This window comes from Amycolatopsis sp. NPDC033938, assembly GCF_055575975.1.
Window position 1 is genome coordinate 375,031 of record NZ_JBVIRO010000002.1, and the last position, 111,751, is coordinate 486,781.

The 111,751-nt window shown below is 68.8% G+C and carries 109 protein-coding genes and 2 tRNA genes (2 of these 111 running past the window's edge); 67 read left to right on the plus strand and 44 right to left on the minus strand.

All coding sequences use genetic code 11. From position 1 onward, the window contains the following. The 6 genes from ACZ5ZX_RS08520 to ACZ5ZX_RS08545 all read left to right on the plus strand — a co-directional run. Positions 1-542, plus strand: the 3' portion of a protein-coding gene (locus tag ACZ5ZX_RS08520; RefSeq protein ID WP_465501351.1) for an ABC transporter ATP-binding protein. Its footprint begins 271 nt before the window's first position; only the last 542 of its 813 coding nucleotides appear in the window; its start codon lies off the left edge, out of view; it ends in the stop codon at positions 540-542. A gap of 56 nt (positions 543-598) precedes the next feature. Continuing rightward, positions 599-1,378: an enoyl-CoA hydratase/isomerase family protein gene (locus ACZ5ZX_RS08525; protein WP_465501352.1), complete on the plus strand. Its 780-nt coding sequence runs from the start codon at positions 599-601 to the stop codon at positions 1,376-1,378. A 5-nt stretch (positions 1,379-1,383) separates the two neighbouring features. Continuing rightward, entirely contained in the window at positions 1,384-2,346 is a 963-nt protein-coding gene (locus tag ACZ5ZX_RS08530) for a methyltransferase domain-containing protein (protein WP_465501353.1), read from the plus strand. Beyond that, a complete protein-coding gene (locus ACZ5ZX_RS08535; protein ID WP_465501354.1) occupies positions 2,347-3,516 on the plus strand; it encodes a class I SAM-dependent methyltransferase in 1,170 nt (389 codons plus the stop codon). An 11-nt stretch (positions 3,517-3,527) separates the two neighbouring features. Continuing rightward, positions 3,528-4,292 (plus strand): HAD family acid phosphatase, encoded by a 765-nt coding sequence (locus ACZ5ZX_RS08540; RefSeq protein WP_465501355.1) that lies wholly within the window; start codon positions 3,528-3,530, stop codon positions 4,290-4,292. Positions 4,293-4,356: 64 nt separating this feature from the next. Continuing rightward, positions 4,357-4,731 carry a DUF427 domain-containing protein gene (locus ACZ5ZX_RS08545; protein WP_465501356.1) on the plus strand — a complete coding sequence of 125 codons (375 nt, stop codon included), beginning with the start codon at positions 4,357-4,359 and terminating at the stop codon, positions 4,729-4,731. Positions 4,732-4,846: 115 nt separating this feature from the next. Here ACZ5ZX_RS08545 and ACZ5ZX_RS08550 read toward each other — a convergent pair whose 3' ends face one another. Continuing rightward, complete coding sequence (locus ACZ5ZX_RS08550; protein ID WP_465501357.1) at positions 4,847-5,566, minus strand: hypothetical protein; 720 nt, start codon at positions 5,564-5,566, stop codon at positions 4,847-4,849. A 276-nt stretch (positions 5,567-5,842) separates the two neighbouring features. On the opposite strand from ACZ5ZX_RS08550, the gene ACZ5ZX_RS08555 reads away from it, so the two are divergent. Next, complete coding sequence (locus tag ACZ5ZX_RS08555) at positions 5,843-6,736, plus strand: aminoglycoside phosphotransferase family protein (RefSeq protein ID WP_465501358.1); 894 nt, start codon at positions 5,843-5,845, stop codon at positions 6,734-6,736. Positions 6,737-7,009: 273 nt separating this feature from the next. Here the strand turns inward: ACZ5ZX_RS08555 and ACZ5ZX_RS08560 are convergent, their stop codons facing one another. Beyond that, positions 7,010-8,266, minus strand: coding sequence for an HNH endonuclease signature motif containing protein (locus ACZ5ZX_RS08560; RefSeq protein WP_465501359.1), 1,257 nt, complete (start codon positions 8,264-8,266; stop codon positions 7,010-7,012). 405 nt (positions 8,267-8,671) lie between these two features. Here ACZ5ZX_RS08560 and ACZ5ZX_RS08565 point away from each other — a divergent pair, with 405 nt between their 5' ends. Together ACZ5ZX_RS08565 and ACZ5ZX_RS08570 are read left to right on the plus strand one after the other, a co-directional pair. Then, positions 8,672-9,517, plus strand: a complete 846-nt coding sequence (locus ACZ5ZX_RS08565) for a nitroreductase/quinone reductase family protein (RefSeq protein WP_465501360.1) — start codon at positions 8,672-8,674, stop codon at positions 9,515-9,517. Between the two features lie 460 nt (positions 9,518-9,977). Continuing rightward, positions 9,978-11,021, plus strand: coding sequence for an acyl-CoA desaturase (locus ACZ5ZX_RS08570; RefSeq protein ID WP_465501361.1), 1,044 nt, complete (start codon positions 9,978-9,980; stop codon positions 11,019-11,021). On the opposite strand, the gene ACZ5ZX_RS08575 is transcribed toward ACZ5ZX_RS08570, so the two are convergent. Genes ACZ5ZX_RS08575 through ACZ5ZX_RS08585 form a run of 3 tightly spaced genes read right to left on the minus strand, consistent with a single transcriptional unit; the run spans position 10,915 to position 13,269 of the window. Next, positions 10,915-11,988, minus strand: coding sequence for a sigma-70 family RNA polymerase sigma factor (locus tag ACZ5ZX_RS08575; RefSeq protein ID WP_465501362.1), 1,074 nt, complete (start codon positions 11,986-11,988; stop codon positions 10,915-10,917). The two genes, ACZ5ZX_RS08570 and ACZ5ZX_RS08575, sit on opposite strands and share 107 nt — an antisense overlap. 17 nt (positions 11,989-12,005) lie before the next feature. After that, complete coding sequence (locus tag ACZ5ZX_RS08580) at positions 12,006-12,662, minus strand: enoyl-CoA hydratase/isomerase family protein (protein WP_465501363.1); 657 nt, start codon at positions 12,660-12,662, stop codon at positions 12,006-12,008. Continuing rightward, positions 12,643-13,269 carry a TetR/AcrR family transcriptional regulator gene (locus ACZ5ZX_RS08585; protein WP_465501364.1) on the minus strand — a complete coding sequence of 209 codons (627 nt, stop codon included), beginning with the start codon at positions 13,267-13,269 and terminating at the stop codon, positions 12,643-12,645. The genes ACZ5ZX_RS08580 and ACZ5ZX_RS08585 overlap by 20 nt, the downstream gene beginning before the upstream one ends. A gap of 136 nt (positions 13,270-13,405) precedes the next feature. Here ACZ5ZX_RS08585 and ACZ5ZX_RS08590 point away from each other — a divergent pair, with 136 nt between their 5' ends. Further along, the gene (locus tag ACZ5ZX_RS08590; RefSeq protein WP_465501365.1) at positions 13,406-13,753 is read left to right on the plus strand and encodes a DoxX family protein; all 348 of its coding nucleotides are present in this window, start codon (positions 13,406-13,408) and stop codon (positions 13,751-13,753) included. A 2-nt stretch (positions 13,754-13,755) separates the two neighbouring features. Here the strand turns inward: ACZ5ZX_RS08590 and ACZ5ZX_RS08595 are convergent, their stop codons facing one another. The 3 genes from ACZ5ZX_RS08595 to ACZ5ZX_RS08605 are packed head-to-tail and all read right to left on the minus strand — an operon-like array spanning position 13,756 to position 15,228. Then, complete coding sequence (locus ACZ5ZX_RS08595; RefSeq protein WP_465501366.1) at positions 13,756-14,097, minus strand: VOC family protein; 342 nt, start codon at positions 14,095-14,097, stop codon at positions 13,756-13,758. A gap of 34 nt (positions 14,098-14,131) precedes the next feature. Continuing rightward, complete coding sequence (lexA, locus tag ACZ5ZX_RS08600; RefSeq protein WP_465501367.1) at positions 14,132-14,788, minus strand: transcriptional repressor LexA; 657 nt, start codon at positions 14,786-14,788, stop codon at positions 14,132-14,134. Further along, entirely contained in the window at positions 14,785-15,228 is a 444-nt protein-coding gene (locus ACZ5ZX_RS08605) for a nuclear transport factor 2 family protein (protein ID WP_465501368.1), read from the minus strand. The genes lexA and ACZ5ZX_RS08605 overlap by 4 nt, the downstream gene beginning before the upstream one ends. A gap of 135 nt (positions 15,229-15,363) precedes the next feature. On the opposite strand from ACZ5ZX_RS08605, the gene ACZ5ZX_RS08610 reads away from it, so the two are divergent. The 5 genes from ACZ5ZX_RS08610 (at position 15,364) to ACZ5ZX_RS08630 (ending at position 20,234) form a co-directional block, all read left to right on the plus strand. Next, positions 15,364-15,792 carry a hypothetical protein gene (locus ACZ5ZX_RS08610; protein ID WP_465501369.1) on the plus strand — a complete coding sequence of 143 codons (429 nt, stop codon included), beginning with the start codon at positions 15,364-15,366 and terminating at the stop codon, positions 15,790-15,792. A 115-nt stretch (positions 15,793-15,907) separates the two neighbouring features. Continuing rightward, positions 15,908-17,044, plus strand: a complete 1,137-nt coding sequence (locus ACZ5ZX_RS08615) for an FAD-dependent oxidoreductase (protein WP_465501370.1) — start codon at positions 15,908-15,910, stop codon at positions 17,042-17,044. A 102-nt stretch (positions 17,045-17,146) separates the two neighbouring features. Further along, positions 17,147-18,091, plus strand: coding sequence for an RNA polymerase sigma factor SigJ (gene sigJ, locus ACZ5ZX_RS08620; protein WP_465501371.1), 945 nt, complete (start codon positions 17,147-17,149; stop codon positions 18,089-18,091). Between the two features lie 82 nt (positions 18,092-18,173). Beyond that, the gene (locus tag ACZ5ZX_RS08625; RefSeq protein WP_465501372.1) at positions 18,174-19,346 is read left to right on the plus strand and encodes an NAD(P)/FAD-dependent oxidoreductase; all 1,173 of its coding nucleotides are present in this window, start codon (positions 18,174-18,176) and stop codon (positions 19,344-19,346) included. 30 nt (positions 19,347-19,376) lie between these two features. After that, a complete protein-coding gene (locus ACZ5ZX_RS08630) occupies positions 19,377-20,234 on the plus strand; it encodes an NAD(P)H-binding protein (RefSeq protein ID WP_465501373.1) in 858 nt (285 codons plus the stop codon). Between the two features lie 9 nt (positions 20,235-20,243). Here ACZ5ZX_RS08630 and ACZ5ZX_RS08635 read toward each other — a convergent pair whose 3' ends face one another. Further along, positions 20,244-21,365, minus strand: coding sequence for a C40 family peptidase (locus ACZ5ZX_RS08635; RefSeq protein ID WP_465501374.1), 1,122 nt, complete (start codon positions 21,363-21,365; stop codon positions 20,244-20,246). Continuing rightward, on the minus strand, positions 21,365-22,324 hold the full coding sequence (locus ACZ5ZX_RS08640; RefSeq protein ID WP_465501375.1) for a nucleoside hydrolase: 960 nt from the start codon (positions 22,322-22,324) through the stop codon (positions 21,365-21,367). The genes ACZ5ZX_RS08635 and ACZ5ZX_RS08640 overlap by 1 nt, the downstream gene beginning before the upstream one ends. A 53-nt stretch (positions 22,325-22,377) precedes the next feature. On the opposite strand from ACZ5ZX_RS08640, the gene ACZ5ZX_RS08645 reads away from it, so the two are divergent. Then, complete coding sequence (locus ACZ5ZX_RS08645) at positions 22,378-23,136, plus strand: acyltransferase (protein ID WP_044852646.1); 759 nt, start codon at positions 22,378-22,380, stop codon at positions 23,134-23,136. On the opposite strand, the gene ACZ5ZX_RS08650 is transcribed toward ACZ5ZX_RS08645, so the two are convergent. Continuing rightward, positions 23,133-23,699 (minus strand): NADAR family protein, encoded by a 567-nt coding sequence (locus tag ACZ5ZX_RS08650; RefSeq protein ID WP_465501376.1) that lies wholly within the window; start codon positions 23,697-23,699, stop codon positions 23,133-23,135. The genes ACZ5ZX_RS08645 and ACZ5ZX_RS08650 overlap by 4 nt on opposite strands. Before the next feature lie 94 nt (positions 23,700-23,793). Here ACZ5ZX_RS08650 and ilvA point away from each other — a divergent pair, with 94 nt between their 5' ends. Next, positions 23,794-25,050 carry a threonine ammonia-lyase IlvA gene (gene ilvA, locus ACZ5ZX_RS08655; RefSeq protein ID WP_465501377.1) on the plus strand — a complete coding sequence of 419 codons (1,257 nt, stop codon included), beginning with the start codon at positions 23,794-23,796 and terminating at the stop codon, positions 25,048-25,050. Here ilvA and ACZ5ZX_RS08660 read toward each other — a convergent pair. Then, positions 25,047-25,883, minus strand: coding sequence for an NAD(P)H-binding protein (locus ACZ5ZX_RS08660; RefSeq protein ID WP_465501378.1), 837 nt, complete (start codon positions 25,881-25,883; stop codon positions 25,047-25,049). The genes ilvA and ACZ5ZX_RS08660 overlap by 4 nt on opposite strands. A gap of 78 nt (positions 25,884-25,961) precedes the next feature. Then, on the minus strand, positions 25,962-27,389 hold the full coding sequence (locus ACZ5ZX_RS08665) for a short-chain fatty acyl-CoA regulator family protein (RefSeq protein ID WP_465501379.1): 1,428 nt from the start codon (positions 27,387-27,389) through the stop codon (positions 25,962-25,964). Between the two features lie 228 nt (positions 27,390-27,617). Here ACZ5ZX_RS08665 and aceA point away from each other — a divergent pair, with 228 nt between their 5' ends. The 4 genes from aceA (at position 27,618) to ACZ5ZX_RS08685 (ending at position 32,914) form a co-directional block, all read left to right on the plus strand. Continuing rightward, positions 27,618-28,904, plus strand: coding sequence for an isocitrate lyase (gene aceA, locus ACZ5ZX_RS08670; protein ID WP_465501380.1), 1,287 nt, complete (start codon positions 27,618-27,620; stop codon positions 28,902-28,904). Positions 28,905-29,006: 102 nt separating this feature from the next. After that, the gene (aceB, locus tag ACZ5ZX_RS08675; protein WP_465501381.1) at positions 29,007-30,611 is read left to right on the plus strand and encodes a malate synthase A; all 1,605 of its coding nucleotides are present in this window, start codon (positions 29,007-29,009) and stop codon (positions 30,609-30,611) included. A 608-nt stretch (positions 30,612-31,219) separates the two neighbouring features. Continuing rightward, positions 31,220-32,476, plus strand: a complete 1,257-nt coding sequence (locus tag ACZ5ZX_RS08680) for an HNH endonuclease signature motif containing protein (RefSeq protein ID WP_465501382.1) — start codon at positions 31,220-31,222, stop codon at positions 32,474-32,476. Between the two features lie 306 nt (positions 32,477-32,782). Beyond that, positions 32,783-32,914: a hypothetical protein gene (locus tag ACZ5ZX_RS08685; protein ID WP_465501383.1), complete on the plus strand. Its 132-nt coding sequence runs from the start codon at positions 32,783-32,785 to the stop codon at positions 32,912-32,914. Positions 32,915-33,108: 194 nt separating this feature from the next. On the opposite strand, the gene ACZ5ZX_RS08690 is transcribed toward ACZ5ZX_RS08685, so the two are convergent. The 6 genes from ACZ5ZX_RS08690 to ACZ5ZX_RS08715 all read right to left on the minus strand — a co-directional run bounded on the left by ACZ5ZX_RS08690 (position 33,109) and on the right by ACZ5ZX_RS08715 (position 38,859). After that, a complete protein-coding gene (locus tag ACZ5ZX_RS08690; RefSeq protein ID WP_465501384.1) occupies positions 33,109-34,362 on the minus strand; it encodes a glycosyltransferase family 4 protein in 1,254 nt (417 codons plus the stop codon). Positions 34,363-34,501: 139 nt separating this feature from the next. Next, a complete protein-coding gene (locus tag ACZ5ZX_RS08695) occupies positions 34,502-34,735 on the minus strand; it encodes a hypothetical protein (RefSeq protein WP_465501385.1) in 234 nt (77 codons plus the stop codon). Beyond that, on the minus strand, positions 34,735-35,796 hold the full coding sequence (locus ACZ5ZX_RS08700; protein WP_465501386.1) for a chymotrypsin family serine protease: 1,062 nt from the start codon (positions 35,794-35,796) through the stop codon (positions 34,735-34,737). Before ACZ5ZX_RS08700 ends, ACZ5ZX_RS08695 begins: the two co-directional genes overlap by 1 nt. 279 nt (positions 35,797-36,075) lie before the next feature. Then, the gene (locus ACZ5ZX_RS08705; RefSeq protein WP_465501387.1) at positions 36,076-36,564 is read right to left on the minus strand and encodes a glutathione peroxidase; all 489 of its coding nucleotides are present in this window, start codon (positions 36,562-36,564) and stop codon (positions 36,076-36,078) included. A 13-nt stretch (positions 36,565-36,577) separates the two neighbouring features. Further along, positions 36,578-38,089: a 1,4-alpha-glucan branching protein domain-containing protein gene (locus ACZ5ZX_RS08710; protein ID WP_465501388.1), complete on the minus strand. Its 1,512-nt coding sequence runs from the start codon at positions 38,087-38,089 to the stop codon at positions 36,578-36,580. Continuing rightward, positions 38,086-38,859, minus strand: coding sequence for a class I SAM-dependent methyltransferase (locus tag ACZ5ZX_RS08715; RefSeq protein WP_465501389.1), 774 nt, complete (start codon positions 38,857-38,859; stop codon positions 38,086-38,088). The genes ACZ5ZX_RS08710 and ACZ5ZX_RS08715 overlap by 4 nt, the downstream gene beginning before the upstream one ends. Positions 38,860-38,936: 77 nt before the next feature. On the opposite strand from ACZ5ZX_RS08715, the gene ACZ5ZX_RS08720 reads away from it, so the two are divergent. Further along, a complete protein-coding gene (locus tag ACZ5ZX_RS08720) occupies positions 38,937-39,359 on the plus strand; it encodes a hypothetical protein (RefSeq protein ID WP_465501390.1) in 423 nt (140 codons plus the stop codon). On the opposite strand, the gene ACZ5ZX_RS08725 is transcribed toward ACZ5ZX_RS08720, so the two are convergent. Then, entirely contained in the window at positions 39,340-40,191 is an 852-nt protein-coding gene (locus tag ACZ5ZX_RS08725; RefSeq protein WP_465501391.1) for a DegV family protein, read from the minus strand. The two genes, ACZ5ZX_RS08720 and ACZ5ZX_RS08725, sit on opposite strands and share 20 nt — an antisense overlap. A 242-nt stretch (positions 40,192-40,433) precedes the next feature. On the opposite strand from ACZ5ZX_RS08725, the gene ACZ5ZX_RS08730 reads away from it, so the two are divergent. The 4 genes from ACZ5ZX_RS08730 to ACZ5ZX_RS08745 all read left to right on the plus strand — a co-directional run bounded on the left by ACZ5ZX_RS08730 (position 40,434) and on the right by ACZ5ZX_RS08745 (position 44,039). Next, positions 40,434-41,219, plus strand: coding sequence for an electron transfer flavoprotein subunit beta/FixA family protein (locus ACZ5ZX_RS08730; protein ID WP_465501392.1), 786 nt, complete (start codon positions 40,434-40,436; stop codon positions 41,217-41,219). Between the two features lie 26 nt (positions 41,220-41,245). Beyond that, positions 41,246-42,205, plus strand: coding sequence for an electron transfer flavoprotein subunit alpha/FixB family protein (locus ACZ5ZX_RS08735; RefSeq protein WP_465501393.1), 960 nt, complete (start codon positions 41,246-41,248; stop codon positions 42,203-42,205). A 176-nt stretch (positions 42,206-42,381) separates the two neighbouring features. After that, positions 42,382-43,164, plus strand: a complete 783-nt coding sequence (locus ACZ5ZX_RS08740; RefSeq protein WP_465501394.1) for a GNAT family N-acetyltransferase — start codon at positions 42,382-42,384, stop codon at positions 43,162-43,164. Next, positions 43,161-44,039 (plus strand): lysophospholipid acyltransferase family protein, encoded by an 879-nt coding sequence (locus tag ACZ5ZX_RS08745; RefSeq protein ID WP_465501395.1) that lies wholly within the window; start codon positions 43,161-43,163, stop codon positions 44,037-44,039. The genes ACZ5ZX_RS08740 and ACZ5ZX_RS08745 overlap by 4 nt, the downstream gene beginning before the upstream one ends. Before the next feature lie 85 nt (positions 44,040-44,124). On the opposite strand, the gene ACZ5ZX_RS08750 is transcribed toward ACZ5ZX_RS08745, so the two are convergent. Next, a complete protein-coding gene (locus tag ACZ5ZX_RS08750; protein WP_465501396.1) occupies positions 44,125-45,015 on the minus strand; it encodes an NADP-dependent oxidoreductase in 891 nt (296 codons plus the stop codon). 135 nt (positions 45,016-45,150) lie between these two features. On the opposite strand from ACZ5ZX_RS08750, the gene ACZ5ZX_RS08755 reads away from it, so the two are divergent. The 4 genes from ACZ5ZX_RS08755 to mnmA are packed head-to-tail and all read left to right on the plus strand — an operon-like array spanning position 45,151 to position 50,163. After that, a complete protein-coding gene (locus ACZ5ZX_RS08755; protein ID WP_465501397.1) occupies positions 45,151-46,407 on the plus strand; it encodes a helix-turn-helix transcriptional regulator in 1,257 nt (418 codons plus the stop codon). Between the two features lie 33 nt (positions 46,408-46,440). After that, on the plus strand, positions 46,441-47,823 hold the full coding sequence (locus ACZ5ZX_RS08760; RefSeq protein ID WP_465501398.1) for an MFS transporter: 1,383 nt from the start codon (positions 46,441-46,443) through the stop codon (positions 47,821-47,823). Between the two features lie 46 nt (positions 47,824-47,869). After that, a complete protein-coding gene (locus ACZ5ZX_RS08765) occupies positions 47,870-49,066 on the plus strand; it encodes a cysteine desulfurase family protein (protein WP_465501399.1) in 1,197 nt (398 codons plus the stop codon). A gap of 5 nt (positions 49,067-49,071) precedes the next feature. After that, the gene (gene mnmA / locus ACZ5ZX_RS08770) at positions 49,072-50,163 is read left to right on the plus strand and encodes a tRNA 2-thiouridine(34) synthase MnmA (protein WP_465501400.1); all 1,092 of its coding nucleotides are present in this window, start codon (positions 49,072-49,074) and stop codon (positions 50,161-50,163) included. On the opposite strand, the gene ACZ5ZX_RS08775 is transcribed toward mnmA, so the two are convergent. The 3 genes from ACZ5ZX_RS08775 to ACZ5ZX_RS08785 form a co-directional block, all read right to left on the minus strand. Beyond that, complete coding sequence (locus ACZ5ZX_RS08775) at positions 50,160-50,603, minus strand: GNAT family N-acetyltransferase (protein ID WP_465501401.1); 444 nt, start codon at positions 50,601-50,603, stop codon at positions 50,160-50,162. The genes mnmA and ACZ5ZX_RS08775 overlap by 4 nt on opposite strands. After that, positions 50,600-51,637: an MBL fold metallo-hydrolase gene (locus ACZ5ZX_RS08780; RefSeq protein WP_465501402.1), complete on the minus strand. Its 1,038-nt coding sequence runs from the start codon at positions 51,635-51,637 to the stop codon at positions 50,600-50,602. The genes ACZ5ZX_RS08775 and ACZ5ZX_RS08780 overlap by 4 nt, the downstream gene beginning before the upstream one ends. 112 nt (positions 51,638-51,749) lie before the next feature. After that, positions 51,750-52,556, minus strand: a complete 807-nt coding sequence (locus ACZ5ZX_RS08785) for an LURP-one-related family protein (protein WP_465501403.1) — start codon at positions 52,554-52,556, stop codon at positions 51,750-51,752. Positions 52,557-52,676: 120 nt separating this feature from the next. Between ACZ5ZX_RS08785 and ACZ5ZX_RS08790 the strand changes: the two genes are divergently transcribed. The 5 genes from ACZ5ZX_RS08790 to ACZ5ZX_RS08810 are packed head-to-tail and all read left to right on the plus strand — an operon-like array spanning position 52,677 to position 57,227. Next, positions 52,677-53,714: a methionine synthase gene (locus tag ACZ5ZX_RS08790; RefSeq protein ID WP_465501404.1), complete on the plus strand. Its 1,038-nt coding sequence runs from the start codon at positions 52,677-52,679 to the stop codon at positions 53,712-53,714. A 22-nt stretch (positions 53,715-53,736) separates the two neighbouring features. Then, positions 53,737-54,441, plus strand: coding sequence for a hypothetical protein (locus ACZ5ZX_RS08795; protein ID WP_465501405.1), 705 nt, complete (start codon positions 53,737-53,739; stop codon positions 54,439-54,441). Positions 54,442-54,451: 10 nt separating this feature from the next. Further along, on the plus strand, positions 54,452-56,599 hold the full coding sequence (gene ligA / locus ACZ5ZX_RS08800) for an NAD-dependent DNA ligase LigA (protein ID WP_465501406.1): 2,148 nt from the start codon (positions 54,452-54,454) through the stop codon (positions 56,597-56,599). Continuing rightward, positions 56,592-57,086 carry a GNAT family N-acetyltransferase gene (locus ACZ5ZX_RS08805; protein WP_465501407.1) on the plus strand — a complete coding sequence of 165 codons (495 nt, stop codon included), beginning with the start codon at positions 56,592-56,594 and terminating at the stop codon, positions 57,084-57,086. The genes ligA and ACZ5ZX_RS08805 overlap by 8 nt, the downstream gene beginning before the upstream one ends. 3 nt (positions 57,087-57,089) lie before the next feature. Continuing rightward, a complete protein-coding gene (locus ACZ5ZX_RS08810) occupies positions 57,090-57,227 on the plus strand; it encodes a hypothetical protein (protein WP_465501408.1) in 138 nt (45 codons plus the stop codon). Between the two features lie 251 nt (positions 57,228-57,478). On the opposite strand, the gene ACZ5ZX_RS08815 is transcribed toward ACZ5ZX_RS08810, so the two are convergent. Beyond that, a complete protein-coding gene (locus ACZ5ZX_RS08815; RefSeq protein ID WP_465501409.1) occupies positions 57,479-58,132 on the minus strand; it encodes an ACT domain-containing protein in 654 nt (217 codons plus the stop codon). Positions 58,133-58,389: 257 nt separating this feature from the next. Between ACZ5ZX_RS08815 and gatC the strand changes: the two genes are divergently transcribed. From gatC to ACZ5ZX_RS08835, 4 genes are read left to right on the plus strand one after another with little or no spacing between them, the layout of a single operon-like run. Further along, positions 58,390-58,689: an Asp-tRNA(Asn)/Glu-tRNA(Gln) amidotransferase subunit GatC gene (gene gatC / locus ACZ5ZX_RS08820; RefSeq protein ID WP_465501410.1), complete on the plus strand. Its 300-nt coding sequence runs from the start codon at positions 58,390-58,392 to the stop codon at positions 58,687-58,689. Next, complete coding sequence (gene gatA, locus ACZ5ZX_RS08825; RefSeq protein WP_465501411.1) at positions 58,686-60,203, plus strand: Asp-tRNA(Asn)/Glu-tRNA(Gln) amidotransferase subunit GatA; 1,518 nt, start codon at positions 58,686-58,688, stop codon at positions 60,201-60,203. The genes gatC and gatA overlap by 4 nt, the downstream gene beginning before the upstream one ends. Then, complete coding sequence (gene gatB / locus ACZ5ZX_RS08830) at positions 60,200-61,705, plus strand: Asp-tRNA(Asn)/Glu-tRNA(Gln) amidotransferase subunit GatB (protein ID WP_465501412.1); 1,506 nt, start codon at positions 60,200-60,202, stop codon at positions 61,703-61,705. The genes gatA and gatB overlap by 4 nt, the downstream gene beginning before the upstream one ends. After that, positions 61,698-62,204 carry a hypothetical protein gene (locus ACZ5ZX_RS08835; RefSeq protein WP_465501413.1) on the plus strand — a complete coding sequence of 169 codons (507 nt, stop codon included), beginning with the start codon at positions 61,698-61,700 and terminating at the stop codon, positions 62,202-62,204. Before gatB ends, ACZ5ZX_RS08835 begins: the two co-directional genes overlap by 8 nt. 10 nt (positions 62,205-62,214) lie before the next feature. Here ACZ5ZX_RS08835 and ACZ5ZX_RS08840 read toward each other — a convergent pair whose 3' ends face one another. Beyond that, positions 62,215-63,438, minus strand: a complete 1,224-nt coding sequence (locus ACZ5ZX_RS08840; protein ID WP_465501414.1) for a PQQ-dependent sugar dehydrogenase — start codon at positions 63,436-63,438, stop codon at positions 62,215-62,217. A 62-nt stretch (positions 63,439-63,500) separates the two neighbouring features. Between ACZ5ZX_RS08840 and ACZ5ZX_RS08845 the strand changes: the two genes are divergently transcribed. From ACZ5ZX_RS08845 to ACZ5ZX_RS08855, 3 genes are all read left to right on the plus strand, one after another. Beyond that, positions 63,501-64,406 carry a 2-hydroxyacid dehydrogenase gene (locus ACZ5ZX_RS08845; protein ID WP_465501415.1) on the plus strand — a complete coding sequence of 302 codons (906 nt, stop codon included), beginning with the start codon at positions 63,501-63,503 and terminating at the stop codon, positions 64,404-64,406. Between the two features lie 32 nt (positions 64,407-64,438). Next, positions 64,439-65,263, plus strand: coding sequence for a DUF72 domain-containing protein (locus ACZ5ZX_RS08850; RefSeq protein WP_465501634.1), 825 nt, complete (start codon positions 64,439-64,441; stop codon positions 65,261-65,263). A gap of 103 nt (positions 65,264-65,366) precedes the next feature. Continuing rightward, positions 65,367-65,909 carry a DoxX family protein gene (locus tag ACZ5ZX_RS08855; RefSeq protein ID WP_465501635.1) on the plus strand — a complete coding sequence of 181 codons (543 nt, stop codon included), beginning with the start codon at positions 65,367-65,369 and terminating at the stop codon, positions 65,907-65,909. A gap of 124 nt (positions 65,910-66,033) precedes the next feature. Here ACZ5ZX_RS08855 and ilvD read toward each other — a convergent pair whose 3' ends face one another. Both ilvD and ACZ5ZX_RS08865 read right to left on the minus strand, forming a co-directional pair. Continuing rightward, positions 66,034-67,878 (minus strand): dihydroxy-acid dehydratase, encoded by a 1,845-nt coding sequence (ilvD, locus tag ACZ5ZX_RS08860; RefSeq protein ID WP_465501416.1) that lies wholly within the window; start codon positions 67,876-67,878, stop codon positions 66,034-66,036. Positions 67,879-67,951: 73 nt separating this feature from the next. Continuing rightward, entirely contained in the window at positions 67,952-68,422 is a 471-nt protein-coding gene (locus tag ACZ5ZX_RS08865) for a PH domain-containing protein (RefSeq protein WP_465501417.1), read from the minus strand. 322 nt (positions 68,423-68,744) lie between these two features. On the opposite strand from ACZ5ZX_RS08865, the gene ACZ5ZX_RS08870 reads away from it, so the two are divergent. The 4 genes from ACZ5ZX_RS08870 (at position 68,745) to ACZ5ZX_RS08885 (ending at position 72,518) form a co-directional block, all read left to right on the plus strand. Continuing rightward, the gene (locus ACZ5ZX_RS08870; RefSeq protein WP_465501418.1) at positions 68,745-70,619 is read left to right on the plus strand and encodes an acetolactate synthase large subunit; all 1,875 of its coding nucleotides are present in this window, start codon (positions 68,745-68,747) and stop codon (positions 70,617-70,619) included. Beyond that, positions 70,616-71,122, plus strand: a complete 507-nt coding sequence (gene ilvN / locus ACZ5ZX_RS08875; protein WP_034315713.1) for an acetolactate synthase small subunit — start codon at positions 70,616-70,618, stop codon at positions 71,120-71,122. Before ACZ5ZX_RS08870 ends, ilvN begins: the two co-directional genes overlap by 4 nt. Positions 71,123-71,165: 43 nt before the next feature. Further along, positions 71,166-72,179 carry a ketol-acid reductoisomerase gene (ilvC, locus tag ACZ5ZX_RS08880; protein ID WP_125786780.1) on the plus strand — a complete coding sequence of 338 codons (1,014 nt, stop codon included), beginning with the start codon at positions 71,166-71,168 and terminating at the stop codon, positions 72,177-72,179. A gap of 75 nt (positions 72,180-72,254) precedes the next feature. Beyond that, positions 72,255-72,518, plus strand: coding sequence for a DUF397 domain-containing protein (locus ACZ5ZX_RS08885; RefSeq protein ID WP_044852839.1), 264 nt, complete (start codon positions 72,255-72,257; stop codon positions 72,516-72,518). Positions 72,519-72,526: 8 nt separating this feature from the next. Here the strand turns inward: ACZ5ZX_RS08885 and ACZ5ZX_RS08890 are convergent, their stop codons facing one another. The 5 genes from ACZ5ZX_RS08890 to ACZ5ZX_RS08910 form a co-directional block, all read right to left on the minus strand. After that, positions 72,527-73,408, minus strand: a complete 882-nt coding sequence (locus ACZ5ZX_RS08890) for a nuclear transport factor 2 family protein (protein ID WP_465501419.1) — start codon at positions 73,406-73,408, stop codon at positions 72,527-72,529. Between the two features lie 79 nt (positions 73,409-73,487). After that, positions 73,488-74,429 carry an NADP-dependent oxidoreductase gene (locus ACZ5ZX_RS08895; protein WP_465501420.1) on the minus strand — a complete coding sequence of 314 codons (942 nt, stop codon included), beginning with the start codon at positions 74,427-74,429 and terminating at the stop codon, positions 73,488-73,490. A 150-nt stretch (positions 74,430-74,579) separates the two neighbouring features. Beyond that, positions 74,580-75,536, minus strand: a complete 957-nt coding sequence (locus ACZ5ZX_RS08900) for an ankyrin repeat domain-containing protein (protein ID WP_465501421.1) — start codon at positions 75,534-75,536, stop codon at positions 74,580-74,582. Beyond that, positions 75,520-76,356 (minus strand): TIGR03620 family F420-dependent LLM class oxidoreductase, encoded by an 837-nt coding sequence (locus tag ACZ5ZX_RS08905; RefSeq protein WP_465501422.1) that lies wholly within the window; start codon positions 76,354-76,356, stop codon positions 75,520-75,522. The genes ACZ5ZX_RS08900 and ACZ5ZX_RS08905 overlap by 17 nt, the downstream gene beginning before the upstream one ends. Continuing rightward, positions 76,353-77,261, minus strand: coding sequence for a TIGR03620 family F420-dependent LLM class oxidoreductase (locus tag ACZ5ZX_RS08910; RefSeq protein WP_465501423.1), 909 nt, complete (start codon positions 77,259-77,261; stop codon positions 76,353-76,355). The genes ACZ5ZX_RS08905 and ACZ5ZX_RS08910 overlap by 4 nt, the downstream gene beginning before the upstream one ends. 95 nt (positions 77,262-77,356) lie before the next feature. Here ACZ5ZX_RS08910 and ACZ5ZX_RS08915 point away from each other — a divergent pair, with 95 nt between their 5' ends. The 6 genes from ACZ5ZX_RS08915 to ACZ5ZX_RS08940 all read left to right on the plus strand — a co-directional run bounded on the left by ACZ5ZX_RS08915 (position 77,357) and on the right by ACZ5ZX_RS08940 (position 87,379). After that, positions 77,357-77,923: a TetR/AcrR family transcriptional regulator gene (locus tag ACZ5ZX_RS08915; RefSeq protein WP_465501424.1), complete on the plus strand. Its 567-nt coding sequence runs from the start codon at positions 77,357-77,359 to the stop codon at positions 77,921-77,923. A 95-nt stretch (positions 77,924-78,018) separates the two neighbouring features. Further along, on the plus strand, positions 78,019-79,617 hold the full coding sequence (gene serA, locus ACZ5ZX_RS08920) for a phosphoglycerate dehydrogenase (protein WP_465501425.1): 1,599 nt from the start codon (positions 78,019-78,021) through the stop codon (positions 79,615-79,617). A 314-nt stretch (positions 79,618-79,931) separates the two neighbouring features. Next, positions 79,932-83,336, plus strand: a complete 3,405-nt coding sequence (locus ACZ5ZX_RS08925; RefSeq protein ID WP_465501426.1) for a S8 family serine peptidase — start codon at positions 79,932-79,934, stop codon at positions 83,334-83,336. A gap of 235 nt (positions 83,337-83,571) precedes the next feature. Beyond that, entirely contained in the window at positions 83,572-84,615 is a 1,044-nt protein-coding gene (locus ACZ5ZX_RS08930; RefSeq protein ID WP_037304890.1) for a 3-isopropylmalate dehydrogenase, read from the plus strand. A gap of 349 nt (positions 84,616-84,964) precedes the next feature. Further along, on the plus strand, positions 84,965-86,599 hold the full coding sequence (gene cimA, locus ACZ5ZX_RS08935; protein ID WP_465501427.1) for a citramalate synthase: 1,635 nt from the start codon (positions 84,965-84,967) through the stop codon (positions 86,597-86,599). Positions 86,600-86,608: 9 nt separating this feature from the next. Continuing rightward, positions 86,609-87,379 carry a fumarylacetoacetate hydrolase family protein gene (locus ACZ5ZX_RS08940; RefSeq protein ID WP_465501428.1) on the plus strand — a complete coding sequence of 257 codons (771 nt, stop codon included), beginning with the start codon at positions 86,609-86,611 and terminating at the stop codon, positions 87,377-87,379. 67 nt (positions 87,380-87,446) lie between these two features. On the opposite strand, the gene ACZ5ZX_RS08945 is transcribed toward ACZ5ZX_RS08940, so the two are convergent. Beyond that, entirely contained in the window at positions 87,447-88,685 is a 1,239-nt protein-coding gene (locus ACZ5ZX_RS08945) for an FAD-dependent oxidoreductase (RefSeq protein ID WP_465501429.1), read from the minus strand. A gap of 553 nt (positions 88,686-89,238) precedes the next feature. On the opposite strand from ACZ5ZX_RS08945, the gene ACZ5ZX_RS08950 reads away from it, so the two are divergent. The 3 genes from ACZ5ZX_RS08950 (at position 89,239) to ACZ5ZX_RS08960 (ending at position 90,302) form a co-directional block, all read left to right on the plus strand. Next, the gene (locus tag ACZ5ZX_RS08950) at positions 89,239-89,973 is read left to right on the plus strand and encodes an HAD family hydrolase (RefSeq protein WP_465501636.1); all 735 of its coding nucleotides are present in this window, start codon (positions 89,239-89,241) and stop codon (positions 89,971-89,973) included. 51 nt (positions 89,974-90,024) lie between these two features. Then, positions 90,025-90,096 (plus strand) — tRNA-Gln (locus ACZ5ZX_RS08955). A gap of 133 nt (positions 90,097-90,229) precedes the next feature. Next, positions 90,230-90,302: transfer RNA gene (locus ACZ5ZX_RS08960), tRNA-Glu, on the plus strand. Between the two features lie 292 nt (positions 90,303-90,594). Here the strand turns inward: ACZ5ZX_RS08960 and ACZ5ZX_RS08965 are convergent. From ACZ5ZX_RS08965 to ACZ5ZX_RS08975, 3 genes are all read right to left on the minus strand, one after another. Beyond that, positions 90,595-93,003 (minus strand): NACHT domain-containing protein, encoded by a 2,409-nt coding sequence (locus ACZ5ZX_RS08965; protein ID WP_465501430.1) that lies wholly within the window; start codon positions 93,001-93,003, stop codon positions 90,595-90,597. A gap of 21 nt (positions 93,004-93,024) precedes the next feature. Continuing rightward, positions 93,025-93,153, minus strand: a complete 129-nt coding sequence (locus ACZ5ZX_RS08970; RefSeq protein WP_465501431.1) for a hypothetical protein — start codon at positions 93,151-93,153, stop codon at positions 93,025-93,027. A gap of 440 nt (positions 93,154-93,593) precedes the next feature. After that, on the minus strand, positions 93,594-94,541 hold the full coding sequence (locus ACZ5ZX_RS08975) for a cold-shock protein (RefSeq protein WP_465501432.1): 948 nt from the start codon (positions 94,539-94,541) through the stop codon (positions 93,594-93,596). Positions 94,542-94,935: 394 nt separating this feature from the next. Here ACZ5ZX_RS08975 and ACZ5ZX_RS08980 point away from each other — a divergent pair, with 394 nt between their 5' ends. The 4 genes from ACZ5ZX_RS08980 to ACZ5ZX_RS08995 all read left to right on the plus strand — a co-directional run bounded on the left by ACZ5ZX_RS08980 (position 94,936) and on the right by ACZ5ZX_RS08995 (position 99,986). Next, complete coding sequence (locus tag ACZ5ZX_RS08980; RefSeq protein ID WP_465501433.1) at positions 94,936-97,098, plus strand: MMPL family transporter; 2,163 nt, start codon at positions 94,936-94,938, stop codon at positions 97,096-97,098. Then, the gene (locus tag ACZ5ZX_RS08985) at positions 97,095-97,769 is read left to right on the plus strand and encodes a response regulator (protein ID WP_465501434.1); all 675 of its coding nucleotides are present in this window, start codon (positions 97,095-97,097) and stop codon (positions 97,767-97,769) included. The genes ACZ5ZX_RS08980 and ACZ5ZX_RS08985 overlap by 4 nt, the downstream gene beginning before the upstream one ends. Further along, positions 97,766-98,929, plus strand: coding sequence for a sensor histidine kinase (locus ACZ5ZX_RS08990; protein ID WP_465501435.1), 1,164 nt, complete (start codon positions 97,766-97,768; stop codon positions 98,927-98,929). Before ACZ5ZX_RS08985 ends, ACZ5ZX_RS08990 begins: the two co-directional genes overlap by 4 nt. Positions 98,930-99,017: 88 nt before the next feature. Beyond that, entirely contained in the window at positions 99,018-99,986 is a 969-nt protein-coding gene (locus ACZ5ZX_RS08995; RefSeq protein WP_465501436.1) for a lysylphosphatidylglycerol synthase transmembrane domain-containing protein, read from the plus strand. A gap of 24 nt (positions 99,987-100,010) precedes the next feature. Here the strand turns inward: ACZ5ZX_RS08995 and ACZ5ZX_RS09000 are convergent, their stop codons facing one another. The 3 genes from ACZ5ZX_RS09000 to ACZ5ZX_RS09010 form a co-directional block, all read right to left on the minus strand. Next, positions 100,011-100,820: a hypothetical protein gene (locus ACZ5ZX_RS09000; RefSeq protein WP_465501437.1), complete on the minus strand. Its 810-nt coding sequence runs from the start codon at positions 100,818-100,820 to the stop codon at positions 100,011-100,013. A gap of 182 nt (positions 100,821-101,002) precedes the next feature. Continuing rightward, positions 101,003-101,851, minus strand: coding sequence for a hypothetical protein (locus ACZ5ZX_RS09005; protein WP_465501438.1), 849 nt, complete (start codon positions 101,849-101,851; stop codon positions 101,003-101,005). Between the two features lie 55 nt (positions 101,852-101,906). Next, complete coding sequence (locus ACZ5ZX_RS09010) at positions 101,907-102,668, minus strand: hypothetical protein (RefSeq protein ID WP_465501439.1); 762 nt, start codon at positions 102,666-102,668, stop codon at positions 101,907-101,909. A 272-nt stretch (positions 102,669-102,940) separates the two neighbouring features. Here ACZ5ZX_RS09010 and ACZ5ZX_RS09015 point away from each other — a divergent pair, with 272 nt between their 5' ends. Next, entirely contained in the window at positions 102,941-103,075 is a 135-nt protein-coding gene (locus ACZ5ZX_RS09015; RefSeq protein WP_465501440.1) for a hypothetical protein, read from the plus strand. Between the two features lie 129 nt (positions 103,076-103,204). On the opposite strand, the gene mbp1 is transcribed toward ACZ5ZX_RS09015, so the two are convergent. Next, positions 103,205-103,441, minus strand: coding sequence for a microaggregate-binding protein 1 (gene mbp1, locus ACZ5ZX_RS09020; RefSeq protein ID WP_465501441.1), 237 nt, complete (start codon positions 103,439-103,441; stop codon positions 103,205-103,207). Between the two features lie 136 nt (positions 103,442-103,577). On the opposite strand from mbp1, the gene ACZ5ZX_RS09025 reads away from it, so the two are divergent. The 5 genes from ACZ5ZX_RS09025 (at position 103,578) to katG (ending at position 108,968) form a co-directional block, all read left to right on the plus strand. Then, positions 103,578-104,333, plus strand: coding sequence for an ATP-binding protein (locus ACZ5ZX_RS09025; protein WP_465501442.1), 756 nt, complete (start codon positions 103,578-103,580; stop codon positions 104,331-104,333). 78 nt (positions 104,334-104,411) lie between these two features. Further along, positions 104,412-105,365, plus strand: a complete 954-nt coding sequence (gene ligD / locus ACZ5ZX_RS09030; RefSeq protein ID WP_465501443.1) for a non-homologous end-joining DNA ligase — start codon at positions 104,412-104,414, stop codon at positions 105,363-105,365. After that, positions 105,362-106,225, plus strand: a complete 864-nt coding sequence (gene ligD / locus ACZ5ZX_RS09035) for a non-homologous end-joining DNA ligase (RefSeq protein WP_465501444.1) — start codon at positions 105,362-105,364, stop codon at positions 106,223-106,225. Before ligD (ACZ5ZX_RS09030) ends, ligD (ACZ5ZX_RS09035) begins: the two co-directional genes overlap by 4 nt. A 59-nt stretch (positions 106,226-106,284) precedes the next feature. Further along, positions 106,285-106,710, plus strand: a complete 426-nt coding sequence (locus tag ACZ5ZX_RS09040; protein WP_465461097.1) for a Fur family transcriptional regulator — start codon at positions 106,285-106,287, stop codon at positions 106,708-106,710. Positions 106,711-106,733: 23 nt separating this feature from the next. After that, positions 106,734-108,968, plus strand: coding sequence for a catalase/peroxidase HPI (katG, locus tag ACZ5ZX_RS09045; RefSeq protein ID WP_465501445.1), 2,235 nt, complete (start codon positions 106,734-106,736; stop codon positions 108,966-108,968). Between the two features lie 52 nt (positions 108,969-109,020). On the opposite strand, the gene ACZ5ZX_RS09050 is transcribed toward katG, so the two are convergent. After that, on the minus strand, positions 109,021-109,812 hold the full coding sequence (locus ACZ5ZX_RS09050) for an ANTAR domain-containing protein (protein WP_465501446.1): 792 nt from the start codon (positions 109,810-109,812) through the stop codon (positions 109,021-109,023). Positions 109,813-109,827: 15 nt separating this feature from the next. Next, on the minus strand, positions 109,828-110,205 hold the full coding sequence (locus ACZ5ZX_RS09055) for a VOC family protein (RefSeq protein WP_465501447.1): 378 nt from the start codon (positions 110,203-110,205) through the stop codon (positions 109,828-109,830). A gap of 78 nt (positions 110,206-110,283) precedes the next feature. Here ACZ5ZX_RS09055 and ACZ5ZX_RS09060 point away from each other — a divergent pair, with 78 nt between their 5' ends. Beyond that, positions 110,284-110,625, plus strand: coding sequence for an STAS domain-containing protein (locus ACZ5ZX_RS09060; protein WP_465501448.1), 342 nt, complete (start codon positions 110,284-110,286; stop codon positions 110,623-110,625). A gap of 5 nt (positions 110,626-110,630) precedes the next feature. Here the strand turns inward: ACZ5ZX_RS09060 and ACZ5ZX_RS09065 are convergent, their stop codons facing one another. Beyond that, positions 110,631-110,963: a plasmid stabilization protein gene (locus ACZ5ZX_RS09065; RefSeq protein ID WP_465501449.1), complete on the minus strand. Its 333-nt coding sequence runs from the start codon at positions 110,961-110,963 to the stop codon at positions 110,631-110,633. Positions 110,964-111,174: 211 nt separating this feature from the next. Between ACZ5ZX_RS09065 and ACZ5ZX_RS09070 the strand changes: the two genes are divergently transcribed. After that, positions 111,175-111,751: the 5' portion of a SigB/SigF/SigG family RNA polymerase sigma factor gene (locus ACZ5ZX_RS09070; protein WP_465501450.1), read on the plus strand. 287 nt of this gene lie beyond the right edge of the window; only the first 577 of its 864 coding nucleotides appear in the window; it begins with the start codon at positions 111,175-111,177; its stop codon lies beyond the right edge, outside the window.

The window sequence follows — 111,751 nt, forward strand, 5'->3', positions numbered from 1 at the left end:
GCTTCACCTCGGCCGCGATCGCCCAGCGGGTGCCCGGTGAAGAGCGCGTGCTCGACGTCGTGGTGAGCGCCGGGTACGCCGTCGTCGGCCGCTGGCGTGAGGAATACGACAGCCTCGACACCGACCGCGCCCGTGAACTGCTGGGCGCGCTGGGCATCCCGCACCTGGCCGAGCGCACCTTCGGGACACTCTCGGAGGGCGAGCGCAAGCGGACCCTGATCGCGCGGTCGCTGATGACCGACCCGGAGATGCTGCTGCTCGACGAGCCGGCCGCCGGACTCGACCTCGGCGGCCGCGAGGACCTGGTCGCGCGCCTCTCGGAGCTGGCGCTCGACCCGGAGGCCCCGGCCATGGTGCTCGTCACCCACCACGTGGAAGAAATCCCGCCGGGATTCACCCACGCGCTGCTGCTCCGCGACGGCCGCGCGGTCGCTTCCGGCCTCATGGACGACGTCGTGACCAGCGACAACCTGTCCAAGACGTTCGACCAGGACCTCCTGCTCGAACGGTCCGGTGAGCGCTACTTCGCCCGTCGCCGTTGACGGGTCGTACTGACCGGTAGCCTGCAATCTGTCTTGGACTGTTAAGGAGGACTGGCGTGGGAGAGTTCGTAAGCCTGGAGGTCGAGGGCGGGGTCGGCACGATCCGGCTGGACCGCCCGCCGGTCAACGCGCTGAACAACCAGGTGCAGGCCGAGTTGGCCGAGGCGGCCCGTGAGGCCTCCGAGCGCGACGACGTGCGCGCCGTGATCCTCTACGGCGGCGAGAAGACCTTCGCGGGCGGCGCGGACATCAAGGAGATGGCCGAGCGCACGTACCCCGAGATCGCGAAGTTCGGCGCCGCGCTGACCGCGTCGCTGGCCACCATCGCGAACATCCCGAAGCCGGTCGTCGCGGCCATCACCGGCTACGCGCTGGGCGGCGGCCTCGAACTCGCGCTGACCGCGGACCGCCGGATCGCCGGCGACAACGTCAAGGTCGGCCAGCCGGAGATCCAGCTCGGCGTCATCCCCGGCGCCGGTGGCACACAGCGCCTCGCGCGGCTCATCGGCCCGAGCAAGACCAAGGACCTCGTGTTCACCGGCCGGTTCGTGAAGGCCGAAGAGGCGCTCGCGCTGGGCATCCTCGACGAGGTCGTCGCGCCGGACGACGTCTACGCCGCCGCGCACAAGTGGGCCTCGCAGTTCGCGAACGGTCCCGCCGTGGCCCTGCGCGCCGCGAAGGCCGCGATCGACGGCGGTCTCGACACCGACCTCGCGAGCGGTCTCAAACTCGAAGCGCACCTCTTCGCCGCGCTGTGGGCGACCGAGGACCAGCGCAACGGCATGAAGTCGTTCATCGAAAACGGTCCTGGCAAGGCCACCTTCGAGGGGAAGTGACCCGGATGACCCAGGTGAACGATCCGGCGCCGAACCCGCACGCCACCGCCGAAGAGGTCAAGGCCGCTTTCGACGACCCCAAGCTCGCCAACGTGCTGTACCACGACTGGGAAGCCGGGACCTACGACGAAAAGTGGTCCATCTCCTACGACGAGCGGTGCATCTCCTACGCGACCGACGTGTTCAACGCGGTCGCGGGTGAAGACGGCCAGCCGTACCCGACCGCGATGGAACTGGGCAGCGGCACCGGTTTCTTCCTGCTGAACCTGATGCAGGGCGGCGTCATCAAGAAGGGTTCGGTCACCGACCTCTCGCCGGGCATGGTCCAGGTCGCGCTGCGCAACGCCGAGAACCTCGGCCTCGACGTCGACGGCCGGGTCGCCGACGCCGAGCGGATTCCCTATGAGGACAACAGCTTCGACCTCGTCGTCGGGCACGCGGTGCTGCACCACATCCCGGATGTCCGCGCGGCGTTCGCCGAGGTGCTGCGGGTGCTGAAGCCGGGTGGCCGGTTCGTGTTCGCGGGGGAGCCGACGAAGGTCGGCGACTTCTACGCGCGCAAGCTCGGCCAGCTCACCTGGTACCTCACCACCAACCTGACCAAGCTGCCGGTGCTGAACGGCTGGCGCCGCCCGCAGGAGGAACTCGACGAGTCCTCCCGTGCGGCCGCGTTGGAGGCCGTGGTCGACATCCACACCTTCGACCCGTCCGAACTGGAGTCGATGGCTCGTGGCGCCGGGGCGCAGGACGTCCGCGCGGTCACCGAAGAGTTCGCGGCCGCGCTCGCGGGCTGGCCGATCCGGACCTTCGAAGCCGCCGTGCCGCAGGAGAAACTGACCCTGCGCTGGCGTCTGTTCGCGTACCGGCTGTGGCTGCGGCTGTCCGCTTTGGACAAGAAGCTGCTCGCGAAGGTGCTGCCGCGCGAACTGTTCTACAACGTGATGATCACCGGTACCAAGCGGTCGTAGGTGCCGTATCGGTTCTCACTCGACGACGTCGCCTTCCTGCGCTCCGGCGCGGGAAGCGCGGCGCTCGCCGAGTGCTCGTCCCTGCCGCTGACCGACAAGACCCGCATCGCCGATGTCGCCGCCGTGCGCCGGATCGCCCCGGACCACGCGGCCGCGGTGCTGGAAACGGTGGTACTGCGACGGAAGTCCGCGTCCAAACTGGACTCGGCGGGCTCGTGGCTGTTCACCGGCGACGCGCTCCAGCAGGCCAGTGCCACCGAGGTCGCCCGGCACCGGGCCGCGCGGCTCGCCGGCCGTGACGTCCACGACGTGACCTGTTCCGTCGGCGCGGACCTGATCGAGATCGCCCGCGTCGCCTCTCGGGCACTGGGCTCGGATCTGGACGAGGTCCGGCTGGCGATGGCGCGGCACAACGCCGTCGAGGCCGGGGTTTCCCCTGGCTTGCTGCGGGCCGACGCGCTGCGGCCGGTCAGCCGGTCCGCTGTCGTCGTGGCAGACCCCGCCCGTCGTGACTCGGCCGGGCGGCGGGCGTGGAAACCCGCCGATTTCCTGCCACCACTGGACGGACTGGTCGAGGCGTACGCGGGCCGCGAACTGTCGGTCAAATGCGCGCCGGGTCTCGATTTCTCCATCGCGCCTTGGGCCGACGAGGTCGAACTGGTCTCTTTGGACGGTCAGGTCCGCGAGGCGTGCCTCTGGCGCGGGGTGGGATCCACCGTGTCGCGCCGGGCGACGGTGTTGCGTTCGGACGGTGCACAGTGGACGGTGACCGACGCCGACCCCGACGAGATCCCCGTACGTGAACCGGGTGAATGGATCGTCGACCCCGACGGCGCCGTCGTCCGAGCGGGACTCGTGCGGCATTACGCCGCGCGGCATGGCCTGTGGCAGCTCGACGAACGCATCGCGTACCTGACCGGCGACGCTCCGCCGCCGGGAATCCGGGCGTTCCGGGTATTCGAGTACGGACCGTACAGTGAGAAGAATCTTCGTGTACTGCTGAAAAAACACGATATCGGTCGGTTGGAGATCCTCGTCCGCGGTCTCGATATAGACCCGGATGCCTTGCGCCGCAAGCTGAAACCTCGCGGTGGTGAAGAAGCGACTTTGGTACTGACCAGAATCGGTCGTTCTGGAGTAGCGTTCCTTTGCCGCGCACAGCTGACGTGAGGAGCATTTCCATGAGCCGGTTCACCGGTCTGCTGAAACTGGCCGCCGCCGCGGCCGCCGGAGCCGTCCTCGCCGGCGGCGCCACCGCCGTCGCGAACACCGACGACGCCGCCTGGCACCGCGGGCACGAGCCCGCCAACATCGGCCAGGTCAAACTCGACGTGAAGGCCTACTACGGCGATGTCGTCGACAGCGCGGGTAAGCACCACTACTCCGACAACAGCCGCTTCGTGTCCGACACGAAGCGGCAGGTCGAAGACGCCAAGCGTTACCTGAACCGGCGGCTCGACCACGGTGTGAAGAACCCCTCCATCGTGCTCGACGTCGACGACACCTCCGAGGTCACCTACGGCTGGGAGGCCGACAACGACTTCGGCTTCGACCCGAAGAAGCAGCAGGAAGCGATCGACAAGGGCACCTTCGTCGCGAACAAGCCGGTGCTGGAACTGGCGAACTGGGCGGCGCAGCGCGGCGTCAAGATCTACTTCCTGACCGGCCGCAACGAGTTCCAGGGCCCGCAGTCGCTCAAGAACCTCGCGAACGAGGGCTTCCCTGCCCCGGCCGGCGCGTTCTTCAAGCCGAAGACCACCGCGCCGGACTACCTGCCGTGCGGGCTCACCTGCACCACCGTGCAGTACAAGGCGGGCACGCGGAAGCACATCGCCTCGACCGGCGCGACCATCGTGCTCAACTTCGGCGACCAGTTCAGCGACCTCGAAGGCGGCTACGCGGAGTTCCCCGTGAAGCTGCCGAACCCGATGTACTACCTGCCCTGAGGGGAATATCCGCGCGGGCACGGTCGCTGTGCCCGGTATCGGAAACCCCCGAGGGAGCTGATCCATGTCTGACAAGAAGGTGCTGAAGCCCAGCGCGGACCACCCGATCACGGTGTCGCCGAACAAGGCGCGGGTGGTCGTCACGGTCGGCGGGAAGGTCGTGGCGGACAGCGCGAACGCGCTGACGCTGCAGGAGGCGAACTACCCGCCGGCGCAGTACATCCCGCGCGCCGACGTCGACTTCGACCTGCTGGAACGGACGGAACACTCGACGTACTGCCCGTTCAAGGGCGACGCCTCGTACTACAGCATCCGCACCGGCGACGGCCTCGCCGAGAACGCCGTGTGGACCTACGAAGCGCCGCACGACGCGGTCGCCGAGATCAAGGACCACGTCGCTTTCTACCCGTCGAAGGTGGACGCGATCGAAGAGCGCTGACCCGCCTCTCGTAGTGCCATGAAAGGTCCTTTCCTTGCAAAATTTGCAAGGAAAGGACCTTTCATGGCACTTGAGGGTCTTCTGGATTGCGGCGTGATCTTACTCCGCGTAGCCGTCAAGGGAGCTGGTTGATCCGGTCGGCGTCCGCGGCGAGCGAGGTGTCGGGTTCGATTCGCCAGGCCTCCAGGCCGGGCGTTTTGAGGAGTGCGTCGATCAGGGCCTCCTCGCCTGCCACGAGGGTCGAGTCGAAGTCGACTTCGGTGGCCACGCACCACGCCCGGTCGTCCGGCCAGAACAGGTTGGGTGACTGTGCCTCGAACCAGTTCGGCCGCGGCCGCCAGCCGAGTCGCGTCGCTGCCGTCAGCGGCCCGGTGAACAGCAGGTAGTCGCGGCCGGGATGCCGCAGCCGGGGAGCGTCCAGGTGTTCGCGGGACAGCGTGGCCTCGTCGGCCCAGCCGTAGCCCTCCCACAGACAGAACCAGGCGTCCGAGGTGGACGTATGGTCACCCAGGACGGCCAGCAGGGCCGTGAGGCTGTGCGACGGCAGAGTGCCGCGGCCGGGCGGTGAGCCCCGCCAGAGCGAGCCGGTGAGGTTCACCGGATCCGGGGAGCCCACGAGGGCGTGCCACTGCATGGCGCCGTGTGCGCGCCGGCCCGTTTCCGCCGCGGCTTCGCTCCAGCTCGCCCAGCCGCCGCGGTCACGTTCGGCCGGATGGCAGATCCGGGCGTAGGCGGCATATCCGCGGGGGACCGTGCGGCAGGCCGCGCCGAACGCCCCACCGAGTCGGGCGGAGATCCACTCGGCGGGGGACGGGTCGAGTACCGGCCGCAGCACGCTGGGCAGTCTCCAGCAAGATCAAGTGACGCGCATCTTGTCGGTGGGCGGGGGCATACCGCCGGTGGTGGGGGTTCCGCCGCGCCCGCCGTTCGGGGCGGTCGGCGGTGTGGTCGAGAGCTCGCCGCGGTCACCACGGTGAGCGGGGTGCTGCGGTTCCATCGGTTCCTCGACCGGGTCGAGGCGTGGCGCGGACGCGTTCGTCGCTCGCCGACGTCGCCGCCGCGCTCGGAAACCGTTTGACGGTCGGCGACGTCCGGCGGTCAGATGTTCGCCGTGAGTACCGGGCAGAGGAATCCCGTCGACGAAGATCTCGTACGGCGGTTGATCGCGGCACAGTTCCCCCATTGGGCCGGGCTCGCGGTCGAACGGTGGCCGTCCGGTGGCACGGTCAATGCCATGTTCCGGCTGGGTGACGACCTCGTCGTGAGGCTGCCGCTCGGCGAGAGCGGTGCCGAGGACGTGGCGCTGGAACAGAAGTGGTTGCCCCGACTCGCGTCTCGGCTGCCCGCGCCCATTCCCGAAGTGGCCGGGGCGGGCGAGGCGGACGAGGGCTATCCATGGCGATGGTCGGTATATCGCTGGCTGCCGGGGGAGCATCCGCGGGCGGGTGCGCTGAACCGACCCGTCCAGTTGGCCGAAGATCTGGCGGAATTCGTGACGGCGATGCGCAAGATCACCCTCCCGGGGGCGCCGACGGCACACCGCGGCGGACCACTCGCGACGCTCGACGCGGAGACCCGTGCGGCCATCGAGCACCTACGCGTGATTCAAGAGGAGAACGTCGACTGTGACGCCGCCATCGCAGTCTGGGAGAAGGCTTCAGCAGCCGCGGACTGGGACGGGCCACCGGTGTGGCTGCACGCGGATCTGATGCCGGGCAACCTTTTGGTCGACGACGACAGGCTTTCCGGGGTGATCGACTTCGGCTGCCTGGGGATGGGCGATCCGGCCTGCGATTTGTTCCCGGCCTGGAATCTGCTGCCCGCCGAGGCGAGGGAGGTCTTCCGTGAGTCGTTGCGCGTGGACGACGCGACCTGGATCCGCGGCCAAGGACGGACGCTTTCGCAAGCGCTGATCGCACTGCCGTATTACCGGAAGACGAACGCCGCGATGGCAAGCAACGCGCGGCACGTGATCCGTGCGGTGCTGGAGGAGTGTGGTCATTGAGGGGTGAGGCGAAAGTGCCGCGTCGGGTGCGGGGCGGCGAAGGCGGTGAGGTTCGAGGCGAGCTGGCTCCACGCCGGCCTGGGCGAGGGGGAGGATTGTGGTTCGCACCGATCCCGCGTTCTTCACCGGCTGGATCCTCGCCGCGATCCGCGAGGCGGATGCCTAGTTCTTCATCACCGCACAGAAAACGTGCACACCAAGGCCGCGATCGACGACAGGGCGAGGGCGCACCCCACGCAGGCCGATTCCACACAGAAGCTCAGCAGCTTCGGTCTATGTCCTGAGGTGCATGGTGTTGCGTCTCGGAGCCCCGGTGGGGTCAAGATAAGCGGGTGGGGTGAATTCGGGGAGTCCGTCTTGGGCGATCTGGACTTTCCATTCGCTGTGGTGGATGAGCCGGTGGTGCTTCGTGCAGAGCAGCACGAGGTTGTCGATCTTCGTTTCGCCGTGGTGTCGCCAGAAGACAATGTGGTGCGCGGTACAGCGCGGCACCGGCATGTCGCAGCCGGGAAACGCGCAACCGCCATCGCGGAGGGTCAACGCGTACTTCTGGGCCAGCGACACCGTCCGTTTCGACCGGCCGATATCCAGCGGTTCGCCCGCGGTACCCAGAACACCGGGCCGGACACGGGCATCACAGGCCAGGATCCGCGCATCGGTAGCACTGATCGGCCCGACCAGATCCAGATGCGCCTCACCAAGGTCCCGGATCAAGTCCTCATACGACATGGTGACGAGAATGTGGGTCGCTTCCCCGGCCTGCCCAGGCAGATTCCGGCTGGTGGTCTTCAACCGCACATAGTCGGTGAACGCGTCCCCGTAGCGCTCGTCCTGGGTGCGGGAGTCCCGGACCCCGTCAATGGCCTTGTGGGGTTTCGCCATCGGGTCGAGGTCGGACTTCAACCGCGCATAGGTTTCCAGATCCAGCCGGGCCTTGAGGCCGAGGGTTCCGTCACGGTGCTTGACGAACCGCAACTCCGGCCGCGTGTCCTTGGGATCCTCACTCCGGGGTTCTTTGCCGTCGGGGTCGAGTGTGTCCAAGAGTCGTCGTCCGGCGCGGGCGATCTGCCGGGGCCCCGCGTGGCGGGCCAAGTCGACGAGGATTTTCTCCCCACCCCGAATCGCCTCTTCCGACACCGTGGACGGGATGCGGGTGAGGGTGCGGATGATCGCGTCGATCTGCGCACCGCCGATCGCGCCCTCGGCGGCGGCTTCCGCGGTCAACGGCGCCAGCGGCGGCTGGGGGTCTCCGCCGATAGACGGCCCCGGATGCAACGCCAGAACCCGGTCGGCCCGGGCCCCGGCTTCCGCGTCCGTGACCTGGAAGTCCTCGAAGATCATCGCCGACAGTGTGGAATGGCCGGAGCAGCCGCGGATACCGCGGGAATTGATTTCCGCGAGGATCGCGTACTGCTCCGCCTCCAACTGACGCTTCAACACCTCGATTTCCTGCTTACGGGCATGCAGCGTCGCAGTATCGGCACGCCACCACTCGGAACGCACCACCTGGGGACTGTTTTCGCTGGCCACGACCCCAACAATACCCGCACTCGAACACCTGTGCTATCGCATATTCAGACTATAAGTGTTTTCCCTCGGTGGGTGCATCACCTCAAGTCCGGCAACACTTTGCCGGCCCATGTCCTTGAACTTCCCCACAACGCCGGGTACGCACCCCGTAGACAGGTGCGCGAGAAGTCGACCTTGTGCTAGCGTCTCTTTCGCGCCCCGTATGGGCCTATGCATGGAGGTAGCGGCTACTCAGCCACCAGAGATCGGCACACACCGTCTCTCGTAATCCGCATCCCCTCGTCGTGGGATGACGCCTTCATGCGGTGTATTCGGGATCCCTTGTATCAGTGGGTCATCGTCGTCGTGCCCTTCTTCCAGTGGCGATTCCGCCCTCCTGTCGACACAGTGATGGAAAGGAACGCGTTGACCGGTTTCAACGACAGGGTGATCGAGGAATTCAGGCAGAGCAAGGGAAAGTTCGAAGGGTGGGCGCTGATCCTGCTGACCACCATCGGAGCCAAGAGCGGTGAGCGCCGGACGAATCCGTTGGCGTACCTCGAAATCGACGGTAAGACCGTCGTCGTGGCCTCGAACATGGGAGCGTCGAGGCATCCCGGCTGGTATCACAACATCCGGCACGATCACCGGGTCACCGTCGAGACGGGAACCGGGACCTACGAGGCGATCGCGGCCATTCCGGCCGGGGCGGAGCGCGACGCGCTGTTCGCGAAGGTTATCGCCGCGGAACCGGGATTCGCCGAGTATCAGGCGAAAACGTCACGGGAACTACCCGTCGTGATCCTGCACCGGATCGACGACCGGGTGCGGGGGTTGGGGGATTTCCTGGTGGAGGTCCACGAATGGTTGCGCGGGGAGCTCAAGACGCTCCGTGCCGGAGTCGACGACCTCGTCGCCGGTCGCGCGGATTCGCTCACTATGGAGAAAACCCTGCGGGCGCACTGTGTTTCGTTCTGCGAGGCGCTGACCAAACATCATACCGGCGAGGACATGGGGGCGTTTCCGATGCTGGCACAACGGTTTCCCGCGCTCGCGCCGACGTTGACGAAACTCGGAGAGGACCACGTCGTCGTCGCGGCGCTGCAGAAGCGGATCCGCGACCTCGTCGAGGGATACGTCCACGGCGAGAGTGACCCGGTCCGGCTGCGCGACGACTTCGACTCGCTCGCGGGCAGGCTCGAAGCACATTTCGCCGATGAGGAGGATGCCGTCGTCGCCGCGCTGAACGTGACGGCGCCGTCAAACGGCTGATCGAGGACGGACGCCCTGGGGTTCCGGCCCCGGGGCGTGTATCCTCGGAGGTGGCGCCGCTCTTCCAGCGTGACGCCGATCCGGCACGAGACGGGCGGAATTCGCCCCCGGCCTCGCCGAAGACCGCTGATGAGCGGTCCCCATTCGAAAGGTTTCACCGTCAAAACTCACAGCATGGACAGTGCGCTGTTCAGTCACCCGCTCGACACTCAGGTCGAGCGACACGACCACACGGCCCCTCAGGGCGAGCGATACGACGACCTGTTTCGCGAGCCCTCCTACCCCAACACGGAACCTTCGGACGACACCGTTCGTTGAACGGGGTAGCTCAACGTTTTGGGTGTCGTGTTGTCCAGCACGCTCGCGCAGAATTCGTCGCGGGCGTCGCCTTTTCGCGTCGCGCCGTGTCACCGGCTGAGCCAGCCGGTACCAGTCCCGGCCATCGACAAGAAACGACGACATGACCTCAGTTCTCACCCCTCCGGACAGTGCGGAGCGGCAAGCGCCGCAACCGCTGTTGTCCGGGGAGCAGTCCCGCACCGAAAACCTTCTCGTCAAGCTGTTCGCGGTGGTGCCACTGGTGGCACTGGCCGCCTCCGTCCCCTTCGCGTGGGGCTGGGGACTCGGCTGGGTGGATCTCGGCCTCGCCGTCGGGTTCTACTTCCTGACCGGCCTCGGGGTGACCATCGGTTTCCACCGCTACTTCACCCACGGTGCCTTCAAGGCCAACCGCGGCCTGCGGATCGCGCTCGCGGTCACCGGCAGCATGGCCATGCAGGGCCCGGTCATCGGCTGGGTGGCCGACCACCGGCGTCACCACGCCTTCGCCGACCGAGAGGGCGACCCGCACTCCCCGTGGCGGTTCGGCACCACCCCGGCCGCGCTGGCCCGCGGTTTCTGGCACGCCCACATGGGCTGGCTGTTCGACCGCGAGAAGACCAACGTCGAACGGTTCGCGCCGGATCTGCAGGCCGATCGTGACATCGCCCGGATCGATCGCCTGTTCCCGGTGCTCACCCTCGTGACGTTGCTGGCCCCGGCCGTGCTCGGCGGGCTGATCACGATGTCGTGGTGGGGTGCGCTGACCGCGTTCTTCTGGGCGAGCCTGGTCCGGGTCGCGCTGCTGCACCACGTGACGTGGTCGGTGAACTCGCTGTGTCACCTGATCGGTGACCGTCCGTTCGCCGCCCGCGACAAGTCCGCGAACTTCTGGCCGCTCGCCATCGCTTCGATGGGCGAGTCCTGGCACAACTCCCACCACGCCGACCCCACGGGCGCCCGGCACGGTGTCCGACGCGGTCAGCTCGACATCTCCGCGCGGCTGATCTGGCTGTTCGAGAAGGCGGGCTGGGCGACCGACGTCCGGTGGCCCAAGGCCGACCGCCTCGGCCGCAAGCTCAATCCCGGCCGCTCCTTGTCACTGCGCGGGAGTGCTCAGGCGAGCAGGGCTTCGTCAGCGGAAGGCCGAAGCTCGGGAACAGGGCCGGGTCGAGGAACGACGTGATCTCGCGGATCCGTTCGTCCCGCAGCGAGAGCACGTTGATCGACCAGGCGTGGTGCGTGGCTTCGGCCGACTCGCCGACGTAACAGGCCACGGCGGGCTGGCCGTTGGCGGTGATGATCTCGCTGCGCCAGCTCGGGCACCGGCCGAGCGGAACCTCGACGGCGAAGTCGGTGACGGCCTCGATGCCGCGGTACCAGTGCGAGAGCGGCGGCATGGACCAGGTGACGTCCTCGGTCAGCAACGCCACGAGCGCGTCGGCGTCACCGCGTTCCAGCGCGGAGGCGAAGTCCGCGGCGATCCCGCGGACCCTGGCGTCTTCGAGCTTCCGCAGGGTCTGCTGCTGGCTGGGGGAGGGCACCTTCTCGGCCACGATGGCCCGCGCGCGTTGCAGCGCGCTGTTCACCGCCGCGACCGAGGTGTCCATTGTGGACGCGATCTCGGCGGCGGAGAAGCCGAGGACGTCGAAGAGCACCAGCGCGGCCCGCTGATTGCCGGGCAGATGCTGCAACGCGGCGACGAAGGCCAGCTCGACGGCCTCGCGCTGTTCGTACAGCGTGTCGGGTCCGGCGGGGCCTCGGCCGAGGCTCCCGTCGGGATACGGGCCGAGCCACGCGACCTCGGTCACCGGCACGTGCTCGAGTACGGCGCGTTCGCTCGACGGGCCCAGATCCATCGGCAGGGCGCGTTTACCGCGGGCGGCGGCGGTGTCGAGACAGGTGCGCGTGGCGACGGTGTAGAGCCACGTGCGCATCGAACTGCGGCCCTCGAACCGCTCCAGTCCCCGCCAGGCCCGCAGGAGCGCGTCCTGCAGGGCGTCGTCGGCGTCGTGGGGCGAGCCGAGCATGCGGTAGCAGTGGGCGTGCAGCTCGCGGCGCAGCGGCTCCACCAGGCGATCGAACGCCGCGGCGTCCCCGTTGCGGGCTTCGGCGATGTCCGGGGCCTCGGCGCGCAAAATATCTTCGCTCACGATCGACGATTGTGCCCTTACGCGGTGCGAAGTGCCGTCACGGCCGGGGTGAACATCGTGGTCTTGATCGCGGAAATGGTGCCGCGGTCCTTTCCGGCGAGCGGACGGACGACGTCGGCGGCGTACTCCAGCAGCGCGGGCTCCTCGGCGACGGCGTCCACGAGCCCGAGGTCTCGTGCGTCCGTACCACCGAAGCGGCGGCCCGTGGTCATCGAGGCGATCGCCGCGGCGGGGGTGAGCTTGCCCTGGATCAGCGCGGCCATCCCCGGTGTGAACGGGATGTTGATGTCAGCTTCGGGGAAGCAGAAGTACCCGCGGTCGGCGCGCATCACCCGGAAGTCGTGCGCCATCGCCAGCATCGCGCCGGCGCCGAACGCGTGCCCGTTGATCGCGGCGACCGTGTGCACGCCGAGGGTGAGCACGCGGGCGAACAGTTCGTGGACGTCGGCGACGTATTTCCCGGCCTGGTCACTGTTGGCGGTGAGCCATTCGAGGTCGAGTCCGTTCGAGTAGAACTTCCCGGAGCCGGTGGTGACCAGCACCGCCGGATCGGGATGCGCGACGACGGTGTCCAGCAGGGAATGGACGGTCTCCAGCCACGACGGAGAGAAGCGGTTCTCGTCGTCGCCGAGGTCGAGCACGAACACCGGGGCGTCATCGCGGAGCGTGGGCATTTCGGTCCTTTCGGGGTGGGAGCAGCAGTACGGCGCGGACCGCGGCGGCGAGCCGGGCACGAGAGTCTTCGGAGATCGGCTCGCCCGCGGTGAACGCGCGGCGGAACAAGGCCGTCGGCAGGTCGACCACGCAGGTCGTGAGCACCTCGACGGCTTGGGCGTCCCGGCGGTCCCAGAGCCTCTCGGCGAGCCTGATCAAGAGCGCGACCAGGCGTTTGTCGACTGTCAGGAGGTCGTCGGCGAGATCGTCTGGGACCTGCGGGCCGAGCAGATGCTCCTTCTTGACGGTGAGGAGCATTCTGGCCGCTTCGGGCCTTCGACCGGCGAACGCGGCGGGTGCGTCCGCCGCGGCCACGACGGCGGCGACCGGGTCTTCCGCCTGGTCGGCCAGTTCGGTCTGGAGGTCGAGGAAGTCGCCCGCCGCACGTAGCCAGACGCGCGCCAGCAACGCGCCGAGTGAGCCGAAGGCGTGGTAGATCGTGCCGTTGGGGACTCCCGCCGCGGTCGCGAGGGACCGGACGGTGACTCCTTGGGTGCCGACCTCGACGACGAGGCGCTCGGCGGTGTCGAGCAACCGGTCCAGATCGTGCACGCGGGGACGTGGCATGGGGCGAGAGTAACAGAGCGCTTGCTCTAAAACTTGCCGTCGCGGGTTGTGACGTGGTTCACGCGCCCTGCTGTCACATCGGTCCGGTGACGGGTGTCAACCCGACGAAGCACCGAGAACCAAGGGAGAAATCGAAATGTCCACCGCTTACGTCATCGTCACCGTCGTCGGAGCGTTCATGGCCGCCTTCTCGGCCGCCTCGATCTTCTTCCGCGCCAAGTGGGTCGTGCAGCCGCTGGCCGACTACGGCGTCCCGCACTCCTGGTGGAACCTGCTCGGTGTCGCCAAGGCCGCGGGCGCGCTCGGGCTGATCGCAGGCCTCTGGGTGCCCGTGATCGGGGTCGCGGCCGGGATCGGCCTGGTGCTCTACTTCGCCGGCGCCGTGATCACCGTGCTCCGCGCGCACTGGCCCTCACACGTCGCGTTCCCGCTGATGTACCTGGCGCCCGTGGCCGCGTCACTGGTGCTCGGGTTCGCCGCTTGAGCTCAGGCGTCCCGGGACCACACCGCCAGTTCGGCGCCGCCGGGCTCGCGGAAGTGAAACCGGCGCCCACCGGGGAAGGCGAACGGCTCGACCGTGACGACTCCGCCCGCCGCCTCGACGGAATCCCTCGCCCGTCCGAGGTCGTCGGTGCGGATCGTCACGAGCGGCGCCGCGGGCTGCTGCGCGGCGTCCTGCTGGAAGCCGAGCGAGACCACGCCGCCGCTCTGGACGTCGCTGTATTCCGGACCGTACGGCGTCGCCGTCCAGCCGAAGGCCTTCTCGAAGAACCGGCCCGAGTCGTCTGCCGAGTTCGACGGGAACTCGACGAAGTCGATTTCGTACATGGGCCGGAAGCTACTCCGGCCCACCGACAGAAACTCAGACGCTGCGCAGCACCGAGACCACGACCCCGAGCACGGCCGCGCGATCCCCGTCGATGACGTCGTAGGCGGGGTTGCGCGGTTCGAGGTACACGTGGCCGTCGCGACGGCGGTACACCTTGACCGTGGCCTCCTCGTCGATCATCGCGGCGACGATCTGGCCGGAATGCGCCTCCTGCTGCTGCTTCACCACGACGATGTCGCCGTCGCAGATCGCCGCGTCGATCATCGAATCACCACGCACCCGCAGCCCGAAGACGTTCCCGCGACCGGTAAGTTCACGCGGAAGGGTCATCACGTCGTCGACGTGCTCGACGGCCGAGATGGGCGTTCCCGCGGCGATGTCACCGACGACGGGAACCGGCACGGAGTCCTCTGTGGATTGTGGCGACCGGGTGCCGTGCAGGAACGCGCGTACGTCGATGGGCCGGGAAATCGAGCTGCTGCGGCGGAGAAAACCCTTCTCCTCCAAGGCCGCCAGATGCTTCGACACCGAGGACGTCGACCGCAGCCCGACCGCTTCGCCGATCTCACGCGTGCTCGGCGAGTATCCGTGCTCGACCACCCATTCGCGGATGGTCAGCAGGATCTTCTGCTGGCGCTCCGGCAGGGAAGCGGCTTCCTCGAACACGTCAAGATCGTGGTAGGCGGTCATCCGCGGAATGGTAGTTCGTGCACCGCGGCCGCGATCGCCGCGGTGTCCCAATAGAACGGCCACACCTCGGTGATGTGCCCCTCCTCGACGGTGATCGTCTGCAGGATCGGGAAGTCCAGTTCACGGCCGGTGGCCCTGGCCCGGACGTGCACCTCGGTCAAAACGACCAGCGGGCTTTTCCCGCTCAAGAAGCTCTGCTCCACCATGTCGAAGACGTCCCAGGTCTCGTTCATGGCGAGGAAGAACCGCTCCATGCCTTCGTGGCCGCGCCAGATTCCGCCGTATGGCAGGCCATCCGCCTGATGCAGTACCACATCGGGGGAGAAGAACGGGGCGAGCGGCGCGAAAGACGCCTTACCGGGACCGCCCGCGGTGAAGTAGGCGGCTTCCGCCGCGTACATGCCTTTGAGTACGGACAGGGCATCGAGTGTTCTGGTCACGGTCACCACCGTGGACCACGGCGCGCGCGGGTGCTGGCGGTTATCCGCCGTGAAGATCGGCCGGATGGTCGCCCGGCGGGGCCGAAAGACCGATCCCGCCGCCATTTTCCGTCCGCTTGACTCGATCGTATGAACATGAAGATCACGGCGGCGGCGCTCGTCGCCGCGACGGCGACGGTCGCACTGGCCGGATGCGGTCTCAAGGAAGGCCTGACCGAAAAGGCGAACGGTCACGTCAAGACCGTCGGCTACCCGACCGGCGCGGAAGGCAAGCGGGACGAGAACGCCCGGCTGCCGGAGTGGGTACCGGACAAGGCGGCGTCGGTCACCGAGGTCATCCGGACCACCGGTTCGGAGCGGCTCCTGCGGTTCACCGGCGGGGAACTGCCCGACCTCTGCGTGCCGGGCCCCGCCGCGCCTCAGGCGGCCACGCTGGTCGCCCCGTGGTGGCCGCGAGGCCAGGAAAGCCGGACCGACAAGGTCTGCGGTGAATGGCATGTGCTCGTCCAGGACGGCGCTGTCTACGCGTTCAAACCGGAAACGCTGGTGAGCCCCAGGTCCTGAGCCGCGTCGGCAGACAGCGCTTGCCAGGTCCGTGCCAGCGCGGTGTGCGTCACCTGCCAGGGAGCCGCGACAGCATCTGAAAGGTCATTTCAGTCGCGATTCACGAGGGGTAACCATGCACACTCCGGTCACGATCATCGGTGCCGGACTCGGGGGCCTCACCCTCGCCAGGGTGCTGCACGTTCACGGGATTCCGGCCGTCGTCCACGAGGGGGAACCCTCGCCGATGGCCCGGTCACAGGGCGGGATGCTCGACATCCACGACTACAACGGTCAGCTCGCCGTCGAGGCGGCAGGCCTGATGGACGAGTTCCGCGGGCTGATCCTGGAAGGCCGCCAGGCACTGCGCGTCCTCGATTCGGACGGGACCGTCCTGTTCGAGAAGGGCGACGACGGTACGGGTGGCCGTCCCGAGGTCTACCGCGGCGAACTGCGGCAGATGCTGCTCGACTCGCTTCCGGACGGCACCGTGCGGTGGGCGAGCAAAGCCGTCGGGGCGCGGGCACTGGACGACGGCCGCCACGAAGTGACCTTCGCCGACGGCAGCACCACCGTCACCGGTCTCCTGGTCGGCGCCGACGGCGCTTGGTCACGGGTGCGGCCGCTGCTCACGGACGCCACCCCGGAGTACACCGGCACGTCCGTCGTCGAGACCTATCTGTTCGACGCCGACACCCGGCACGTCGCCGCGGCCAAGGCGGTCGGCGGCGGTTCGATGTTCGGGAACGGGGCCACGCCGGGCAAGAGCATCAACGCCCACCACGAGCGGGGTGACACCTTGCACGCCTACGTGGAGATCACCGAACCGCTGGACTGGTTCGAGGCCATCGACTTCACCGACACCGCCGCGGCCACCGCGCGGATCGCGCGCGAGTTCGACGGCTGGGCACCGGAACTCGTCGCGCTGATCACCGAAAGCGACATCGCGCCGATCCATCGTCCGTTCTTCGCCCTGCCGACCGGGCGTCGATGGGACCGGGTGCCGGGGGTGACCCTCGTCGGCGACGCCGCGCATCTCGGGGCACCGAACGGGGAAGGCGCCAACCTGGCGATGCTCGACGGCGCCGAACTCGGCAAGGCCCTCGCCGCCCGTCCCGGCGACGTCGAAGCCGCGCTCGCCGAATACGAGGAGGCCATGTTCACGCGCTGGGAAACCCCGCTCGACGCGGACTTCCTCATCGAGAGCCTGTTCGGTGACGAGGTCCCCGCACGGCTGCTCGATCTGTTCGGGGACCGGGATCACGCGTCCTGAACCTCGGTCGATGGGTGGAGCTCGAGCATCGCGGCGGCGATCCCGTCGGCGGCCGCGGCGGGATCGCCGCCGCGGCCTGTTCGAGATGGTTAACTGGAAACCATGCTGGTGGGAGCGCACGAGGTCGAGGCATTCGAAGCGGCGAGGGCGCGGCTGGAGGCGATCGCGTACCGCCTGCTGGGGTCGGCGAGCGACGCCGAGGACGCGGTGCAGGACACCTACCTGCGCTGGCAGTCCGCCGACCGGGAGCTGATCGAGACGCCAGAGGCATGGCTGACGAAGGTGCTCACCAACCTCTGTCTCAACCGGCTCACCTCGGCGCGGGCCAGGCGGGAAACCTATGTGGGCCAGTGGCTTCCCGAGCCGGTCTTCGCCGGGGACCGGATGCTCGGCCCGTCCGAGACCGTCGAGCAGCGTGAGTCGGTCTCGATCGCGATGCTCACCCTGATGGAACGGCTGTCGGCCAAGGAACGCGTCGTCTACGTGCTGCGCGAGGCGTTCGGTTACTCGCACGGCGAGATCGCCGAGGTCCTCGACCTCACCGAGTCGAACTGTCAGCAGATCTACCGCCGTGCCAAGCAGCACCTGGCCGCCGACCGGCGCCGGGTCGAGGTCGACGCGGACGCGGCCCGCAAGATCGTCGAGGAGTTCCTCGCCGCGGCACTCAGCGGCAGGACCGACTCACTGGTGCGCATGCTGACCGACGACGCGATCCACGCGGGCGACGCCGGTGGGGTGTTCTTCTCGCTGCCGCGGCCGATCACCGGTGCGCTCCGGGTGGCGAGGTTCCTGCGCGGGCTGTTCCGGCCCAGTGCGGCCAGATGGGAGCTGATCGGCGGACGGCCCGTCCTGTTCGCCGCGGTCGCCAACGGGATGCCCTCGCTGGTGCTGACGGTCGGAGGCCGGGTCGTCATCGTCCTCACCCTCGACGTGACCACCGACGGCATCGCGGCCGTCCACACCCAGGCGAACCCCGCCAAACTCGATCGCGCGGCCCGCCAATGGGCCGCCTCGGACCGCGGGGAGCCGCTCACCGACAACTGGTGACCTGGATCACAACTCGCGTCTGTCAGGTTTCGTGCCGCTGTCCGGTTCAGGAAGCGAACACCGACCAGACAGGAGCGAGACCATGAAGCACCGCATCGTCGTCCTCGGGGCCGGATACGCCGGAGCCAACGCCGCCGGGCGCCTTGCCAAGCGGCTGCACCCCGCCGACACCGAGATCACCCTCGTCAACGCCGACCCCGAGTTCGTCGAGCGTGTCCGCATGCACCAGCTGGCGACCGGCCAGGACCTGAAGCCCCGCGCGCTGACCGACGTCTTCGCGGGCACGGGCGTGCGGGTGCGGATCGCCAGGGTCGCCGCCGTCGACGCCGAGCGCAAGACCGTCGCCCTCGCCGATGGTTCCGGCGAGATCGCCTACGACACACTCGTCTACGCCCTCGGCAGCACCGCCGCCGAGCACGGCGTTCCCGGCGTCGCCGAGCACGCGCACCACATCGCCGGCAAGCAGTCCGCGCTGCGGCTGCGTGCGCGGCTGGCCGGCCTCGGCGCGGGCGGCACCGTGCTCGTCGTCGGTGGTGGCCTCACCGGCATCGAGGCCGTCACCGAGATCGCCGAAGCCCGGCCGGACCTCGAAGTCGCACTCGCCGCCCGCGGCGGCCTCGGCGACTGGCTGAACGAGAAGGCGCGGCGCCACCTGCGCGAGGTGATCGACCGGCTCGGCATCACCGTGCACGAGCACACCGGCGTCGCGAACGTCGGGCCGGACGGCGCGGTCACCGTCGACGGCCGCGAGATCCCGGCCCAGGTGACCGTCTGGACGGCGGGCTTCGTCGTCCACCCCATCGCCGCGGCCACGACCCTGGAGGTTTCCGCGACCGGGCAGATCGTCGTCGACGAGACCATGCGGTCGGTCTCGCACCCCGACGTGTACGCCGTCGGCGATGCCGCGTTCGCTCCGGGCGGGAACGGCGACACCTTGCGGATGTCGTGCGCTTCGGGAGTTCCCACGGCCTATCAGGCGGCCGAGGCCATCGCCGCCCGGCTGACCGGAGGCCCGATTCCCCCGAACAAGATCGGCTACACCGCTCAGTGCGTCAGTCTCGGTCGCCGCGACGCCGTCGTGCAGTGGGTGACCCCGGACGACAAGCCCAAACCGTCCGCGGTCACCGGCAAGACGGCCGCACGGCTGAAGGAGATGATCTGCAAGGCCGCCGCCTGGAGCGTCTCGCACCCGACGTCGATGCTTCCCGCGCGTCGCCGCCGCATCGTCCAGGCCGAAGAGCCCGTCAGCGTCTGACCACCCGCCCTGCCGAACAAAGGAACGATCATGATCCTGATCACCGGAGCGAACGGCGTCGTGGGACGTCAGGTGATGAATACGGTGCTGAACCAAGGAATCGACGTCGCCGCGGTGACGCGTGGCGACGGGTCCGGGCTCCCCGGCGCCGCGAGAATCGTTACCGGGGACCTGTTTCGCCCTGGCTGGATCGAAACGGCGCTGGAAGGCGTCGAAGCGATCCAGATCAGTCCGCGGGCGACCGGCCCCGGCCTCGAAGAGCTGCTGAAGCTGGCGGCCGGACGGGGGGTGCGGCGGGCGGTGCTGCTGTCGGCCACCACCGTCGAGTACCCGGCAGGGGAGGCGCGTTTCGCCGCCCAGTTCAAGAAAGCCGAAGAACTCGTCACCCGCTGCGGTCTGGAGTGGACGGTTCTGCGCCTGGCGGACTTCGACGCCAACGCGCTGGCCTGGGTGCCACAGCTTCAGGCGGGTGACGTGGTGCGCGGCGCGTACGGACGGGCGGCCACCTCCCCGATCCACGAAACCGACATCACCGCGGTCGCCGCGCGAGCCCTCCTCGGCGATCTCCCGGCCGCGTCGGTGTACACGCTGACCGGCCCGGGATCGGTGGACCAGCACGAAAAGGTGCGGCTCATCGGCGCGGCCGCCGGCCGGGAACTGTCCTTTCAGGAGCTTCCGCCCGAGCGAGTGCGCCAGGGGATGCTCGCGCAGGGACTGCCCGAGGAGGTCCCCGCCCGCCTGCTCGGTTCCCTCGCCGACTACAGCGAACGCCCCGGGCCCACGACCGGCACGGTGGAAGACCTCCTGGGACGGCCCGCGCTCACCTTCGCCGACTGGGCGCGCGACAACGCGCCGGCCTTTCAGGCGCGGCGTCGCCGGAGTGCTTGAACGCTCGTCCTAAGCCGCCGGGCGGCCCGCCCCGGCGTAGTCGTCGCCCTGCTTCCGGTAGGTGTGCACCTGCACCGCCTGTCCGGTCTGCGGGGCGTCGATCATCTGCTGGTTCCCGATGTACAGCCCGACGTGGTGGATCTTCGTGTTCGGTTCGCCGTAGAAGATCAGGTCGCCCAGCTGGGGATCGGTCACCTTGGTCACGCTGTGGTACTGCGTGTGGGCGGTGCGCATGAGCTTGACGCCGGCACTGGCGTACGCGGCGGTGGTCAGGCCGGAGCAGTCGAAACCGGGGTCGCCGCCGCCGGTGCCGTTTCCGCCCCAGACGTAGGGCAGGCCGATCTTGTCGATGGCGAAGTTGACCGCGCTGAGCGCCGCGGCGTTCGGCGGCTGCGGGCTCTGGCCGACCGTGCCGTAGACGTTCACCGTCGCGAGCGTGCGGTGCATCAGCAGCGGCGCGGGCTGCAGCGTGCTCACCGCGTTCCACCAGGTCTGCCCCTGGCCGAGATCGCGGCCGCCCGCGCACAGCGCCCGGCCGGCGGTGAGCGTGGCGTCGTCGATGTTCTGCGGATCCGGTTTGCCGCCGCTCGCCGAGGCCTGGAACCGGCTCCAGATCGCGGGCGCCAGCTGTAGCGGGCCGCTCGCGTTCTGGACCGACACGACCTTGTTGTAGAAGTCGCGGACCTCGATCATCCCGATCGGCACGGTCATCACGCCGTCGGCGTTGATACTCGAACCGGTGGCCCGGCCGTGGTCCGACGCGATCTTCCCGAGCGCCGCCAACGTCACCCACGACAGCCGGCAGCCCGGCGTTTCCTTGCTCAGCGCCACGGTGGTCTTCGCGTAGCCGGTCATCGCGCGCAGCGGGATGTCGAGCCAGCCGCTGGTCTTCGACACCCAGGCGTCGAACTCCTGCCCCATCTGCTGCGGGACCTTCGGCTGTTCCTTCGGCATCTCCGCGGGGGCCGACGACGGCGGCGCGGACGGGACCGAGGACTGGACGGCGGCGGCTTCCGGCTTGGTGTCGTCCTTCGGCGCGAAGGTGATGGCGGCGACCAGTGCGGCGCCCGCGACGACGACCGCGGCGACGATCACCGGAAGTCTGCGGCGGCGGGAGGTTTCCTGTTCCATCAGCGGCCGCCGATGATACGGCCGAGAACGAAGTCGCGGAAGGCCTCGACGTCGGTGGTCAGCGCGACGTCGATGACACGTCCCGGTACAGCTTGCGGATCGGTGCTTCGCAGCCTTCGCCGGTCGACGAGGGTCGCCCCGCGCGCGGGGCCGAAGCCGCAATCGACGTCCACCGGATACGACTCGGTGTCGAGGATGCCCGGCCGGATCGCCTCGGCGACCGCGACCGCGTCGTGCATGACCATCCCCGGGAAACCGAGGATCGGGCTGTAGTGCTCGACGTAGGTGGGGGTGAGCCCTTCGAGTGCCGCGCCGAGCGGGCCGGACGCGGCGAGTTTGCCCAGCCAGGTGGTGTCGACCGTGCACTGATGCGTGATGTCCAGCGGGACCAGCACCGTCGGGACGTCCTCGTCGGCCAGCACCCGGCGCGCGGCCTCGGGATCGCTCCAGATGTTGAACTCGGCGGCCGTGGTGGAGTTCCCCTTGGTCACGCCGCCGCCCATGATGACGAGGCGGCCGATCTTCTCGCGCAGTTCCGGATGGGCGGCCAGCAGCAGCGCGATATTCGTGAGCGGGCCGATCGGGGCGATGGTCACCGGTTCGTCGGCGGCTTCCAGCAGATCCGCCAGCAGGCGGACGGCGCCGCGTTCGTCGAGCGGGCGCGTCGCCTCCGGCAGCAGGCCGGCGTGCCCGGACAGGCCGTCCTGGCCGTGGACGAAACCGGCGGCTTTGGCGTTGTCGTAGACCAGCGGCCGCGCCGCGCCGGCGGCGACGGGCACGTCGTCCCGGCCGAACAGCCGCAGCAGACGCCGCGCGTTGGCGGTGGTGTGGCTCAGCGGGACGTTGCCGAACACCGTGGTCACGCCCAGCAGGTCGACGTCGTCGGACCGCGCGGCGAGCGCCAGCGCGAAAGCGTCGTCGACCCCGGGGTCGGTGTCGATGATCAGCTTGGTGCCCATACGCGTGCTCCCCTTTGCGGTCAGCGGCCTGATCACAGGTTACGGTCACCGGTATGACGTCCATGTGGGGTGCGCCCGCGTTGTCGAGGCTCCGCGCCTGGGGCCAGGCCCGTCGCGACCCGAGGCAGGCGAAGTTCCTGACCGCGGATTCGCTGCGCTGGGTGCTGCGAAACCGCGCTTACACACCTTGGTACCTGGTCCGGTACTGGCGGCTGCTCAAGTTCCGGATCGCCAATCCGCACATCATCCTGCGCGGCATGGTGTTCCTCGGCAAGGACGTCGAGATCCACTGCCGTCCCGGCTACGGGCGGCTGGAGATCGGCCGCTGGGTCCACATCGGCGACGGCAACGCGATCCGCTGCCACGAGGGTTCGCTGCGCATCGGCGACAAAGCCGTGTTCGGCCGCCAGAACGTGCTCAACGGCTACCTCGACATCGAACTCGGCGCGGCCACGCTCGTCGCGGACTGGGTCTACATCTGCGACTTCGACCATGTCACCACCGACATCACCGTCCCGATCAAGGACCAGGGCATCGTGAAATCGCCGGTGCGGATCGGTCCGGACACCTGGATCGGCACCAAGGTCTCCGTGCTCAAGGGCACCAGGGTCGGCCGCGGCTGTGTCCTCGGCGCGCACGCCGTGGTGCGGGGCGACATCCCGGACTACTCGATCGCCGTCGGCTCGCCGGCCCGCGTGGTGCGGAACCGGCAAGACGACTACGCCGCCGACGCCGCGCGTCGCGAAGCCGTCGCGGACATGGCGCGGAAGGCGAACAAGGCGCTTCAGAAGACCCTGGGCGTCGACAGCTAGCCGCGTAGCTGCTCCCGGACCTCCATGAGCGCGAAGCCCAGCAGGTTCTGCCCGCGCCAGTAGTCGGGGCGCGTGGCGTTCTTGTCGTCACGGGCGACGCCGCTACCCCAGATCAGGTCCATCTTGGACGCCTCGACGATCACCTTGTCGCCCGTGCTCAGCAGGAACTCGCGCAGTTCGGCGTGCTGGCGGAACTTCTCCAGGTTCCCGTCGACGACGATGTCGAAGCGGTGCCGTTCCCATTTCTCCGCGTCGAAGTTCGCCACCTCGCGGCCGAGGATCTTGGCGGTCTTGGGGTCCGGCGCCTCCCGGATCGCCCGTGCGGCGTCGTAATCGCCGAACAGTTCGGCCTTGCCCGCCATCATGTAGTGCTCGGCCGTCGGGTAACGCTCGCCGCCCGCGACGAACGGCGCCACCCACCACTGGCTCAGGCAGGCGGCGTTGATCCGGCCGCTCTTGAGCGGGGTGTGGCCGTAGAAGAGCTGGTACCCGGGCTCCGCGCCACTGTGGACCAGCTCGCGCAACGCATCGAGACTCCGGACTCCGTCGACCTTGCTCACCATGACGACCAGTGGACCACAGACCACCGACAACCCGTGCACTGGACTGGAGACCACTCTCCGTCGTGGCCCGGGGTGGTCAGTACATTCAGCATTCGTGCAAGGGATCGAAACGGTGAGCGCCCGAACGGTCGAAGAGGCCGCGAAACGACTGGCCGGGGTGGTGACCCGCACGCCGCTCGAACCGAACGAGCGGCTCTCGGCGCGGGTCGACGCCCGGGTCTGGCTCAAACGCGAAGATCTCCAGACCGTGCGCTCGTACAAGATCCGCGGCGCGTACAACTTCATCGTCCAGCTCGACGTGGACAAGCGGGAACGCGGCGTCGTCTGCGCGAGCGCGGGGAACCACGCGCAGGGCGTCGCGTACGCGTGCCGCCGTCTCGGCGCGAACGGCCGCGTCTACGTCCCCGGCACGACTCCCCGGCAGAAGCGCGAGCGGATCGCGACCTTGGGCGGTTCGCATATCGAGGTCATCGTCGTCGGCGAGACCTACGAAGACGCCTTCACCGCCGCGAAGCAGGACGCCGAAAGCACCGGCGCGACGCTGGTCCCCGCGTTCGACGCGCCGGAGACGGTCGCCGGACAGGGCACGGTCGCGATGGAGGTCGTCGCGCAGCTCGGCTTCGTCCCGGACGTCATGGTGGTGCCGGTCGGCGGCGGCGGGCTGCTCGCGGGTATCGCCGCGTGGGCCGCCGAACGCGCGCCGGAGATGCGGATCGTCGGCGTCGAACCGGCGGGCGCGGCCTGTATGGCCGCCGCGCTGGCCGCCGGTGAGCCGGTGCGGCTCGAAGCCGTCGACACGTTCGTCGACGGCGCCGCGGTCGCGCTGGCGGGGTCGGTGACGTATCCGCTGGTCCGCGACGGCGGGGTCGAACTCACCGAGGTCGCCGAGGGCGCGATCTGCACGGAAATGCTCGCGATGTACCAGTCCGACGGCGTGATCGCCGAACCCGCGGGCGCGCTCGCGACCGCGGCGCTCGGCACGACGGTGAAGATCGATCCGGGCCAGATCGTGGTGTGCGTCGTCTCCGGCGGGAACAACGACGTCAGCCGCTACGGCGAAGTGCTCGAACGGTCGCTGATCCACGAAGGACTGAAGCACTACTTCCTGGTGGGGTTCCCGCAGGAGCCCGGCGCGCTGCGGCGGTTCCTCGACGAGGTCCTCGGCCCGGACGACGACATCACGCGGTTCGAGTACGTGAAGCGCAACAGCCGCGAGACCGGGCCGGCGCTGATCGGGATCGAACTCGCGCGGCCCGGTGACCTGGAAGGGTTGCTGCACCGGCTGGAGGTGAGCCCGCTGCAGGTGGAGCGGGTGGAACCGGGCAGCCCCCTCTTCCACTTCCTGGTCTAGACGCGGGGCTGGCGGAAGGCGGCCAGGTGTGCCCGCGCCCAGTCGGCGAACGGCCGCGCGTCGCGGCCGGTGAGGTCCCGGACGGCGGAGGTCACCGCGGAGTCGTCGAACTCGCCGTCGGCGAAGAAGCGGAAGAACGCGTCGACGTACTTCTCCGGCATTTCCGCGCTCATCTTCACCCTGGCTTCCTCATCCGGAAGCGGGGACAGCCGCAGGTCTCGCCCCAGCAGTTCGCCCAGGACCCGCAGCCGCTCGGCGGGCCGAAGCGCCTCCGGTCCCGTGATCGCGTACGCCCGCCCTTCGTGCCCCGGCGTGGTCAGGGACTCCGCCGCGACGGCCGCGATGTCGTAGGGATCGATCGTCGCCACCGGCACGTTCGCGAACGGCTCGCGGACGACGTCGCCCTCCTTCAGCTGCGGGATCCACTGCAGCGTGTTCGACATGAACCCGCTCGCCCGCAGGAACGTCCAGGCCAGCTCCGACGCGCGTACTGACGCCTCGGCGGCCATGTGCATCCCGGCGACGGCGTTGTCCTCGCGGCCGCCGACGACCGACCGCGACGAGAGCAGCGTGACCTGCTCGACGCCCGCGTCCCGCATCGCCGCGAGCGCACCCGGCATGTCGTCGTAGCCGCCGAGCAGGAAGACCGCGCGCACGCCCTCCAGCGCGGGTTTCAGGCTCGCCGGATCGTTGAGATCGCCCGGCACGCCTTCGACGCCGTCGGGCAGCGGCCGCGGCGTGCGGACCAGCGCCCGGACGGGATGTCCGCCTCGGGACAGTATTCCGGTCAGTTCCGAGCCGACGTTCCCGCCCGCTCCGGTCACCAAGATCATTCGGTTCTCCCCAGTGTGGTGGCCGCTGTCACCGGCGGCGGCCGTCGTCGGCAACCCTGCCAGGGAGATCGAGAGGGCTCAAGGCGCTTTGGGCACCGCCGGGTACGGGACGAAGGTGCTGGTGTTCTCGTCCACGGTCAGCTGCTTGCCGATCGTCGGGAACGCGCGCTGTGTGCAGGCCGGGCGTTCGCAGACTTTGCAACCCATGCCGATCGGCGTCGCCGCGGCACGGTCGTCGAGGTCGAGACCGGTCGAATAGATGAGCCGTTTCGCGTGCCGTAATTCGCAGCCGAGCCCGACGGTGAACGTCTTCCCGGGACTGCCGTAGCCGCCGATGTTGCGGGACACCGTCCGCGCGACCCAGAAATAGCTCTTGCCGTCCGGCAGGGTCGCGATCTGGGTGAGGATCTTGCCGGGCTGGGTGAACGCCTCGTAGATGTTCCACAGTGGACAGGCGCCACCCACGCGGGAGAAGTGGAAACCGGCCGCGGATTGGCGTTTCGACATGTTCCCCGCCCGGTCGACGCGCACGAACGAGAACGGCACGCCGCGGTTCTTCGGTCGCTGCAAGGTCGAAAGCCGGTGGCAGACGGTCTCGAAGCCGACGCCGAAGTGGTCGCACAGCCGCTCGATGTCGTAGCGGAAGCGCTCCGCCGAGGACAGGAACGGTCCATAGGGGAGGATCAGCGCGCCCGCGAAGTAGTTCGCCAGCCCGACCCTCGCCAGCGAACGCGCCGCCGGGCCGGAGAACGCCCACGAGTCGGCGAGTTCGGTGATCAGGTCGTCGTATTCGAGCAGCGCGATCTGCGAGGCCATCCGGAACGCCTGCTGCCCGACGCGCAGGCTCGGTGCCAGTCGCAGCACCCTCGGCCCCGGTTCGTACCGGTGCTGCTCGCCGTTGGACTCGTCGATGCCCTCGTTGGTGACGTCGACGCCGTAGCGCTGGGTCAGCGTCTCCTTCAGTGCCGCGAGCACCTGGCCGCGTTGCAACGGGATGTCGTGCGCCATCCGTTCGGCGCGTTCGTCCAGCTCGGCGACGTAGTTCTCCCGTTCGTAGAAGAAGTCACGGACCTCTTCGTGCGGCAGGGCGGTGGCTGCGCTGCCATGCAGGCCGAGGCCGTTTTCCGTGGTCAGCGCGGCGGTGTTCTCGACGGCGTTGCGATAGCTGCGGTGCAGTTTGACCAGGGCCTGGGCGATCGTCGGCAGGTTCGTGGCGAGGTCGTTCAGCTCGCTGGTGGTGACGTCCACGCCGAGGACCTCGTCGAGCAGCGCTTCCTTGACGTCCGCGACCAGCCGCGCGGTGTCGTTGTTCGCGAAGAACTCGGTGTCCACTCCGAACGCTTGCGTGATGCGAAGCAGCACCGGGACGGTCAACGGACGTGAGTTGTGCTCGATCTGATTGAGGTAACTGGGTGAGATCTCCAGCACACGAGCCAGATCGGCCTGGCTCATCGACCGGCTTTCGCGCAGATGCCGAAGCTTCGCTCCGGCGAAGGTTTTGTCCACGCAGGCCTCTCTGTCCGCAAGGTTTCCGGGCCTGAACGATTCAGTGAACGGTTAAGCCCGTGATTTTTCGTCCTGCTTGCGAACCAGCGATTCGCAACCTTTGCAGAATGCTACGGAAGCTTCGCAGAAATTGGCAAATTGGAGGCCTGGATCGGGTTTCCCCTGTCGTGTCAGGGTCTGGTCAGGCAAGGCGATCACTCGCAAACTTCGCAACACCGGGAGAATCCGATGACTGAGCACGCGCAGCAGCTGGAGCAGGCGGCCGCCGAACTGACCAAGCAGTGGGAGAACGACCCCCGCTGGGCGGGCGTGCAGCGGTCGTACTCCGCGGCTGACGTGGTCAAGCTGCGCGGCAGCGTGGTCGAAGAGCACACGCTGGCCCGTCGCGGCGCCGAGAAGCTGTGGGACCTCCTGCACACCGAGGACTACATCCACGCGCTGGGCGCCCTGACCGGTAACCAGGCCGTGCAGCAGGTCCGCGCCGGCCTCAAGGCCATCTACCTGTCCGGCTGGCAGGTCGCCGCCGACGCCAACCTCTCCGGCCAGACCTACCCGGACCAGAGCCTCTACCCGGCCAACTCGGTGCCCGCCGTCGTCCGCCGCATCAACAACGCGCTGGGCCGCGCCGACCAGATCAACTGGGCCGAGGGCAACAACGACATCGACTGGTACGCCCCGATCGTCGCCGACGCGGAGGCGGGCTTCGGTGGCCCGCTCAACGCGTTCGAGCTGATGAAGGGCATGATCGCCGCCGGTGCCGCGGGTGTGCACTGGGAAGACCAGCTCGCGTCCGAGAAGAAGTGCGGCCACCTCGGCGGCAAGGTGCTCATCCCGACCAAGCAGCACGAGCGCACGCTGAACGCCGCCCGCCTCGCCGCGGACGTGCTGAACGTGCCGTCGCTCATCATCGCCCGCACCGACGCCCAGGCCGCGACCCTGCTGACCAGCGACGTCGACGAGCGCGACCAGAAGTACACCACCGGTGAGCGCACCGCGGAGGGCTTCTACACCGTCACCAACGGCATCGACCCCTGCATCGACCGCGGCCTGGCCTACGCCCAGTACGCCGACCTGCTGTGGATGGAGACCTCCAAGCCGGACCTCGAGGTCGCCCGCCAGTTCGCCGAGGCCATCAAGGCGAAGTACCCGGACCAGATGCTGGCCTACAACTGCTCGCCGTCGTTCAACTGGAAGAAGCACCTGGACGACGCGACGATCGCGAAGTTCCAGCGCGAACTCGGCCACATGGGCTACAAGTTCCAGTTCATCACCCTGGCAGGCTTCCACGCGCTGAACTACTCGATGTTCGACCTGGCGCACGGTTACGCCCGCGAAGGCATGACCGCCTACGTCGACCTGCAGGAGCGCGAGTTCGCTTCGGAGGACCGCGGCTACACGGCCACGAAGCACCAGCGCGAGGTCGGCACCGGCTGGTTCGACAACGTCGCGACCGCGCTGAACCCGGCCAGCTCGACCACCGCGCTCGCCGGCTCCACCGAGGCCGAACAGTTCTGATCCCTCGCAAGTAGGTGCCAGGTGGCGGTCTCCCGACCCCCAGCGGGAGACCGCCACCACCTTCCCTCTCCGAACTCTCGCGAAGCCCAGCGGAGGCACACCATGGTTGAGAAGCTGAACTACCGGATCGACGTCTGCGGACCCACCGGTGACCGGTTCGACGAGATCCTCACCCCGGCCGCACTGGACTTCGTGGCCAAACTCGACAACGCGTTCGCCGGCCGTCGCCGCGAGCTGCTCGACGCCCGACGCACCCGCCGCGAGGAGCTGCAGTCCGGTGAGAAGCCGCTGGGCTTCCTTCCCGGGACGCGCTCGATCCGCGAAGACGAAAGCTGGTCGGTCGCCCCGGCCGCGCCCGGTCTCGAAGACCGCCGCGTCGAGATCACCGGCCCGACCGACCGCAAGATGACGGTCAACGCGCTCAACTCCGGCGCGAAGGTCTGGCTCGCCGACTTCGAGGACGCGACCTCGCCGACCTGGCACAACGTGATCGACGGCCAGCTCAACCTGTTCGACGCGATCCGCCGCAACATCGACTTCACCACCGAGGCGGGCAAGCGCTACACGATCGGCGACGAGCCCGCGACGATCGTCGCCCGCCCCCGCGGCTGGCACCTGGTGGAGAAGCACATCCGCATCGACGGCCGCCCGGTTTCGGCGAGCCTGGTCGACTTCGGCCTGTACTTCTTCCACAACGCGCGCCAGCTGCTGGCCCGCGGCAGCGGCCCCTACTTCTACCTGCCGAAGCTCGAAAACCACCTCGAAGCGCGGCTGTGGAACGACGTCTTCCTGCTGGCGCAACGGGAACTCGGTATCCCGCGCGGCACCGTCCGGGCCACCGTGCTGATCGAGACGATCACCGCCGCGTTCGAGATGGAGGAGATCCTCTACGAACTGCGCGAGCACGTCGCCGGGCTCAACGCCGGCCGCTGGGACTACATCTTCAGCGTCATCAAGAACTTCTCCTCGCACGGCGCGGACTTCGTGCTCCCGGACCGCGCGCAGGTGACGATGACCGTCCCGTTCATGCGGGCCTACACCGAACTGCTGGTGCGCACCTGCCACAAACGCGGCGCGCACGCCATCGGCGGCATGGCCGCGTTCATCCCGAGCAAGGACCCGGAGATCAACGCGACCGCGCTGGAGAAGGTCCGCCAGGACAAGGAACGCGAGGCGAACGACGGCTTCGACGGCTCCTGGGTCGCCCACCCCGGTCTGGTCCCGGTCTGCCGCGAGGTGTTCGACGGCGTGCTCGGCGGCTGGCCCAACCAGCTCGGCAAGCTCCGTGAGGACGTCGTCGTCACCGCCGAGGACCTGCTCGACGTCGCCAGCGCGGGCGGCGAGGTCACCGAGGCCGGTGTCCGCGCCAACATCAACGTCGCGCTGCGTTACATCGACGCCTGGCTGCGCGGCACCGGCGCGGCGGCGATCCACAACCTGATGGAGGACGCCGCCACCGCCGAGATCGCCCGCTGCCAGATCTGGCAGTGGATCCGCAACGGCACGAAGCTCGATGACGGCACCGCGCTCACCCACGAACTCGCCGTGTCCTATTTGGACGAAGAGCTGGCCTCGGTGCGCTCCGAACTGGGCGAGGACAACCGGCTCGGCGACGCCTACGAGATCTTCACCGAGACCGCGCTGGGCGAGAAGCTGCCGAGCTTCCTCACCACCGGCGCGTACGCGCGGTACCTGACCACGCACTGAGGAAAGGCTCCGGCCGCCCCTACCTGACGCGGGGCGGCCGGGTTCCACACCGGTTTGGGACGGTGTGGCCCATCGGGTCCGGTGGCGGAGGCTCCCCGCCGCCGGACCCGCTTCACGCGCGCGCTCCTCCGGTGGCGCCTGTCGGGCGCGCGCTGTCCGCGGAGGCCCCGCTCACCCCCACACCGCGGTGAGCGGGGCCTTCGCGGCTTTTCGGCTTCGGTGCGGGTGGTCGTGAGTGGCGACTCGGGTTCTCTTGAGGGGTAAGGCAACGTGTCGTGATTGTGGGCGGCCTGCTTGCCTGGGGCGGGGCTGGCGCGAAGGCGTGTGCTCAGGTACGGGACTCGCGTGCTTGGGTCCCGCACTCGGGTGTTCCGGCTCTGAGCACGCGAGTGCGGGCCACGTCACCCTGGCATCACCCCGCCGAACGCGCCACGTCCGCCTTATACCTCAATGGGGAAATCCCCTCGGCGTATTCGCTAGAAGGCTTCGTGGCGAAGGTGCCTACGCGCGCTACGCGTCTTTAAGTTTGGTGCTCCACGTAGTTTCGGTGCCGCAGTAGTCTGAATATGTGATAGCACACCTGTTCGAGCACGGGTATTGTTGGGGTCGTGGCCAGCGAAAACAGTCCCCAGGTGGTGCGTTCCGAGTGGTGGCGTGCCGATACTGCGACGCTGCACGCCCGCAAACAGGAAATCGAAGTGTTGAAACGTCAGTTGGAGGCGGAGCAGTACGCGATCCTCGCGGAAATCAATTCCCGCGGTATCCGCGGCTGCTCCGGCCATTCCACGCTGGCGGCGATGATCTTCGAAGACTTCCAGGTGACAGACCAGGAAGCCGGAGCCCGGGCCGATCGGGTTCTGGCGTTGCATCCCGGGCCGTCTATCGGCGGAGATCCTGAGCCACCACTGGCGCCGTTGACCGCCGAAGCCGCCGCGGAGGGTGCGATCGGCGGCAGCCAGATCGACGCGATCATCCGCACCCTCGCCCGCATCCCCTCCACGGTGTCGGAGGAGGCGGTGCGGGGTGGGGAGAAGATCCTGGTCGACTTGGCCCGGTGTGCTGGTCCTCGGCAGATCGCCCGCGCCGGACGACGACTCTTGGACAAGCTGGATCCCGACGGCAAAGAGCCCCGGAGTGAGGACCCCAAGGACACCCGGCCGGAGTTACGGTTCGTCAAGCACCGCGACGGAACACTCGGCCTCAAAGCCAGACTCGACCTGGAAACCTATGCGCGGTTGAAGTCCGACCTCGACCCAATGGCCAAACCCCACAAAGCCATCGACGGAGTCCGGGACTCCCGCACCCAGGACGAACGCTACGGGGATGCCTTCACTGACTATGTGCGGCTCAAAACGACGAGCCGGAACCTGCCTGGGCAGGCCGGGGAAGCCACCCACATCCTCGTCACCATGTCCTACGACGACCTGATCCGGGACATCGGTGAAGCACATCTGGATCTGGTCGGGCCGATCAGCGCCACCGACGCCCGCATCCTCGCCTGTGATGCCCGTGTCCGACCCGGCGTCCTGGGCACCGCGGGCGAACCACTCGACATCGGCCGATCGAAACGCACCGTGTCGCTGGCCCAGAAATACGCACTCACCCTCCGCGACGGCGGCTGCGCCTTCCCCGGCTGCGACATGCCCGTACCCCGCTGCACCGCACACCACATCGTCTTCTGGCGACACCACGGCGAAACGAAGATCGACAATCTCGTGCTGCTGTGCACTCGGCATCACCGCTTGATCCACCACAGCGAATGGAAAGTCCAGATCGCCCAAGACGGTCTGCCGGAGTTCACCCCACCCGCTTATCTCGACCCCACCGGGACTCCGAGGCGCAACACCATGCACCTCAGGACATAGACCGACCGACAGGGACAGACCATGCGTGGTGCCTCTGCGGGTCGTGACCGGCACCGTGAAGCGGCCGACCCAGCCGACGGGTCCCTTCGCCGCATCTGTCGCACTGGTCCGGGACACGCGAGCCCGGCGGGCCCACCGGCAACGATTCGCGTACCGACCCGAATCGCCGCTCACGACCACCCGACATACCGGTCACGGACCGCGAATAGGTAGGGGTACCTAGTGATACCCCCGTTGTTTCCCTGGCACGGCGCGCGGATGCTCTGCCCCGGGTGAATTTTCCGCCCGTTTCCCCGAGGAGCCACCATGAAGAAGCAGTTGAGAAGAGTCTTGGCCGCAGCCTTCGCCGTCCTCGCCGTCGTCCTCGCCGCACCGGCGGTGTCCGCCTCGACGGCGGTCTCGGTGCAGCCGGACTGCGTCCGGCCCTGCCACTTCTGATCTTCGCCACCTAGAGCAGACACGGGGGTCGTGCCCCTCGCGACCCGCGACGCTCGTGGAGGGGGCTCCGGGAACCCCGACGCCCGGCTCTCCCTCCACCCTCAACGCATTTAGAGGACTAGACGCGACCCCGCCGCATTTAGTCCTCTAAATGCGCTCCTCTAAAAGCGCCCCTATATCCGCGCGGGAGGGCCTCACGGTTCGAAGGCGTTGCCCGTCGCGATCTTCGGGCGGCCGAGCTCCACCGGTTCCCCGACGCGAGCCCGCCGGTAGACGGCGACGGTCGCCTCCGCGATCCGGCCCCAGTCGAAGTCCGCGGCCAGCCGTGACTGCGCGGTCAGCGCCCGCCGCGCCGCGGCGACCTCGTCGTCCAGCACCGCCTCGACCGCGTCCCCGAGGGCGTCGACGTCGCCGGGGCTGAACGCCAGTCCGGTCTCGCCGTCGACGACGACCTCGCCGAGCCCGCCCGCGGTGGACGCCACGAGCGGCGCCTTCGCGGCGGCGGCTTCCAGTGCGACGATCCCGAACGGTTCGTACCGGCTGGGCAGCACGACGGCGTCGGCCGCGGCCAGTACGGCACGCAGTTCGCGGTCGGACAGGTGCCCGACGAAGTCCACCGCGCGGCGGACACGCAGCTTCCGCGACTGGTCGACGAGTTCCTCCAGATGCCTGCCCTTGCCCGCGACGACCAGCCGCGTACCCGGTTTGGCCCGGCGGATCCGGGGGAGCGCGGCGAGCAGATCCTGCACGCCCTTCTCCCATTCCAGCCGTCCGAAGTAGAGCAGCAGCGGCGCGCCCGACGGGCTGTAGACCTCGCGCGCGTGCGCGACCTCTTCCGCGGGCACCTGCCAGCTGCGTTCCTCGATGCCGTTGTGGATCACGGTGACCGCGTCGGCGTCCACCTCGAACAGATGCGCCACCTCGCGGCGCATCGCCTGCGAACAGGTGATCAGCGCGTCCGAGCGGTTCGCGAGCCACCATTCGACCGAGTGAACCTGCTGGTTCAGCGGATGCGAGAGCCAGCCGGAGTGCCGTCCGGCCTCGGTGGCGTGGATCGTGCCGACCAGCGGGACCCGCGCGGCCTCGGCGATCGCGATCGCGGGGTGGGTGACCAGCCAGTCATGCGCGTGCACGACGTCCGGCTGCCAGGTGCGCAGCAGGTCGTTCGCGGCGCGGATCATCGCGTGCCCCATGCCCAGCGTCCACGCGACGAGGTCACGTTCGAAGGTCACGTGCAGCGGATCCTCGGCGACCCGGATGATCCGGACACCGTCGACCACGCGATCGGTCCGAGGATGGGTCTCGGCGTCGGTACCCGCCGTGTGACGGCACAGGACGACCACGTCGTGGCCCTGCCGGGAGAGATGCCTGGCCAGGGCATGGACGTGCCGTGCGAGTCCTCCGACGACCACGGGTGGGTACTCCCACGACAACATCAGCACGCGCATGGGTGGAGGTTACTCGCGAGTCGGTCTTCACCGGGACGGGGCGATCACCCACGCCGGTGAAGGCGAGGGCTGGGCCTTCACCGCGGACATTACCGACGTGCCCAAGGTCACAGGTGGCGCGCGGTCATCGAGGGGCGGGTCACCCGGGCTGAGCCTCCACCGGCCCGCCGGAGTCGCGGACGCGGACCGGCACCCCGAGCAGCTGGGACGGCAGCCGCCCGTGGTCGTGGCCGGGGGTCATCCACACGTCGATCGTGGGTGACCCCGCGGCCTCGCCCTGTCCGATCCCTACCACCCCGGGGACGTCGTCGAGCCACCGCGACGCCGCGATGAGCGCGGCGTCGACGGTGTCGCTATCGGACTGGCCGGCCACTACGGGTGCACCCTGATCCCGAGCGAAGCCTCGACCAGGGTGATCCGGTTGAGCACGGTGACCACCGGCGAACCCGCGAACAGCAGTCCGACGGCGTTCTCGCTCAGGTCCGCCACGATGCTGCCCGAGTCACCGCCCGCCGACATGTCGGTGGTCAGCAGTTGCTGCCCGAACCGGGCCACCCGGCCGCCGCCGTAGTTGATGTCCACGGTGGCGTTGATGTTCGTGATCCGCCCGGTCGTCCAGTTCGTCGTCCGGCCGGTCTTCTGCACGATCGTGCCGACGGCGGGCGCGACGTTGGTGCCCTTGAGGTCGCCGACCCAGAAGATCCGCCGGTCGAGGTCGTGGAACTGGGCCTCCGCGATGGCGGCGTCGACGAAGTTCAGCGGGACCGGCTGTCCGGATTGGATGAACTTGATCGGCACGAACCGGCTCAGCCTGGCGATGACGTCGGTGGGGACGACCCCGCCGTCGAACGGGCCGGGCTGCAGGATCGGGTCGCCGATGGCGGCGGCGTTGGAATTCGCCAGTACGTGGTTGTTGCTCAGGATGTAGTACCTGGCCGGTTTGCCGGGCAGCGCCGTCGCGTCGTAGACGGCGGTGCCGTACGTACCGGCGGTGATCTTGAAGTGACCGACGCTCAGCCCGCCGAACGCCGGACGGAACCGCTTGGCCAGCGTGAACGGGCCGACCTGCTCGCGGGCCAGTTCATCGGGCCTGGTCAGGGTCGGCGCCTGCGGCTCGTCCATCATCGTGGCGCTGCCGTTCACCTTCGGCGCGGTGATACTCCGGCCGGCCTGCAGCACCCCGACCTCCTGGACGTCGGTGGACACCCCGGCCAGCGTCGCGGGGACGAGGTCGTCCTCGCGGAGCATTTCGTGCGGCATCTTCGTGTCGACCAGAACGGTGATCGCCTTCTCACCGGTGTCCCGCCCGCCCGACCATTTGGTGCCGAGCGCGACACCCACGACGTTCTGCCTGGCGAGCAGTGCGTCCTCCTCGGCCGCCTGCACGCTCGCGAGCGAGAGGAATTCATCCGGGATCATATTGTTTTCGATCATGTCGACCACACTTTTCCGCGATTTCGGACGGCTGGCAGGGAGTCCCGGCAAGCGAGTCTTCTCCTGCGCCCGCAGGGGCGCCATAGCGCAATCGGGTAGACCGATTCACTGTCGTACTCGGAATTTCCCTTGCAGTACAAGGGTTTGTGATCTATCGCCCGGACATCGCGGCAGCGGGTGAAGTATCGCAGGGACCTTGGTCCCTTCTTTCGCGGAAAAGGAAACGGGCGGTTCACCGGATTGTTCCGGTGAACCGCCCGCTGCCGGGAAAATCGAGATTCAGGCGCCGACCGTCGCCTCGATCGCCTTGGTGATCTCGTCGTCTTCGGGTTCGGTGCGCGGGCGGAACCGGCCGACCACTTCACCGGACGGCGCGACGAGGAACTTCTCGAAGTTCCACTGCACGTCGCCCGCGGCGCCTTCCGCGTCGGCCGCCTTGGTCAGTTCGGCGTAGAGCGGGTGACGGCCTTCCCCGTTGACGTCCAGCTTTTCGAACAGCGGGAACGAAACCCCGTATGTCGTCGAGCAGAAGGTCTGGATCTCCTCGGCGGTACCCGGCTCCTGCCCGGCGAACTGGTTGCAGGGGAAGCCGACGACGGAGAAACCCTTGTCCGCGTAGCGTTCCTGCAGCTTCTCCAGGCCGGTGTACTGCGGCGTCAGTCCGCACTTCGAGGCGACGTTCACCACCAGGAGGGTCAGCTCGCCGAGCGCGCCGAGCGTGGTGTCCTCACCCGCGAGCGTCTTCAGCGGAATGTCGTGGATGCCCATGGTTCCCCTTTCGTCATTTCCTCAGCAGGTCCCGCGCGTCGACGTGGCCGAACGGCCCGTCGTCACGCCGGTACGCCGCCGCGGTCTGCATGGCTCGCTCGTGTGAGCCCTCGTGGACCAATCCGGCGAGTGTGTCGAACCGGTCGGTGTGCACCTTCGCCCGCCGTCGCGCGTAGTCGGCGGCGGAATCCTTGGTGACCATGAACGCCCAGTCGCTCGAAAGCGCCAGCATCGCCTCGGCGACGGCCTGGTCGCGGACGGTGTCGCGGGTCGTGGTGTCCATCCCCGTGACCAGGTCGAGCATCCGGTGCTGGAGCGCGGTGTTGTCCCGCACCATGTCCGCGACCTGCTCGCCGTCCCAGACCCGCCAGTCCTTGCCCGAACCCCACGACGACGCCGGGAGGTCGACCTTCCCGCCGAGATGGCCGGCTTCGAGCGCGCCCTTGAGCGTCGTGACGCGGACACCGGCCTCGGGCAGCGCGCGCAGGACGCCTTCGAGCCACGCGGGCCCCTCGTGCCACCAGTGCCCGAACAGTTCCGTGTCGTAAGCGGCGACGACGAGCGACTCGCGGCCGTGTTCGGCCTTCAGTGAGCGCAACCGGGCGACGACGGTGTCGACGAAGTCCTGGACGTGTCCGCCGAGCGTGCCCGCCGCCATCGCCGGGTCGTACGGCGCCTTGTCCGGCGGCTCGACGGTCTTGCCGGTCACCCGGGACGGTTTGAGGCCGACCTCGTGCGCCCACGTGTGGAAGTCGCGGTAGGCGGCGTGGCCTGGGTAGCCGGCTTTCGGTGACCAAACACGATAGGTGACTTCGAGATCGCGGCCGAAGCAGACGACGTCGGAGTCGCCGACGGTGCGCGCCGCCGAGGTGTCGCCGTGCAGGGACGGGCCGTCGACCAGGAAGCGCTGGACACCGGCCGCGGCGTACCCGGTTTCCATCCCGGGCGCGTAACCGCATTCAGGTGCCCAAATGCCTTCGGGACGCTGTCCGATCCGCAGTGCGGTGTCGGCAAGGCCGCCGCGCAGCATGAAGTCGCGGACCGCCGGATCGAGCAGCGGCTGGAACGGATGCGCCAGCGGCCCGCCGAGCAGCTCGATCGTCCCCGAGTCCACAAAGGACCGAAGAATGGGGGAGAAGCCGTGGCGCCAGCGGGTTTCGAGCTCTTCCGACGCCTTGACCGCGGTCCGGTACTCGCTCGCGGCCAGTTCGCGCAGCAAGGGGTCTCCGCGCCAGAGCGTGGACGCGTGCCAGGCGCGCAGCTGCCAATGCCCGAGCCAGTCGTGGAAGGCGTCGATGCAGTAGGGGTCGTCGAGCTGTGCGGCGAGGATCGGTGTCATGCCGAGGGTGAGGACGTCTTCGCGGCCCTCGTCGGCGAAGCGGCGCAGGAGGTCGACCATCGGCAGGTAGGAATGCGCCCAGGCCTGGTAAAGCCATTCTTCGCCGACCGGCCAGGACCCGTGGTGCGGCAGCCATGGCAGATGGCTGTGCACGACGAGGCAGAACGTACCCTCGTACTCGCTCATGCGCGCACCGCCACGGCGACGAGGTCGAGGCTGGCGTCGAGATCTTCGCCGTGGATGGCGAAATCCGCCGCCTGGATACCTTCGACGTCGGCGAGCAGTTCCGGCGGCCAGGTCGCCTGGCCGGGCAGCTGTCCCATGACGACGTCGAGCTGGGCGTCGATGATCGAGCCGCCGTACTTGTCGTCGAGTTTCCGCACGCCTTCGCCGTGGTGGAGGCCGTGCAGCGTCTCGACCGCGAAACCGGCGTCACGGAGCAGTTCGTCCAATTCGGACGGTGCGAGTTCCCTGGTGTGGAACGGGTTGAGCGGGGTGTCACTGTCCGGGGTGAAGGTCAGCCGGTTGGGCGTGGTGACGATCAGCCGTCCGCCCGGCGCCAGCACGCGGCGGCATTCGGCGAGGAAGGCGCCCTGGTCCCAGAGGTGCTCGATCACCTGGAAGTTGGCGACGACGTCGACCGAGGCGTCCCGCAGCGGCAGGAACACCAGATTCGCCCTGGCCACTCCGATGCCGGGGTAGCGCCGGGCGACGTGCTCGGTGGTGGGGACGTCGTAGTCGAGCGCGAGCACCCGCTGGGCGACGGTGGCGATGAGGCCGGCGCCGTAGCCCTCGCCGCAGCCCGCCTCCAGGACGGTCTTGCCGGCGCACAGGGGCAGGAGCTGCTGATACGCCGCCTCGTGACGGCGGTACCAGTAATTCTCCGCGGCGATGCCGGGCACGGTGCGTTCACCCGTGAGGTGCAGCGCTTCGGCCCTGGTGGCTGGGGTGGTCACGTCGCGACCCTACCGGTGAGTCACTTCAGCGCCCGCCGCGCTTGTCACGTTTCGCGGCCCTATCCAGTCCAGGGGGTATGCAACGGACCATCACCCGCGTACTGCTCGTCGTCTTCGGCCTGATCGAACTGCCGGTCGGACTCTGGCCGCTGGTCAGCCCCGGCGGCTTCTACCAGGACTTCCCCGGCTTCCGCACCGGCTGGGTCGCGATGGACGGCCCCTTCAACGAGCACCTGCTCCGCGACTTCGGCGGCCTCAACCTGGCCCTCGCCGCCATCCTGATCGGCGCCGCCGTGATCGGGACGACCGCCGTGGCCAGGCTCGCGGCGCTCGCCACCTTCTGCTTCGGACTACCGCACTTCCTCTACCACCTGGGCCACGTCTCGCATTTCGAGCCGGTGGACCAGGTGCTCATCATCGTGACGACCGCGCTGGGCGCGGTGCTGCCGCTGGTACTGGCGCTGCTCCCGGGGAAGCGGGCTACACCGGTGACACCGTGATGCCGATGGCGCCAGGGCCGAGGTGGGCGCCGAGGATCATGCTCGCCTCGACCAGGGTGCTGTCGACGATATGCGGCACCCGTGCGCGCAGCCGTCCGCCGATCTCGAGGTCGCGTTCGTCCGGGCCGAACCGGGTGATCGCGATCTCGACCTCCTGATCACCCGCGCATTCCACCGCGAGGTCGACGAGCTTGTTGAGCGCCCGTCGCTGACCTGGCACCCGTGTCAGCGGCGCGACCTCGCCGTTCTTCAGCGTCAGCAGGGGTTTGATCGAGAACGCGGAGCCGAGGAACGCCTGCGCGGCGCCGATGCGGCCACCGCGTCGCAGGAATTCCAGCGTGTCGACGTAGAGGATCTCCCGGCTGCCGCGGAACCGGCGTTCGGCCGCGTCGATGACCCGCGTGGCCTGCCCGCCGGCCGCGGCGACCTTGGCGGCCGAGGTCGCCGCGAAACCGAGGCTCATCCCGGTGGTCCCGCTGTCGAGGACGTGGACCGGGACACTCACCTGCTTGGCGGCCTCGCGGGCGGCGTTCACCGTTTCCGACATCCGCCCCGAGATGTGGACGCTGACGATCGCCGAGGCGCCTTTGCTCGCGGCGTCCTGGAACGCCCAGAAGAACGCGGCGACCTCGGGCGGCGCCGTCCTCACCGGTGTACCGGCGCGCAGTTCGCGGATGATGTCTTCGCGGTCGCAGCGGTTCTCTTCTTCGAACTGGTCTCCGACCTGCAATTGGACCTGGACGACCCCGATACCCCAGCGTTCGGCGACCGAGGTGGGAAGGCAGGCGGTCGAGTCCGTGATCACGGCGACGGGGCCGGGAAAGGAACGCATGGTGCGGCAGATTAACCCGTCGCTCTACGGGGAGTACTCCCGAGTACGTCCGTTCGGGTTAGTCGCGCGGTTACACTCACTTCCGGGTGAAAAACCTGGACGATGGTCTCAATAAAACGTGCATCCAGGTGAATGAGGTCACCTCGGCGGGCCGCGGCACTGAAATGGCCCTAATCTACCGGCCAGTAGAGCTGTTGCCCCGTGGCCGACGCCGGCCACTAACGGGAGGTCGAAGTAGACCCATGACGAACATCGTTGTCCTGGTCAAGCAGGTACCGGACACCTACTCGGAGCGGAAGCTCTCCGGTGCCGACAACACTCTTGACCGCGAATCCGCCGACGCCGTGCTCGACGAGATCAACGAGAAGGCCGTCGAAGAAGCCCTGAAGATCAAGGAAGCCGGCGAAGGAGAGGTCACCGTCGTCTCGGTGGGCCCCGACCGCGCGACCGACGCGATCCGCAAGGCGCTGTCCATGGGTGCCGACAAGGCCATCCACGTCTCCGACGAGGCTCTCCACGGCTCCGACGCGATCGCCACCGCCAAGGTGCTGGCCGCCGCGATCGGCAAGGTCGAAGGCTACGACCTGGTCATCACCGGTAACGAGGCCTCCGACGGCCGCGGTGGCGCCGTGCCGGCGATCATCGCCGAGCTGCTCGGCCTGCCGCAGCTGACCCACGTGAACGAGCTGACCGTCGAGGGCACCTCGATCAAGGCCGACCGCTACACCGAGGACGGCGTCACGCACCTCGAGGCGAGCCTGCCCGCGGTGGTGAGCGTCGGCGAGAAGATCAACGAGCCGCGCTACCCCTCCTTCAAGGGGATCATGGCCGCGAAGAAGAAGCCGGTCGAGACGCTGACCGTCGCGGACCTCGGCCTGGACGCCGGCGAGGTCGGCCTCGGCAACGCCTGGTCGTCCGTGCTCGAAGCCTCCCCGAAGCCGCCGCGCACCGCCGGTGAGCGCGTCGAGGACGAGGGTGACGGCGGCAGCAAGGTGGCCGCCTACCTGGTCGCGCAGAAGCTCATCTGAGACAGGTTTCGAGGAGGAATAGGGAAATGGCTGAAGTACTCGTCCTCGTCGACCACGTCGACGGTGAAGTCAAGAAGGTCACGCTCGAGCTGCTGACCGCCGCTCGTGAACTGGGTGAGCCGTCCGCGGTCGTCGTCGGCCCGACCGGCACCGCCGCCAAGGCGAAGGAAGCCCTCGCCGCGCACGGCGCCGCCAAGGTGTACGTCGCCGAGGGCGACAACGCCACCGGCTTCCTGGTCACCCCGAAGGTCGACGTCCTCACCGCGCTCGCGGAGCGGACCTCCCCGGCCGCCGTGCTCGTCGCGGCCAGCGCCGAGGGCAAGGAGGTGTCCGCCCGTGTCGCGGTCCGCCTCGGCTCCGGTCTGCTGTACGACGCCGTCGGCGTGAACAGCGACGGCAGTGTGGACCAGTCCATCTTCGGTGGCGCGTTCTCCGTGAAGGCCAAGGCCACCAAGGGTGTCCCGGTCATCTCGGTCCGCCCGGGCGCGGTCGAGGCGACCCAGGCCGACGGTGCCGCCGCCGAGGAGACCGTCGAGGTCCCCGCCGGCGACCCGGCGAAGTCCGCCAAGATCACCGGCGTCGAGCCGATCGTCGGTGGCGACCGGCCGGAGCTGACCGAGGCCTCGGTCGTCGTCTCCGGTGGCCGCGGTGTCGGCTCGGCCGACAAGTTCGACGTCGTCGAGTCGCTGGCCGACTCGCTCGGCGCGGCCGTCGGTGCTTCCCGCGCCGCCGTCGACTCGGGCTACTACCCGGCGCAGTTCCAGGTCGGTCAGACCGGTAAGACGGTCTCGCCGCAGCTGTACATCGCGCTGGGCATCTCCGGTGCGATCCAGCACCGGGCGGGTATGCAGACGTCGAAGACCATCATCGCGGTCAACAAGGACGCCGAAGCGCCGATCTTCGAGATCGCCGACTTCGGTGTGGTGGGCGACCTGTTCAACGTCGCGCCGCAGCTGACCGAAGAGGTCCAGAAGCGCAAGGGCTGAGTCCTTCGTTCGAAGCGGGGCCGCCCGGGATTTCTTTCCCGGGCGGCCCCTTTTCTGTTACCCGGAAGTGATCTTCCATCCTGAGAGAAGCCTGAGAACCCGCAATTAACTGAACGTGCACTAATCGGCCATCGGGCGCATTGTCGTTGGTACCCCCCGAGGGGTAGACCTGGGTTATGACGACGTCACAGCTCCTCGTCAGTACTGACCAGGCAGGTGTCGAACTCCCGGCAGACGCGCCGCGGTACTCACTCCTCGTCGCCAACGGAAACGAAGAAGTCGTTGCCGCGCAACGCCTTCGCCATCAGGTGTTCGCCGAGGAAATGGGAGCGAAGCTCAATTCGCCCACGCCGGGCCTCGACGTCGACTACTTCGACGAGTTCTGCGATCACCTCGTGGTGCGGGACGACAACACCGGCGAGATCGTGGGCACGTACCGGATGCTGCCGCCCGATCGGGCCGCGCTGGCGGGAAAGCTGTACTCCGACAGCGAATTCGATCTGACCGCGCTCGATTCACTGCGTCCTTCGCTGGTCGAGACGGGGCGCTCGTGCGTGCATCCCGACCACCGCAGCGGCGCCGTGGTGAGCCTCGTCTGGGCGGGGATCGGGCGGTACATGCTGCTGGCCGGGCACCGGTACCTCGCCGGCTGCGCGTCCGTGCCGCTGACCGACGGCGGGAGCTACGCGGCCGGCGTCTGGGATGTGTTGCGCGCCAAGCACTACGCGGACGAGTCGGTGCGGGTGACGCCGCTGAACCCGTGGCGTCTCGAGGACGTCGAGCGGCCGACGCGGGCGATTCTGCCGCCGCTCATCAAGGGGTACACGCGGCTGGGTGCGAAAATCTACGGCCCGCCCGCGCTCGACGCGGATTTCGGCGTCGCGGACTTCTTCGTCCTGCTGGATCTGCACAACGTCGACGAGCGGTACCTCAAGTTCTTCCTGGGAGTGCAGGGATGAGTCACGCCTGGATGCCGAAGTCGCCGTGCGGCGACGGATGCCTCAGCGAAGGGGCGCCGACGGTCTCGTTCCCGCGGCGCGTCCTGCGGTTCACCGCCGCGATCGGTGTCATCGGCGCGGCCTTCCTGACCGCACCGCTGGTGCTCGTGCTGCGCGGCATGCCCCGGGAACGTTTGGTGCGCCTGCTGTTCGCGGGGATCCTTCGCTCGTTCGGGGTGAAGCTGCGCGTGCTCGGTGCCGAGCGTTTCCGCGCCGTGCCCGGCCGTGGCGCGCTCGTGGTGAACAACCACATCTCGTGGCTGGACATCATCGCGGTCAACGCCATCCAGCCGATGCGGGCGCTGGCGAAGAAGGAGGTCGGCGCCTGGCCGGTGCTCGGCCTGCTGGTCCGCCGCGGCGGCAGCATCTTCCTCGACCGCGAAAACCTGCGCAGCCTGCCCGCCACGATGGCCGAACTGGCCGACGCGATGCGCGGCGGCTCACTCGTCAGCGTGACACCGGAGGGCACCACCTGGTGCGGTCTCGGTTCGGGCCGGTTCCGCCCGGCGACGTTCCAGGCCGCGATCGACGGCGGTGTCCCGGTGCGGCCACTGGCTTTGCGCTTCCGGCTCGCCGACGGACGGGAGACGACCCAACCGGCGTTCATCGGACCGGAGTCGCTGATCGCCTCCCTGCGGCGGGTCGCGGCCTTGCGCGGCCTGGTGCTGGAGGTGCACGTGTGCCCGGAGATCGCGCCGGGCCGTGCCGCGGACCGGCGGGAACTGGCCGCGCTGGCGGAATCCGCGGTGCAGGCGGCGCTCGGACGGGTGCAGATCCCGGCGCAGCTGCGGCGTCGCCCGGCCCTTGCTCCGGTCGTGAAAGTGCCCTCTCAGTGACCAGCGCGCTAGGAAAGGTCCTTTCCTCGCAAAATTTGCAAGGAAAGGACCTTTCATGGCGCGTGGGGGTTGACAAAGCTCAGCGTCACCGAACGGTCAGCGTGATCTTCCCGCCCGCGTGCCCCGTCGCGCTCTCCCGGTGCGCCTCCGCGGCGTCCGCGAGCGCGTAACTCGACCCCAGCTTGATCTTCAGCTCACGCGACACGAGGTCTTCGAGCACCGCGGCGCTTTCCTCGCCACCCGCCGAGAACTTCAGCCCCTGCGCGTACGCCGCCGGGTCGGCGATGGTGATCAGCCGGTCGGGCGATCCGAGCAGCTCGACGGAGTCACCCAAGACACCGAAGCCCGCCGCGTCGAACACCGCGTCGACGCCGTCCGGCGCGGCCGAGCGAACCCGCGAAACCCAGCCCTCGCCGTACTGGACGGGGATCGCCCCGAGCGCCTGCACCTCGTCCAGCGACGAAGCCCCGGCGAGGCCGATGACCGTGGCGCCCAGCGCGACGGCGGCCTGGGTCGCGAACCGGCCGACCTGTCCGCTCGCCCCGTGGATCACGATCGTCTCGCCCGGCTTGACCTCGAGTTCGCCCAGCACCCGCAACGCCGTCTCCCCGGCGATGGGCAGCGCGGCGGCTTCGGCGAACGAGAGCCCGGCGGGTTTGCGGATGACCTTGGTTGCCAGCGCGTACTCCGCGTACGTCCCGGTGTCGGACCAGCCGAAGACCTCGTCGCCGACGGCGAATCCGGCGCCCTCGCCCACCGCGTCCACCACGCCCGCCAGTTCGAGGCCGAGGATGTGCGGGAACTCGACCGGGCGGACCTCCGCCATGCCACCGGACCGGATCTTCCAGTCGATCGGGTTGACGCCCGCCGCCTTGACCGCGACCCGCACCTGACCCGGGCCGGGCTCCGGCGCCGGGACCTCGGCGGACCGCAGGACGTCCGTGTCGCCGTACTCGGTGATGGTGATCGCTCGCATGTTCACTCCTTGTCGGATTTCTTCGCTGACGATCAGTCAACCGGTGTGCGCGTCCCGCCCGAACCGCTCGGACGAGCAGTGTTCACTAGCCGGGAGAGCAGCGTCCCCGCGCCGGGACGCGCCTACTGTGGAGTCATGGATCCGCTGTCCGTGCTGTGCCAGGTCGAGTACATGCTCGCCGCCCCGCGTCCCGAACTGCTGCCGCGCTTCTCCGAGACCGCCGCGGCCGTCCTGCCGCATCGCGCCGCCGCGATGGAGACCGGTGACTGCTCCCGCCTGCCGATCAAGGTCCACGGCGATCCGGAGATCACCGGCGCGGTCACGAGTGCCGAGCTGCGCGGGCTCGCCGCGTTCGGTGTCCCCGGCCAGGCGGTCGTGGCCGACGGGACGCTCGGCGGGAAGCGGCGGAAACTCGTCGTCCTGACCTCGGCCCCGGTGATCGGCAAGGGCGCGATGATCGCGCTCGTCCCGGACGGGGACGACCCGGAGGGCGGCGCGCTCGAATTCGTCGCCAAGCTGTGGGACATCGTCAGCGTGAACGCCGCACAGCGCGCCACCGACCCCGAGCCCGCCGTGCTGGAGAGCAACATCGCGGCGGCGACCGCGCGGGCACGGGCGATCACCGACCTGGGGCAGACCCACGCGACCACCCTCGCGTCCCTGCTTTCGGTGCTGCGGTCCCGGCGGCTCGGCGACGACGCCGCCCGGCGGACCGCGACCGAGCTCGCCGCGGCCGCGCTGATCGAACTGCGCGCGGTCGCCGACCGCGATCAGGAGCTTTCGGCGGAACCGGCGTCGGCGGCGTTCGACACCCTCGCCGCGCAGCTGGATCCCTTGGTACGCCACAGCGACGTGACCGTCGACCTCGCCGGGCCCGGTGACGAACGGCCGCTGCCGCAGGACATCGCGCACACCGCGCGCACGGTCACCCGCGGTCTCGTGCTCACCGCGCTGGAGCGGGGCAGCACCAAGGTCCGGGCGTCCTGGCAGCTCGACGGAGAGGCGCTCCGGGTCACCGTGCGCGACGACGGCGAGGACGTCGCCCACGCCGCGCCCGCCACCGGCCTCACCGAGCGGATCACGCCGCTCGGCGGCCGCTGGGAGGTCGACGCCGTACCCGGCTGGGGCGCCACGATCACCGCCGTCCTGCCGCTGGGTGTCCAGGAGACGCCGGAACTGCGCCCGCTGGACCGGCTGAACCCGCGTGAACTCGAAGTCCTCGCCGGGATCGCGCGCGGGAAACGGAACCGGCAGATCGCCGAGGAACTGAGCCTGACCGAGCACACGGTGAAATTCCACGTGCGGAAGATCCTCGGAAAGCTCGAAGTCACGTCGCGGGGCGAAGCCGCGATGCTGGCGCGGGAGCTGCGCCTGGAGTCCGTCAGCGCTTGACCTCCACCGGACTGGAGGTAGCAGGCTGGCGGCATGACGATCACTGGGGACAAGGCGAAGCCGAAGGGTGTGCTCTGGACGCCGGAGCACCGGGTGACCACGATCGGGCTGCTGCTCATGGTCACGCTCATCGCGTTCGAGAGCATGGGTGTCGCCACCGCGATGCCGACGATGGTCGCCGATCTCGACGGCCTCGCCTTGTACGCCTGGCCCTTCACCACGTTCCTGGTCGCCAGTGTGGTCGCGACCGTCCTTTCCGGACGCCTCGGCGACCGCAAGGGCCCGGCGCCCGCGCTGCTCGCCGGTACCGGCCTGTTCGCCGTCGGGCTGCTGGTGGCCGGGCTCGCGCACGACATGCCGGTGCTCCTGCTGGGCCGCGCCTTGCAGGGGTTCGGTTCCGGGCTTCTGCTGGTTTCGGTGTCCCTGCTGATCGCGCTCACCTTCAGCGACCGCGAACGACCGGTGATCTACGCCGCCAACGCCGCCGCGTGGGTGCTGCCCGCGGTGATCGGACCTTCGATCGCGGGAGTGGTGACGGTGAGCGTCGGCTGGCGCTGGGTGTTCCTCGGGTTGATCCCGCTGACCGGGATCGGCCTCGCGCTGCTGGCCGTGGTCACCCGCCGGCTGCCCCGGCACGTGCCTGGAACGTCCGCGAACCACGCCGGCGTGGTGCCCGCGGTGGTCGCCGCGCTCGGCGTCGCCGCGCTCACCTGGGCGGCACAGCATCCGTCGCTGCCGGCGCTGGCCTACGGGGCAGCCGGACTCCTCGCGCTGGCGTACGCGCTCCGCAAACTCCTCCCCGCGGGCACGCTGACGTCGCGACCGGGGTTGCCGACAGTGATCGCCTCTCGCGGGCTGATCGCGGGCGCGTATGCGGGGATGGAGGCTTACCTGCCGCTCACGATGAGCGAAGTCCACGGTTACAGCCCCGCGCTGGCCGGCCTGCCGCTGACGGTGACCGCGCTCGGCTGGTCGGCGGGGTCGATGCTGCAGGGCCGGTTCCTCGACTGGTCCCGGGAAGCGTCCCTGCGGACCGGATTCGCGCTGGTGGCGGTCGGTCTGGCGATTTTCGTCTTCGTCCCGCTGCCCTCGTTCCCCGGCTGGATGGCGTTCGTGGCGTCGGCGGTCGGCGGCGCCGGGATGGGGATCGGGATGCCCGCGATCTCGGTCCTGCTCCTGCGCTACTCGCCCGAGGCCGAACGCGGGTTCAACACCTCGGCGCTGCAGCTCGGGGACTGGGTCGGCTCGGCGCTGACCATTGGTTTGGGCGGTGTCCTGCTCGCCTCGATCGCCTCGGCGAAGGAGCCGACAGTGGCGATCTCGGTGCTCGCGGTGCTGCTGACCGGGCTCGCGTTGCTCGGCGTGCGGCTGACCGGCCGGTGGCCGGAGAGGATGACCCAGGCCACCGCCGGATGAGGGTGGGCTTGGTCACGGCCCGGAGCGGTCTACCCTGGTGGGTGCGATGACCTATCTCGACCACGCGGCGACCACCCCGATGTTGCCCGAAGCCGTAGCGGCGATGTCCGAGGCGCTGTCCACTGTTGGCAACGCCTCCGCGCTGCATTCCTCGGGACGCCGGGCCCGTCGCCGGGTCGAAGAGGCCCGCGAGGTGATCGCGGAGGCGCTGGGCGCCCGGCCGTCCGAGGTGATCTTCACCGGTGGCGGCACGGAGAGCGACAACCTCGCGGTCAAGGGCATCTTCTGGGCCCGCCACGGCGAAGACCCGAAACGCCTTCGGGTGCTGTGCAGTGCCGTCGAGCATCACGCCGTCCTCGATTCCGTCGAGTGGCTGGAGCAGCACGCGGGCGCCGAGGTGGTCTGGGTCGAGGCCGACCAGGCAGGCCGGGTGACCCCGGAATCGCTGCGCGCCGCCATCGGCGACAGCCCCGAGACGGTCGCGCTGGCCACCGTGATGTGGGCCAACAACGAGGTCGGCACGGTCAACCCGATCGCCGCACTCGCCGCCGTCTGCGCCGAGCACGAGATCCCGCTGCACACCGACGCCGTCCAGGCCGTCGGCGCGGTACCGGTCGACTTCGCCGCGAGCGGCGCCGCCGCGTTGACCCTGACGGCGCACAAGCTCGGCGGCCCGTACGGTGTCGGCGCGCTGCTGCTCGGCCGTGACACCGCGTGCGTCCCCGTTCTGCACGGTGGTGGGCAGGAACGCAGTGTGCGTTCCGGCACCCTCGACGTGCCCGCGGTGATCGCGTTCGCGACGGCGGTCAAGGCCACGGTCGAAGGCCGTGAGGAGTACGCCAAGCGCGTCGGCGAGCTGCGGGACGAGCTGATCGAGGCCGTCCGGCGCGAGGTGCCGGACGCGGTGCTCAACGGCGGTGAGGGCGAGTGCCTCCCGACGCACGCCCACTTCACGTTCCCCGGTTGTGCCGGGGACAGCCTGTTGATGCTTTTGGACGCCAAAGGCATCGAATGTTCCACTGGATCGGCGTGCACGGCGGGTGTCGCGCAGCCGAGTCACGTACTGCTGGCCATGGGTGCCGATCCGGCGGCCGCGCGCGGGTCGCTGCGGTTCTCCCTCGGGCATACCTCGACGGCGGAAGACGTTGAAGCGGTTTCGAGGGAGATCGCGGGCGTCGTCGACCGGGCGAGGCAGGCGGGACTAGCCGGAATGCGCAAGCAGACGCAGAAGCAAGAGGTGTGAGGAAGATGCGCGTACTGGCCGCGATGAGCGGGGGAGTGGACTCGGCGGTGGCCGCCGCGCGCGCCGTGGACGCCGGGCACGAGGTCGTCGGCGTGCACCTGGCGCTGTCGGCGAAGCCCGGCACGCTGCGCACCGGTTCCCGTGGCTGCTGCACGATCGAGGATTCGGGTGACGCGCGCCGCGCGGCGGACATCCTCGGCATCCCCTTCTACATCTGGGACTTCGCCGAGCGGTTCACCGAAGAGGTCATCGAGACCTTCGTCGGCGAGTACGCCGCCGGCCGGACGCCGAACCCGTGCGTCACCTGCAACGAGAAGATCAAGTTCGAGGCGTTGCTGGACAAGGCGATGGCGCTCGGGTTCGACGCCGTCGCCACCGGGCACTACGCCCGGCTGTCCCTTGTGGACGGTGTGCCGGAGCTGCGGCGCAGCGTCGACTCCGGCAAGGACCAGTCCTACGTGCTGGCTTCGCTCACCCCGGTGCAGCTGCGGCATTCGCTGTTCCCGCTGGGCGACTCGTGGAAGACCGACGTCCGTGCCGAGGCCGAGAGCCGCGGCCTGTCGGTGGCGAACAAGCCGGACAGCCACGACATCTGCTTCATCCCGGACGGCGACACCAAGAGCTTCCTGGAGAAGCGGCTCGGCCAGCGTCCCGGCCAGCTCGTCGACGCCGAGACCGGTGCCGTGCTCGGTGAGCACACCGGCGTGCACGGGTTCACCGTCGGCCAGCGCAAGGGACTCGGCATCGAGGCGCCCGCGCCGGACGGGCGGCCGCGTTACGTGCTTTCGCTGGAGCCGGTTTCGGGCACGGTGAAGGTCGGTTCGGCGCGGGATCTCGGCGTGAACGTGATCGAGGCGGACCGCCCGATCTGGCCGAGCGAGCGCCCGCTGGACGGGCCCACCGAATGTGTCGTCCAGGTGCGCGCGCACGGCGGGATCGTCGAGGCCGTCGCCGAGGTTTCGGGCGACTCGGTCACTGTGCAGCTCCGTGAGCCGCTGCGCGGGGTCGCGCCCGGTCAGGTCGTCGTGCTGTACCGTCCGGACGCCGCCGAAGGCGATCTGGTGCTGGGAAGCGCGAAGATCTCGGGCACCCGCTAGAGCTTGAGTTTGAAACCGGTGTGGCTCGCCACGAAACCGAGCCGCTCGTAGAACCGGTGCGCGTCCTCGCGTTTCACGTCCGACGTCAGCTGGACGAGCGCGCAACCCCGCCGCCGGGATTCGTCGATCGCCCACGTCATCAGCGCACCGCCGAGCCCGGAGCCGCGATGGCTCGCCCGGACCCGCACCGCCTCGATCTGCCCGCGTAGCGCGCCTTTCCTCGCCAGGCCGGGAATGATCGACAGCTGGAGCGTGCCGACGGCCTCCCCGTCGTCGTCGGCGACGATCAGCAGCTGGGCGGGATCGGCGTCGATCTCCTCGAAGGCCTTGAGATACGGCGTGAGATCGTCGGTCGAATCGCGGGTCGCGCCGATCTGGTCGTCGGCGAGCATCTCGACGATCGCCGCGACATCGCCGCGGCGCGCTGGACGGATGATCATGCGGCGTAGTGTCGCACGCCCTCGGTCTCGGTCGTGGTGAGTTTCCCTTGCGCCACCAGCAGATCCAGATGCGAACCGGTCTCGAGGACGGCGAGCATCTGGTTGAACGGGTCCATCTCGCCGAGCTTGCGCAGTTTGCGCGTCCAGCCAAGCCGCAACGCGACCTCGTACGCGGTCGTGACGTCCGCGGTGATCTCGGCGCCCATGACTTCGAGCCGGTCGCGGTGGTGTTCCAGCAGTTCGTCCACGCGGGCGTGGACGCTGTCGGTCACCCTGCCGTGCGCGGGGAGCATGCGCCGGTCCGGCATCTCGCGGACCAGGCGCAGGGAGTCGAGGTAGTCGCTCAGCGGCAGATCGACCGGCACCGGCTGGAAGCCGATGGACGGCGTGATGTGCGGCAGCACGTGGTCGCCGGAGAACACCAGCCCGGCCTCGTCGTCGACGAAGACGACGTGCCCGGCCGTGTGGCCCGGCGTGTGCACGATGTCGAACTCGCGGCCGGGCACGATCGTGCGCCTGCCGGGGGCGAGCCATTCGTCGGGCTGCTCCCACAGATGCGCCTCGGTGTGCCGGACGCCGCCGAACGCCTTGGCGAGTTCCTCGACCACGGGGCCCGCACCACACCGTTCGAGCAGGCCGACCTGTGCCTCCATCGGGAAGCGGTCCGGATCGCCGGAGCGCGCCAGTGAAGCCTCTTCCAGCTTCCCGAGCCCGACCTTGCCGCCGAATTCGCGGCGCAGCTCCACGGCCAGCGTGTAGTGATCGCGATGGACGTGGGTGATCAGGAACTCGTCGATGTCACCGAGGTCCGCGCCGAGCGCCTTCAACCCCCGCGAGAGCCGCTCGCGGGCCGACTCCAGCGCCCAGCCCGAGTCGACGAGGACCAGGCGGGTGCCGTCGGTGACGACGTAGACGTTGACCGCGCGCAACGCGTCGTGCGGCAAAGGCAGCGGGATCCGGTGAACCCCCGGCGCGACCGTGTAGACGCCTGGCTCGGCCCAGTCCCGTTCGCCGTCTTCTGGCAACGGCTCCATGGTGACCTCCGTCCCGGACGCACCCCAGCGTGCCGCCCAGTCCTTTCACCTTGAGCCGCCGGAAGCCGAGTGTCCACTTATGCGGGTGAGACCCGTGTCACTCGCCCGACGCTCAGCCCTCGTCCTGCTTCAGCGCCGTGTCGATGGTCAGCGCCGAAGCGACCACCATCGAAGCCAGCGGATCCCGCAGCGGCCGGTGGATCTCGACGACGTAGTTGTCGGCGGTGGTGAACGCGGCTTTCACGAAACCACCCCAGGTCTTCGTGATCCGCGCGATCTCGACGTCGGCGTGGTCCTTGATCGCGAAGTTCCACGCCCGCCAGTTCTCCGCGAAGATCCCGCCGACCTTCTCGCCGTTGACCAGGAAACCCAGCCGGATCTTGCCGAAGACGTTCTCCTGCACGATCTCCCCGATCGGCGAGTCGTCGGCCCTCGTCACCAGGAAGCGGGATTTGAACACCTTCGCCGGTCGCGTCACCTTCAGCACGGTGCTGTGGTTCGCGTCGCGGATTTCGAAGCGGTGGGTCAGGAACTGGTCGTAGTTCGTGAGCAGCCGGATGGCCTTCTTCAACGTGCTCTGCCCGACCTGCACGACACCGCCGAGCCGGTTGCCGTTCTGGTCGAAGACCCCGAACTCGTTGGACATCTCGATGAGTTTGGCGCGCTGGTTGACCACGAGCACGGGTTCGGAGAACAGTGTCCCGCCGCCGGTGACGGCGCCGCCCCGGCCTTGGGTCCCCTTCGCCACTTGCGCGCGGATCCTGTTCGGGTCGTGCGCGCCTTCGATGTCCAGTTCGATCATCTCGGCGTCGTGGGACGGCCGCGTGTCGGCCGTCCAGGCCTGCCCGTCCCACCACCGGTGGAACCGGGGGTTCTGCTGGTCGGGATACCAGCCGGCGGGCTGTGGAGAGCTCGTCATGGCAGGTCAGCGTAATGCGCTCGGGGCCCCCGCGGGCCCGTCGACGGCAATTGCGGCGAATGTCCGTGTCCTCCCCGGCCCCGCCGCCCCGCCGAGTCCGACCAAGGGGAGAATCCGGATGTGAACGAACGACCTTGGCCTGTAGGCGCGGCCACCGCGATCGGTTCCCTGCCCGGTACCGATCCGGTCGAGGCCGCTTCGATCGTGTTCGGCGAACTACCCGAATTCCCGTGTCTGCCCGAACTTCCCGCCCGCGGTGTCGGTGCCGACGTCATCGGCCGCACGGCGGCGCTGCTGGTCGACCTCGCCGTGGAGGTGGTGCCGAGCGGCTACCGGGTCGCCGGCCGCCCCGGCCACGACCACCGCCGTGCCGTCGATCTGATGAACTGGGACCTCGACGCCGTCCAGGAGGCCAGGGAGAAGGCGGGTGCCGCGCCGCCGGTCTTCAAGACGCAGGTCGCCGGGCCGTGGACGCTCGCCGCGAACGTCGAGCTCCCGCGAGGGCACCGGATCCTCACCGACCGGGGCGCGTTGCGCGACTTCACCGCTTCCTTGCTGGACGGACTGGCCGAGCACGTCGCCGAACTCAAGTCGCGTCTCGGCGCGCCGGTGGTGGTCCAGTTCGACGAACCGTCGCTGCCCGAGGTGCTCGGCGGCGATCTGCCGACGGTGTCCGGCTACGGCACCGTTCCCGCGGTCCCGGCGCCGGAGGCCCGGAACCTGCTCTCGACGGTGATTTCCGGGGCGGAGCGCATCACCGGCCAGCCGGTCGCGGTGCACTGCTGTGCCGAGAAGCCACCCATCTCGTTGCTGCGCGCGGCGGGCGCGAAGGCGATCGCTTTCGACTTCTCCCTGTTGAAGGGCGCTTCGCCCGCACAGCTCGACGAAATCGGTGAAGCGCTCGACGACGGCACGACGCTGATGCTCGGGCTCGTCCCCACGACCGATCCCGGCGTTCCGGTGACGTTGCGCGATCTGGTCACCCCCGTGTTCAAACTCGTCGACAGGCTCGGCTTCCCCCGCGACATCCTCGCCGAACGGGTCGTGCCGACTCCGGCGTGCGGCCTGGCGGGAGCGACCCCCGAGTGGATGCGCCGCGCGCTCACGCTCAGCCGTGAGGCGGGCAAGGCTTTCGTGGAACCGCCTGAAGGCTGGTGAGCAGGGCGGTAACCTGCCCTCCATGCGTTTGTTCCGCCGGTCCCGCAAAGCCGAGGACGTTCCCGACCCCCGCACCGCGTGGCCGGCGCAGCCGGTCCCCGAGGACGCGGCGGCCGCGGCGGCGAAGTTCTGGGAGGCGTGGTTCGAGCTCTTGCCGGAGGTCAGCGCGGCGCTGGGCGATCGCGAACCGCACCGCGTGGAGCACGACCTCTGCACCATCGTCGAGGCACTGCATCCGAGGCTGCACTTCTCCCTCGATCGTGGGCACCGTGCGATCTACTCGCTGGTGCTCACCGGTCAGGAGGATCCCGAACTGCGCCCGTACACCGACGCGTGGAAGGCCGCCGCGCCGCCGGAGGACGCGATCTGGGAGTACCACGACTCCGTGCCGCCGGTCCCTGATCCGAGTGAGGTCACCGTCAACCTCGGCGAGACCCGGATCGCGCTCGCCGACGTCCGGGTGACCGCGAAGGTGGACGAATCAGCCGGACGGGTGGACGTGACCGTGTTCCATCCGCTGATCGGGGAACTCCGGCCGGAGACGCGGACGACCATGACCTTCCTGCCACTGGACGCCACGCTGGGTGAGCGCGTCGCGGCCGAACGGCTGGGCCGCGTCGAGCTGGTGACCGAGGCGCGAGACGGCCAACTGACCCTTCTGGAGCTCCGCGAACTGGTCGGCCGACTCGGCTCGGGGACGCCGGGAAATGTCGGTAGCCCCGACTAGGCTCCCTACCGTGAGCAGCGAACTTACCCCCTCAGACCTCGAGACGGCCGACGTCGCGCAGGACGTCACCGACGTCCCGGCGGAGGTCCGCGAACGACACGGCGCACTGGCCGAGGAGATCCGCGGGCACCAGTTCCGGTACTACGTGCTGGACTCACCCATCGTGTCCGACGGTCAGTTCGACGAGCTGCTCAACGAACTCCAGGCCATCGAGGACGAGTATCCGGGACTGGTGACGCCGGAGTCGCCGACGCAGAACGTCGGCGGCACGTTCTCGACCGAGTTCGTCGCGCACGACCACCTCGAACGCATGCTCAGCCTGGACAACGTGTTCGACACCGAGGAGTTCGAGACCTGGGTCGAGCGCGTCCAGAAGGAGATCGGCGCGACGAAGTACCTCGCCGAGCTCAAGATCGACGGGCTCGCGATCAACCTGCTGTACGAGAACGGCCGCCTCACCCGCGCGCTGACCAGGGGTGACGGTCGCACCGGCGAGGACGTCACGCTCAACGTCCGCACGCTGGAGCAGGTTCCGGAGCGATTGACCGGCACCGGCGAATTCCCGGTTCCGGCGCTGGTCGAGGTCCGCGGCGAGGTGTACTTCCGCGTCGAGGACTTCTTGGCGCTCAACGCGAAGATGGTCGAGGCGGGCAAGGACCCGTACGCGAACCCGCGCAACACCGCGGCCGGATCGTTGCGGCAGAAGGATCCCAAGATCACGAAGTCCCGGAACCTTCGGCTGATCTGCCACGGGCTCGGGAAACGCGAAGGCTTCGAACCGAAGCGCCAGTCCGAGGCGTACGACGCGCTGGCCGCGTGGGGCCTGCCGGTCTCGCCGCACAGCAAGGTGCTGAGTTCGGGCGAGGAACTGCTGGAGCACATCAAGTACTGGGGCGAACACCGCCACGACGCCGAGCACGAGATCGACGGTGTCGTCATCAAGGTCGACGAGGTCGCGCTGCAGCGCCGTCTCGGGACGACCTCGCGCGCGCCGCGCTGGGCGATCGCCTACAAGTACCCGCCGGAAGAGGCGATCACCACCCTGCTGGACATCCAGGTCAACGTCGGCCGCACCGGCCGGGTCACGCCGTTCGCGGTGATGGAGCCGGTGAAGGTCGCCGGGTCCACGGTGGCGATGGCGACGCTGCACAACCAGGAGGAGGTCAAACGCAAGGGCGTGCTGATCGGGGACAAGGTCGTCATCCGCAAGGCGGGCGACGTCATCCCCGAGGTGCTCGGCCCGGTGGCCGACGCGCGCACCGGCGAAGAGCGCGAGTTCGTCATGCCGTTGCGCTGCCCCAACTGTGACACCGAACTGGCGTATCAGAAGGAGGGCGACATCGACATCCGTTGCCCGAACGCCCAGTTCTGCCCGGCGCAGCGACGGGAGCGGCTGTTCCACCTCGCGAGCCGGAACGTCTTCGACATCGAGGTGCTCGGCTACGAGGCCGCGGTGGCCCTGCTGGACGCCGGTGTGGTGCACGACGAAGGTGACATCTTCGATCTGGACGAGGAAAAACTGCTCCAGGTGGAGCTGTTCCGCACCAAGGCGGGGGAGCTGTCGGCCAACGGCCGCAAACTGCTGGAGAACCTCGAAACCGTCAAGGACCGTCCACTGTGGAAGGTCATCGTCGGGCTCTCGATCCGGCACGTCGGCCCGACGGCGGCGCAAGCGCTCGCGCGGGAATTCGGCTCGCTGGAACGGATCGAGAACGCCTCCGAGGAGGAACTCGCCAGTGTCGACGGGGTCGGCCCGACGATCGTGCGAGCCGCGAAGGAATGGTTCGAGGTCGAGTGGCACCGCGAGATCATCGGGAAGTGGCGCGCGGCGGGCGTGCGGATGGAGGAGGAGCGCGACGAGTCCATCCCGCGCAACCTCGAAGGGCTGTCGATCGTCGTCACCGGTTCGCTGAACGACTACTCCCGTGACGAGGCCAAGGAGTTCATCATGGCCCGCGGCGGGAAGGCGGCCGGTTCGGTGTCGAAGAAGACGGCGTTCGTCGTCGTCGGCGACTCGCCGGGGACGAAGTACGACAAGGCCGTCCAGCTGAAGGTGCCGGTGCTCGACGAGAACGGTTTCCGGGTGCTGCTGGAAAGCGGCCCCGAAGCCGCAGCCGAACTCGCGCTGCCCGCCGGCGAAGAGGGCGGCGATGAGTGAACTGGAGATCCGCCCCGCCCGTGACGGCGAACTGAAGGCGGTCGGTGAACTCACACTGGCCGCGTACGCCGCGGACCAAAGCCTCGTGGAGGGCGAGGGTTACGCGGCCGAACTCGCCGACGCCGCCCGGCGCGCCGAACTCGCCGAACTGCTGGTCGCGGTCGACGGCGACGGCACGCTGGTCGGCACGGTCACCATCGCCTGGCCGGGCACGCCGTTCGCCGAGCTGTCCCGCGAAGGCGAACTGGAATTCCGCATGCTCGGCGTGCTCCCGTCGGCCACCGGACGCGGTATCGGTGAGGCGCTGACCAGGGCGGTCATCGAGCGGGCGCGGGAGGTGGGCGCGGCCAGGGTGGTGCTGTGCAGCATGCTCGCGATGGAGCGGGCGCACCGGCTCTACGAGCGGCTCGGTTTCGTGCGGATGCCCGAGCGGGACTGGGAGCCGCACCCCGGTGTCACGTTGATCGCCTACCGCCTGGAGGTTTGAGCCGTGGATTCCTCGCCGCGGAAGACAGTGCCGGTGATCACCACCGCCGACATCCTGGCGTTGGAAGGGGTCGGCTGGGAAGCGGATCTGGACGAGATGCGCGATGACTTCCCGGATCGCAAGTGGTGCGATACCCCCTGACCAACGCTGCCTGATCGACAGCTCGGTGTTGATCCCGCCATCGCGGCGGTGGCGGTACGGCACAAGGCCGTCCTGATCCACAAAGACGCCGACTATGTGCGTATCGCCGAGGTCGTGCCCGAACTCCGCGCCGAGGCGATCTTCGACTCGTGAGCCGCCCTGCCTGACGCGCCATGAAAGGTCCTTTCCTTGCAAATTTTGCAAGGAAAGGACCTTTCATGGCGCGTGTGAGGGTCCCGGTAGCGCGGAGGTCAGCTGTCCAGCACGACGGCGACGATCCCCGCGAAGTGCGCCAAGCGCGCCACCTCGGCGGCACGGAAGTTCGGCCCGCCCGGCCGGGCGACCAGCAGCGCCTTCCCGGGCTTCCCCAGCGGCGTGGCCGCCAGTTCGGTGCCCAGTTCCTTCCACGTCTCCGGGATCCACGCCTCCTCGGCGTCGAGGATGGTGGCGCGTTCCAGCGGAAGCCATGGCAGGTCGGTGATCGGCGTCTCGGGGGCGGCGCTGGACGACGCCAGCCGGATCGCGCCCGACTCGGCGTGTTCGACGACGACGGCCCAGCCCGCCCGGATGATCCGCGGCACGCCTTCGGCGAGGATCTCCAGCCCCGAAGCGGGCTTCGCGGCGATCTCCTCGACCAGTTCGAGTTCGCGATGGGTGTCCAGGACCCCGGCGTACGGACGGACGGCGTCGACCTCGACACCGTCGACGCTTTCGGCGGCGGTGATCAGCGCGTCCGGAAGCCTGCCGGAGGGGATTTCGACGACGAGGTCGTCGACGGCGATACCGCCGCCGCGTTCGACCACGTCCACGCTCAGGATGTCGGCGCCGACGGTGCCGAGCGCGGTGGCGACCGCACCGAGGGTCCCCGGGGTGTCCGGTAATTGGACCCGGATCAGGAACGACACACGCGCCCCTCTCGCCTCAGGCGTTCCAGCCTCGCCGTGGAACGCGCTACGCCGGGCGCCGATTGTGACAGACCGGACGATGTAATGGGGCCTGCCATCCGGTCTGCGGGATAACGAACCAGGCACTCCTTACCCGAAGTGCCCTACCCCGAGCAGGAGGCGGGCCGCGGCATAACCCAGTCGAGTACGCCGACGCCGCCACCATAGACTTGCAGCTTCCGACAGAACCCGCACAGCACACCCCGGGAGTCACCCGCGTGCCCAACATTTCCCGCGACGAGGTCGCACACCTCGCCAAGCTTGCCAGGCTTGCCGTCACCGAAGAGGAGCTGGACGTCTTCGCAGGCCAGCTCGACCAGATCCTGGACTCGGTGGCCAAGGTGAGCGAGGTCGCAGGCGAGGATGTCCCGCCCACGTCGCACGCCGTGCCGCTGACCAACGTCTTCCGTGACGACGTCGTCCGAGGAGGGCTGACCCAGCAGCAGGCATTGGCCGGTGCGCCGGCCGCCGAAGAGGGTCGTTTCCGGGTGCCGCGGATTCTGGGAGAAGAACAGTGACCGAACTCATCAAACTGACCGCCGCCGAGCTGGCGGACAAGATCCAGTCCCGCGAGGTCTCGGCCGTCGAGGTCGCCAAGGCCCACCTGGACCGGATCGCCGAGGTCGACGACCACATCCACGCGTTCCTGCACGTCGACACCGAGGGCGCGCTCGACGCGGCCCGCGCGGTGGACGTCGACGTCGCCGAGGGCAAGGCGCCGAAGTCGCCGCTCGCCGGTGTCCCGCTGGCGCTCAAGGACGTGCTGACCACCAAGGGCATCCCCACCACCGCGGGCTCCAAGACGCTGGAGAACTGGATCCCGCCGTACGACGCCACCGTGACGCGCAAGCTGCGCGAAGCCGGTGTCGTGGTGCTCGGCAAGACCAACATGGACGAGTTCGCGATGGGCTCCTCCACGGAGAACTCCGCGTTCGGCCCGACGCACAACCCGTGGGACCACGCCCGTATCCCGGGCGGTTCCGGCGGTGGCTCGTCGGCGTCCATCGCGGCCTTCGAAGCCGCGATCGCGATCGGCACCGACACCGGTGGCTCGATCCGCCAGCCCGGCGCGGTCACCGGCACCGTCGGCGTGAAGCCGACGTACGGCGGCGTCTCCCGCTACGGCCTCATCGCCTTCTCGTCGTCGCTGGACCAGGCCGGTCCCTGCGCGCGGACGGTGCTCGACGCCGCCCTGCTGCACGAGGTCATCGCCGGATACGACCCGATGGACTCGACCTCGATCGACGCGCCGGTCCCGCCGGTGGTCGCCGCGGCCCGCCAGGGCTTGACCGGTGACCTCAAGGGCGTGCGCGTCGGCGTGGTGAAGGAATTCGCCGGTGACGGCTACCAGCCCGGCGTGCTGCGGTCCTTCGAGGCCGCGGTCGAGCAGCTGCGCTCGCTCGGTGCCGAGGTCGTCGAGGTCTCGTGCCCGAACTTCACCTACGCGCTGCCCGCGTACTACCTGATCGCGCCGAGCGAGTGCTCGTCGAACCTCGCGCGGTTCGACGCCATGCGCTACGGCCTGCGCGTGTCCGACGACGGCGCGCACAGCGCCGAAGAGGTCATGTCGCTCACCCGCGAGAAGGGCTTCGGCCCCGAGGTGAAGCGCCGCATCATGCTCGGCACGTACGCGCTGTCGTCGGGCTACTACGACGCCTACTACGGCTCGGCGCAGAAGGTCCGCACGCTCATCACGCGGGACTTCGAAGCCGCGTACGAAAAGGTGGACGTGCTGGTCTCGCCGACCACGCCGACCACCGCGTTCAAGATCGGCGAGCGGGTCGACGACCCGATGGCGATGTACCTGGCGGACCTGTGCACCATCCCGTCGAACCTCGCGGGCAACGCCGCGATGAGCGTCCCGAGTGGACTGTCGCACGAGGACGGCCTGCCGGTCGGCCTGCAGATCATGGCCCCGGCGATGGCCGACGACAGGCTGTACCGCGTCGGCGCCGCCTACGAGGTCGCGCGTGACGCCGCCAACGGCGGCTCGCTGGTGCACGAGGTTCCGGAGCTGGGAGGAAAGAAGTGACCGCCGTGGTTGAGTTGATGGACTACGCCGACGTCATCGAGCGGTTCGACCCGGTGCTGGGCCTCGAGGTGCACGTCGAGCTGAACACCAACACCAAGATGTTCTGCGGCTGCGCCAACGAGTTCGGCGGCGAGCCCAACACCAAGGTGTGCCCGACCTGTCTCGGCCTGCCCGGTGCGCTGCCCGCGTTGAACGGCAAGGCCGTCGAGAGCGCGATCCGGATCGGGCTCGCGCTCAACTGCGAGATCGCGCAGTGGTGCCGGTTCGCCCGGAAGAACTACTTCTACCCGGACATGCCGAAGAACTTCCAGACCTCGCAGTACGACGAGCCGATCGCCTTCAACGGCTACCTCGACGTCACGCTGGACGACGGCGAGGTCGTGCGCGTGGAGATCGAGCGCGCGCACATGGAGGAGGACACCGGCAAGTCGCTGCACGTCGGCGGTGCCACCGGCCGGATCCACGGCGCCGAGCACTCGCTGCTCGACTACAACCGCGCCGGCGTGCCGCTGATCGAGATCGTCACCAAGACGATCGAGCACACCGGGGGGCGTGCTCCCGAGGTCGCACGGGCGTACGTGAGCGCGCTGCGGGATCTGCTGCAGGCACTCGACGTCTCCGACGTCCGCATGGACCAGGGTTCCCTGCGCTGTGACGCGAACGTTTCGCTGATGGCCAAGGACGCGACAGAGTTCGGTACGCGGACCGAGACCAAGAACGTCAACTCGCTGCGCAGCGTCGAGCGCGCCGTGCGGTACGAGATGACCCGCCAGGCGGCGATCCTCGCCGAGGGCGGCTCGATCAAGCAGGAGACGCGGCACTTCCAGGAGGCCGACGGCACCACGTCGCCCGGCCGCACCAAGGAGACCGCCGAGGACTACCGGTACTTCCCGGAGCCCGATCTGGTGCCGATCGCGCCCTCGGCCGAATGGGTCGAGGAACTGCGCAAGACGCTGCCGGAGATGCCGTCGGAGCGCCGCAAGCGCATCCAGCGCGAGTGGAACCTGACCGACGAGGCACTGCGCGACCTGCTCAACGTCGGCGCGGTCGACCTGGTCGCCGCGACCGTCGAGGCGGGCGCGACGCCGGACGAGGCCCGCAGCTGGTGGGTCAACACGCTGGCGCAGGAGGCCAACTCCCGCGAGATCGAACTGGCGGAGCTGGCGATCACCCCGGCGCAGCTGGCCGAGGTCATCGCGCTGGTCAACTCCGGTGAGCTGACCAACAAGCTGGCCAAGGAGGTCGTGCAGGGCGTGCTCGCCGGCGAGGGTTCGCCGTCCGAGGTCGTCGAGAAGCGCGGCCTGAAGGTCGTCTCCGACGACTCCGCGCTCATCGCGGCGGTCGACGAGGCGCTGGCCGCGCAGCCGGACATCGCCGAGAAGATCCGCGGCGGCAAGGTGGCCGCGGCCGGGGCGATCGTCGGCGCGGTCATGAAGGCCACCAAGGGCCAGGCCGACGCCAAGCGCGTGCGCGAACTGATCGTCGAGCGAGTCGGTGCCTGAGCTCGCACTGAAAAAGGTCACCTGGCGTGAGTGGCTCGGCCTCGCGGCCGGGCTGCTCGCGCTGGTGGCCTTGTTCCTGCCGTGGACGACGCTGACCGCGGCGCGCCCGGAGATCGAGGACGCGCTGACGACGTTGCCTGCCGACGACGTCACGCGTGACGCGTGGCACGCGGGTTTCCTCGCCTGGGCGCCGCTCTTCCTGCTTTTCCTGCCCGGACTCGCCGTCGTGCTGTTCGGCCGCGTCGACGCCGTCCGCCGCGCGGGCCTGCCGCATCTTTGGCTGATGGCCGCCATCGGCGCGCTGCTGCTGATGCTGCTCGGCTGGGTCACCCTCGACTGGCAGTTCAACGCAGACCAGCGTGGGATCTTCTCCGCGGCGGGGATCGAGATCGGGACCGGCCTCGGCCGCTACCTCGGCCTGCTCGCCGCCGTCGTCTCGGCGGTGGCCGCCTTCTTCGACGTCCGGGTCCTGCGCGCCGAGACCCGCACCCGCCGCTGACGCGGGTGGATCAGTCCTTGCCGCCCCCGCCGCCACCGATCGACGGCGAGATGAGGACCACGCGGTCGTCGCTCGACACCGGCGTGCCGCCGTCCTTGTTGACGGTTCCCGCCACGGCCAGCTGCGGGTTGATCATGCTCATCGAGGACAGGCGGCCGAAGGTCTTCGGCGGTTTCCCGGTCTTGCCGTCCAAGGTGACACTGGGTTTGCCGGTCACCGCGCCGTCCGGGGTGACCGGCAGGTTCTGCATGTTCCCCGCGACCGACGTCGTCACGTACAGGTAGCCGATGGCGCCGACGAAATCCGCACAGCCCGCGACACCGGGCTTGTCCGGCCAGCTCCACGCCGGGGTGGTCAGCGGCTGACCCGCGCGAAGCCGGTAGACGACGTCCTTGTCCGCCAGCCTGTCGGTCAGCCACAGCCGGGAACCGGCCTGGTCACGGCAGAGCCCGCCGGGGGAGTGCACGCCGGTCGAGAAGACGGCCGAACCCGCTGTCGGGTTGCCCGGCGCCGGTTTGCCGGAGGTGTCGATGCGCAGCACCTTCCCGGCCAGCGACGCCGGATCGGCCGCGAGCCTGGCGTTGCCCGCGTCACCGGTGGCGACCAGGAGCGCGCCCTTGGCGTCGGTGCCGATCGCGCCGCGGTTGCCGGTGGCGCCCTTGGGAATGCCGGTCAGCACCGGTTTCGGCGCCTGCCCCTTCGCCAACCGCACGACCCGGTTGTCGGTCGGGGTGGTGATGTAGGCGAAGACGAGCTGGTCTTCCGCGAAACCGGGTGACAGGGCGAGCGAGGTGAGGCCACCGTCGCCGGAACCGTCCACCGGGACGGTCGCCCAGGCGGCCGGGTCCTTACCGGCGGCGGCGAGCAGGATGCGGCCGCTCTTGCGTTCGCCCGCGAGCGCGCTGGGCGCGCTGCCGTCGCCGGGGATCGCGGCGACGGCGGCCACGGTGTCCAGGCAGGTCGCGAGCACGACCTTGTCGAAGTCCTTGCAGCCCTGCGGCGGCGGAACCGGGGTGGGCGTCTGATTCGGTCCGCTGCCGCGGCCGGGACCGGAGTCGCCGGCTTCACCACCGGGCCCGGCCTGCGGCGGGGACTCGGGGGACGGCGGATTCACCGGGGTGAAGGTCTGCCTGGCCGCCGTGTCGTCGAATTTGGCGCAGCCGGAGAGCACGAGTGCGCCGCAGGCCAGCAGAGCCAGCGGCGAAGTCCAGTTCCGCCGGTACCGGGTACGCACCGGACCAGCCTAGGTGGGCATGCGTGAGCCAGGGGTAAGCGGTAGTGGATACCGTGGTGATCATGACCGTTACCGTGCTGGTGCCCGACGAAGAGGGTGTGACCGCGCTTTCGGAGATCGAAGGCGTGCGTCCGGTGGTGTACCGACAGGGAGAACCGGTTCCCGCCGAAGCCGCCGAGGCCGAGGTCCTCGTGACCGGTGGACAGCCGACCGAGGCGATGTGGCGCGATCTGCCGAACGTCAAACTCGTGCAGCTGCTGGTGGCGGGGGCCGAGGACTGGATCGGCAACGTGCCGGACGGCGTCCTGCTTTCGACCTGCCGCGGCGCGCACGGCGGAAGCTCGGCCGAATGGGTCGTCGCGGTCCTGCTGGCGATGTACCGCGGTCTCCACGATTTCGCCGACGGCCAGCGACGGAAGCGGTGGGAACGCCGGACGACCGACACGTTGCAGGGCAAACGGACGCTCATCGTCGGTGCCGGTGACCTCGGCAGGCAGCTGCGTCGACGGCTGGAGACGTTCGACGTGCGCTGCACGATGGTCGGCGCGACCTCCCGCGAGGGGGTGCACGCCGTCGGTGAACTTCCCCAGCTGCTGCCCGAACACGACGCCACGGTGCTGATGGTGCCGCTCACGCAGCACACCCGCGGTCTGGTCGACGCGGAGTTCCTGGCCGCGATGCCGGACGGGGCGATCCTCGTCAACGTCTCGCGAGGGCCGGTCGTGCGCACCGACGCGCTCGTCGCCGAACTGGCTTCGGGCCGTCTCCGCGCCGCCCTCGACGTCACCGATCCCGAGCCGTTGCCCGACGGGCACCCGCTCTGGGACGTGCCGGGGCTGCTGCTGACCCCGCACGTCGGGGGCGCGGTGAGCGGGGTGCGGCAGCGCGCCTACGCGGTGGTGGCCCGCGAACTGAGCCACTATCTGAGCGGGGAGCTGCCGAAGAATCTGGTCCACGGCGAATACTGATCGGCGTGGCGAAACTTCATGTCGGTTGCGCGATGTGGGCGCACAAGGCGTGGGCCGGGCGGTTCGTCCCGCGGTCGACGGCGGCGGGGGAGCGCCTCCGGGCCTACGCCGGATGGTGCGACGCGGTCGAGGGCAACACCACCTTCTACGCGACCCCCTCCCGGGACACCGTCGCGACGTGGGCGCGGCAGATCGATCCCGGCTTCCGGTTCCTGGTCAAGCTGCCCAAGGTCGTCACGCACGAGCGACGGCTCACCGGTGTCGAGACCGAGATGCGGACGTTCCTGGACGCGATCGAGCCCCTCGGCGACCGGGCGATCCTGTGGACGCAGTTGCCCGCCTCATTCGGCCCGTCGGACGTCGACACCCTCGGCCGTTTCCTGCGCCGTCTCCCCGCCGGCCTCCGGCGTGCCGTGGAGGTGCGCCATCCCGGCTTCTACACCGACGCCCAGTCGACCTCGGTGCTGGAGAGGATCCTCACCGGCCTGAGCACCGAGTGGGTGCCGTTCGACACCACGGTCTTCTTCCAGCGCCCGCCGACCAGCGAGATCGAGCGGGAGACCTGGACCAAGAAACCCCGGCTGCCGCGGCGGACGCGGGCGCTGACCGACCGGCCGATCGTCCGCTACCTCGGCCGCGACTCGACCGAGGAGACCGTGCGGGGGTGGGAACCCTGGACCGAGGTGGTCGCCGACTGGCTGCGCGCGGGCCGCTCGCCGACGGTCTTCGTGCACACCCCCGACAACGACGACGCGCCGGCGCTCGCCCGCCGGTTCCACGACGACGTCCGCGCCCTGGTACCCGGTCTCGACCCGTTGCCCGTGCCCGAACCGGTCGAGCCCGCGACCCTGTTTTGATCCGGCCCTGTTTTGATCCGGCGCAGTGAATCGTGGCGGGTCAGTCGCCTGAGGCGCCCGTTTCCCCTACTCTTCGCGCGTGAGCGATGACTACCAGACCAGCATGATCTCGGACGTGGCCGACCCCGACGGCGGCCCGAACCCGGTGGAGACCAGGGGCGGGATCGATCTCGGTCTGCTCGTCCTGCGGGTCGTGCTCGGCGTGACCATGGGCGCGCACGGGCTCCAGCACCTCTTCGGTGCCTTCGGCGGGCCCGGGGTCGGTGGCTTCGCGAGGGTGCTCGGCAACCTCGGCTACACCAGCCAGACCACGCTGCTTTCGTGGATCACCGGCATCAGCGAGGTGCTCGGCGGAGCGCTCGTCCTGGTCGGCCTGTTCACCCCGATCGGTGCCGCCGCGCTGCTCGGGGTCTGCGCGAACATCGTGTACGTGAAGTTCAGCGGCGGGTTCTTCCAGAAGGAGGGGCAGGGCTTCGAGTTCGAACTCCTGCTGGGCGCCGCCTCGCTGACCGTCCTGCTCGCCGGGGCCGGGCGGATCGCGCTGGACGTCAACACCCCGTGGCGGAAGCGGCCGCTCTCGTTCGGCCTGATCGGCCTCCTGTTCGCGGCCGCGGCTTCGGTCGTGGTGATCGTCCTGTGCCGCTGACCGGCTGCGCTTAGTAGACTGAACGCGCGAGTTCCGCCCACCGCGCGTGCTATGAAAGGTCCTTTCCTTGCAAAATTTGCAAGGAAAGGACCTTTCATAGCAGCCGGAGGTACCGAGGAACGGCCTACTTGTTCGGGTCGCGCACGGCGCCGGTGTCGGCGGAAGTCGCCATCCGCGCGTAGGCCCGCAGCGCGGCGGTGATCGGCCGGTCCCGCGAGACCGGCTGCCACGGCCGCTCGCTCGCCTCCATCTTCGCCCGCCGCTCGGCCAGCACGTCCGCGTCGACGAGCAGTTCGAGACGGCGCTCGTGGACGTCGAGCAGGATGCGGTCGCCGTTCTGGACGAGGCCGATCGTCCCGCCCGCGGCGGCTTCGGGGGAGATGTGCCCGACGGAGATGCCCGACGAGCCACCGGAGAACCGGCCGTCGGTGATCAACGCGCACTTCTTGCCGAGGCCGGAGCCCTTGAGGAACGCCGTCGGGTGCAGCATCTCCTGCATCCCCGGGCCGCCCGCCGGACCCTCGTACCGGATCACCAGCACCTCACCGGGCTGGATCTCCTTCTTGAGGATGGCCGAAACCGCCTCCTCCTGGCTTTCCAGCACCCGCGCCGGGCCCTCGAAATGCCAGAGTTCTTCGTCGATGCCCGCGGATTTGATGACCGCGCCGTTCTCGGCGAGGTTTCCGCGCAGGATCGCGAGCCCGCCGTCCTTGGTGTAGGCGTGCTCGACGTCGTGGATGCAGCCGTTCTCGGCGTCGGTGTCCAAAGAGGACCAGCGGTTCTCGGTGGAGAACGCCTCCGTGGTCCGGACGCCGCCGGGCGCCGCTTGGAACAGCTCGATCGCCCGCTCCGACGGCTCCTTCGCGCGGATGTCCCAAGTGGACAGCCAGGATTCGAGGTCCGGCGAGTGCACGGAGTGGACGTCGGTGTTCAGCAGCCCGCCGCGGTACAGCTCACCGAGGATGGCCGGGATGCCGCCGGCGCGGTGGACGTCCTCCATGTGGTAGTCCGAGTTCGGCGCGACCTTCGACAGGCACGGCACCCGGCGGCCGATGGCGTCGATGTCGTCGATGGTGAAGTCGACCTCGCCCTCCTGTGCGGCGGCGAGGATGTGCAGCACCGTGTTGGTCGAGCCGCCCATCGCCATGTCGAGGGCCATCGCGTTCTCGAACGCCTTCTTCGACGCGATCGAGCGCGGGAGCGCGGATTCGTCGTCCTGTTCGTACCAGCGCTTGCAGAGTTCGACGACCGTGCGCCCCGCGTCCTCGAACAGGGCCCGGCGGGCGGCGTGCGTGGCGAGGGTGGACCCGTTGCCCGGCAGCGACAGCCCGAGCGCCTCGGTCAGGCAGTTCATCGAGTTCGCGGTGAACATCCCCGAACACGAACCGCAGGTCGGGCAGGCGGAACGTTCCACAATGGACAGACCGTCCTCGTCGACCTCGCTGCTGGCCGACGCGGCGATCGCGGTGATCAGGTCGGTGGGCGCCTGCGCGACCCCGCCGACGACCACGGCCTTGCCCGCCTCCATCGGCCCGCCGGAGACGAACACCACCGGGATGTTCAGCCGCATGGCCGCGTTCAGCATGCCCGGGGTGATCTTGTCGCAGTTGGAGATGCAGACCAGCGCGTCGGCCTGGTGCGCGTTCACCATGTACTCGACCGAGTCCGCGATGATCTCGCGCGAGGGCAGCGAGTACAGCATTCCGCTGTGCCCCATGGCGATGCCGTCGTCGACGGCGATCGTGTGGAACTCGCGGGCGACACCGCCCGCCTCCTTCACCGCGCCGGCCACGATCTCGCCGAGATCCTTGAGATGCACGTGCCCCGGCACGAACTGGGTGTAGGAGTTCGCGATGGCGACGATCGGCTTGCCGAAGTCGCTGTCGGTCATCCCGGTGGCGCGCCACAGCGAGCGCGCGCCCGCCGCGTTGCGGCCGTGGGTGGTGGTCCGGGAACGGAGTGGGGGCACGGCTGACTCCAAGGTTCGGGGTGGGACCAGGGCCTGGCCGGACGGGCCGGCGGCCAAACTGGTCCTACCAATCTTACTCCCCGGAACCCTCGGTCTTTTCCGGAGCCGTCTCCTTTGCCGCCTCGATGTCGTCGGTGAGCCCGGACGGATCGGCCATATGGCCCGCGCTGACCAGCGAGATCACCGGAAGATGACGGGTGCGCACGGCGGGCAGGGCGACCTTGGTCTCGTCCTTCAGCACCGCCTGCACCTTCGCCTTGTCGGTGATGGCGAGGCCCTTGAGTGAGGACCACGGCAAATCCCGCCGACCGAACATCGTGCGGACCTCCAGGCCGTTCGCCGTCGCGGTCGTGCGGGTCCGGATCACGAACACCGCCAGCGCGATCGGGAAGAGGTAGAGCCACTGGAGGTACGGCACGTCGCCGAACGCGACAGGCGTCACACAAACGACGAGAAAAGCGATCGCCAGCAACGCCGTGTTCGGGATTTTGAAGACGGCCTTACGGGCCTCGTTCGCCTGTTCCTGCTGCTTTTCTTCTGCCACGTCAAAGATGGTGCACCGCGGCCTTGCAGGCCCCGAACGCGGGTCGTGCGACGGGGCGGCGGTGTCCAGCATGCGGAATCGCCGTCCCGCAGAGTTGACACTCTTGACGGGGACCGGCTAGCTTCACTCTCGTGACAACGCAGACCGGCCTCGTACTTCCCAAGCGCGTCGACGCTTAGGGAAGTCTCCGCTGCGTCGACGCGCGACCCTCGTGCGACCACTCCGGTCGGCGGGGGTTTTTTGTTGCCTGGAACAATTTCAATCGCCGAACCAGCCAATGAATACCCGAACGAGTGACTAGACAAGACGAGGCATACAAGCGATGACTAGTGCCACCTCGCGAGCTGATGCGAACTCCGGTACCGCTGGAGCCCGACCCAAGCCGGCGCCGCCCGCCGGGACCCCGGTGCGGGTCACGGGCGCGCAGTCGCTCGTCCGTTCGCTCGAGGCGGTGGGCGCGGAAGTCGTGTTCGGTATTCCCGGCGGCACCATTCTCCCGGCGTACGACCCGTTGCTCGACTCGACGAAGGTCCGCCACGTCCTGGTCCGCCACGAACAGGGCGCCGGCCACGCCGCCACCGGATACGCGCAGGCGACCGGCAAGGTCGGGGTGTGCATGGCCACGTCGGGTCCCGGCGCGACCAACCTGGTCACCCCGCTGGCCGACGCGAACATGGACTCCGTGCCGGTGGTCGCCATCACCGGGCAGCAGTCCCGCGCGCTGATCGGCACGGACGCCTTCCAGGAAGCCGACATCTGCGGCATCACGATGCCGATCACCAAGCACAACTTCCTGGTCACCGACCCCATCGACATCCCGCGCACCATCGCGGAGGCCTTCCACCTCGCCTCGACCGGCCGCCCCGGCCCGGTCCTGGTGGACATCCCCAAGGACGTCCTGCAGGAGATGACCTCCTTCTCGTGGCCGACGGAGATGCGGCTGCCGGGTTACCGACCCACGCTGCGCCCGCACGGCAAGCAGGTCCGCGAGGCCGCCCGTCTGATCAGCAAGTCGCGCCGCCCCGTCCTCTACGTCGGCGGTGGCGTGATCAAGGCCGACGCCTCGCGTCAGCTGATGGAACTGGCCGAGCTGACCGGGATCCCGGTCGTCACCACGCTGATGGCCCGCGGCGCCTTCCCCGACTCGCACCCGCAGCACCTCGGCATGCCGGGGATGCACGGTTCGGTCGCCGCCGTCGCCGCGATGCAGCGCGCGGATCTGCTGATCGCCCTCGGCGCCCGCTTCGACGACCGTGTCACCGGGCAGCTGTCCTCGTTCGCCCCGGACGCCGCCATCGTCCACGCCGACATCGACCCGGCGGAGATCTCCAAGAACCGCAAGGCGGACGTGCCGATCGTCGGTGACTGCGCGGAGATCATCACCGAGCTGATCGAGGCCGTCCGCGCCGAGACCGACAAGTCCGCGAAGCCGGACCTGAAGGACTGGTGGACCCAGGTCGGTTCCTGGCGCGACGATTACCCGGCCGGTTACGAATGGCCCGAGGACGGAACCCTTTCCCCGCAGTACGTCATCCAGCGCATCGGCGAACTCGTCGGCCCGGACGCGGTCTACACCGCGGGCGTCGGCCAGCACCAGATGTGGGCCGCGCAGTTCGTGAAGTACGAGAACCCGCGCACCTGGATCAACTCCGGCGGGCTCGGCACGATGGGCTTCGCCGTCCCCGCCGCGATGGGCGCCAAATTCGGTGTCCCGGACAAGCAGGTCTGGGCCATCGACGGCGACGGCTGCTTCCAGATGACGAACCAGGAACTGGCCACCTGCGCCATCGAAGGCGCGCCGATCAAGGTCGCCGTCATCAACAACGGCAACCTGGGCATGGTCCGCCAGTGGCAGAACCTCTTCTACTCGGAGCGGTACTCCAACACCGACCTCGGTACCCACAAGCACCGCATCCCCGACTTCACCCTGCTCGCGGAGGCGCTCGGCTGCGCCGGGCTCCGCTGCGAGACCAAGGAGGACGTCGACGCCACCATCCGGCGCGCCATGGAGATCAACGACCGCCCCGTCGTGATCGATTTCGTGGTGGGGAAGGATGCCCAGGTGTGGCCCATGGTGGCCGCGGGCACCGGTAACGACGAAATCATGGCCGTGCGCGGAATCCGCCCGCTCTTCGACGACGACGAGGTCGCAGCCGAAGCGGAGATCAACGCGGCGGCAGAAGGAGAAGCCCGATGAGCGTGCACACCCTGAGCGTTCTGGTGGAGAACAAACCCGGTGTCCTCGCGCGGGTTTCCGGACTGTTCTCCCGGCGCGGTTTCAACATCGAATCCCTCGCCGTCGGGCCCACGGAGAACCCCGAGGTGTCCCGGATGACGATTGTGGTCGCCGTTGAGGAGCTACCGCTCGAACAGGTGACCAAACAGCTCAACAAGCTGGTCAACGTCATCAAGATCGTGGAATTGGAAAAGTCCACAGCCGTGCAGCGCGAACTGCTGCTCGTCAAGGTCCGGGCCGACAACACCGTGCGCAGCCAGGTCCTCGAGACGGTGCAGCTCTTCCGCGCGAAAGTGGTGGATGTGTCCCCGGAGGCGCTCACCGTCGAAGCCACCGGCACCTCGGACAAGATCGGCGCCCTGCTGCGGATGCTGGAGCCCTATGGCATCCGCGAACTGGTCCAATCCGGAATGGTCGCGGTCGGCCGGGGCGCCCGGTCCATCACCGCCACCTCCGCCCGTTAAAAGTCTTGAATTCAGTAAGTCAGGAAAGGAAGTAGTACCCCTCATGGCAGTGGAAATCTTTTACGACGACGACGCGGACCTTTCGATCATCCAGGGTCGCAAGGTCGCCGTGATCGGCTACGGCAGCCAGGGCCACGCGCACTCGCTCAGCCTGCGCGACTCCGGCGTCGACGTCCGCATCGGCCTGCCCGAGGGCTCGAAGTCGCGGGCCAAGGCCGAGGAGCAGGGGCTCCGCGTGCTCACCCCGGCCGAGGCCAGCGCCGAAGCCGACCTGATCATGATCCTCGCGCCGGACACCAAGCAGCGCGCCATCTACGAGAAGGACATCGAGCCGCACCTCAAGGACGGCGACGCGCTGTTCTTCGGCCACGGCTTCAACATCCGCTACGACCTGATCAAGCCGCCGTCGAACGTGGACGTCGCCATGGTCGCCCCGAAGGGCCCGGGCCACCTGGTCCGCCGCCAGTTCGTCGACGGCAAGGGCGTCCCGGCGCTCATCGCGGTCGAGCAGGACGCCTCCGGCAACGCCCAGGCGCTCGCGCTGTCCTACGCCGCCGCCATCGGTGGCGCCCGCGCGGGTGTCATCAAGACGACCTTCACCGAGGAGACCGAGACCGACCTCTTCGGCGAGCAGGCCGTTCTCTGCGGTGGCGCCTCCGCGCTGGTGCAGACCGGTTTCGAGGTGCTCACCGAGGCGGGCTACGCCCCGGAGATCGCCTACTTCGAGGTGCTGCACGAGCTGAAGCTGATCGTCGACCTCATGTACGAGGGCGGCATCGCGCGCCAGCGTTACTCGATCTCCGACACCGCCGAGTACGGCGACCTGACCCGCGGCCCGCGCGTCATCTCGCCGGCGGTCAAGGAGGAGATGAAGAAGATCCTCGGTGAGATCCAGGACGGCACCTTCGCCCGCGAATGGGTCGCCGAAGACGAGGCCGGACGGCCGAACTTCACCAAGCTCGAGGAGCAGGGCAATCAGCACCCGATCGAGGAGACCGGCAAGAAGCTGCGCGACCTGATGTCGTGGGTGGACCGGCCGATCACCGAGACCGCCTAGTTGTCACCGCGAAGGGGCCCTTCATCGCGAAGGGCCCCTTCGTTTTGCGCAGCGGAAAGCGATACTGTGGGCACCATGAGTAAGCAGCCGGTGGACGACAAGGCCCACATCCGGCACGAACTGGACATGAGCGACGCCAAGTGGATCCGGGCGGAGCCGGAAGGCGCCGACCTCGACGACTGCGTCGAGTACGCCTTCGTGCCGCACACCGACGGCGTCACCTACACCGCGATGCGCCAGTCCTCGAATCCGGACGGCACCGTCCTGGTGTTCACCCCGGCGGAATGGGACGCCTTCGTGAAGGGTGTCCGGGACGGCGAATTCAACCTCCCCGGCTAGCTTTCGGCTCAAACGAGGGCGAACAGTTCCTTCAGGCGTCCGGTGGCGGCCGCGATGGCGAGATGGTCGGCGTAGTCACGCGATTCGACGATCAGCCCGTCGCGTACGCGCAGCACGAAGATGTTGGAGACACGGAACTCCGGGCTGTCTCCAGCCGTGCCCTGATAGTCGAACTCGCCGATCACCACCTCGGGATCGAGGGTTTCGTGGATCACCAGATCGCGTACCTGGAAGCGGACCTTGCCCTGCTCGCCGAACTTGAAATGCTCGTGCAGATCCGCCCTGCTCCTGAGTGTCTTCGCGCCGGGCAGGAACGGGTGTGTCACATGGGTTTCCTCGGCGTAGAGCTCGGACAATTCACCCCAGGCGCCGTCCGCGACGCCATAGACGAGCTGCTCGAAGACCCCGCGCGGGCTCTTCGGATCCGCTGACGACTCGGGCCGGGGCGGGACCGGCGTGATCTCTCGATCCGCCGTTTCGTAGCTCTTGGCGAGTTCTTCGAGGCCGTCGCGTGCCACGGTCAGGCGCAGGTAGTCGTGGTAGTCGCGGGAGTGGGCGATGAGGCCGTCGCGCACGCGGAGGACCTGGACATTGGCGATGTCGAAGGACTTCCCGGTGTCGAGCGCCTCGCCGACGTTGCGGTACTCGGCGATGATCACCTCCGGGTCGGTCGTCCCGTGGATCAGGACATCGGTCCGCTCCATGCGGACGTTGAACCCTTCGGAGAAGATCTTCCGCAGCGTCTCACGACCTTCGAACCGGGACGGTACTGGCGGGCGCTGTGGATTCTCGACGACGGCGTCTTCCGTGTAGAGCTCGAACAGTTCGTCCCACCGTCGGGCGGTGACGAGTCCGGAAAGCTCGTCGAAGACGTCGCGGGGTGTGGTCATGGGTCCTCCCAGTCAGACAAACGGAGTCTGTAGTCCGTCTCCGACGATACGGACTACAGACTCCGCTTGTCCACCGGTTCTACTCGGCGACGGCGAGCACGACCTTCCCGGTGGTGCTCCCGGCGGCCACGAGTTCTTGCGCCTTCGCCGCCTCTTCCAGCGGGAACACGGTGTCGATGGTCGGCTTGAGCCGCCCGCTTTCGACCAGTTCCGTCAGCGCCAGCAGGCCGGTGCGGTCCGGCTCGGCGAGGGTGAACGCGGTGATGACGCCCGCGGCCGCGGCCAGTTCGGGCAGCCGCTCGTCGTTGGTGCGGGTCAGCTGGATCAGCCTGCCGCCGCGGCGGAGGGTCTTGAGCGACCGCGGTCCGTACTCCATGCCGATCGTGTCGAGGACGACATCGACGTCACGGACCTCCTCGGCGAAGTCCGCGGTGCGATAGTCGACGAGTTCGTCCGCGCCGAGGCCGCGCAGGAAATCATGCTTGGCCGCGCTGGCCGTGCCGATCACGTACGCGCCGCGCGCCTTGGCGATCTGGACCGCGAGATGTCCAACCCCGCCGGCCGCCGCGTGGATCAGAACGCGTTGCCCTGGCTGGATGTCCGCCGTGTCGACGAGACTCTGCCAGACGGTGAGCCCGGCGAGCGGGACCGCCGCCGCGTGCACGTGATCCAAAGTGGACGGTTTCCGCGCGAAGTGACGGCTCGGCGCGGCGACGTACTCGGCGTAGGCCCCCGCCTGGAACGGGAATGACGGCATGCCGAAGACCTCGTCACCGGGGGAGAACAGGGACGCGCCCGCGCCGACCTCCTTGACCACGCCGGAAACGTCCCAGCCGAGGATGAACGGCGGGTCGCCCATCGGGCCGATCCCGCCGGTCTCGCGGGTTTTCCAGTCGACGGGGTTGACGCCCGCGGCATGCACCCGGACCAGGATCTGAGTCGGGCCGGGGACGGGTCTCTCGACGTCGACGAGTTCGAGGACTTCGGGGCCGCCGAGGCGGTTCTGGCTGATCGCTCGCATGGGTTCATTGTTCGGCGGGCGTCGTACTTCGGCGAGGCTCGGGAGGGCCACCTGTCGTCAGGATCGGGACAGGGGTGGTGGGTGCCGGGATGCTATGAAAGGTCCTTTCCTTGCAAATTTTGCAAGGAAAGGACCTTTCATAGCGCGCGCTCAGGCGGACCGAAGAAGTGACAGGATCTCCGTCTGCCCGAAGTGCTCAGCCCACCCCAAGGCCGACGACGAGTACAACGAATCCTCAAGGGAAGGATCCGCGCCCGCCGTCAGCAAAGCCCGGACCGCGGCCACGTGTCCGCCCTGCACGGCCAGATGCAGTGCCGTGACGCCCTCGCCGTGGGAAAGACCGCCGAACGTGCCCCGGTGGTTCACCGCAGCCCCGAGCTCCGCCAAAGTCCCGATCACTTCGGCTTTCCCCTGGGCGGCGGCCCAAGCCAGCGCGGTCCCCCGATAGACGTCGGCGTCCACGTCGGCACCCCGCGCCACCAGCGTTCGTACCGCGTCGGACCGGTCGTTCCGCGCGGCCCAAGAAAGCGCCTCGTCGACGATCTCGGCCGGATCGTCGCTCGGTAGCCATTCCGGGAAACCGCTGTGCGGCCGGTAGAACTCGCGATGCGCGCCCGCCGCCGGGGAGAGTGTGCCGTCCGGCGCGATCAGGGTGCCGAGCAGGTCGGCCCGGCCGAGCCCCGCCGCCACCCGCAGGTTGCCGGGGGACACCCCGCGCGCCGCCAGCACTTCGGCGGCCTCGTGGTGGCCCCAGAACAACGCGACGACCAAGGGGGTCCCGCCGTCGCCGCGGGCCGGTACATCGACCGGGGCGCCCGCGTCGAGCAGCATCGTCACCAGCGGCGGCGAGCCGACGTAGCCGGCCTGGTGCAACGCCGTCCAGCCGTGCACGTTCGCCGACGCCGGATCGGCACCGTGCTCCAGCAGGATCCGGCACAGCCGCTCGTCGCGGGTCGCGGTGGCCATGCCGAGCAGGTCGTTCCCGTTCTTCCCGTGCGCGTGGACGAGGGTGGGGAGGTCACCGATCAGCCGCGCGAGCCCGTCGAGATCCCGCGCGTCGATCAGTTCGTGCGCCTTGTCGAAGGCGAGTTCAGCCGGTGACGTCACGCTTCCGCACGCTACCGCCCACCCCCGACAGAATCCGCCATTCGGCCAGCGGGATCCGGTCGTCCTCGGTCAGTACCTGCAGGCAGACGTGGTCCGCGCCCGCGTCCAGATGCGCCCGCACGCGGTCGTGGATCGCGTCCTCTCCAACGGCGACCAACGCGTCGACCAGCCGATCCGATCCGTAATCCTGTTCGGTGAACCCGAACCGGCGCAGGTTCGCCCGATGGTGGGCCGCCAGCTCCAGGTACGTCGACACGTGCCGCCGGGCGATCTCCCGGTCCGTGCCCAGCACCACGGCCTGCTCGACGGCGAGGAAGGCGGAGGGCCCCATGACCTCCCTGGCCATCGCGGTGTGTTCGACCGGGACGAAGTACGAATGTGCCCCATCAGCGCGTTCCGCCGCCAGCGAAAGCATCTTCGGCCCCAGCGCGGCCAGCAGCCGACGACGCGGGGAGTCCGGTGTGGACAGTGCGACCTCGTCCATCCCGTCGAGATACCCGCGCATCGCCTCCAGCGGTTTCGCGCCCGGCAAATGTCCGCCGAGCCCCAGGATGAACCGGCCCGGATAGGCCTCGCTCAGCGTTCTCTGCGCGGCAGCGGCGGCGAGCGGTTCCCGGTGGCCGAACCGCGCGATCCCGGTGGCGATGGTCAGCCGAGATGTCGCGGCCAGCAGCAGACCCGCTTGCGTGAACGCCTCCCGGCCCAGGTATTCCCCGAACCACAACGTGTCGAATCCCAGTTCTTCGACCTCGGAGGCCGCGTCGCGGACTTCGTCGATTTTCTTGCCGTCGAAGGAAAAGGTCCAGATTCCGACACTCATCGGGTCACCGCCGTCAAAGCCGGGGCGAGCCGTTCGAGCTGTGTCACCAGTGCTCCGAGTTCGTAGCCGACCGGGTTGACGAGCACGGTGTCCGCGCCGGCGTCGACGAGTTCCTTGATCCGCCGAGCGATCCGTTCCTCGTCACCCCAGGCGACCAGCCCGTCCACGAGCCGGTCGCTGACGCCGTCGATGTCCGCGTCGGTGTAGCCCAGCCGCTTCCAGCCCTTGAAGTAGTGCGGGACGTCGTACTGCTTCATCAGCGCGATGTCGTTCGCGACGCTCGCCCGCGCCTGCTCCCGATCGCCGAGCAGTACCGAATGGGTCGGAATGAGCAGCTTGTCCGGTCCGAGGATCTCGCGGGAGTACGGCGTGTGCTCGAAGGGCTGGGCGAACGGATGCGCGCCGTCCGCCGCGTCCCGGGCCAGTTCCAGCATCTTGGGGCCGACGGCGGCGAGGACACGCGCGAACGGTACCGGCGAAGGGAATTCGGCCGCGGCCTCGGCCATCTTCGCGAGGTACTCGCGGGTCTGTTCGAGCGGCCGGTAAACCGAACCGGTCTTCGCCGCCTGGTGGGCGTGGCCGATGCCGACCCCGAGCACGAACCGGCCGGGGAAGGCGTGCGCGAGCGTCCGGCCGCCTGCCTGGGTGGTGTACGCGGGCCGTGACCAGATGTTGGCGATGCCGGTGCCGACCACCACTCGTTCGGTCGAGGAGAGCGTGATCGCGCTGTGCGCGAACAGTTCCCGGTTCCCCGGTCCTTCACCGGCCCACACGGTGCGGTAGCCCAGCTCTTCCAGCCGTCGCGTCGCGCGCCGCTCCTCGTCGGGCGGTGGCTGGACCATGCCCAGCGGCAACCAGACACCGACCGGTCCGAGCCGGTCCCGTGTCTCTTCGATCAGGTTCATTCTTGTCTCTCCAGCTAAGGTGAGGCAGCCTCCGGTTACCTGGAGAACTATACGGAGGCTGCCTCCGATTTGTCGAGGCTAGGCTCGGGAGTGCGATGGACACCGTGAAGAGACCGCTGCGCGCGGACGCCCGGCGTAACTACGAGCGCCTCCTCGAAGAGGCGAGGCGCGCCTTCGCCGCGAACGGGGTCGAGGCGTCGCTGGAAGAGATCGCCCGTCAGGCCGGTGTCGGCATCGGGACGCTCTACCGTCACTTCCCGACGCGGGAGGCCTTGGTCGAGACCGTGCTGCGCGAGGGGTTCGACGCGCAGGCGGCGGCGGCCCGCGAACTCCTCGGCTCGCCGGAGCCGCTGGGCGCGCTGAAGGCCTGGCTCGCCGGGATGGGTGAACAGTCGGCGCGGTATCGCGGGCTACCCGAACTGATGGTCGACGTCCTCAACGACGAAACCTCTCCGCTGTACGCCTCGTGCCACGCGATGCGTGATGGCGTATCCCACCTGGTGGAAAGGGCGAAGGCTTCAGGGGAGCTCCGGGCGGACGTCACAGCACACGAATTACTGGTGTTGTTGCACGCGCTTTCCTGGGCCAGTGAACATCTTTCGGGTGACAAGGGCCTCGACCGGCTCCTCGATCTCGTTTTCGCCGGATTACGGGCGAGTTAACAATCCCTTGTCACCAGGTCTAAACTGCGGCGCAACCGGGCACAACGGCGTGGCCGTAGTTCTGAGGCACTGGACCAGATAGTGGGAGCCGTATCGTGACCAAGCCGAACAAGCCCGTCGTCCTCATCGCGGAGAAGCTCGCTCCTTCCGTGCTGAGCGTGTTCTCCGACGAGGTCGAGGTCCAGCATGTGGACGGTACGGACCGCCCCGCGCTGCTCGAAGCCGTGAAGACCGCGGACGCGCTGCTCGTGCGGTCCGCCACCAAGGTCGACGCCGAGGTCCTCGCCGCGACCACCTCGCTCAAGGTGGTCGCCCGCGCCGGCGTCGGGCTGGACAACGTCGAGGTCCCCGCCGCCACCGAACGCGGTGTGCTGGTGGTCAACGCGCCGACGTCGAACATCGTCTCCGCCGCCGAGCACGCCGTCGCGCTGCTGCTCGCGGTCGCCCGCCGGGTCCCGGCGGCGGACCAGAGCCTCCAGGGTGGCGCGTGGAAGCGCAGCGCCTACTCCGGTGTCGAGATCCAGGGCAAGACCATCGGCGTGGTCGGCCTCGGCAAGATCGGCCAGCTGTTCGCGCAGCGCCTCGCCGCCTTCGACACCAAGCTCATCGCGTACGACCCCTACGTCTCGGCGGCTCGCGCCGCGCAGCTCGGCATCGAGCTGGTCACGCTGGACGAGCTGCTGGAGCGCGCCGACGCGATCTCCATCCACCTGCCGAAGACCCCGGAGACCAAGGGCCTGATCGGCGCCGAGGCGCTCAAGAAGGTCAAGCAGGGCGTCATCATCGTCAACGCCGCGCGCGGTGGCCTCATCGACGAGGAGGCGCTGGCGGACGCGGTGCGCTCCGGCCACGTCGGCGGCGCCGGTGTCGACGTGTTCGTCACCGAGCCGACCACCGAGAGCCCGCTGTTCGGGCTGCCGAACGTCGTCGTCACGCCGCACCTCGGCGCGTCGACCGCCGAGGCGCAGGACCGCGCGGGCACCGACGTCGCGAAGTCCGTGCTGCTCGCGCTGCGCGGCGACTTCGTGCCGGACGCGGTGAACGTCGCGGGCGGCGGCACGGTCGGCGAGCTCGTGCGGCCGTACCTCTCGCTCACCCAGAAGCTCGGCACCGTGCTGACCGCGCTCAACCCGAAGGCGCCGTCCTCGGTCACCGTCGTGGTCAAGGGCGAGCTGTCCAGCGAGGACGTCAGCGTGCTCCCGCTCGCCGCCGAGCGCGGCGTGTTCTCCGGCGTCGTCGAGGACCAGGTCACCTTCGTGAACGCGCCGCGGGTGGCGGAGGAACTGGGTGTCGAGGTCGAACTGGTCACCGAGACCGAAAGCCCCAAGTTCCGCAGCCTGGTCACCGTCCGCGCGGTCTACGCCGACGGCGCGACCCTGTCGGTGTCCGGTTCGGTCACCGGGAAGGACGACGTCGAGAAGCTGGTCGAGGTCAACGGCCGCCACTTCGACCTGCGCGCCGAGGGCAACGTGCTGCTGCTCGAGTACCCGGACCGTCCGGGCATCATGGGCCGCGTCGGCACGCTGCTCGGCGAGGCGGGCATCAACATCGAGGCCGCGCAGATCAGCCAGACCACCGACGGCGCGGACGCGGTGATGCTGCTGCGCGTCGACCGTTCCGTGGACTCGCACCTGCTGGAGCCGATCGGCGCCACCGTGGGCGCGCACACCATCCGCGCGGTCAACTTCGGCTGACCCTCGAGTCCCTGATTGCGCGTGAAGGCCCCCTTCCCTCGGCTCAGCCGAGGGAAGGGGGCCTTCACGCGCATTCCCGCGATTAGTCGACTAACTGCGGTCGTTGTGTGTGCGGGGTTCGCGAAATGCAGAGCAAGATTCAATAACGGTGAAAAATGCCTACTGAAGTCGGGCTGGTCCCCGGATAGGTTCTTGCGGCGAGGCCGAACCATCGCGTCGTGAAGGGCACGGCGCGGCGCCGGGGCTCACCGTCGGGGGTGTGTTCGAGCGGCAGGCAGGTTCGAAGTCAAGGCCTCGAGTGAGGGCACGTACTCATGAACAGATCCCGCGTACCCCGGTGGGCCATCCGCTCATCGGCCGCGGTCTTCGCCGCACTGCTCGCGACGTCCGTGACCGGGGCGACGGCAGCCGCACAGGATGTCCCGCTCGCGGACGGCGTCACGCCGGCGAAGATCGACCGTAATGGCTTCCAGGGGAAGGTCGAACCGAAGCTCAAGGCCGCGCAGGGGCAGATCACCGCCTTTGTCGAGCTGGCCAAGCAGCCGGCCGTCGACGCCTTCAACGCCGAGCAGAACAAGGGCGCAGGCAAGGAGAAGGCCAAGCAGGCCGCGAAGGCCGCCAAGGCCGACGCCGCCGCCACGGTGAACTCGGTCGTCGGTCAGCTCAAGGCCGCCGACGCCGGGACCCAGCTGGTCACCCAGACCTCGAACGCGGTCGCGGGCGCGGTCGTCACGGCCGACGCGGCGAAGATCCGCGAGCTGGCGAAGCGGCCGGACGTCATCTCGGTCAAGAAGGTGGTGCCGAAGACCCGCACCAACTCCAGCGCGGTCCAGCTGACCAACACGCTCGCGTCGTGGCAGCAGACCGGCCGCTACGGCGACGGCATCCGCGTCGGCGTGATCGACGACGGCATCGACTACACCCACGCCGACTTCGGCGGCCCGGGCACGGTCGAGGCGTACAAGGCGATCAACCGCGACCAGGCCACCCCGGCCTTCCCGACCGGCAAGGTCGTCGGCGGTGTCGACCTGGTCGGTGACACCTACGACTCGGGCAGCGCCGACCCGGCCCACAAGACCCCGAAGCCCGACCCCAACCCGCTCGCCTGCGGCCACCACGGCACGCACGTCGCGGGCACGGTCGCCGGATTCGGTGTGGACGAAGCGGGCAAGACCTTCACGGGCGACTACAAGAAGCTCACCAAGAAGAAGATCGAAGCGATGCAGATCGGCCCGGGCACCGCGCCCAAGGCCCTGCTGTACGCGATCAAGGTCTTCGGCTGCGAGGGCTCGACCAACGTCACCTCGCAGGCGCTCGACTGGTCGCTCGACCCGGACGGCGACGGCGACTTCACCGACCACCTCGACGTGGTCAACCTGTCGCTCGGCGGCGACTTCGCCACCCCGGACGACCCGGACTCGCTGTTCGTGCGCAAGATCGCCGCGAACAACGTCGTCCCGGTGTTCTCCGCGGGCAACGGCGGCGACCTCAACGACGTCGGCGGCGCGCCGGGCAACACGCCCGAGGCGCTGACCGTCGCCAGCAGCCGTGACGCGTCCGTCCTGCGCGACGCCGTCGAAGCCGTCGCTCCCGACGGTGTCAAGGGTGCGAAGACCGGGCAGTTCAGCCAGAACTACGCGGCCTACGAAACGCTCGACGTCACCGCGCCGGTGGTCGCCATCTCGGCCGACAACGCCGCGGGCTGCAAGCCGTACTCCGACGCCGACAAGGCGAAGGCCGCGGGCAAGATCGTGTTCCTCGAATGGGACGACAACGACGCGACCCGCGCGTGCGGTTCGGGCGCCCGCTCGAACAACGCGCAGGCCGCCGGTGCCAAGGGCGCGCTCTTCTCGTCCACGCTGGAGCACTTCTCGGCCGGGATCGCGGGCAACGCGGCCCTGCCGACGTTCCAGTTCACCGGCAGCGCGACCGCCTCGGTCCGTCCGGCGCTGGCCGCCGGCACGCTGCAGATCCGCATGACCGGCAAGGGCCGCGTGTCCGTGCCGACCACCGATCAGTCCATTGTGGACACCCCGAGCTCGTTCACCTCGCGTGGCGGGCGTGGTCCGGCGGTCAAGCCGGACGTCTCGGCGCCCGGTGACTCGATCTCGTCGGCGCTGGCGGGCAGCGGTGCCGGACGCCTGGTCATCTCCGGGACGTCGATGGCGGCTCCGCACACCTCGGGTATCACCGCCCTGATCCGTCAGGCTCACCCCGACTGGTCGGTCGAGGAGGTCAAGGCCTCGGTCATCAACACCGCCGGTCACGACATCCACGACGCCTCCGGCCGCACCTACGGACCGCAGCGCGTCGGCAGCGGCCGGATCGACGCGAAGGCCGCGCTGGACAACCAGGTCCTGGCCTACGTCGTCGACAACCCCGGCTTCGTCACGGTCAACTTCGGTGTCGTCGAAGCGGGCGGTCCGGTCACCCTGACCAAGACGGTCAAGGTGGTCAACAAGGGCATCAAGCCGGTCGAGTATTCGGTGGGCTACGAAGCCGTGAACTCGCTCCCCGGTGTCGAGTACACAGTGGACAAGCCGACCGTGAAGCTGAGCCCGCGCGGTGTCGCGCTGGTGAAGGTGACCCTGAAGATCGCCGACCCCAAGGCGCTGCGCAAGGTCATGGACCCGACCATGGCGGCGACGCAGGTCGGCCTCGCCCGGCAGTTCGTGGCGGACGCCTCCGGCCGGATCGCGTTCACCCCGAAGAGCGGCACTACCGTTCCGCTGCGCCTCTCGGTGTACTCCGCGCCGAAGCCCGTCTCGTCGATCAACACCCCGGGCAACGTCAACTTCGGCGCCGGCCAGAACCAGGCCGTGCTGAACCTGACCGGCAAGGGCGTGGACCAGGGCACCGGCCCGCAGCGGTACCGCTCGCTGATCAGCGTGCTCGAACTGCAGGCGGAATCCCCGCAGCTGCCCGAGTGCGACGGCGACATCACCACCGACTGCACGCTGAACCAGACCGCCAAGGGCGGCGACCTGCGCTACGTCGGCGCGGCGTCCACGGCTCCGCTGGCCAAGGCGCAGGGGCAGCCGGAGAACGCGTTGCTGGCCTTCGGTCTCACCACCTGGAGCGATCTGGCCAACATGGGCAGCAACACCTCGCCGTTCGTGGACATCGACACCACGGGCGACGGGCAGCCGGACTTCGAAACCTACGTGACCAAGGTGACGTCCACCGACGTCCTCGTGGCGGTCACCGTGGCGCTGAAGCCGGGCTTCCCGCAGGTGGACATCCAGCCGGTCAACGGTCAGCTCGGCGACGTCGACACCAACGTGTACGACACCAACGCCGTCGTGCTGCCGGTGAGCATCGCGGCACTGGGCATCGACCCGAACGCCGCGTCGCACAAGATCAGCTACACGGTCGGGACCTCCGGGTTCTACGCGGCGCCGGGTGCGGGCTCGTCGACGATCGACTACGTCGGCACGCCGCTTTCGTTCGACGCCTTGGCTCCCTCGTACACGGTCCAGGGCGGCGGCGACTCCGCGCTGGGCTACGTCGCGAAGCCGGGCACGGCGCTGGTGGTCAACCGCAACGCGGCCGCGCAGGACACCGTCCTGGGCCTGCTGGCGATCGAGCACCACAACGCCTCGGGCAACCGGGCGAACGTGGTGAAGATCCAGGCGAACGCCGGTGGCGGCAACGCGGGTGTCGACCGGCCGGGCAACGGCGGCAGGCACACCGGACGTCAGCCGATCGGGGTCGGCTGATCCACGGTGCGGTAATCCGCGTTCGATGAGGTGAGGGACGCCCTGGCGGCAGGCTTTTCGCCAGGGCGTCCCTTCTTGTTTTCACCCTTTCGGCTGTCTCGCTCTGTGGGAGGTTCCGGCATAAGGGTGGTGCGGCTACGGCTACCGGGCTACAGCCGGTAACCTTCCGCTGCTGGCGTTTTCTTGCGGATGGGCCATCCGGACTGCCGGTGGCCTGGTCTACGGAGGTGTGTGGATGCGGCTCGCGGTGATCCCAGGAGACGGGATCGGGCCCGAAGTGGTCTCCGAGGCGCTCAAGGTGCTCGGTGAGGTCGTACCGGCGGCGGAGATCACGAACTACGACCTCGGCGCCGCCCGGTGGCACTCCACCGGCGAGCTGCTCCCGGAGTCCGTACTCGGTGAACTCCGGCAGCACGACGCGATCCTGCTGGGCGCGGTGGGCGACCCGACGGTGCCGAGCGGCATTCTGGAGCGTGGGCTGCTGCTGCGGCTCCGGTTCGAGCTCGACCACCATGTGAACCTCCGCCCCGCGCGGTTGTACCCGGGTGTGCGCGGCCCGCTCGCCGACTCGGGCGAGATCGACATGGTCGTCGTGCGTGAAGGCACCGAAGGCCCGTACGCGGGCAACGGTGGCTTGCTGCGCAAGGACACCGAGCACGAGATCGCGACGGAGGTCAGCGTCAACACGGCGTTCGGCGTCCGGCGCGTGGTGACCGACGCGTTCAACCGGGCTGAGGCCCGGCCTCGTAAGCACCTGACGCTCCTGCACAAGACGAACGTGCTGGAGTACGCGGGTTCGCTGTGGTCGCGGATCGTCGAAGAGGTCTCGTTGGAGCACCCGGAGGTGACTGTCGCCTACTCCCATGTGGACGCCGCCACCATCCACCTGGTGACCGACCCGTCCCGCTTCGACGTCGTGGTGACGGACAACCTGTTCGGCGACATCATCACCGACCTCGCGGCGGCGGTGACCGGTGGCATCGGGCTCGCGGCGAGCGGGAACCTCGACATCACGCGGCGGAACCCGAGCATGTTCGAGCCGGTGCACGGCAGTGCCCCGGACATCGCGGGCCAGGGTCTCGCCGACCCGACCGCCGCGGTGCTTTCGGTCGCGTTGCTGCTGGACCACTTGGGACAGAAGGAAGCGGCGCGGCGGATCGAGGCCTCGGTCGCCTTCGACCTCGCGACCCGTGACCAGGCGTCGCCCGGTGCGACGCACGCGATCGGGGACCGGCTGGCCGCCCTCGTTTCGTCGAACGTGCGCACGGTCACGCAGTAACGACCGCTCGACTTCGGTCTGAAGGTCTGAAGGGGCTGAAGGGGCCCTTCACCGCATGCGACGCGGTGAAGGGCCCCTTCGTCGCATGTGATGAGGGGAAAGCGTCCTTCAGCTCCCGCCCGGCGCTCCCAGCACGTGGGAATACCAGCCCGGCTTGTGGACGCCCGGCGGGGCGTGTGCCATGATGCGTTCGTGACCTCCTGCACCATCATTATCGCCGAGCGCGCCGGATAACCGCTCCACAAGAGCCCCCGGCGCGCAACCTCTCGCACCCATGCGGGAGGTTTTTTTGTTGTCAAAAACACAGCGTTGCCTGAACCAGCTTCGCCACCACCACGAGGAGTTCCCCGTGACTCGCACGGAGCCCGCCGACACCCCGCTCGGCGACGCATTCCACCTCTACGACACGACGTTGCGCGACGGCGCGCAGCGCGAGGGGATCTCCTACTCCGTCACGGACAAACTGGCGGTGGCGAGGCTGCTCGACGATCTCGGGGTCGGGTTCATCGAAGGAGGATGGCCGGGCGCGTTGCCCAAGGACACGGAATTCTTCGCCCGCGCCGCTTCCGGCGAACTGAAACTCCGCCACGCCGCGCTCGTGGCCTTCGGCGCGACCCGGAAGGCGGGCGCCAAAGCGGAGCAGGACACGCAGGTTCGCGCCCTGCTCGACTCCCAGGCGCCGGTGATCACGCTGGTGGCCAAATCGGACCTTCGCCACATCGAGCGCGCGCTGCGGGTCGACGTCGACGAAGCCTGCGAGATGGTGCGGGACACCGTCGCGTTCCTCGTCGGCGAAGGACGCCGCGTCTTCCTTGACGCGGAACACTTTTTCGACGGCTACGCGTTCTCCCCGGACACCGCGTTGAAGGTGCTCGACGCGGGGATGAACGCCGGCGCCGATGTCGCCGTGCTGTGCGACACCAACGGCGGCCAGTTGCCGCTCGGCCTCGCGGAAACCGTCCGCGAGGTCAAGGAAAGGACCGGATTCCGGCTCGGAATCCATTGCCAGGACGACACTTCCTGCGCGGTGGCGAACTCCGTCGCCGCCGTGCAGGCCGGCGTGACGCACGTCCAGTGCACCGCCAATGGTTACGGTGAACGGGCGGGTAACGCCGATCTGTTCGCCGTGACGGGAAATCTGGTGACCAAGCTCGGAATGGAGGTGCTCCCGACCGGAGGCGCCGCCGAGCTCACCCGGGTCTCCCATGCGCTTGCCGAAATCGCGAACCTCGCCCCCTACACCCACCAGGCTTACGTAGGGGCGTCGGCCTTCGCCCACAAGGCGGGACTGCACGCGAGCGCGATCAAGGTGGATCCGTTGCTGTACAACCACATCGATCCAGCTTCTGTCGGCAATGACATGCGGGTACTGGTCACCGAGATGGCCGGCAGGGCCAGCCTGGAGCTCAAGGGACGTGAGCTCGGGGTCGACCTTGCCGGCCAGCCCGAAGCGCTGACGAGCGCCGTACGCAAGGTGAAGCAACTCGAATCCGAGGGTTGGTCCTTCGAAGCCGCGGACGCTTCACTGGAACTGTTGCTGCGGCGGGAGGTCGACGGCCCGCAGAACGACGTCCTCGACGAACCGCCGTTCGAACTCGAGTCCTACCGGGTCGTACTGGACCACCGTTCCGACGGCGAGGTCGTCTCCGAGGCCACGGTCAAGGTGCACGTCGCCGGGCAGCGCGTGATCGCCACGGCCGAAGGCAACGGCCCCGTGCACGCGCTCGACGCCGCCCTGCGTGAGGCGCTCAGCCCGCATCTGTCCTGGTTGGACAGTGTCGAGCTGGCCGACTACAAGGTGCGGATCCTGCCAGGCCATCCCGGCACGGACGCCGTCACGCGTGTGCTCGTCGAGACCAGCGACGGTGAACGGGAATGGACCACGGTCGGCGTGCACGGCAACATCGTCGAAGCGAGCTGGCTCGCGCTGTGCGACGCGCTCGTGCACAAGTCCCTCAGTGAGGCACCCGCGCACAGGTCGTAGAGTGGGGGAGTGCGCCTAGCCCGAATTGCTCATCCCGGTGGTGTCGCGTTCGCTTCGATCGAAGGGGACGGCGACGACGCCCAGGTACTGGAAATCGCCGAGCACCCCTTCGGCAACCCCAACTTCACCGGCAAGCGCTGGCCGCTCGCCGATGTCCGGCTGCTCGCGCCGATCCTCCCGTCGAAGGTGATCGCGGTCGGCCGCAACTACGCCAAACACGCCGCCGAGTTCGGCAACGAGGTCCCGGCGGACCCGATGCTGTTCATCAAGCCGTCGACCACGGTGATCGGCCCGAACGCCCCCATCCGTCGTCCCGACGGCATCGGCCGCGTCGATTTCGAGGGTGAACTGGCGATCGTCATCGGCCAGCCGGTGAAGAACGTGCCCGCCGCCCGCGCGGCGAGTGTGATCCTCGGCTACACCGTGGCGAACGACGTCAGCGCGCGTGACCTGCAGAAGGCCGACGGCCAGTGGGGCCGGGCGAAGGGTTTCGACACCTTCTGCCCGCTCGGCCCGTGGATCGAGACCTCGATCGACGCGGCCGACCTCGCGCTCAGGTCCGAGGTGGACGGTGTCCTCAAACAGGACGGCCGGACGTCGGACCTGGTGCACAAGATCCCCGAACTGGTCGAATTCGTGTCCGGGGTGATGACCCTGCTGCCCGGCGACGTCATCCTGACCGGGACTCCCGAGGGCGTCGGCCCGATCGAGGACGGGCAGTCGGTGTCGATCACCATCGAGGGCATCGGCACCCTGACGAATCCGGTCCAGGCCGTCTGACGCGTGTTATGAACGGGACTTTCATTGCAAAATTTGCAATGAAAGTCCCGTTCATAACATCCGGAGGTTAGCTCCCGGCCGGCTCCATCGTCCGCCGCGCGAAGGCCGGGGCGTGCTCGGGCCGGAGACCGAGGCCCAGCAGCCGCGCGGGGAAATAGGACAGCGCGGGGAAGCGGCTGAAGAGCTTCACCATCACGGCGGGCGGGCCGTCGCGCCTGCCCGCCATGACCGGCTGCATGATGTTCTTGTGCAACAGCCGTTGCAGCCCCTGCACCAGCATCGTCGGCGCGAGACGGCGCTTGCGGACCTTCGCCAGGTCCGCCGCGGACGGCCTGCCCCGCCGCAGCGGTTCGGCGAGCAGGGTGGCGGCCGCGACCGCGTCCTGTACCGCGAGGTTGATGCCGACCCCGCCGATCGGCGACATCGCGTGCGCCGCGTCACCGATGCACAGCAGCCCGTCGAGGTGCCATTTCCGCAGCAGGTTCAGCTTGACGTCGAGGAACTTGATGTCGTCGGTCGTCTTCAGCTCGTCCACGCGATCGGCGAACTCTGGGCAGACGTCGGCCACGTTGTCCCGGAACCATTCGATGCCCTTGGTCCGCAGGTCCTCGCCCTTGGGGCCCAGGTAGGCGACCTGGAAGTAGCCCTTCCTCGGCAGCGGCACCGCGAACCGGCGGTTCCGCATCTTCGGGGTCAGCATGCCTTCCCCTTCGCCCTCCCGCCGCGAGATCCGGAACCACCACACGTCGAACGGGGTGCCGTACTCCTTCGGCATCAGCCCGGCCTCCCGCCGGGCCAGTGACCAGCGGCCGTCGGCGGCGATCACCAGGTCGGCGCGCAGTTCGCCGGTCTTTCCTTCGGCGTCGCGGTAGCGGACCCCGGCCACCCTGCCCTGTTCCAGGATCAGCCCGGTCATCTCGGTGCTCTGCCGCAGGGTGAACGTGGCCTCCTTCGCGCCGGCGTCGGCGAGCAGGTTCAGGAAGTCCCACTGCGGGACCATCGCGATGTAGGGGTGCGCCACCTTCAGCCGGGTCAGGTCGGCCAGCCGCATCATCGTGCCGTCTTCAGCGGGGAAGCCGGCGTAGGTGAGCTCACTGTGCGGCAGGCTGAGGAACTTCTCGCCGAGCCCCAGCTCGTCCAGCAAGGTCAACGTCGACGGGTGCACGGTGTCGCCGCGGAAGTCCCTCAGGAAGTCCTTGTGCTTCTCCAGCACCGTGACCTCGACGCCCGCCCTGGCCAGCAGCAACCCGGCGACCATACCGGCGGGGCCACCGCCGACGACCACGCAGTTCGTGCGTTCGTTCATCCGTCCCACCCCTTCGAATCCCTTATTCATCACCTGTTGAATAAGCTCAGCATGCACCTGTCCGGCCGGTGCGTCAAGCGCCATTCGGACGGAGCCGCCGATCGGGGCATGGTGCGGCGGTGCCCCGTGAGCGGCCGGATTAACTGTCCAAAGAGGACTTGAGTCGGGTGGGATCGGTCCCGGAAGGACAGTCGAAAAGGAACGCGGCCGGAGGTGCCCTTGTGGACGGTCCGGGTTTCAAGTCCTGTAAGGCTTTCGTGTCCGTTACAGGGCGTGCGCGAACTCGCGGGACGGGAATGTGCCGAACAGTGATCTTTCACTCGGTCGTCGTCGTTCGGCGTTGTCCGGTAACTAAAACACGACATCTCACCAACTGGGAGTAGAGTGCCCGCGCCGGAACAGAGCAGCCTTAATCACCTCATCGGCAGAGTCGCGATCGCGCTGGGTGCCCTAGCCTCACTTGGTGGATTTCGCTCTCGTGCCCCGGACCCCGTCACGAACCACGCCTGCCGTTCCGGACGGAGCCCCTTGGGAGCCCCCGGAGTTGCGGTTGGTGTGTCTCGACATCGACGACACTTTGATCGACTGCACGGCGGCGATCCGGCTCAGCTTGCGCGCGCTCACCGGCCAGAACGACCTGTGGCCACTGTGGGATCTCATCACCGAAGAGCATGTCGCGCTGGTGGTCGCGGGCGAAATCGATTACGCGACCATGCATCACAAGCGTACTGAATGCTTCCTCGCGGAGATCGGCATTCTGGCCGACGAAGACCAGGTCACCGGCTTTGAAAGACGCCGACGTGAAATTCTCACGCGTTCATGGCAATTGTTCGATGATGTCCTTCCCTGTCTGGAATGGTTACGCGCCGCCGGTGTCCTTGTCGCGGCCGTCACCAACGCGTCGGGGGTACACCAGCGCAAGAAGATCGCCGATCTCGGCCTCGCCCGGTTCTTCGACCACGTCGCCATCGCCGGTGAACTCGGCGTAGCCAAACCGGATCCGGTGATGTTCCACTCGGTCTGCCTCAGCCTCGGCTGTGACCCGGCACAAGCGGTCCACGTCGGGGACAAGCTCGACACCGACGCCATCGGCGCCCGCGACGCCGGACTGGGGGCCGTCTGGCTCGACCGGGACGGTATCGCCGAGCGCGCCCCGGCGGGGGTGCACACCATCTCCGGCCTCGACGAGCTCCCTGAGCTGCTCGTTTCCGAGTTCGCGAAGCTCGGTGTCCCGGCCCAGCGCGCTACGGAGACCCCCGCTTTCACGGTGCGGAACAGTGTGCTCTAGTATTCTTTCTCGTGCGGCACCGAGCCGGTCAAGGCCGGAACGGTACCTCACTGGGGTATGGTGTAATTGGCAGCACGACTGGTTCTGGTCCAGTTAGTCTAGGTTCGAGTCCTGGTACCCCAGCTGGAGAACTCTCCGGAGTGAAACACAGAGTGACCCCCCCTGCGAAGGCGGGAAACCCGGTCTGGTAAGTTTCTCCGCAGCAACACGGCAAGTCAACAACTGAAAATCTCCTCTCGCAGGAGGAAAATTCCTAGCCCCCGTCGTCTAGCGGCCTAGGACGCCGGCCTCTCACGCCGGTAGCGTGGGTTCGAATCCCATCGGGGGTACGTACAGCTACCACACAAGAAGCGCCGATCATTCTGATCGGCGCTTCTTGCTGTTTCGGTAGCCGACATGGCGTCTGTGATCCTTTCTCCTGCTTCCGCTATCGCGGGTACTTGATCTCGGTCTTCCGCACGTGCCCGAGCTGCGGTGTCGTCCACAGTGGCCAGGTCGGCTTCCAGAATGGACGTACGGTCAGGGCCGAAGAACCGTCCGACGGCAGCGAGGAGTTCGTCTTCGCGGATTCGGACTGCGGTTCGGCAGATCGGCGTGTGGGTCGGCGACGCCGCGGTTGGGTCAGCTCTGGATTGACGTCATTGCTGCTGCCAGTCGGAGGAGGGCTTTGCGGTCGCGGCGTGTCATGTGCGGGTCCTGCAGGAGCTCGTCGCAGACCGTCGTTGCCTCCGGGTGGCGTAGGTCCATCAAGCGGTAGACGGCCTCTCCTCGCGTGTCGCTGCTCAGTCCGGGGTCGCGTGCGAAACGCAGGAGATGTTCTGTCCCTGTGGGGTCGTTGTGGTGCGCGGCGGCCCAGGCCGCGATGACCCGCGTCGTAGCGTCGGCGCGGCTGTCGGCGCTCCAGGCGGTCAGGAGGTCCAGGCACGGTTGACGGCGCGCGTGGGCGAGATGCCAGAGGATGCTGAGGCGGAGGTAGTCGGTTTGCCGTGTATCGCGCGCGATGTCTTCAAGCTGGTCCAAATCGCGATCGTCGCCGGCGTCGATGATCGCCTTCGCCGCCGCGACCTGGCCTTTGTTGCTGACCAGCTGTGGTGAGCGGATCAGTCTCCACAGGGTGGCCAGGCCATCGGTGCGCCTGTGGGCGAAGGCGAGCAGTCCTTCGGCGGACGCCACCCGGGAATCTTCGATCGCGAAGGCGGAGATTGCTTCGGCGAGCGCCACGGACTCGGGGTCCACCTCGTTCACCTTCTCGAGGTCGATCGCGGCGGCGAACCGGGCTGCACGCCCGATCTTGGTGTGTTGTGTGAGTTTGTCGACCGCCTGTAGCTCGACATCGACGGGGAGATAGGTGCCGAGCCGCTTCAGCGCGGCGAGAAGCCAGCAGCCACTGGGATTCTTGGTCGCGGTCAGCTTGAGGAGTTCCGGCTCGGCGTTGTCACGGAGGCGGTCGATCAGGAAACCGAGGTAGGACATGGTCTTGTTGGCGGGGATTGTCCACATCTTCCGGCCTCCGGATCGGTAGCGCTGGCCGGTGAGGATGCGCTCGAGTTCCTCGTGACCACGTTCTGGTGGTCTGCTGATGTGGCAAGCGGCCAGGAATTCCTCATAGGTGATGTGCTCGAATTCCAGTTCGGTGCCCTGCTGCCGGAATACCCCGCTGCGGCGGAGGCAGGCCGTGAGGCTTTCTTTCCACAGCGTGTCCGGTACCCCGCTGGGTTGTTCGGTGCGCTTCAACCCGAGCAGGACATTCATGACCGACGGTGTGGGAGTGTCGCGGCTTGTCCGCCGTGTCGCGGCGACCTCGGCCAGGAACACGCGGAGTTCGGCGGGTGCCATCGTGCCCAGGGCGGCGATGCGTTTTGCGCCCTCGGGGCTGATCCGGGCCAATGCCCTGGAGTTGTCCTGCGTGCCCGCGTGATGTTCCGGCCGCGTCTGGCCAGTGGACGTGGGCGCCATGAGCTGCGTGATGAAGTCGTCGTAGATCTCTCCGCGGGTGCTGCCCAGTGGCCGGTCGGGATCGTCCTTGTGGAGCCGGCAGACGATGGTGGCGATCATGGGCAGCTTGACCAGCTCGGTGATCTCCGCTTCGTCGATCGCGTCGAGGAGCGAGTCGACATGACGTTCGTCGAGCCAGGCCGCGGCCAGCTTCCGGAGGTCGTCGGTTTTCAGCCTCTGCAGCTGGAAGTAGACCGCCTTCGCAGCGTCCAGGTGCTTCAGCTCCGGTTCGGACAACTGCCGTGTGGTGATGAGGAGCCGGTGAGTTTTCTGGTGGTCAGCGGCCCACTGGAGCGTGACCTGCAGGGCCTCCTCGCGTGTGGCCGAGTTGGTGATCTCGTCGAGGCCGTCGAGCAGAACCAGCCAACGGGTCCTGGATTTCGGGGTGGCGGCGTGGAACAGGTCGTCGAGCGATGCCGTGCCTATCGCCGTGGCCGGAATGAGGACCGGGAGCTCGGTGGTCTGGTCGCCGTCGTCCCATTGGCGGCAGACCGTGCGCTGATGCCGTTGGAGAAGCAGTGTTTTACCGCCGCCCGCGTCACCGAGCACAACCGTGACGGGCCCGGAGGTGAAGACGGCGTCCGCGGGCCGCGGCGAACGGTCGGTGGACTGACCGGTGCGCCAGGTCACCACCGATTGGGCGGCATAAGGTTCCGATGTCCCGGGACGTGCGCGCACCCTGGCCAGATGCCCGTCCACCTGGGCGGCCGCCCTCACACGAAGCTCCGTTTCCTCGGCCTCGACGGCGATCACGAGTTCGCCATGCCTGGCGCGCCACCAAGCCGCGTCGCTGCGCGACTTCACCGCGGCAGGCGGTTCTCCTTTGGCGTCGCGCGGCGCTTTGTCCACGCACGCGTTGACGATGAGCATGACATTGTCCAAGTCCGGAGCGTCGACGAACTGCCCGTTCATCAGCTCGCCGATACTGCTGCTTGAGATCCTGGTGGCCTCGTAGAGGCTCTTGTAGCTGGGCTTGCCAGCGGCGAGGTAAAGCATCTTGAGTTCGTGGCCGAACTCTTGCTGTGGTGTCCTCATCAGTCACTCCCCGTAGCCGACTTAGGCGTTGAAGAGGTCCAGGATCAAATCCCGGACCCATCCCAGCGCGGTCCGCACCACTCCCGAGACGATCCCGCCGATAACGGCGTGGACAAGGCTACGAGGTTTGCGGTCTTTGCTGCCGGTCATGAGTGCTCCTGTCGTCGGTGTCCCTGTCGACGAACCAGGTTGCCGGTCAGCGCGCCCAAATCGGGGTTCTCCGGTCGAATCCGGACGCGAAGACCCATAGACGCCGGTGAGGGTGGTGTCAGGACGAGCCGCTCCGGACGGCAGCGGACGGCCCGACACCACGAACGGACGCCCCATGGCGCGGTCCTGGAATGCCGCCCGTGTGCCAGGCCGCGCGAGAAGTCCGCTAGGTCAGTCGCTGTGACGTTTCGTTGGAGCCCGAGGGCGTGGGGATTCCGGTTCGCCGAGCGCCTGGTACGACAACGACGACAAGTGCAAAAGACTGGCGGAAGCGGATGACGACCACTACTACAGCGATCAGCGCTGGTTCCGTGTGCTTCGCGTCATTTCCTGTCACGCCCAGCCCCCGTGAGCGTGTTACAGCCGGTGGGGCCGCCTCTTCAGAGGCGTTCGATGCGGTCGGCCTGCGGGCCCCGGTCGCTCTGACGCACCGTGTACCGGACCCGGTCACCCTTCTGCAGCGGCTCCGACCCCATGATCACGGACGCGTGGGCGAAGAGATCGTCGCCGCCTGCGTCCGGGGTGATGAAGCCGAAGCCGCGGTCGTCGTCGTAGCGCGCGACGACGCCCTCGCCGCCTCGTACGGGCACGTCCCTCGCCACCGGCCCCGCGGCCGCGGCAGGTGCCGACCGCTGCGGCGCCGTCTGGGGCTCGGCGCCCCGGACCAGGTGCACGTCGCGGGCCTGCGGGCCCTTGTCGCCACTGGCCACCTCGTAGGCGACGCGGTCGCCCTCCGCGAGCCACGTCAGCCCCTCGGCCAGGGCCCGGGCGTGAACGAAGACGTCCCCGGCGCCGGAGTCGGGGTTGATGAAGCCGAAGCCCTTGTCCTCGTCGTACCAGGCCACCGTGCCGTCGGCACCGTCCGCGATACCGGCCGCAGCGGGCGAGCCGGCCCCTGCTCCCAGCGGGATCACGTGCTCGGCCTGCGGGCCGCGCTCGCCTTCGACGACCAGGAAGGCCACCCGCTGCCCCTCGGTGACCACGCCGCCGGTCACGATGGCGGAGCTGTGCACGAAGATGTCGGCGCCGCCGCCGTCCGGCGACGCGAAGCCGTACCCCTTGCCCGGCTCGTACCAGTTGACGGTGCCGAGCAGGCCCACGGCGCTGCTGGTGGCCGCATCGGCGGTGACACGAACGCGCAGCGCCTGGGGCCCGCGGTCGTTCTCGCCGACCTCGAACACGACGGCCTGACCCTCGCGGAGCACTCTCGCGCCGCCGTCCCCGACGATCTCGGAGGCGTGCACGAACACGTCCGGCGAGCCGTCCTCGGGCGCGAGGAAGCCGAAACCCCGTTCGGCGTCGAACCAGCGGACGGTCCCTTGCGGCATAAAAGGCTCCAGGTCGAGAGGGCGGGCACTGGCCCCTAGTCTCCCTGACAGACCTCCGGTCCGTCGGGCCGGGCCCACAGGCGGGCGGTGCGGAGCCAGGGGCGGGCCGTTGGTTCACCTGGCGACACGCCGAGTGACAGCCCTGTCGCGACAAGTCTGCGTTTCGGCGGAAATCCTCGCGTCGCCGACCCTTCCCGCGCCTGGCTCGACCGGCGGTCCGAGGTGATCGCACTCTCGTCCACTGTGGTCAGGTGACGGAAATCGTTGCGACGTAAGAGGAATATCGGCGTACCGCGGGTGCGGTACGCCGATGACCGCCGGAGGCTGACGCCGCGGAGGGTCCGGACGGGGAGGCTGGTCGACGACCGTCCTCCTTCCCGAAAGGCTTTTCACCGTGAGTTCTCTCGCACGTTGGTGCTTCCGGAGGCGGGGTGTCGTCCTCGCCGGCTGGGTGGGCGGCCTCGTCGTACTGGCCTTGCTGGTGTTCGGCGCCGGTACGGCGTTCACCGACTCCGCGGACCTGCCGGACAGCGAGTCGGCCACCGCGTACCACCTGCTCGGTGAAGCCGGCGGGCAAGCATCGGCGAACGTCGTGCGCGGCACGATCGTGTGGCACGCCGGCGACGTCGGGTCCGGCCCCGCGCGTGAGCGGGTCACCGCGGTGCTCGGCGACATCTCGGCGATGCCCGGGGTGAGGCAGGTCGTCAGCCCGTACACCGCGGCGGGCGCGGCCCAGCTCAACCCGGGCGCCGGCACCGCGTACGCGAGTGTCGTCCTCGACAAGGGTGCCGCCACCGAACCCGTCGTGCAGGCCGCCGAACGGCTGCGGGCGCCAGGGCTCGCCGTCGAGGTCGGCGGGCAGGCGTTCACCGAGAAGCCCGGCGGGTCGAACGGCACCGAGGCCATCGGCATCCTCGCCGCCCTGGTTCTGCTTCTGCTGTTGTTCCGGTCACTGTGGGCGGCGGTCCTGCCGATCGTCACCGGTTTGGTCGGCGTGGGGGCGTCGCTGCTGGTCGTGATGCTGGCCTCCCACGTGGTCGACCTGGCGGCGACCAGCCTCACCATGGGCGCGCTCATCGGTCTCGGCGTGGGCATCGACTACGCGCTGTTCATCGTGAACCGGCACCGCAAGGCGCTGCGAGCCGGGGCGAGCGTGCCGGACGCGCTGGCGCAGGCCGCGGACACGTCCGGACGGGCGGTGGTGTTCGCCGGGGTGACGGTGATGATCGCGCTGCTCGGCATGTTCGTGGTCGGACTCGGCCTGCTCACCGGGATGGCGCAGGCCGCCGCGGTCACGGTCCTGTTCACGGTCGCGGCCGCCCTCACCCTCCTGCCCGCCTTGCTGGGCTTGCTGGGTTACCGGGTGCTGTCCCGGAAGGACCGCGCCGCCATCGCCGGTGGCCGGTTCCCGCTGCTTTCGCGGGAAGACCGCAAGGTCACGACGGCGGGCCGCTGGGCGGACCTGGTGCAGCGCTTCCCGGTGGCCGCCGGTGGGGCCGCTCTCGTCGTGACGGTCCTGCTGGCCTCGCCCGTGCTGGGCATGCGGGTGGGCAACGCGGACGCGAGCAGCGACCCGGCGGGCACGCCCACCCGCGCCTACCACGACTTGATGGCCGGCGCTTTCGGTGACGGCTTCGACGCCTCCCTGCTGCTGGTCGCGAACACGCCCGACGTCGCATCGGCCCAGGCGTTCGCCACCCTGGTGCACCGGCTGGACTCGCTGCCCGGTGTCGCGCACGTGGCCGACGCCCCAGGCCGTGGATCCGTCGCCTCGGCGACCGTGATCCCGACGACGACCGCCCAGGCGGAGGCGACCGCGGACCTCGTCACGACCTTGCGCGAGGACGTCATCCCGGTCGCGGAGGCGGGCACCGGGCTGAAGGTCTACGTGGGTGGCCAGACCGCGAGCAGTATCGACGTCGCCGACGCGCTGATGAGCAAGCTGCCGCTCTACCTCGGCCTCATCGCCCTGCTCGGCTTCCTGCTGCTGGCCGTGGCGTTCCGCAGTGTCCTGGTGCCACTGGTCGGCGCGCTGAGCAACATCGCCACGATCGCGGTCGGGCTCGGCGCGGTCACCGCGATCTTCCAGCACGGCTGGGGACTGGCGCTGCTGGGGGTCGGCTCCGGGGCGCCGGTGATGTACCTGGTGCCGGTGCTGGTGGTCGGCGTGATGTTCGGGTTGTCGATGGACTACCAGGTGTTCCTGGTCAGCCGCATGCACGAGGAGTGGACTCACACCGGCGACAGCAGGCGGACGGTCCGGGCGGGGGTGGCCGAAACGGGCAAGGTGATCTCGGTCGCGGCGACGATCATGTTGTGCGTGTTCGCGTCGTTCGGGTTCAGCGGGGAGCGGATCGTGGCGATGATCGGCATCGGGCTGGCGATCGCGGTCCTGGTCGACGCGTTCGTGGTGCGGCTGACGCTGATCCCCGCCGTGATGACGCTGCTCGGCCGGGCGAACTGGTCGTACCCGCGGTGGGCGGAGCGGATCACGCCGCGGTTGTCGGTCGAACGCCCCGAGCAGGTTCGGGACCCGCACGAGATGATGGCCGGATGACGATCCGCGTCCTGCTCGCCGACGATCAGGCCCTGCTCAGGGCGACTTTCCGCCTCCTCGTCGATGCCACCGAGGACATGGAGGTGGTCGCGGAGGCCGCCGACGGGCAGGACGCGGTGACGAAGGCGCGCGAAGCGCGGGCCGACGTCGTCGTGATGGACATCCGCATGCCCGGGGTGGACGGTATCGAGGCCACCCGGCGGATCACCGCGGACGAGGACCTCGCCGGGGTGAAGATCCTGGTCCTCACCACGTTCGAGACCGACGAGTTCGTGGTGGCCGCGCTGCGGGCCGGGGCCAGCGGCTTCCTCGGCAAGGGCGTCGAGCCGGAGGTACTGCTCCAGGCGATCCGCACGGTGGCGGCGGGGGAGTCGCTGCTGTCGCCGTCCGCCACGACCGCGCTGATCGGCCGGTTCCTTGCCCAGCCCGAAGCGCGGTCGGTCGAAGCGCGGACGGAGCTGGGTGAGCTGACCGCGCGCGAACGGGAGATCACCGCGCTGGTCGGGGCCGGATTGTCCAATGTGGAGATCGCAGCCAGGCTGTTCATCAGCGCCGCGACGGCGAAGACACATGTCAACCGCGCGATGATGAAGACCGGTGCCCGGGACCGCGCCCAGCTGGTCGTGTTCGCCTACGAGACCGGGCTTGTCGCCCCGCGGGCGTCGCGGTGACCTTCTTCGGCGCGGGAACGGAGGACGTGTCGCCGCGACGGCTGTTCGTCGTGCTGCCCGCCGTGATCGTGCTGCTGGTCGGGGTGTTCCAGCTGGCCGACCGGGACAGCGCGGCCTGGGTAACCCCGCACGGCTGGCAGATCGCGGTCATCGCCACGGCGAGCGCCGCCCTCCTCTGGCGCCACCGGTACCCGGTGCCGGTCGCGTGGGTGACCGCGGTGCTCGGTGGCGTGCTGCCGGTGATTCCGCCGCACACCGTCGCGGTCGACACGGCGTGCATCGTCGCGTTCTACACGGTGGCCAGGCGGACCGACCGCCGGACGGCGTGGACCATGGCCGTGGTCGCGACGGTGCTGCTCACCGTCAGCTCCGTGGCCTGGCTGCCGGATCATCTCGGCAACATCCGCGCGGTGCTGCCCGCCAACTACATCGCGATCGCCGTGGCCGTCGGCGACTCGGTGCGCGCCAACCGCGCGCTCCTGCGCCAGGCCGAGGAGCGGGTCCGCGAAGCGGAACGAAGCCGGGAGGAGGAAGCCCGCCGCCGGGTGCGCGACGAGCGGGTCCGCATCGCCCGTGATCTGCACGACGTCGTCGCGCACCACATCACCCTGGTCAACGCCCAGGCCGGGGTCGCCCACCACCTGCTGGACCGGCGGCCGGACAAGGCCCGGCAGGCATTGGCCGGCATCAAGGACGCCAGCCGCGCGGCACTCGACGAGCTGCGCGCCACGGTCGGCCTGCTGCGCCAGGACGACGACCCACCCGAATCCCTCCGGCCCACACCGGGATTCGCCGACGTGGAGGCGTTGGTGGAGTCCTTCCGCTCCGCCGGGTTCGACGTCCGCCTGACCTCTCACGGGACCGCCCGGCCCCTCGCCGGTGCCGCCGACCTCGCGGCGTACCGGATCACGCAGGAAGCGCTGACGAACGCGGGCAAGCACGGCACCGAGCGGCGCGCGCACGTGGACCTCACCTACATCGGCGACGCTCTCCGGCTGACGGTGACCAACTCCGCGTCGCCGGGCCACCGCGGATCCGGCACCGGGCACGGGCTCATCGGCATGCGCGAACGCGCCGTCAGCGCCGGTGGCTCGTGCACGGCGGAGCTGCGCGCCGACGGACAGTACGAGGTACGAGCCGAGCTGCCGCTGCGCGCCTAGGACACGGCCCGGGTACCGCGAACGCGGTACGGCCCGGATACCGCTCGGTGGCGACGTTTTCCTGGCCGGAGCCGACCAGCATGGACCTGTGATCGACAGCCGAAACGACGCGCACCCGTCCACGAAGCGCCGGTCCGCGGCGAACACGCTGATCCGCTGGGCGGCGGCGGTGGTGGTCGTGGCGGCGGTGGTGGTTTTCGTCCGCACCGCCGGCACCGCCGATCTCGGCGCGGTCCTCGGGGACGCCGAGCCGGTCTGGGTGTTCGCCGCGGTGGCGGTCTTCCTCGTTCCCTTGCTGGGCAGCGTGCTGGCCTTGCGGGCCGTCGCGCCGGTGCGCCTGCCGTGGGGGCTGACGACGGTGGCGCAGCTGGCGGGCGCGTTCGGCAACCTCGTCGCGCCGGGGAATCTCGGCGGGATGGCGACCAACGTCCGGTTCCTGCACCGGCGCGGGGTGACGACGACGGGGGCGGCGGGCGCGGTCGGGGCCGCACAGGCCGCCGCGGTGGTCGTGACGGTGGCGCTGGCGCTGCCGGAACTGATCTCCTCGGGACGGCTCGAGGCCGCGGCGTCGGCGATTTCCGGTCCGGTGCTGCCGATCGTCTCGCTCGTGCTGCTCGCGGCCGCGGCGACGCTCTGGAGCACGGCGGCCGGCCGCCGGTGGGCGAGCCGGACGCGTTCGGTCGCCGCCGCCACGCTCGTGGCGTTCCGGCTCGCACTGGCCGCACCGGGCCGGGCGGGGCTCGCCGTCGCCGGGAACCTGATGGTGACCTTGGGGTCCACCGCGGCACTGGCCGCGGCCGTCCAGGCGTTCGGTGCCACGGTGTCGTTCGGTGATCTCCTCCTGGTCGTGGCGGGCAGCGCACTCGCCGGCATCGTGCCCCTGCCCGGCGGGGCGGGCGGGGCCGAGATGATACTGGCGACCCAGCTGACCGCGGTGGGTCTCCAGCCCCCGGTGGCCCTCGCGACGGCCGTGCTCCACCGCGTGGTCACGTTCTGGTCCCGGGTCCCGGTCGGCTGGTTCGCCTTCACGTGGCTGCGGCGAGCCGGCCATCTCTGAGCCATGGACGCGCCGGGTCCCGCGTCAGATCTTGGGGAGAAGCCGTCCGGCGGCCTTGAGGGCGTCGTCCAGTTCGGACGAAAGCGTGCGCGCCTTCTGCGCGAAGGCTGACGGCTTCAGCTCCGGCACGGCCCGGCGCCCTTGTTGCCAGGCCTTGAATTGCCGTTCCTCCTCGGCGAGCTTGAGGTCGATGGCGCATTTCGCGTTGCCGTTGAGCAATCCGAGCGAGCTGATCCAGGTCGCGGTGTCGTAGCGGGCCGCGGCAACGTGGTCGACGATTCGTGTGCTGGCTTCGAGACAGCTCGTCACCGCGTTCTTGTATTTCGGGTTTTCGATCAGCTTCGGCAGGTATTCGCCCGCGGCGGCGACCGTCTTGCCGAACATGTCGAAGGTCGACCATTGATGTTGCAGGACGGCGTCGATCCGCAAGACGACCTCGGTGGGCGACAAGGCGGCGGTGACGGCTGTGCCCGGCTCCAGAGGGGCGCCGTTCAGGGGCCGGTACGTCCTCGTCGCGCGGAAGACCTGCACGGCGGCCGGGACGTCGCCGTAGGGCTGGACCTCGACGTTTCGCTGTGCCTGGAGCAGCCAGACGTCCTTGGTGCCATTGCTGATGGAGACGGAGGTCCCGGGACCGTTCGTGCACAGGACGAGCAGGGACAGGTCACGCGCGGGGCCGCCGGTCATCGACAGCGGAACGCGTTTCCCGGTCGTGGCGTCCGGACAGGCGGGATCCGCCTGTGGAGGCGTCGCCCCGTCATCGCAACCGATCGTGGAGAAGGCGAGTGCCAGCGCGGTCAGAACACCGGTCGTCCGCGAGAGTCGTTTCCGCATCACTGCTCCCTTTCGTGGGAGATCTCGTGAACAGGTCGTGGCACGACCAGAAACCGTTACGCTGCCTCGGATACGAAACGGCTGCTTTTGACGGTGATGGTCATTGTGGCAACGCGAAAGCGCCGATCACGATGATCGGCGCTTTCTGACGGCCCCTCGCCTTGTTCGGTGGTGCGGCCGGGTCAGCCGGTGCAGCCGGGTACCGCCGGGGCGCTGCCGACGCAGTTGCCGGGAGTGTTGGCGGTGATCGGCGCGTTGTTCGTGGTCATGGTCCCGTTGCTCCGGAAGACCCCGCCCGCGGTCATGAGCGCGTGGTTCACGGTCACGGCGGTCTGGGTGATGGTCGTGGCCGTCGAGTCGACCGCGGCGATCCCGCCGCCTTGCGCGCCGGTGTTACCGCTGATGAGCATCGGGCTGCCGGTGACACCCGTGGTGGTCAAGGTGCCGCGCAGACCGTTGTAGATGCCGCCGCCCTGGAGCAGCGCGGTGTTTCCGAGGACGTCACTTCTGGTGAACGACGCGGCGGGCGGGGTGCCGGACGGGGTGTCGACGTTGGCGAGGCCACCGCCCGCGAGAGTGGCGTAGTTGCCGCTCAGGCTGCTGCTGGTGAGCGTCACGGCGCCACGGTTGAGGATGCCGCCTCCGGCGCCGACCACGTTGCCGTTGGCGAAGGTGACCGAGGTGGTGAGGGTGAGGTTGCCTGCCGCGCCGACTTCGGCGATCCGGAAGGGGAGTACCGCGCTCCGCGTGACGGTCGCCGGGCCGAGCAGTTCGATCGGCGTGGTGATGACCGGCAGGCCGTTGTCGGGTCCGCCGTGCGCGGACGTCAGTGCGTAGGTGCAGCCGCCGGCCAGCGTCAGGGTGTCTTTGTCGACGGTGGAATTGGCGAGGTTGATGGCGTCGACGAGGGCGTTTTCCGAGCAGGCCACCGGAATGGTGGTCGCCTGGGCCATCGGCGCCAACGCGATCATTCCGCCGGTCAGGATGGCGGCGCCGGTGACGGTCCGCAGAAGGCTACGGCTTCTTCGCATCATTTCTTCTTTCCTGGAGAAATAGCGGAAATCGTTATCGCGAAAGAACGGAAAGTCATCCGATGCAGCCGGGGACCGGCGAGGGACTGCCGGTGCAGTTGGTCGCGGTGTTGGCTGTCACCGTGGAGGTGTTCAAGCTCGCCGAACCCGCCGCGTAATAGATCCCGCCGGGATTCACCGTCGCCGCGTTGGAGGTGACCACGCTGCTGGTGAGGGTGAGCGTCCCGTTCACACTCGCGATACCGCCACCCTGACCGGCGGTGTTGCCGTCGACCGTGCTGCTGGTGAAGGTCGCCGCCGACGAGGTTCCGGTGCTGGACAAGGCTCCGCCTCGGCCGTCGGCGGTGTTGCCGGACAACGCGCTTCCGGTGAGGGTCACCGCGCCGAAGCTGAGAATGCCGCCGCCGTCGTCGCTGCCGGCGGTGGCCGCGTGGCCGTTGCCGAAGGTGACCGCCTTGAGCGTGATTCCGCCGGTGGACGCCACCTGGCCGATGCGGAACGCGGCCGCGGACGAGGCGCGGGTGATGGTGTTGGCGTTGCCGTCGAGGGTGATGGGCGTGGTGATGATCGGAAGTCCGGCCGGGCCGTGCACGCCGTCGTCGCCATGGGCGGCGGTGAGGGTGTAGGTGCAGCCCGGGGTCAAGGTGACGGTGCCACCGCCTGCCGCGTTGGCCGCGTCGAGCGCGGTGATCAACGCCGCTTCGGTGCAGGCGACGGATTCGGCACGGGCCTGCGCCGGAAGAGGCAGGAGAACGGCCGATCCGGCCGCGAGGACCATGGTGACGGCAAGGGTGGAAACAGTGCGATTGTGTCGCATTTCGACTTTCCTGGATCCGAGACCGATGGTGGAGGAGCAAGAAGCTCGAACGTCCCGCTGGAAAGCGGTCATCGGTGGTCGATGAAACGACCGATTCCGACCCTACTCCTGTCGGGCGGAAATAGATACCGAGCCACTATTCGCCGGTGCGGAATTCGTAGTGGCACTATCGATCGACTGGGCTGAATGAGTTCAGGATCGAAACTCCGTCGCCGGACAAGCACCACAACCTCATTTGGTTCACCGAGGCCTGCCTGTCCAACGCGCTGCGCATGGAGGCCTACGCGAAGGACGCCGACCGCGACGGGGATGAGGAACTGGCCGGATTCTTCCGCCGCGCGCAGGAGGAGAGCCGTAAGGGTGCCGAGCAGGGCAAGAAGCTTTTGGCGAGCCGGTTGTCCCAGTAGCGGACGCGGCGGAGATGCCCGGCACGGGAGTCCGTGTCGGGCATCGGTCGTACTGGAGCAAATCGAGGCAGCGGGGAGCCGCCGGACGGACCGTCCGGCGGCTCCCCGCTGTGCGTGCGGACCGCGCCGCTACTGTTCCTTGCGCTCGCGTGCCTCGGCCAGGTCGGCCTCGGTCCTCGCGCGATCGGCCTGATTCTCCTTTTCGGCGACCTTTTCCTGTGCGGACGCCTTCGCCTGTTGTGCCTTGCCTTCGCGCTCCAGCGAGTCGTTCCCCGTGAAGGTGCCCGCGGTCTCCTTGACCTTGCCCTTGATGTCCTCGACGGCGCCCTTGACGCCTTCGGCGGACGCGTCGCTTCGGTCGGTCATCTGCGCCTCCTTGGGAGTGTCGTGGGGCCGCGTGTTTCCGGACCCTGCCGGCCGAGTACCCGGAATCGGGGCGAGTATGCGGTGTCCACGTTTGGACGGCGTGATGTGGGCTACCCCGGGGTATGGGTAAAGCCGGATGAGTGCCGCCGATGGTGGACTGCGGCTGGTACCGGAGAGCCGCCCGGAGTCGACGGTGCTCACGGTGACCGGCACGCTGGACCGGGACAACTGCTCTCTTCTGCGTGACGGGCTGTTGAAGGTCGCCACCGCGTCCCCGGATCTCGTGATCGCCGACATCGACGGGCTGACCATCCGCGACCGTTCGCTGGTGACCGTGTTCGCGGTGATCGCACGCCGGATCCGCGACTGGCCCGCGATCCCGTTCGCGATCGTCTCGTCCTCGCCGGAGCACCGAGGGCTGCTGGCGGCCACGGCTGTCGACGCCATCGTGGCCGTGCACACCGATGTCGTGACGGCCGAACGGGTACGCGATCGTCCGCCGCGGCGGCAGGCGGTGCAGGACCTCGTCGCCGCGGACGGCGCCTCCGCGCTCGCCCGGCGCTTCGTCGACCGGATCTGCGAGGAATGGCGGCTGGCCGAGTACGCCGAGGACGTGGCGCTCATCGCGACCGAACTCGTGGAGAACACGATCCGGCACACCGCGTCGCGGCCGAAACTGAAGCTGGAGCTACGCCGCGGGTCGCTGTCCGTTTCCGTCGCCGACGACGACCCGCACGAGGCCGTGCTGCTGGAACGGCGGAGCGCGGGCGTGCGGGGGATGGGACTGAGACTGGTCGCCGAAACGGCACGCGTTTGGGGCTGCAGCCGGTCCTGGTGGGGTGGGAAGGTCGTCTGGGCCGTGTTGAACGTGCGTGGCCCGCCATGGCGCTGAACCGTGGCATGGCGCACAGCGGACCATGAACGTTTACGCCGTCCTGATCAGGGAACACCCCTGGGACGGAGGTGAACGATGGCTCGAACGAACGGCCCTGCCTGGCGCGAGCCGACCCTTGCCACGCTCACCGACCGGCGCTTCTCCGACGACGGCTGGATCTTCGAACGGAAGCTCGACGGCGTCCGGGCGATCGCCGTCCGGAACGGGGGCACCCCGACGCTTTACTCACGCAACCACAAGGTGATGGACGCGGCCTTCCCCGAGATCGTGGAGGCGCTGGCGGACCAGGGCGGGCCCCGGTTCGTCGCCGACGGCGAGATCGTCGCTTTCGATGGCGCCGCCACCAGTTTCGCGGCTCTTCAGCCCCGTATCCACCTCACCAGCCCGGAGCGTGCTCGCGCGACCGGCGTCAAGGTTCATTACTACCTGTTCGACCTGCTCCAGCACGACGAGACCGACGTGGCGGCGATGCCGCTGCGCGAGCGGAAGTCGTTGTTGCGGAAGGTGTTCGAGTTCCGGGACCCGCTACGGCTCTCGGCGCACCGGAACCGCGACGGCGAGGAATTCTTCGCGCAGGCTTGCCGAGAGGGCTGGGAAGGGCTGATCGCGAAACGCGCCGACTCGCCTTACCGATCCGGTCGCACACCCGACTGGCTCAAGTTCAAGTGCGCGCGCGGACAGGAGTTCGTCATCGGCGGCTATACCGATCCACAAGGCCGCCGTGACCGCTTCGGCGCGCTGCTGCTGGGCTACTACGACGACGTGGGCTTGCGCTACGCCGGAAAGGTCGGCACGGGTTTCGACGAGGACCTGCTGACGTTCCTGCACGGGCGGCTCAGCGAACTCGGGACGGCGGAGCCGCCGTTCGCGGACCCGGTTCGCGAGCGCGGAGTGCATTGGGTGCGCCCGGAACTGGTGGGGCAGATCGGCTTCTCCGAGTGGACGAGGGACGGCCGCCTCCGGCATCCGCGGTTCCTCGGCCTGCGCACCGACAAGAAACCGGCCGACGTGGTACGGGAGGGGCCATGATCGCTCATGGGGAAAAGATGTTCTATCCCGCCGACGGGCTGACCAAGGCGGACGTCGCCGGGCATTATCGAACGGTCGCCGACGTGATGCTCCCGCATCTGCGGGGCAGGCCGCTGACCCTGCGCCGGTTTCCGGACGGTATCGACGGCGAAGGGTGGTTCCAGAAGCACCCTGGCAAGCATTTCCCGGACTGGATCCGCGTCGCGAGCGTACCTCGCCAGGACGGTGGCACCGACGAATACGTGCTCTGTGAGGATGTCGACACGCTGCTGTACCTGGTCGACCAGGGCACGGTGGAGTTCCATGTCTGGCTGTCCACAGTGGACGAACCCAGCCGGCCTGACCGGCTCGTCCTCGACCTCGACCCACCGGACGGCACCCCGGTGGCAGCCCTGCGCGAGACCGCTCGCCGGATCCGTGACCGTTTCATCGAGTCGGGGCTGACGGCGTTCGTCCAGACCACGGGTGGCCGCGGCTTCCATGTGGTCGCGCCGCTCGACGCCGGATCCGACACCGGCACCGTGCTGACCCTGTCGCGCCGGATCGCCGACAGCGTCGCCGAAGCCGACCCCGAACGACTCACCACCGCCCAGCGCAAGGACAAAAGAGGCGAACGGATCTTCCTCGACGCCAACCGGAACGGCTACGCGCAGACGTTCGTCGCGCCGTATTCACTCCGGGCGAGGCCGGGCGCGGCGGTGGCCACCCCGATCGAGTGGCGAGAACTCGGCAAGGCGTCGCCGGACGGCTGGGACCCGGCGAAACTCCGTCGGCGACTGTCCCGTAAGGACGATCCGTGGCGGGATATCGGCGACCATCCCGGCTCGGCGGAGGACGCGCTCGCGGAACTCGGCCCGTGACGGGTGAATCGCCCGCCCTGATTTGACCGATTCCAGACAAGCTCTTATCGTCCTTGGTGATGTCGGACTTCGAGGCACAGCTGCGGGCCGTCTCGTTGCGCGTGACCCGGCCGAGGCTGGCCGTGCTCGCCGCGCTGCGTGATCATCCGCATGTCGACACCGAAACGGTGATCGCACTGGTGCGGGCCGAACTTCCCACGGTCTCGCACCAGGCGGTGTACGACGTCCTGCGAGCGCTCACCGAGACCGGCTTGGTCCGGCGTATCCAGCCGGCCGGCGCGCTCGCCCGCTATGAGACCCGGGTGGGGGACAACCACCACCACGTCGTGTGCCGTTCCTGCGGCGCGATCGAGGACGTCGATTGCGCCGTCGGCCACGCCCCCTGTCTGACCGCCTCGGACGGCCACGGTTTCGTGGTCGACGAGGCGGAGGTCGTCTACTGGGGCCTGTGCCCCGGCTGCGCGGCCGAACCCATCCAGCGATGATTCGCCTGCTCGGAAGGAAGTAAATGAGCGACACCCCGGACAAGGGCTGCCCGGTGGCCCACGACTCCGTGACCGCGCACGGAAGCGAGAGCGAGAACCCGGCGATCGACTCGCCGACGCCGAAGTCGGGCGGCCGTCCGCGCACCAACAAGGACTGGTGGCCCAACCAGCTCGACCTCTCGGTGCTGCACGTCCATTCCTCGAAGGCCAACCCGCTCGGCGAGAACTTCAGCTATGCCAAGGAGTTCGCCAAGCTCGACGTCGAGGCCCTCAAACGCGACATCACCGAGGTGCTCACCACCTCGCAGGACTGGTGGCCCGCCGACTTCGGCCACTACGGCGGCCTGATGATCCGGATGAGCTGGCACGCCGCGGGTACCTATCGCATCCACGACGGCCGTGGCGGGGCCGGTGACGGCGCTCAGCGGTTCGCCCCGCTCAACAGCTGGCCCGACAACGCCAACCTCGACAAGGCGCGACGGCTGCTGTGGCCGGTCAAGGAGAAGTACGGCCAGCAGATCTCGTGGGCCGACCTGCTCGTGCTCGCGGGCAACGTCGCCTTGGAGTCGATGGGCTTCAAGACGTTCGGCTTCGGTTTCGGCCGCGAGGACACCTGGGAGCCCGAGGAGATCTTCTGGGGTCCGGAAGACACCTGGCTGGGTGACGAGCGTTATGCCGGCGACGCGGAGATGGTGCCCGACGTCGGCGCCACCGAGATGGGCCTCATCTACGTCAACCCCGAGGGACCCCGCGGTAACGCGGACCCGGCGGCCGCCGCGCACTTCATCCGGGAGACCTTCGCCCGGATGGCGATGAACGACGAGGAGACCGTCGCGCTCATCGCGGGCGGCCACACCTTCGGCAAGACCCACGGCGCCGCCATCGCCGACGACCACGTCGGCCCGGAGCCCGAAGCCGCCCCGATCGAGGCGCAGGGCCTCGGCTGGCTGAGCACCCACGGCAGCGGCAAGGGCGCCGACACGATCACCAGTGGTCTCGAGGTGACGTGGACCGACAAGCCGACGCAGTGGAGCAACCGCTTCTTCGAGATCCTCTTCGGCTACGAGTGGGAGCTCACCACGAGCCCCGGTGGCGCCAAGCAGTACGTCGCCAAGGACGCCGAGGCGATCATCCCCGACGCGCACGACCCGGCCAAGAAGCACAAGCCGACCATGCTCACGACGGACTTGGCGCTGCGCGTCGACCCGACGTACGAGAAGATCTCGCGCCGCTTCCTGGAGAACCCGGACGAGTTCGCACTGGCGTTCGCCAAGGCCTGGTACAAGCTGCTGCACCGCGACATGGGCCCGGTCAGCCGTTTCCTGGGACCGTGGGTCCCCGAACCGCAGCTGTGGCAGGACCCGGTGCCGGAGGTCGACCACGAACTCGTGGGTGACGCCGACATCGCCGCGCTCAAGGCGAAGGTGCTCGAATCCGGTCTCACGGTCGCCCAGCTGGTCACCACCGCGTGGGCGGCCGCGGCGAGCTTCCGCTCCACCGACAAGCGCGGTGGCGCCAACGGTGCCCGGATCCGTCTCGCGCCCCAGCGCGACTGGGAGGTCAACGAGCCCGAGCAGCTCGCGAGTGTCCTGGAGACCCTGGAGGGCATCCAGCGCGAGTTCAACGAGGCCGGCGGCGCGAAGATCTCGCTGGCCGACCTGATCGTGCTGGCGGGTTCGGCCGCCGTCGAGAAGGCGGCGCGCGACGCGGGCACCGAGGTGACCGTGCCGTTCCACCCGGGCCGCACCGACGCCACCCAGGAGGACACCGACGTCGAGTCGTTCGCGCTGCTCGAACCGCGTGCCGACGGGTTCCGCAACTACCTGCGTTCCGGTGAGAAGCTCCAGCCGGAGGTCCTGCTCGTCGAGCGTGCCTACATGCTGGACCTGACGGCGCCCGAGATGACCGTCCTCGTCGGCGGTCTGCGCTCGCTCGGGATCAACTTCGGTGGCCGCAGGCACGGTGTCCTCACCGACCGGCCCGGTGTGCTCACCAACGACTTCTTCACCAACCTGCTCTCGCCGGGGACCCGGTGGAAGGTGTCGGAGTCCGAGGAGAACGTGTACGAGATCCGCGACGTCGCCTCGGACGAGGTGAAGTGGACCGCCACCGCGGTTGACCTCGTCTTCGGCTCCAACTCGCAGTTGCGCGCGCTCTCCGAGGTCTACGCGGGCCAGAGCGCCCGCGAGAAGTTCGCCGCCGACTTCGCCGCGGCTTGGACCAAGGTCATGGAACTCGACCGGTTCGACCTCGACTGAGTCGGAACGTCGACGGGCCCGGCCGTTCCTTCGGCCGGGCCCGTTCGCGATTTCAGCGGCCGTCGAGTTCCGTATGCCGGGCCGCGAGGGTGCTCGCGAGCTCGGCGAGTTTGACGTTGAGCTCCTGCGAGGTGCGGCGCAGCAGGTCGAAGGCCTCGTCGGCGGTCAGCCCGCGCCGGTGCATCAGTATCCCCTTGGCCTGGCCGATGACGTCGCGGGATTCGATGGCACGCCGCAGATGGCGCGCCTCCAGATCCGCCCGGCTCACGGCGTTGGTGCCTGCCAGCGCGAGTGAACCGTGCGTGGCGAGCAGCAGCGCGGTGTCCTGGGCGACCGGGCCGAGGGCGTCCGGGCGGCGGCTGTAGATGTTCAACGCGCCGGGAAGCCGGGGAGGCGTCGCCTCGGGCAGCAGCACGGTCGACAGGATCGCGGTGAAACCGTGCCGCACGGCGGCCTGGGAGAAGTCCGGCCACCTCGTCTCGTGCGCCAGGTCGTCGCTACGGACGTGGCCGGGGCTTTCGCTGGCGGCGGCGTCGACGCAGGGGCCCGTTCCGGCGCGGTACTGCACCGCGTCGAGCTCCACGGCCACCTTCTCGGTCGCGACCGGCGTGTGGAAGGTCCCGTCCGGTGCCCGGAGGGTGACCGACACCAGATCCGCGCCAGGGACCACCCGGTACGCGGCGTCGATGACCTGTTGAAGGACCTGTGCCGGCGTCGAGGCGGTGAGCAGCAGGCGGGTGAGTTCGACGAACTGCTCGGACAGCGGGCCTGACACGACCTGGCCGGAGCCGTCGGTGGAAGCGAACGCGGTCTTGTCGAGCTGCCACAGTCGTTCGTCTGTCATCGGTTACCGTCCAATTCAGGGGTCGACCCGACGGCGAAGGAGACAGAACACGTTGCCTTCGGGGTCGGCGAGCACATGCCACGATTCCGAGCCGGTCTGGCCGATGTCGGCCTTACGCGCCCCCGCGGCGAGCAACCGTTCCAGTTCCGCGTCCTGATCGCGGTCGGTGGGGCTCACGTCGATGTGCAGGGGCAGTTTGCCGGGCTTCGGGTCTTCGCTGAGGCTGAGGACCAAGGTGGGTTGCGGGCCGCCGAATCCGGTGTCCGGTGGGCCGATCTCGATGTCGGCGCCCTCTTTGCCGAGTTCGACGTAGCCGAGTACCTCGCACCAGAACTCCGCCATGCGGACCGGATCGGCGCAATCGAGGACCAGTTCGGTGATGCGGCAGGCCATGGGGCGAGATTAGCAGCGGGTGTTCACCGCGCGGGCCTGACGGTTGCGGACGGGCCACGGGGCTTTTACCGTCGTGGAATGGCATTCGACACCGAGGCCGCGCAGCCCGCACCACTCGCCGTGACCGCGACGGAACATCCGCACGATGCCATCACCATCGAGGTCGCCGGCGACGTCGATGCCGCGACCAGCCCTCGTCTTCGCACCCAGATCCGTGACCTGCTGGAAAACCGGCCCAGCGCGGTGGTGATCGACATGACCGCCGTGGGTTTCTGCGACTCCTCGGGCCTGTCGGTGCTGGTCCAGACGAACCGCTACTGCACGGAGTCGGGTATCGCGCTGAGTATCAGGCCGTCGAAGGTCGTACGACGGGCCATCGAACTCACCGGCCTGTTGGCGACCTTGACGATGGCCGAGTAAGGGATTCAGCGGCCCAAGGCGTTCTGCAGTTCCTTCTTGGTCATGCTGGAGCGGCCCTTGATGTTGCGCTTCTTGGCCTCGTTGTAAAGCTGGTCCTTCGTCGGGCCGCCAGGGCCTTGGCGGTTGCCGGAGCGCTTGCCGCCACGTTTCTGCGGTGAGGTGTCCCGCGTCGAACTCTTGCTCGCGGTGCGGGATTCCCCGGACTGCGCACGGTTCTTGTTGACCGTCCGCGCGGCGATCTCCTCGGCCCGGTCAGTGCTCGCCCCACGCTTCTTCTGCGAGGACTTGATGTGCTTGTACTGCCGTTCTCGCTTGTCGCTCCAGCTCTGTTCCGGCATCACTCCTCCTTCGTCTTGACCTGCGGATACCCCCTCGGCTGACCGGCAAACCGTGACGTCACCCGCCCAGGGTGCCGCCGTGCGGGTGTTTGCCGGGCTCTTCCTCCGGGTATTACGAGGAAGACGAAGACGATGGGAGTGGATCCATGCCGGCGTTGAGCACCGGGGTGCGCCTGGGGCCCGCGCGTGTCCACATGGGACGAAGGGACCGATGAACATGCCGTCCCTGATGGAGGAACTCGTCGAACCCATTCTGCGAGAGGAACCGCCGCTGCCCGCGCCTCGCGGCCCGGCGAGCCGTCGGACGCGGCGAAGTGACGACTACTCACATTGCCGCCCCCTGTTCGACGAACTGGCGGCCTTGCCCGCCGATGACCCGCGGCGGGGGGAACTTCGCGAACGGCTCATCCTCGAACTACTGCCGATCGCCGAACACATCGCCGTGCGGTTCAGCGGCCGCGGCCAGCCGAGGGAAGATCTCGTGCAGGTGGCTCGGGTCGGGCTGCTGAAGGCCGTGGACCGGTTCGATCCCGCGCAGGGCGGGGAGTTCCTGGCCTACGCGGTGCCGACGGTGATGGGTGAAGTACGGCGCTTCTTCCGCGACACCGGCTGGGCGGTGCACGTCCCGCGCGGGATGCAGGAACTGCGCACCCGGCTGTCGCGGGGAACCACGGAACTCACCCAGATTCTCGGCCGGGCGCCGACACCCACCGAACTCGCCGGGCACCTCGACCTCGACGTCGATACCGTCCGCGAAGGCCTGCTCGCCGCGAACAGCTACCAGACGT

Coding starts and splice junctions, on each gene's coding strand:
- ACZ5ZX_RS08635 (WP_465501374.1), bottom strand. CDS start 21,365: ATGGAACAGGAAACCTCCCGCCGCCGCAGACTTCCGGTGATCGTCGCC.
- mnmA (WP_465501400.1), top strand. CDS start 49,072: ATGCGCGTACTGGCCGCGATGAGCGGGGGAGTGGACTCGGCGGTGGCC.
- ACZ5ZX_RS08540 (WP_465501355.1), top strand. CDS start 3,528: ATGAGCCGGTTCACCGGTCTGCTGAAACTGGCCGCCGCCGCGGCCGCC.
- ACZ5ZX_RS08590 (WP_465501365.1), top strand. CDS start 13,406: ATGTCCACCGCTTACGTCATCGTCACCGTCGTCGGAGCGTTCATGGCC.
- ACZ5ZX_RS08640 (WP_465501375.1), bottom strand. CDS start 22,324: ATGGGCACCAAGCTGATCATCGACACCGACCCCGGGGTCGACGACGCT.
- ACZ5ZX_RS08570 (WP_465501361.1), top strand. CDS start 9,978: ATGACCTCAGTTCTCACCCCTCCGGACAGTGCGGAGCGGCAAGCGCCG.
- ACZ5ZX_RS08775 (WP_465501401.1), bottom strand. CDS start 50,603: ATGATCATCCGTCCAGCGCGCCGCGGCGATGTCGCGGCGATCGTCGAG.
- aceB (WP_465501381.1), top strand. CDS start 29,007: ATGGTTGAGAAGCTGAACTACCGGATCGACGTCTGCGGACCCACCGGT.
- ACZ5ZX_RS08965 (WP_465501430.1), bottom strand. CDS start 93,003: ATGAGGACACCACAGCAAGAGTTCGGCCACGAACTCAAGATGCTTTAC.
- ACZ5ZX_RS08805 (WP_465501407.1), top strand. CDS start 56,592: ATGAGTGAACTGGAGATCCGCCCCGCCCGTGACGGCGAACTGAAGGCG.
- ACZ5ZX_RS08970 (WP_465501431.1), bottom strand. CDS start 93,153: ATGACCGGCAGCAAAGACCGCAAACCTCGTAGCCTTGTCCACGCCGTT.
- ligD (WP_465501443.1), top strand. CDS start 104,412: ATGGCTCGAACGAACGGCCCTGCCTGGCGCGAGCCGACCCTTGCCACG.
- ACZ5ZX_RS08650 (WP_465501376.1), bottom strand. CDS start 23,699: ATGGTGAGCAAGGTCGACGGAGTCCGGAGTCTCGATGCGTTGCGCGAG.
- ACZ5ZX_RS08895 (WP_465501420.1), bottom strand. CDS start 74,429: ATGCGAGCGATCAGCCAGAACCGCCTCGGCGGCCCCGAAGTCCTCGAA.
- ACZ5ZX_RS08740 (WP_465501394.1), top strand. CDS start 42,382: ATGACGACGTCACAGCTCCTCGTCAGTACTGACCAGGCAGGTGTCGAA.
- mbp1 (WP_465501441.1), bottom strand. CDS start 103,441: ATGACCGACCGAAGCGACGCGTCCGCCGAAGGCGTCAAGGGCGCCGTC.
- ACZ5ZX_RS08610 (WP_465501369.1), top strand. CDS start 15,364: ATGAAGATCACGGCGGCGGCGCTCGTCGCCGCGACGGCGACGGTCGCA.
- ACZ5ZX_RS08580 (WP_465501363.1), bottom strand. CDS start 12,662: ATGCCCACGCTCCGCGATGACGCCCCGGTGTTCGTGCTCGACCTCGGC.
- ACZ5ZX_RS09060 (WP_465501448.1), top strand. CDS start 110,284: ATGGCATTCGACACCGAGGCCGCGCAGCCCGCACCACTCGCCGTGACC.
- ACZ5ZX_RS08985 (WP_465501434.1), top strand. CDS start 97,095: ATGACGATCCGCGTCCTGCTCGCCGACGATCAGGCCCTGCTCAGGGCG.
- ACZ5ZX_RS08735 (WP_465501393.1), top strand. CDS start 41,246: ATGGCTGAAGTACTCGTCCTCGTCGACCACGTCGACGGTGAAGTCAAG.
- ACZ5ZX_RS09040 (WP_465461097.1), top strand. CDS start 106,285: ATGTCGGACTTCGAGGCACAGCTGCGGGCCGTCTCGTTGCGCGTGACC.
- ACZ5ZX_RS08755 (WP_465501397.1), top strand. CDS start 45,151: ATGGATCCGCTGTCCGTGCTGTGCCAGGTCGAGTACATGCTCGCCGCC.
- ACZ5ZX_RS09055 (WP_465501447.1), bottom strand. CDS start 110,205: ATGGCCTGCCGCATCACCGAACTGGTCCTCGATTGCGCCGATCCGGTC.
- ACZ5ZX_RS08760 (WP_465501398.1), top strand. CDS start 46,441: ATGACGATCACTGGGGACAAGGCGAAGCCGAAGGGTGTGCTCTGGACG.
- ACZ5ZX_RS08595 (WP_465501366.1), bottom strand. CDS start 14,097: ATGTACGAAATCGACTTCGTCGAGTTCCCGTCGAACTCGGCAGACGAC.
- ACZ5ZX_RS08585 (WP_465501364.1), bottom strand. CDS start 13,269: ATGCCACGTCCCCGCGTGCACGATCTGGACCGGTTGCTCGACACCGCC.
- ACZ5ZX_RS08765 (WP_465501399.1), top strand. CDS start 47,870: ATGACCTATCTCGACCACGCGGCGACCACCCCGATGTTGCCCGAAGCC.
- ACZ5ZX_RS09010 (WP_465501439.1), bottom strand. CDS start 102,668: ATGCGACACAATCGCACTGTTTCCACCCTTGCCGTCACCATGGTCCTC.
- ACZ5ZX_RS08660 (WP_465501378.1), bottom strand. CDS start 25,883: ATGATCTTGGTGACCGGAGCGGGCGGGAACGTCGGCTCGGAACTGACC.
- ACZ5ZX_RS08885 (WP_044852839.1), top strand. CDS start 72,255: ATGAGTAAGCAGCCGGTGGACGACAAGGCCCACATCCGGCACGAACTG.
- ACZ5ZX_RS09000 (WP_465501437.1), bottom strand. CDS start 100,820: ATGCGGAAACGACTCTCGCGGACGACCGGTGTTCTGACCGCGCTGGCA.
- ACZ5ZX_RS08855 (WP_465501635.1), top strand. CDS start 65,367: ATGATCTCGGACGTGGCCGACCCCGACGGCGGCCCGAACCCGGTGGAG.
- ACZ5ZX_RS08615 (WP_465501370.1), top strand. CDS start 15,908: ATGCACACTCCGGTCACGATCATCGGTGCCGGACTCGGGGGCCTCACC.
- ACZ5ZX_RS08925 (WP_465501426.1), top strand. CDS start 79,932: ATGAACAGATCCCGCGTACCCCGGTGGGCCATCCGCTCATCGGCCGCG.
- katG (WP_465501445.1), top strand. CDS start 106,734: ATGAGCGACACCCCGGACAAGGGCTGCCCGGTGGCCCACGACTCCGTG.
- aceA (WP_465501380.1), top strand. CDS start 27,618: ATGACTGAGCACGCGCAGCAGCTGGAGCAGGCGGCCGCCGAACTGACC.
- ACZ5ZX_RS08700 (WP_465501386.1), bottom strand. CDS start 35,796: ATGATCGAAAACAATATGATCCCGGATGAATTCCTCTCGCTCGCGAGC.
- ACZ5ZX_RS08685 (WP_465501383.1), top strand. CDS start 32,783: ATGAAGAAGCAGTTGAGAAGAGTCTTGGCCGCAGCCTTCGCCGTCCTC.
- ACZ5ZX_RS08945 (WP_465501429.1), bottom strand. CDS start 88,685: ATGAACGAACGCACGAACTGCGTGGTCGTCGGCGGTGGCCCCGCCGGT.
- ACZ5ZX_RS08530 (WP_465501353.1), top strand. CDS start 1,384: ATGACCCAGGTGAACGATCCGGCGCCGAACCCGCACGCCACCGCCGAA.
- ACZ5ZX_RS08785 (WP_465501403.1), bottom strand. CDS start 52,556: ATGACGAGCTCTCCACAGCCCGCCGGCTGGTATCCCGACCAGCAGAAC.
- ACZ5ZX_RS08930 (WP_037304890.1), top strand. CDS start 83,572: ATGCGGCTCGCGGTGATCCCAGGAGACGGGATCGGGCCCGAAGTGGTC.
- ACZ5ZX_RS08625 (WP_465501372.1), top strand. CDS start 18,174: ATGAAGCACCGCATCGTCGTCCTCGGGGCCGGATACGCCGGAGCCAAC.
- lexA (WP_465501367.1), bottom strand. CDS start 14,788: ATGACCGCCTACCACGATCTTGACGTGTTCGAGGAAGCCGCTTCCCTG.
- ACZ5ZX_RS09025 (WP_465501442.1), top strand. CDS start 103,578: ATGAGTGCCGCCGATGGTGGACTGCGGCTGGTACCGGAGAGCCGCCCG.
- ACZ5ZX_RS08850 (WP_465501634.1), top strand. CDS start 64,439: ATGTGGGCGCACAAGGCGTGGGCCGGGCGGTTCGTCCCGCGGTCGACG.
- ilvC (WP_125786780.1), top strand. CDS start 71,166: ATGGCAGTGGAAATCTTTTACGACGACGACGCGGACCTTTCGATCATC.
- ligD (WP_465501444.1), top strand. CDS start 105,362: ATGATCGCTCATGGGGAAAAGATGTTCTATCCCGCCGACGGGCTGACC.
- ACZ5ZX_RS08545 (WP_465501356.1), top strand. CDS start 4,357: ATGTCTGACAAGAAGGTGCTGAAGCCCAGCGCGGACCACCCGATCACG.
- ACZ5ZX_RS08890 (WP_465501419.1), bottom strand. CDS start 73,408: ATGACCACACCCCGCGACGTCTTCGACGAGCTTTCCGGACTCGTCACC.
- ACZ5ZX_RS08710 (WP_465501388.1), bottom strand. CDS start 38,089: ATGAGCGAGTACGAGGGTACGTTCTGCCTCGTCGTGCACAGCCATCTG.
- ACZ5ZX_RS09005 (WP_465501438.1), bottom strand. CDS start 101,851: ATGCGAAGAAGCCGTAGCCTTCTGCGGACCGTCACCGGCGCCGCCATC.
- ACZ5ZX_RS08720 (WP_465501390.1), top strand. CDS start 38,937: ATGCAACGGACCATCACCCGCGTACTGCTCGTCGTCTTCGGCCTGATC.
- ACZ5ZX_RS08705 (WP_465501387.1), bottom strand. CDS start 36,564: ATGGGCATCCACGACATTCCGCTGAAGACGCTCGCGGGTGAGGACACC.
- ACZ5ZX_RS08845 (WP_465501415.1), top strand. CDS start 63,501: ATGACCGTTACCGTGCTGGTGCCCGACGAAGAGGGTGTGACCGCGCTT.
- ACZ5ZX_RS08910 (WP_465501423.1), bottom strand. CDS start 77,261: ATGAACCTGATCGAAGAGACACGGGACCGGCTCGGACCGGTCGGTGTC.
- ACZ5ZX_RS09015 (WP_465501440.1), top strand. CDS start 102,941: ATGGAGGCCTACGCGAAGGACGCCGACCGCGACGGGGATGAGGAACTG.
- ACZ5ZX_RS08750 (WP_465501396.1), bottom strand. CDS start 45,015: ATGCGAGCGATCACCATCACCGAGTACGGCGACACGGACGTCCTGCGG.
- ACZ5ZX_RS09050 (WP_465501446.1), bottom strand. CDS start 109,812: ATGACAGACGAACGACTGTGGCAGCTCGACAAGACCGCGTTCGCTTCC.
- ACZ5ZX_RS08795 (WP_465501405.1), top strand. CDS start 53,737: ATGCGTTTGTTCCGCCGGTCCCGCAAAGCCGAGGACGTTCCCGACCCC.
- ACZ5ZX_RS08630 (WP_465501373.1), top strand. CDS start 19,377: ATGATCCTGATCACCGGAGCGAACGGCGTCGTGGGACGTCAGGTGATG.
- ACZ5ZX_RS08645 (WP_044852646.1), top strand. CDS start 22,378: ATGACGTCCATGTGGGGTGCGCCCGCGTTGTCGAGGCTCCGCGCCTGG.
- ACZ5ZX_RS08905 (WP_465501422.1), bottom strand. CDS start 76,356: ATGAGTGTCGGAATCTGGACCTTTTCCTTCGACGGCAAGAAAATCGAC.
- ACZ5ZX_RS08780 (WP_465501402.1), bottom strand. CDS start 51,637: ATGGAGCCGTTGCCAGAAGACGGCGAACGGGACTGGGCCGAGCCAGGC.
- ACZ5ZX_RS09065 (WP_465501449.1), bottom strand. CDS start 110,963: ATGCCGGAACAGAGCTGGAGCGACAAGCGAGAACGGCAGTACAAGCAC.
- ACZ5ZX_RS08690 (WP_465501384.1), bottom strand. CDS start 34,362: ATGCGCGTGCTGATGTTGTCGTGGGAGTACCCACCCGTGGTCGTCGGA.
- ACZ5ZX_RS08725 (WP_465501391.1), bottom strand. CDS start 40,191: ATGCGTTCCTTTCCCGGCCCCGTCGCCGTGATCACGGACTCGACCGCC.
- ACZ5ZX_RS08730 (WP_465501392.1), top strand. CDS start 40,434: ATGACGAACATCGTTGTCCTGGTCAAGCAGGTACCGGACACCTACTCG.
- ACZ5ZX_RS08915 (WP_465501424.1), top strand. CDS start 77,357: ATGGACACCGTGAAGAGACCGCTGCGCGCGGACGCCCGGCGTAACTAC.
- ACZ5ZX_RS08975 (WP_465501432.1), bottom strand. CDS start 94,541: ATGCCGCAAGGGACCGTCCGCTGGTTCGACGCCGAACGGGGTTTCGGC.
- ilvN (WP_034315713.1), top strand. CDS start 70,616: ATGAGCGTGCACACCCTGAGCGTTCTGGTGGAGAACAAACCCGGTGTC.
- ACZ5ZX_RS08870 (WP_465501418.1), top strand. CDS start 68,745: ATGACTAGTGCCACCTCGCGAGCTGATGCGAACTCCGGTACCGCTGGA.
- sigJ (WP_465501371.1), top strand. CDS start 17,147: ATGCTGGTGGGAGCGCACGAGGTCGAGGCATTCGAAGCGGCGAGGGCG.
- ACZ5ZX_RS08745 (WP_465501395.1), top strand. CDS start 43,161: ATGAGTCACGCCTGGATGCCGAAGTCGCCGTGCGGCGACGGATGCCTC.